This window comes from Microbacterium sp. sgz311019 (assembly GCF_056135325.1).
This window is the reverse complement of the sequence record NZ_JBWAXO010000010.1, coordinates 1-115,343: the sequence shown is the minus strand read 5'-3', so window position 1 is coordinate 115,343 and position 115,343 is coordinate 1. Positions and strand designations below refer to the sequence as shown.

Annotated in this window: 99 protein-coding genes (1 of these 99 running past the window's edge); 28 read left to right on the top strand and 71 right to left on the bottom strand. The window is 70.3% G+C overall.

Features of this window, described 5'->3' with window-relative positions; translation table 11 throughout:
• On the bottom strand, positions 1–1,097 hold the 5' end (the start) of the coding sequence (metE, locus tag AC0NZN_RS15840) for a 5-methyltetrahydropteroyltriglutamate--homocysteine S-methyltransferase (RefSeq protein WP_474593283.1). 1,225 nt of this gene lie to the left of the window's left edge; 1,097 of the gene's 2,322 nt are visible here — the first part of the coding sequence; it begins with the start codon at positions 1,095–1,097; its stop codon lies off the left edge, out of view.
• A 106-nt stretch (positions 1,098–1,203) separates the two neighbouring features.
• On the bottom strand, positions 1,204–2,166 hold the full coding sequence (locus AC0NZN_RS15835) for a methylenetetrahydrofolate reductase (RefSeq protein WP_474593282.1): 963 nt from the start codon (positions 2,164–2,166) through the stop codon (positions 1,204–1,206).
• A gap of 203 nt (positions 2,167–2,369) precedes the next feature.
• Here AC0NZN_RS15835 and AC0NZN_RS15830 point away from each other — a divergent pair, with 203 nt between their 5' ends.
• Positions 2,370–4,256 carry a S9 family peptidase gene (locus AC0NZN_RS15830; protein ID WP_474593281.1) on the top strand — a complete coding sequence of 629 codons (1,887 nt, stop codon included), beginning with the start codon at positions 2,370–2,372 and terminating at the stop codon, positions 4,254–4,256.
• Positions 4,257–4,275: 19 nt separating this feature from the next.
• Here the strand turns inward: AC0NZN_RS15830 and hflX are convergent, their stop codons facing one another.
• Positions 4,276–5,826, bottom strand: coding sequence for a GTPase HflX (gene hflX, locus AC0NZN_RS15825; protein WP_474593280.1), 1,551 nt, complete (start codon positions 5,824–5,826; stop codon positions 4,276–4,278).
• An 85-nt stretch (positions 5,827–5,911) separates the two neighbouring features.
• Here hflX and AC0NZN_RS15820 point away from each other — a divergent pair, with 85 nt between their 5' ends.
• Entirely contained in the window at positions 5,912–6,553 is a 642-nt protein-coding gene (locus AC0NZN_RS15820; protein ID WP_474593279.1) for a class I SAM-dependent methyltransferase, read from the top strand.
• Positions 6,554–6,570: 17 nt separating this feature from the next.
• Here AC0NZN_RS15820 and dapF read toward each other — a convergent pair whose 3' ends face one another.
• The 14 genes from dapF to AC0NZN_RS15750 all read right to left on the bottom strand — a co-directional run bounded on the left by dapF (position 6,571) and on the right by AC0NZN_RS15750 (position 21,690).
• Positions 6,571–7,422: a diaminopimelate epimerase gene (gene dapF / locus AC0NZN_RS15815; protein WP_474593278.1), complete on the bottom strand. Its 852-nt coding sequence runs from the start codon at positions 7,420–7,422 to the stop codon at positions 6,571–6,573.
• Positions 7,423–7,426: 4 nt separating this feature from the next.
• Positions 7,427–8,389, bottom strand: coding sequence for a tRNA (adenosine(37)-N6)-dimethylallyltransferase MiaA (miaA, locus tag AC0NZN_RS15810; protein WP_474593277.1), 963 nt, complete (start codon positions 8,387–8,389; stop codon positions 7,427–7,429).
• Positions 8,386–9,930 carry a tRNA (N6-isopentenyl adenosine(37)-C2)-methylthiotransferase MiaB gene (miaB, locus tag AC0NZN_RS15805; protein ID WP_474593276.1) on the bottom strand — a complete coding sequence of 515 codons (1,545 nt, stop codon included), beginning with the start codon at positions 9,928–9,930 and terminating at the stop codon, positions 8,386–8,388. Before miaB ends, miaA begins: the two co-directional genes overlap by 4 nt.
• 46 nt (positions 9,931–9,976) lie before the next feature.
• Entirely contained in the window at positions 9,977–10,855 is an 879-nt protein-coding gene (locus AC0NZN_RS15800) for an ABC transporter permease (RefSeq protein ID WP_474593275.1), read from the bottom strand.
• Positions 10,852–11,772, bottom strand: a complete 921-nt coding sequence (locus AC0NZN_RS15795; RefSeq protein ID WP_474593274.1) for an ABC transporter ATP-binding protein — start codon at positions 11,770–11,772, stop codon at positions 10,852–10,854. The genes AC0NZN_RS15800 and AC0NZN_RS15795 overlap by 4 nt, the downstream gene beginning before the upstream one ends.
• Before the next feature lie 75 nt (positions 11,773–11,847).
• On the bottom strand, positions 11,848–12,516 hold the full coding sequence (locus AC0NZN_RS15790) for a regulatory protein RecX (protein WP_474593273.1): 669 nt from the start codon (positions 12,514–12,516) through the stop codon (positions 11,848–11,850).
• Entirely contained in the window at positions 12,516–13,568 is a 1,053-nt protein-coding gene (recA, locus tag AC0NZN_RS15785) for a recombinase RecA (RefSeq protein ID WP_474593272.1), read from the bottom strand. The genes AC0NZN_RS15790 and recA overlap by 1 nt, the downstream gene beginning before the upstream one ends.
• Positions 13,569–13,807: 239 nt before the next feature.
• Positions 13,808–14,029 (bottom strand): DUF3046 domain-containing protein, encoded by a 222-nt coding sequence (locus AC0NZN_RS15780; protein WP_474593271.1) that lies wholly within the window; start codon positions 14,027–14,029, stop codon positions 13,808–13,810.
• Between the two features lie 43 nt (positions 14,030–14,072).
• Positions 14,073–14,381 (bottom strand): helix-turn-helix domain-containing protein, encoded by a 309-nt coding sequence (locus AC0NZN_RS15775; protein WP_320943736.1) that lies wholly within the window; start codon positions 14,379–14,381, stop codon positions 14,073–14,075.
• Positions 14,382–14,540: 159 nt separating this feature from the next.
• Complete coding sequence (locus AC0NZN_RS15770) at positions 14,541–15,029, bottom strand: CinA family protein (RefSeq protein ID WP_474593270.1); 489 nt, start codon at positions 15,027–15,029, stop codon at positions 14,541–14,543.
• Positions 15,026–15,592, bottom strand: a complete 567-nt coding sequence (gene pgsA / locus AC0NZN_RS15765) for a CDP-diacylglycerol--glycerol-3-phosphate 3-phosphatidyltransferase (RefSeq protein WP_474593269.1) — start codon at positions 15,590–15,592, stop codon at positions 15,026–15,028. The genes AC0NZN_RS15770 and pgsA overlap by 4 nt, the downstream gene beginning before the upstream one ends.
• 59 nt (positions 15,593–15,651) lie before the next feature.
• Complete coding sequence (locus AC0NZN_RS15760) at positions 15,652–18,420, bottom strand: FtsK/SpoIIIE family DNA translocase (protein WP_474593268.1); 2,769 nt, start codon at positions 18,418–18,420, stop codon at positions 15,652–15,654.
• Positions 18,421–18,514: 94 nt separating this feature from the next.
• The gene (locus AC0NZN_RS15755; RefSeq protein WP_474593267.1) at positions 18,515–19,003 is read right to left on the bottom strand and encodes an N-acetyltransferase family protein; all 489 of its coding nucleotides are present in this window, start codon (positions 19,001–19,003) and stop codon (positions 18,515–18,517) included.
• A gap of 62 nt (positions 19,004–19,065) precedes the next feature.
• Entirely contained in the window at positions 19,066–21,690 is a 2,625-nt protein-coding gene (locus tag AC0NZN_RS15750) for a helix-turn-helix transcriptional regulator (protein ID WP_474593266.1), read from the bottom strand.
• 202 nt (positions 21,691–21,892) lie between these two features.
• On the opposite strand from AC0NZN_RS15750, the gene AC0NZN_RS15745 reads away from it, so the two are divergent.
• Positions 21,893–22,639, top strand: a complete 747-nt coding sequence (locus tag AC0NZN_RS15745; RefSeq protein ID WP_474593265.1) for a Pr6Pr family membrane protein — start codon at positions 21,893–21,895, stop codon at positions 22,637–22,639.
• Positions 22,640–22,813: 174 nt separating this feature from the next.
• The gene (locus AC0NZN_RS15740) at positions 22,814–27,337 is read left to right on the top strand and encodes an SCO7613 C-terminal domain-containing membrane protein (RefSeq protein ID WP_474593264.1); all 4,524 of its coding nucleotides are present in this window, start codon (positions 22,814–22,816) and stop codon (positions 27,335–27,337) included.
• Between the two features lie 67 nt (positions 27,338–27,404).
• On the opposite strand, the gene AC0NZN_RS15735 is transcribed toward AC0NZN_RS15740, so the two are convergent.
• From AC0NZN_RS15735 to AC0NZN_RS15725, 3 genes are read right to left on the bottom strand one after another with little or no spacing between them, the layout of a single operon-like run.
• Positions 27,405–29,081 carry a ribonuclease J gene (locus AC0NZN_RS15735; protein ID WP_474593263.1) on the bottom strand — a complete coding sequence of 559 codons (1,677 nt, stop codon included), beginning with the start codon at positions 29,079–29,081 and terminating at the stop codon, positions 27,405–27,407.
• A 55-nt stretch (positions 29,082–29,136) separates the two neighbouring features.
• Positions 29,137–30,114 carry a 4-hydroxy-tetrahydrodipicolinate synthase gene (gene dapA / locus AC0NZN_RS15730; RefSeq protein WP_474593262.1) on the bottom strand — a complete coding sequence of 326 codons (978 nt, stop codon included), beginning with the start codon at positions 30,112–30,114 and terminating at the stop codon, positions 29,137–29,139.
• Positions 30,115–30,155: 41 nt separating this feature from the next.
• A complete protein-coding gene (locus AC0NZN_RS15725; RefSeq protein ID WP_474593261.1) occupies positions 30,156–31,550 on the bottom strand; it encodes a M50 family metallopeptidase in 1,395 nt (464 codons plus the stop codon).
• A gap of 63 nt (positions 31,551–31,613) precedes the next feature.
• On the opposite strand from AC0NZN_RS15725, the gene AC0NZN_RS15720 reads away from it, so the two are divergent.
• Positions 31,614–33,305, top strand: a complete 1,692-nt coding sequence (locus AC0NZN_RS15720) for a Mur ligase family protein (protein ID WP_474593260.1) — start codon at positions 31,614–31,616, stop codon at positions 33,303–33,305.
• Positions 33,306–33,308: 3 nt separating this feature from the next.
• Here the strand turns inward: AC0NZN_RS15720 and dxr are convergent, their stop codons facing one another.
• Both dxr and AC0NZN_RS15710 read right to left on the bottom strand, forming a co-directional pair.
• Positions 33,309–34,391, bottom strand: a complete 1,083-nt coding sequence (gene dxr, locus AC0NZN_RS15715) for a 1-deoxy-D-xylulose-5-phosphate reductoisomerase (protein ID WP_474593259.1) — start codon at positions 34,389–34,391, stop codon at positions 33,309–33,311.
• A gap of 88 nt (positions 34,392–34,479) precedes the next feature.
• On the bottom strand, positions 34,480–35,436 hold the full coding sequence (locus tag AC0NZN_RS15710) for an FKBP-type peptidyl-prolyl cis-trans isomerase (protein ID WP_474593258.1): 957 nt from the start codon (positions 35,434–35,436) through the stop codon (positions 34,480–34,482).
• 219 nt (positions 35,437–35,655) lie between these two features.
• Between AC0NZN_RS15710 and AC0NZN_RS15705 the strand changes: the two genes are divergently transcribed.
• A complete protein-coding gene (locus tag AC0NZN_RS15705; protein ID WP_474593318.1) occupies positions 35,656–36,342 on the top strand; it encodes a lysophospholipid acyltransferase family protein in 687 nt (228 codons plus the stop codon).
• A 28-nt stretch (positions 36,343–36,370) separates the two neighbouring features.
• Here the strand turns inward: AC0NZN_RS15705 and AC0NZN_RS15700 are convergent, their stop codons facing one another.
• The gene (locus tag AC0NZN_RS15700) at positions 36,371–36,841 is read right to left on the bottom strand and encodes an OsmC family protein (RefSeq protein ID WP_474593257.1); all 471 of its coding nucleotides are present in this window, start codon (positions 36,839–36,841) and stop codon (positions 36,371–36,373) included.
• Positions 36,842–36,913: 72 nt separating this feature from the next.
• Between AC0NZN_RS15700 and AC0NZN_RS15695 the strand changes: the two genes are divergently transcribed.
• Both AC0NZN_RS15695 and ald read left to right on the top strand, forming a co-directional pair.
• The gene (locus tag AC0NZN_RS15695) at positions 36,914–37,903 is read left to right on the top strand and encodes an asparaginase (RefSeq protein WP_474593256.1); all 990 of its coding nucleotides are present in this window, start codon (positions 36,914–36,916) and stop codon (positions 37,901–37,903) included.
• Between the two features lie 37 nt (positions 37,904–37,940).
• Positions 37,941–39,056, top strand: a complete 1,116-nt coding sequence (gene ald / locus AC0NZN_RS15690; protein ID WP_474593255.1) for an alanine dehydrogenase — start codon at positions 37,941–37,943, stop codon at positions 39,054–39,056.
• A 44-nt stretch (positions 39,057–39,100) separates the two neighbouring features.
• Here ald and AC0NZN_RS15685 read toward each other — a convergent pair whose 3' ends face one another.
• The 6 genes from AC0NZN_RS15685 to AC0NZN_RS15660 form a co-directional block, all read right to left on the bottom strand.
• A complete protein-coding gene (locus AC0NZN_RS15685) occupies positions 39,101–41,884 on the bottom strand; it encodes an FtsK/SpoIIIE domain-containing protein (RefSeq protein ID WP_474593254.1) in 2,784 nt (927 codons plus the stop codon).
• 60 nt (positions 41,885–41,944) lie between these two features.
• The gene (locus AC0NZN_RS15680) at positions 41,945–42,733 is read right to left on the bottom strand and encodes a PP2C family protein-serine/threonine phosphatase (protein WP_474593253.1); all 789 of its coding nucleotides are present in this window, start codon (positions 42,731–42,733) and stop codon (positions 41,945–41,947) included.
• A 70-nt stretch (positions 42,734–42,803) separates the two neighbouring features.
• Positions 42,804–44,840, bottom strand: coding sequence for an ABC transporter ATP-binding protein (locus AC0NZN_RS15675; RefSeq protein WP_474593252.1), 2,037 nt, complete (start codon positions 44,838–44,840; stop codon positions 42,804–42,806).
• On the bottom strand, positions 44,837–46,570 hold the full coding sequence (locus AC0NZN_RS15670; RefSeq protein ID WP_474593251.1) for an ABC transporter ATP-binding protein: 1,734 nt from the start codon (positions 46,568–46,570) through the stop codon (positions 44,837–44,839). Before AC0NZN_RS15670 ends, AC0NZN_RS15675 begins: the two co-directional genes overlap by 4 nt.
• Position 46,571: 1 nt before the next feature.
• Positions 46,572–47,210: a TetR/AcrR family transcriptional regulator gene (locus AC0NZN_RS15665; RefSeq protein WP_474593250.1), complete on the bottom strand. Its 639-nt coding sequence runs from the start codon at positions 47,208–47,210 to the stop codon at positions 46,572–46,574.
• A gap of 94 nt (positions 47,211–47,304) precedes the next feature.
• Complete coding sequence (locus tag AC0NZN_RS15660; RefSeq protein WP_474593249.1) at positions 47,305–48,276, bottom strand: aldo/keto reductase; 972 nt, start codon at positions 48,274–48,276, stop codon at positions 47,305–47,307.
• A 152-nt stretch (positions 48,277–48,428) separates the two neighbouring features.
• Here AC0NZN_RS15660 and AC0NZN_RS15655 point away from each other — a divergent pair, with 152 nt between their 5' ends.
• Positions 48,429–49,013, top strand: coding sequence for a DUF4870 domain-containing protein (locus AC0NZN_RS15655; RefSeq protein ID WP_474593248.1), 585 nt, complete (start codon positions 48,429–48,431; stop codon positions 49,011–49,013).
• 104 nt (positions 49,014–49,117) lie between these two features.
• Here the strand turns inward: AC0NZN_RS15655 and AC0NZN_RS15650 are convergent, their stop codons facing one another.
• Genes AC0NZN_RS15650 through AC0NZN_RS15640 form a run of 3 tightly spaced genes read right to left on the bottom strand, consistent with a single transcriptional unit; the run spans position 49,118 to position 52,910 of the window.
• Entirely contained in the window at positions 49,118–50,560 is a 1,443-nt protein-coding gene (locus AC0NZN_RS15650; protein WP_474593247.1) for an aldehyde dehydrogenase (NADP(+)), read from the bottom strand.
• Positions 50,560–51,762, bottom strand: coding sequence for an acyl-CoA dehydrogenase family protein (locus AC0NZN_RS15645; RefSeq protein ID WP_474593246.1), 1,203 nt, complete (start codon positions 51,760–51,762; stop codon positions 50,560–50,562). The genes AC0NZN_RS15650 and AC0NZN_RS15645 overlap by 1 nt, the downstream gene beginning before the upstream one ends.
• On the bottom strand, positions 51,759–52,910 hold the full coding sequence (locus tag AC0NZN_RS15640; protein WP_474593245.1) for a CaiB/BaiF CoA transferase family protein: 1,152 nt from the start codon (positions 52,908–52,910) through the stop codon (positions 51,759–51,761). Before AC0NZN_RS15640 ends, AC0NZN_RS15645 begins: the two co-directional genes overlap by 4 nt.
• A 287-nt stretch (positions 52,911–53,197) precedes the next feature.
• Between AC0NZN_RS15640 and AC0NZN_RS15635 the strand changes: the two genes are divergently transcribed.
• The 5 genes from AC0NZN_RS15635 to AC0NZN_RS15615 all read left to right on the top strand — a co-directional run bounded on the left by AC0NZN_RS15635 (position 53,198) and on the right by AC0NZN_RS15615 (position 61,667).
• Positions 53,198–57,070, top strand: a complete 3,873-nt coding sequence (locus AC0NZN_RS15635; protein ID WP_474593244.1) for a S8 family serine peptidase — start codon at positions 53,198–53,200, stop codon at positions 57,068–57,070.
• A gap of 71 nt (positions 57,071–57,141) precedes the next feature.
• Positions 57,142–57,912 carry a FadR/GntR family transcriptional regulator gene (locus AC0NZN_RS15630; RefSeq protein ID WP_474593243.1) on the top strand — a complete coding sequence of 257 codons (771 nt, stop codon included), beginning with the start codon at positions 57,142–57,144 and terminating at the stop codon, positions 57,910–57,912.
• Complete coding sequence (locus AC0NZN_RS15625) at positions 57,893–58,609, top strand: PDC sensor domain-containing protein (RefSeq protein ID WP_474593242.1); 717 nt, start codon at positions 57,893–57,895, stop codon at positions 58,607–58,609. Before AC0NZN_RS15630 ends, AC0NZN_RS15625 begins: the two co-directional genes overlap by 20 nt.
• A gap of 127 nt (positions 58,610–58,736) precedes the next feature.
• Positions 58,737–60,101, top strand: a complete 1,365-nt coding sequence (locus AC0NZN_RS15620; protein WP_474593241.1) for an NAD-dependent succinate-semialdehyde dehydrogenase — start codon at positions 58,737–58,739, stop codon at positions 60,099–60,101.
• 51 nt (positions 60,102–60,152) lie between these two features.
• The gene (locus tag AC0NZN_RS15615; RefSeq protein ID WP_474593240.1) at positions 60,153–61,667 is read left to right on the top strand and encodes an APC family permease; all 1,515 of its coding nucleotides are present in this window, start codon (positions 60,153–60,155) and stop codon (positions 61,665–61,667) included.
• Positions 61,668–61,721: 54 nt separating this feature from the next.
• Here AC0NZN_RS15615 and AC0NZN_RS15610 read toward each other — a convergent pair whose 3' ends face one another.
• From AC0NZN_RS15610 to prmC, 13 genes are all read right to left on the bottom strand, one after another.
• Positions 61,722–62,474 carry a YaaA family protein gene (locus tag AC0NZN_RS15610; RefSeq protein WP_474593239.1) on the bottom strand — a complete coding sequence of 251 codons (753 nt, stop codon included), beginning with the start codon at positions 62,472–62,474 and terminating at the stop codon, positions 61,722–61,724.
• Between the two features lie 70 nt (positions 62,475–62,544).
• Positions 62,545–62,805, bottom strand: coding sequence for a F0F1 ATP synthase subunit epsilon (locus tag AC0NZN_RS15605; RefSeq protein WP_474593238.1), 261 nt, complete (start codon positions 62,803–62,805; stop codon positions 62,545–62,547).
• A 1-nt stretch (position 62,806) separates the two neighbouring features.
• Positions 62,807–64,258, bottom strand: coding sequence for a F0F1 ATP synthase subunit beta (gene atpD / locus AC0NZN_RS15600; protein WP_474593237.1), 1,452 nt, complete (start codon positions 64,256–64,258; stop codon positions 62,807–62,809).
• Between the two features lie 24 nt (positions 64,259–64,282).
• Positions 64,283–65,176, bottom strand: a complete 894-nt coding sequence (locus AC0NZN_RS15595; RefSeq protein ID WP_474593236.1) for a F0F1 ATP synthase subunit gamma — start codon at positions 65,174–65,176, stop codon at positions 64,283–64,285.
• Between the two features lie 18 nt (positions 65,177–65,194).
• Positions 65,195–66,832 (bottom strand): F0F1 ATP synthase subunit alpha, encoded by a 1,638-nt coding sequence (gene atpA, locus AC0NZN_RS15590; RefSeq protein WP_474593235.1) that lies wholly within the window; start codon positions 66,830–66,832, stop codon positions 65,195–65,197.
• A gap of 61 nt (positions 66,833–66,893) precedes the next feature.
• Positions 66,894–67,685: a F0F1 ATP synthase subunit delta gene (locus tag AC0NZN_RS15585; protein WP_474593234.1), complete on the bottom strand. Its 792-nt coding sequence runs from the start codon at positions 67,683–67,685 to the stop codon at positions 66,894–66,896.
• Positions 67,685–68,236 (bottom strand): F0F1 ATP synthase subunit B, encoded by a 552-nt coding sequence (locus AC0NZN_RS15580; protein ID WP_474593233.1) that lies wholly within the window; start codon positions 68,234–68,236, stop codon positions 67,685–67,687. Before AC0NZN_RS15580 ends, AC0NZN_RS15585 begins: the two co-directional genes overlap by 1 nt.
• Before the next feature lie 26 nt (positions 68,237–68,262).
• Positions 68,263–68,484, bottom strand: a complete 222-nt coding sequence (gene atpE, locus AC0NZN_RS15575) for a F0F1 ATP synthase subunit C (RefSeq protein WP_320943695.1) — start codon at positions 68,482–68,484, stop codon at positions 68,263–68,265.
• A 46-nt stretch (positions 68,485–68,530) separates the two neighbouring features.
• Positions 68,531–69,346 (bottom strand): F0F1 ATP synthase subunit A, encoded by an 816-nt coding sequence (gene atpB, locus AC0NZN_RS15570; protein WP_474593232.1) that lies wholly within the window; start codon positions 69,344–69,346, stop codon positions 68,531–68,533.
• Between the two features lie 146 nt (positions 69,347–69,492).
• Positions 69,493–69,972 (bottom strand): hypothetical protein, encoded by a 480-nt coding sequence (locus AC0NZN_RS15565; RefSeq protein ID WP_474593231.1) that lies wholly within the window; start codon positions 69,970–69,972, stop codon positions 69,493–69,495.
• Positions 69,969–71,144, bottom strand: a complete 1,176-nt coding sequence (locus AC0NZN_RS15560) for an MraY family glycosyltransferase (protein WP_474593230.1) — start codon at positions 71,142–71,144, stop codon at positions 69,969–69,971. Before AC0NZN_RS15560 ends, AC0NZN_RS15565 begins: the two co-directional genes overlap by 4 nt.
• Complete coding sequence (locus AC0NZN_RS15555; protein ID WP_474593229.1) at positions 71,141–71,959, bottom strand: L-threonylcarbamoyladenylate synthase; 819 nt, start codon at positions 71,957–71,959, stop codon at positions 71,141–71,143. Before AC0NZN_RS15555 ends, AC0NZN_RS15560 begins: the two co-directional genes overlap by 4 nt.
• Before the next feature lie 56 nt (positions 71,960–72,015).
• On the bottom strand, positions 72,016–72,888 hold the full coding sequence (gene prmC / locus AC0NZN_RS15550; RefSeq protein WP_474593228.1) for a peptide chain release factor N(5)-glutamine methyltransferase: 873 nt from the start codon (positions 72,886–72,888) through the stop codon (positions 72,016–72,018).
• 105 nt (positions 72,889–72,993) lie between these two features.
• Here prmC and cysK (AC0NZN_RS15545) point away from each other — a divergent pair, with 105 nt between their 5' ends.
• The 4 genes from cysK (AC0NZN_RS15545) to AC0NZN_RS15530 all read left to right on the top strand — a co-directional run bounded on the left by cysK (AC0NZN_RS15545) (position 72,994) and on the right by AC0NZN_RS15530 (position 76,673).
• A complete protein-coding gene (gene cysK / locus AC0NZN_RS15545; protein ID WP_474593227.1) occupies positions 72,994–73,932 on the top strand; it encodes a cysteine synthase A in 939 nt (312 codons plus the stop codon).
• Between the two features lie 89 nt (positions 73,933–74,021).
• The gene (gene cysK / locus AC0NZN_RS15540) at positions 74,022–74,975 is read left to right on the top strand and encodes a cysteine synthase A (protein ID WP_474593226.1); all 954 of its coding nucleotides are present in this window, start codon (positions 74,022–74,024) and stop codon (positions 74,973–74,975) included.
• Positions 74,972–75,556 carry a serine O-acetyltransferase EpsC gene (epsC, locus tag AC0NZN_RS15535; protein WP_474593225.1) on the top strand — a complete coding sequence of 195 codons (585 nt, stop codon included), beginning with the start codon at positions 74,972–74,974 and terminating at the stop codon, positions 75,554–75,556. The genes cysK (AC0NZN_RS15540) and epsC overlap by 4 nt, the downstream gene beginning before the upstream one ends.
• A 43-nt stretch (positions 75,557–75,599) precedes the next feature.
• Positions 75,600–76,673, top strand: coding sequence for a DNA polymerase IV (locus tag AC0NZN_RS15530; RefSeq protein WP_474593224.1), 1,074 nt, complete (start codon positions 75,600–75,602; stop codon positions 76,671–76,673).
• A gap of 4 nt (positions 76,674–76,677) precedes the next feature.
• Here AC0NZN_RS15530 and AC0NZN_RS15525 read toward each other — a convergent pair whose 3' ends face one another.
• From AC0NZN_RS15525 to AC0NZN_RS15455, 15 genes are all read right to left on the bottom strand, one after another.
• Positions 76,678–77,076, bottom strand: a complete 399-nt coding sequence (locus tag AC0NZN_RS15525; RefSeq protein WP_474593223.1) for a hypothetical protein — start codon at positions 77,074–77,076, stop codon at positions 76,678–76,680.
• A 19-nt stretch (positions 77,077–77,095) separates the two neighbouring features.
• Complete coding sequence (gene prfA, locus AC0NZN_RS15520) at positions 77,096–78,169, bottom strand: peptide chain release factor 1 (RefSeq protein ID WP_474593222.1); 1,074 nt, start codon at positions 78,167–78,169, stop codon at positions 77,096–77,098.
• Between the two features lie 6 nt (positions 78,170–78,175).
• Positions 78,176–80,305, bottom strand: coding sequence for a transcription termination factor Rho (gene rho, locus AC0NZN_RS15515; protein ID WP_474593221.1), 2,130 nt, complete (start codon positions 80,303–80,305; stop codon positions 78,176–78,178).
• Positions 80,306–80,444: 139 nt separating this feature from the next.
• Complete coding sequence (gene thrB / locus AC0NZN_RS15510) at positions 80,445–81,398, bottom strand: homoserine kinase (protein WP_474593220.1); 954 nt, start codon at positions 81,396–81,398, stop codon at positions 80,445–80,447.
• Positions 81,395–82,483 (bottom strand): threonine synthase, encoded by a 1,089-nt coding sequence (gene thrC / locus AC0NZN_RS15505; protein ID WP_474593219.1) that lies wholly within the window; start codon positions 82,481–82,483, stop codon positions 81,395–81,397. Before thrC ends, thrB begins: the two co-directional genes overlap by 4 nt.
• A gap of 1 nt (position 82,484) precedes the next feature.
• On the bottom strand, positions 82,485–83,801 hold the full coding sequence (locus AC0NZN_RS15500; RefSeq protein WP_474593218.1) for a homoserine dehydrogenase: 1,317 nt from the start codon (positions 83,799–83,801) through the stop codon (positions 82,485–82,487).
• Entirely contained in the window at positions 83,798–85,219 is a 1,422-nt protein-coding gene (gene lysA, locus AC0NZN_RS15495) for a diaminopimelate decarboxylase (protein WP_474593217.1), read from the bottom strand. The genes AC0NZN_RS15500 and lysA overlap by 4 nt, the downstream gene beginning before the upstream one ends.
• Positions 85,220–85,336: 117 nt before the next feature.
• Positions 85,337–86,086: an LmeA family phospholipid-binding protein gene (locus AC0NZN_RS15490; protein ID WP_474593216.1), complete on the bottom strand. Its 750-nt coding sequence runs from the start codon at positions 86,084–86,086 to the stop codon at positions 85,337–85,339.
• A complete protein-coding gene (locus AC0NZN_RS15485) occupies positions 86,083–87,084 on the bottom strand; it encodes an LmeA family phospholipid-binding protein (RefSeq protein WP_474593215.1) in 1,002 nt (333 codons plus the stop codon). The genes AC0NZN_RS15490 and AC0NZN_RS15485 overlap by 4 nt, the downstream gene beginning before the upstream one ends.
• A gap of 44 nt (positions 87,085–87,128) precedes the next feature.
• A complete protein-coding gene (argS, locus tag AC0NZN_RS15480; protein ID WP_474593214.1) occupies positions 87,129–88,793 on the bottom strand; it encodes an arginine--tRNA ligase in 1,665 nt (554 codons plus the stop codon).
• Between the two features lie 27 nt (positions 88,794–88,820).
• Positions 88,821–89,609, bottom strand: coding sequence for a transglutaminase-like domain-containing protein (locus AC0NZN_RS15475; RefSeq protein ID WP_474593213.1), 789 nt, complete (start codon positions 89,607–89,609; stop codon positions 88,821–88,823).
• A gap of 135 nt (positions 89,610–89,744) precedes the next feature.
• Positions 89,745–91,409: an ABC1 kinase family protein gene (locus AC0NZN_RS15470; RefSeq protein WP_474593212.1), complete on the bottom strand. Its 1,665-nt coding sequence runs from the start codon at positions 91,407–91,409 to the stop codon at positions 89,745–89,747.
• 47 nt (positions 91,410–91,456) lie between these two features.
• A complete protein-coding gene (locus AC0NZN_RS15465; RefSeq protein WP_474593211.1) occupies positions 91,457–92,044 on the bottom strand; it encodes a PadR family transcriptional regulator in 588 nt (195 codons plus the stop codon).
• Positions 92,045–92,123: 79 nt separating this feature from the next.
• On the bottom strand, positions 92,124–92,498 hold the full coding sequence (locus tag AC0NZN_RS15460; protein ID WP_474593210.1) for a DUF2200 domain-containing protein: 375 nt from the start codon (positions 92,496–92,498) through the stop codon (positions 92,124–92,126).
• 9 nt (positions 92,499–92,507) lie between these two features.
• Positions 92,508–93,188, bottom strand: coding sequence for a DUF899 family protein (locus tag AC0NZN_RS15455; protein WP_474593209.1), 681 nt, complete (start codon positions 93,186–93,188; stop codon positions 92,508–92,510).
• 85 nt (positions 93,189–93,273) lie between these two features.
• On the opposite strand from AC0NZN_RS15455, the gene AC0NZN_RS15450 reads away from it, so the two are divergent.
• On the top strand, positions 93,274–93,876 hold the full coding sequence (locus AC0NZN_RS15450; RefSeq protein ID WP_474593208.1) for a TetR/AcrR family transcriptional regulator: 603 nt from the start codon (positions 93,274–93,276) through the stop codon (positions 93,874–93,876).
• 173 nt (positions 93,877–94,049) lie between these two features.
• Complete coding sequence (locus tag AC0NZN_RS15445; RefSeq protein ID WP_474593207.1) at positions 94,050–94,301, top strand: hypothetical protein; 252 nt, start codon at positions 94,050–94,052, stop codon at positions 94,299–94,301.
• A 4-nt stretch (positions 94,302–94,305) separates the two neighbouring features.
• On the opposite strand, the gene AC0NZN_RS15440 is transcribed toward AC0NZN_RS15445, so the two are convergent.
• The gene (locus tag AC0NZN_RS15440; RefSeq protein ID WP_474593206.1) at positions 94,306–95,136 is read right to left on the bottom strand and encodes a zinc-ribbon domain-containing protein; all 831 of its coding nucleotides are present in this window, start codon (positions 95,134–95,136) and stop codon (positions 94,306–94,308) included.
• Positions 95,137–95,177: 41 nt separating this feature from the next.
• Here AC0NZN_RS15440 and AC0NZN_RS15435 point away from each other — a divergent pair, with 41 nt between their 5' ends.
• Positions 95,178–95,597: a GIY-YIG nuclease family protein gene (locus AC0NZN_RS15435; RefSeq protein ID WP_474593205.1), complete on the top strand. Its 420-nt coding sequence runs from the start codon at positions 95,178–95,180 to the stop codon at positions 95,595–95,597.
• 80 nt (positions 95,598–95,677) lie between these two features.
• Here AC0NZN_RS15435 and AC0NZN_RS15430 read toward each other — a convergent pair whose 3' ends face one another.
• The 4 genes from AC0NZN_RS15430 to AC0NZN_RS15415 all read right to left on the bottom strand — a co-directional run bounded on the left by AC0NZN_RS15430 (position 95,678) and on the right by AC0NZN_RS15415 (position 99,996).
• Complete coding sequence (locus tag AC0NZN_RS15430; RefSeq protein ID WP_474593204.1) at positions 95,678–96,727, bottom strand: LacI family DNA-binding transcriptional regulator; 1,050 nt, start codon at positions 96,725–96,727, stop codon at positions 95,678–95,680.
• Positions 96,728–96,806: 79 nt separating this feature from the next.
• Positions 96,807–97,496 (bottom strand): phosphatase PAP2 family protein, encoded by a 690-nt coding sequence (locus AC0NZN_RS15425; protein WP_474593203.1) that lies wholly within the window; start codon positions 97,494–97,496, stop codon positions 96,807–96,809.
• A gap of 71 nt (positions 97,497–97,567) precedes the next feature.
• A complete protein-coding gene (locus AC0NZN_RS15420) occupies positions 97,568–98,347 on the bottom strand; it encodes a COG4705 family protein (protein ID WP_474593202.1) in 780 nt (259 codons plus the stop codon).
• A gap of 62 nt (positions 98,348–98,409) precedes the next feature.
• Positions 98,410–99,996, bottom strand: coding sequence for a glycosyltransferase family 39 protein (locus tag AC0NZN_RS15415; protein WP_474593201.1), 1,587 nt, complete (start codon positions 99,994–99,996; stop codon positions 98,410–98,412).
• A 402-nt stretch (positions 99,997–100,398) separates the two neighbouring features.
• Here AC0NZN_RS15415 and AC0NZN_RS15410 point away from each other — a divergent pair, with 402 nt between their 5' ends.
• Positions 100,399–100,980 carry a hypothetical protein gene (locus AC0NZN_RS15410; RefSeq protein WP_474593200.1) on the top strand — a complete coding sequence of 194 codons (582 nt, stop codon included), beginning with the start codon at positions 100,399–100,401 and terminating at the stop codon, positions 100,978–100,980.
• A gap of 121 nt (positions 100,981–101,101) precedes the next feature.
• Here AC0NZN_RS15410 and AC0NZN_RS15405 read toward each other — a convergent pair whose 3' ends face one another.
• Both AC0NZN_RS15405 and AC0NZN_RS15400 read right to left on the bottom strand, forming a co-directional pair.
• The gene (locus tag AC0NZN_RS15405) at positions 101,102–102,127 is read right to left on the bottom strand and encodes a LacI family DNA-binding transcriptional regulator (RefSeq protein ID WP_474593199.1); all 1,026 of its coding nucleotides are present in this window, start codon (positions 102,125–102,127) and stop codon (positions 101,102–101,104) included.
• Positions 102,128–102,136: 9 nt separating this feature from the next.
• Positions 102,137–103,336 (bottom strand): Gfo/Idh/MocA family protein, encoded by a 1,200-nt coding sequence (locus AC0NZN_RS15400; RefSeq protein WP_474593198.1) that lies wholly within the window; start codon positions 103,334–103,336, stop codon positions 102,137–102,139.
• A 204-nt stretch (positions 103,337–103,540) separates the two neighbouring features.
• Here AC0NZN_RS15400 and AC0NZN_RS15395 point away from each other — a divergent pair, with 204 nt between their 5' ends.
• The 5 genes from AC0NZN_RS15395 (at position 103,541) to AC0NZN_RS15375 (ending at position 111,169) form a co-directional block, all read left to right on the top strand.
• A complete protein-coding gene (locus AC0NZN_RS15395) occupies positions 103,541–104,509 on the top strand; it encodes a carbohydrate ABC transporter permease (protein WP_474593197.1) in 969 nt (322 codons plus the stop codon).
• Positions 104,510–104,519: 10 nt separating this feature from the next.
• Entirely contained in the window at positions 104,520–105,467 is a 948-nt protein-coding gene (locus tag AC0NZN_RS15390; RefSeq protein ID WP_474593196.1) for a carbohydrate ABC transporter permease, read from the top strand.
• Positions 105,468–105,513: 46 nt separating this feature from the next.
• Positions 105,514–106,893, top strand: coding sequence for an ABC transporter substrate-binding protein (locus tag AC0NZN_RS15385; protein WP_474593195.1), 1,380 nt, complete (start codon positions 105,514–105,516; stop codon positions 106,891–106,893).
• 99 nt (positions 106,894–106,992) lie between these two features.
• A complete protein-coding gene (locus AC0NZN_RS15380) occupies positions 106,993–109,170 on the top strand; it encodes an alpha-galactosidase (protein WP_474593194.1) in 2,178 nt (725 codons plus the stop codon).
• Between the two features lie 103 nt (positions 109,171–109,273).
• Positions 109,274–111,169 (top strand): amylosucrase, encoded by a 1,896-nt coding sequence (locus AC0NZN_RS15375; protein WP_474593193.1) that lies wholly within the window; start codon positions 109,274–109,276, stop codon positions 111,167–111,169.
• Between the two features lie 42 nt (positions 111,170–111,211).
• Here the strand turns inward: AC0NZN_RS15375 and AC0NZN_RS15370 are convergent, their stop codons facing one another.
• The 4 genes from AC0NZN_RS15370 to AC0NZN_RS15355 form a co-directional block, all read right to left on the bottom strand.
• Complete coding sequence (locus tag AC0NZN_RS15370; protein ID WP_474593192.1) at positions 111,212–112,453, bottom strand: serine/threonine-protein kinase; 1,242 nt, start codon at positions 112,451–112,453, stop codon at positions 111,212–111,214.
• Between the two features lie 2 nt (positions 112,454–112,455).
• Positions 112,456–112,872 carry a hypothetical protein gene (locus tag AC0NZN_RS15365; protein WP_474593191.1) on the bottom strand — a complete coding sequence of 139 codons (417 nt, stop codon included), beginning with the start codon at positions 112,870–112,872 and terminating at the stop codon, positions 112,456–112,458.
• 198 nt (positions 112,873–113,070) lie between these two features.
• Positions 113,071–113,508 carry an SRPBCC family protein gene (locus AC0NZN_RS15360; RefSeq protein ID WP_474593190.1) on the bottom strand — a complete coding sequence of 146 codons (438 nt, stop codon included), beginning with the start codon at positions 113,506–113,508 and terminating at the stop codon, positions 113,071–113,073.
• Between the two features lie 56 nt (positions 113,509–113,564).
• A complete protein-coding gene (locus AC0NZN_RS15355) occupies positions 113,565–114,386 on the bottom strand; it encodes a DUF3105 domain-containing protein (protein WP_474593189.1) in 822 nt (273 codons plus the stop codon).
• Between the two features lie 250 nt (positions 114,387–114,636).
• Between AC0NZN_RS15355 and AC0NZN_RS15350 the strand changes: the two genes are divergently transcribed.
• Positions 114,637–115,086, top strand: coding sequence for a DUF805 domain-containing protein (locus AC0NZN_RS15350; RefSeq protein WP_474593188.1), 450 nt, complete (start codon positions 114,637–114,639; stop codon positions 115,084–115,086).
• The last annotated feature ends 257 nt before the right edge of the window (positions 115,087–115,343 follow it).

Below are 115,343 nucleotides of genomic sequence, written 5' to 3'. Positions count from 1 at the left end.
ACCTTCTGATCGGCGAAGGCGAGCCACGACGCGAGTCGCTCGTCGAGCTCGGTCTCGTCGACCACATCGTGCGGCACGTGCTGGAGCGAGGTCGACGTCCCCGCCGACACCGCGCCGGCGCCGAGATCGCGCAGCCGCTCGAGAGCGTCGAAGGCCCCGGCGAGGTCGCCGCGCCAGATGTTGCGTCCGTCGACCACTCCCGCGACAAGAGTCTTGCCCGCAAGGCCCGGGTGCGCGGTCGGCACTCCGCCGCGCACGAGATCGACGGCGAGAGCCTCGACCGGCGCGTCCGCGAGCATCCGCCACGCGGCATCCGTCACCTGCGCGTAGGGAGCCGCGACGAGGATGCGGGGGCGGTCCTCGGCCGCGCCGAGCACGTCGTATGCGCGTGCAGCCGCCTCCGCCAAGGCCTCCGGGGCCGCGAGGCTCTCGCTCACGAGCGCCGGCTCATCGAGCTGCACCCACTCGGCACCGGCCGCCCGGAGGTCGGCGAGGAGGCGGCCGTAGACGGGCAGGAGGTCGTCGAGGCGCTCGAGAGGGGTGAAGCCCTCCGGAGCGGCGTCGGACGCCTTCGCCAGCGCGAGGAGGGTCACGGGTCCGACCACGACCGGGCGGGTCGTGTATCCCTCTGCGCGCGCCTGCGCGACCTGGCGCGCGAACCGGTCGCTCGAGAGGGCGAAGACAGTCTCGGGTCCGATCTCGGGAACCAGGTAGTGGTAGTTCGTGTCGAACCACTTGGTCATCTCGAGCGGGGCATGACCGGCATCGCCGCGCGCCGCCGCGAAGTACGCGGCGAGGCCGATCGAGCCGTCGGGTGCGCGCACGTCGTCGAACCGCTCGGGAAGGGCCCCGACCGCAGCCGCGGCATCGAGCACCTGGTCGTAGAAGGAGAACGACTCCGGGATGGCGGAGTCGCCGCGCCCGAGTCCGAGGTCGGCCAACCGGGCGCGGGTCGCCGCGCGCAGGTCGGCCGCGACGGCCTCCAGGGCCGCCTCGTCGATGGCTCCGGCCCAGTGCTGCTCGACGGCGCGCTTGAGCTCGCGGCGGCGGCCGATGCGCGGGTAGCCGAGGATCGTCCCGGCGGGGAAGTCGGTCATTCTCTGTCTCTCTCTCACTGCGATGGATGGGTGCGGCGGATGGGGCGTTTCCGGGGTCGCCGAGCAGACCCGCCGGAGGGCCGACGGATCGTTCGACGGGAAGGCGTCAGGCGGCGGCCAGGATGCCGGCCTCCCCCAGGACGGCCAGGACGGTGTCGTGGTTGTTGAACGCGTACAGGTGGACGCCGGGCGCACCGCCGGCCAGCACCTCGCGGGCGAGCTGGGCGGAGTGGGCGATGCCGATCTCGCGCTGCCCCTCGGCCGTGGGCTCGACGTCGAGCGCGATGGCGAGGTCGCTCGGCAGCGCCTCCTCGGTGAGCTCGAGCACGCGGCGCAGGCGCTGGGGCGAGGTGATCGGCATGAGCCCGGGAAGGATCGGGATCGTCACGCCTGCGGCGCGGCAACGCTCCACGAAGCCGAGGTACTGGTCGGCGTGGAAGAACAGCTGCGTGATGGCGAAGGTCGCGCCGGCGGCCTGCTTCGCCAGGAGCGTGTCGATGTCGTCCTGCGCGTACCGGGAGCGCGGATGCCCGTTGGGGAAGGCCGCGACGGCGATCTGCACGTCATGCCTCCGCGCCACGCGAACGGCGCCCGGGAAGACACCCTGCTCGGCGTAGGGCATGTGCTCGGCCTGCACGCGGTCGATCAGCTGGACGAGCTGCGCCGCGCTCTCGAGGTCACCGCGGGAGAGCTCGTCGAGGACGCCTCCGGCGGGCGGGTCGCCGCGGAGGGCGAGGAAGTTGAGGATGCCGGCATCCAGGAATTCGCGGATGAGGGCGCTCGCGCCGCCGTACGTGTTCCCCACGCACGTGATGTGGGCGAGGGGCTCGACGTCCGTCGACTCGAGGATGTGCCGCAGCACCTCCAGCGAGCGGCCTCCGGTGGAGCCGCCGGCGCCGTACGTCACCGAGATGAACCGAGGACCGACGGCCGCGAGCGCCGCGATCGTCGCGTGGAGCCGGTCGAGCGGCACGCCCGGGCGCGGCGGGTAGATCTCGAAGGAGACGGGCGCGCCGGCGGGGTCAGCGCCGTGGATGGCGTTGTGTGGCGTGGGCGACACGAGGGACATGGATCCTCTTCGGAAGGCGGAGGCCGGACGGCCGCGGACGGCGCGCTCCTGAGCTGGGCACAGGTGCGCGTGTTGTCGCGGGCGGGTGCCGGGCTCGGCTGTCGCTCCCATCCGGCGCAGGTCCGGACGTGTCTCCACGGTAGCGGACGGTGCTCCGCGCTCGATCGGTGTGACGGACTGTTTCACCGCGTAGCGTGGAGCGCATGTCGCTGACGCTCCCCTACGGCTCGTGGCCTTCTCCTGTCTCCGCCGCCGAGGTCGCCGAGTCCTCTCCGCGCATCGACGGCGCCCGCTTGGTCGGCTCCGACATCTGGTGGGGGCAGACGGTTCCCTCGGAGGGCGGGCGGACGACGGTGATGAGCCAGGCGAACGGCTCACTGCTCCCTGCTCCCTGGGACGTGCGCTCCCGCGTGCACGAGTACGGCGGCGGAGCGTGGACGGCCGCAGGCGACGCGCTGGTCTTCGTGCAGAAGACGGATCAACGCGTCTGGATGCTCGCACCCGGAGCCGGGCCGCAACCGCTGACACCGGCGGGCTCGGGCATGCGATTCGGCGGGCTCGTCTTCGCGTCGTCGCGGCTGCTCGCCGTGCGCGAGACGCACCGAAACGGCGAGCGGGTTCCGCGGCGCGACATCGTGGAGATCCCGATCGACGGATCGGCCGCCGCGGACGCGGGTGCCCTCGCATCCCTCGCCTCCGGCAGCGACTTCCTCGCGCAGCCGGCCCTCTCCCCCGACGGCACACGACTGGCGTGGGTCGCGTGGAACCATCCGGACATGCCGTGGGACCGCACCGAGCTGCGGGTCGCGACGCCCGGTGCATCAGAGTGGACGGTCGTCGCATCCGGGTCGAGCCGTGCGCCGCTGCAGCCCGAGTGGGACGGCGAGGATCTGCTGTTCGTCGACGACCCGCAAGGGCGCTGGAACCTGTACCGCCGGCACGACGGCGACATCCAGCCGGTGGCGCCCGCCGATGCGGACACGGGCGGCGCCCTGTGGGTGCTCGGCGAGCGCTGGTTCGCGCCCCTCGCCGACGGGCGGATCATCGCCGTACGCACCGAGGGCTCGGACGAGCTCGTCCTCGTCACGCCCGACGGCGTACGTCCCGTCGCCGTCCCGGCTCGCGCCGAGCTCGTCGTAGAGGACGTGCAGGGGTCGCAGGTCATCGTGTCCGGAGTCGGCCCCGCGGGACCCGGCCTCTGGCTGGTCGACGTCGACCAGGACCGCGTGGAGACCATCGCGGGAGGAGTCTCCCGATGGGGCGACGAGTGGATGCCGCGCTCCCGCGCCGTGACGTTCGACGGCGCCCACGGCGATGTGCACGCGTACGCGTACCCGCCGACGAATCCCGGGGCTGCCGCCCCGGATGACGAGCTCCCGCCCTACGTGGTCTTCGTGCACGGCGGTCCGACGTCGCACGTCGGCGGCGCGGCATCCGCCAAGATCGCCTATCTCACGAGCCGCGGCATCGGCGTCCTCGACGTCAATTACGGCGGGTCGACGGGCTACGGTCGCGAGTACCGCGAGCGCCTGCTCGGACAGTGGGGCATCGTCGACGTGGACGACGTCATCGCCGCCGCCCGCGGGTTGGGGGATGCGGGTATCGCCGACCCGGCGCGCATCGCCATCGCCGGCGGGTCGGCCGGCGGCTGGACGGTGCTCTGCGCCCTCGCGCGCGGCGGGGCCTTCGCCGCAGGCATCAGCCGGTACGGGGTCGGCGACCTCCGCGCGCTCGCTGAGGACACGCATGACTTCGAGTCGCGGTATCTCGACGGGCTGGTGGGACCGCTGCCGGAGGCTGCGGCGCTCTACGCGGAGCGCTCACCCCTCAACCACCTCGACCGCTTCGCGGTGCCGCTGCTCATCGAGCAGGGGCTGGAGGACCCGGTCGTGCCGCCCTCGCAGTCGGAGGCGGTGCGCGACGCGCTCGCCGCCCGCGGCGTGCCGCACGCCTACCTCGCGTTCGAAGGAGAGAGCCACGGCTTCCGCCGCGCGGAGACGATCGTCCGCACGCTGGAGGCCGAGGTCGCCTTCCTCGGCGCCGTCTTCGGGTTCACGCCGGACGGGCTGCCGGCCCTCGAGCTCAGCTGAGGCCGGCGATGGCGAGGCCTCAGTCGATGCGCCGGTTGACGGCGAAGGGAGCGAAGTCGGCGGCCAGACGCTCGGACACGTAGGCGTGCAGCGCGGTGCCGCCCTCCTCGTGCTCCTCCGAGACGATGTGGCCCGACTCGTGGGCGGCCGACACGAGGTCGCCCCGGTCGTATGGCACGAGTGCGCGTATCTCGACCGCCGGCAGGGGCAGCGTAGCCTCGATCGTCGAGCGCAGCTCGTCGATGCCCTCCCCGGTGCGCGACGACACGAAGAGCGCGTTCGGCGCCAGGCCGCGCAGCACGAGCCGCGTGTCCGGGTCCACCAGATCGGCCTTGTTGAAGACCACGATCTCGGGGATGTCGCGGGCGCCGACCTCGCCGATCACGTCGCGGACCGTCGCCAGCTGCGCCGCCGGGTCGGGATGCGACCCGTCGACGACGTGCACCACGATGTCGGCGTCCGCCACCTCTTCGAGCGTCGAGCGGAAGGCCTCCACGAGCTGGTGCGGGAGGTTCCGCACGAAGCCCACGGTGTCGGTCAGGGTGTACACGCGCCCGTCGGCGGCCTCGGCACGACGGACCGTCGCATCCAGCGTCGCGAACAGGGCGTTCTCCACGAGCACGCCCGCGCTCGTCAGACGGTTCAGCAGCGACGACTTCCCGGCGTTCGTGTACCCGGCGATCGCGACGGAGGGGATGGTGTTCCTTCGGCGCTCGGCGCGCTTGGCCTCTCGTGCGGGCGCGAAGTCGCGGATCTGCCTGCGCAGCTGCGCCATGCGCGTGCGGATGCGACGACGGTCGAGCTCGATCTTCGTCTCACCGGGTCCGCGCGAGCCCATGCCCGCACCGCCCGCGCCGACCTGGCCACCGGCCTGGCGGCTCATCGATTCGCCCCAGCCGCGCAGGCGGGGAAGCAGGTATTCGAGCTGCGCGAGCTCGACCTGCGCCTTGCCCTCGCGGCTCTTCGCGTGCTGGCTGAAGATGTCGAGGATGACCGTCGTCCGATCGATCACCTTGACCTTCACGACGTCTTCCAGGGCGCGACGCTGGCTCGGCGCGAGCTCGGTGTCGGCGATCACGGTGTCAGCGCCGACAGCTGCGACGATCCCGCGCAGCTCCTCGGCCTTGCCGCGTCCGACATACGTGGCGGGGTCGGGATGCGGGCGCCGCTGCAGCACGCCGTCCAGCACCACCGCGCCGGCGGTCTCCGCCAGAGCGGCGAGCTCGCGCAGGGAGTTCTCGGCATCCTCCGTCGCCCCCTGCGGGTGGACGCCGACGAGCACGACGTTCTCGAGACGCAACTGCCGGTACTCGACCTCGGTGACGTCCTCGAGCTCGGTCGAGAGGCCGGGGACGCGTCGCAGCGCCGCGCGCTCCTCACGATCCCACTGCTGGCCGTCGCTGTCTGCGGTGCTCACCGTGGCGGCATCCTGCAGCGCCTGCGCGGCACCGAACGTGCGTGCGGTCGCCCGCGGTTCGGCGTGGCCCAGCACGCGCTCGACCACATCCGTCTGAGCGGCATCCGTCTGGGTGCGGCCCTTCTGCACGCCGTCGTTCGAGGTCTCCGTCATGTTCTCCTCTCGAGGTGCCCGGTTCCGGGCATCCGTAAACTCTACGCCTCCCGCGCGAGCCGCCTCCTCCGCTACGCTCGCACCTATGGGTAGCGACCATTACTTCACGTCGTCACCCGCAAGCCCCGAGAATCTCCGCACGCTGCGCGTGACCCTGAGCGGTCGCGCACTCGAGGTGATCACTGCAGGCGGTGTCTTCAGCCCGGATCGGCTCGACACCGGCACCCAGGTGCTCCTCTCCAACACTCCCCCGCCTCCGGCGGGGGGACAGCTGCTGGACCTCGGCTGCGGGTGGGGCCCCGTCGCGCTCTCGCTCGCGCTCGAGGCGCCGCACGCCACCGTGTGGGCCGTCGACGTGAACGAGCGAGCGCTCGATCTCGTGCGGCGGAACGCCGAGGCTCTCGCCCTCCACAACGTCAACGCCGTCGTGCCGGACGATGTTCCCGACGACGTCACGTTCCGCACGATCCGCTCTAACCCGCCGATCCGCGTCGGCAAGAACGAGCTCCACGGCCTGCTCGAGCGGTGGATACCCCGGCTCGACGAGCGCAGCGACGGCTGGTTCGTCGTGCAGCGCAATCTCGGCTCCGACTCGCTGCAGCGCTGGCTCGCGGCGAGCTTCGACCACGGCTACAGCGTGTTCCGCGCGGCGACGGCGAAGGGATACCGCGTCCTCAAGGTCCGCCGTCACGGGACCCCGCCGACCGACGCGATCCCGCTGCCGTAGGGATCGCGCACCGGGCATCAGGCGAGGGCGACCTCGCCGCTGAACACGAGAGCCGCGGGCCCGGAGAGGTGCACGTGGCCGTCGGCGACGCGCACACCGAGCTCGCCCCCGGGCACCTCCACGACCCAGTGGTCGGGTGCGGCGCGTCCCGCCCAGTCACGCACGGCCAGAGCGGATGCGGCGACCCCGGTGCCGCAGCTGAGGGTCTCGCCCACGCCGCGCTCGAACACCCGCATGCGGATACGGCCGACGCCGGCGGTGACGAGCGGGTCCGCCGGCACGACGAACTCGATGTTCGTACCCGCCGGCGGCTCCGGGTGGAGCTGCGGCCGAACGGCGAGGTCCAGGCCGTCGAGCTCTTCGTCGCTCGGCAGTGCCACCACGACGTGGGGGTTGCCGACGTCCACGCCGAGACCGGGCCGCGGGACGTCGAGTCCGCGTGCGCGCACGAGGACGTCGCCCTCCTCGATGCGGAACTCGCCCAGGTCGACCTCGTAGCCGCGGTCGCTGCGACTGACGAGCTTGACGCCGGCACGCGTGCCGATGGGGAGGGGCGCGTCGAAGGAGGCGAGGCCCGTCTCCTCGAGGAACTTGGCGAAGACGCGGATGCCGTTGCCGCACATCTCGGCGATCGAGCCGTCGGCGTTGCGGTAGTCCATGAACCACTCCGCAGCATCCGTCGCCGCGCCGTCCGGGATCGCCCGCGAACGCACGACGCGAAGGATGCCGTCTCCCCCGATGCCGAATCGCCGATCGCACAGGACGGCGACCTGATCGGCGGTGAGTTCGAGGGCACCCTCGGGGTCCGCCACGATCACGAAGTCGTTGCCCGTACCGTGACCTTTCGTGAAGGGGACGGTCGTGGCCATGGCCTCAGTCTAGGGCGCCCGCCCCGTGGATCAGCTCGGCGGCGGAAGCGCCGGAGCCGACCCACTCGATGTCCGGATAGCGTCGGAACCACGAGACCTGGCGCCGCGCGTAGCGACGCGTGAGCGCCTGGGTCTCAGCGATCGCCTCCGCCTCGCTCTTCTCGCCCGTCAGCTGCGCGAGTGCCTGCGCGTACCCGATCGCGCGGCGCGCGGTGAGGCCCTGCTCGAGTCCCTGGGCGCGCAGCCGCGAGACCTCGTCCACCAGACCGTCCGCCCACATCCGCTCGACGCGGGCGTCCAGCCTCGGAACCAGCTGGTCGCGGTCGGTGCGCACCCCGATGATGCGCGTGTCGGGATGCCAGAGCACAGGCTCGTCCGGGAGGGTCGCGCCATGCGTGGCCTCCCCCTGGGCGAGGACCTCCAGCGCGCGCACGATCCGGCGCCCGTTCCGCGGATCCACCCGCTCCGCCGTCGCCGGATCCAGTGCCCGCAGCCGTGCGTACAGCGCACCCGGGCCGTCGCGGTCGAGCTCTGCCTCGAGCTGGGCGCGCAGCTCGTCGTCGTGCGGGGGGAAGCGGAAGTCGAACACCACGCTCGACACGTAGAGCCCTGATCCGCCGACGAGGACCGCATCCTTCCCGCGCTCATGGATGCCGCGGATCCCGGCACGCGCCGCCTCCTGGTACCAGGCGACGGCGGCCTCCTCGGTGACCTCGAGCACGTCGATGAGGTGATGAGGGATGCCGCGGCGTTCACCGACGGGCAGCTTGGCGGTGCCGATGTCCATGCCGCGATACAGCTGCATGGCGTCGGCGTTCACGATCTCCGCCGATCGCCCGCTCACGGCCAAGGCCTCGGCGAGATCGAGCGACAGCGCGGACTTGCCCGTGCCGGTCGCCCCGACGACCGCCCACACGCGTGGCCCGTGGTCGCTCTGTGCCCCTCCGAGGGTCGGGTGGCGGCTCACACGCCGACGCGGAGCGTCGGGAGCCCGAGAGAGACCGCGCCGCCCGGCGTCGAGCCGTGCGCGGGGACCGCGCAGGACTCGGCCTGAGCGCGATCCCAGGCGTCGCCTGCGCGCGTGCGGCGGATGCGCAGCGGTGCGCCGTCAGGAGCATCGGCGAGGAGGTGGAACGGCGCGGCGTGGGTGATCACGACCGAGACGACATCGCCCGGGCGCGGAACGTCTGATCCCTCCGGCACTTCGAAGTGCACGAGCCGGTTGTCTTCGGCGCGCCCGGTGAGTCGATGGGTCGCCGCATCCTTCTTGCCCTCGCCCGTCGAGACGAGCACCTCGACCTCGCGGCCCACCTGCTTCTGGTTCTCCTCGAGCGAGATCCGCTCCTGCAGGGCGATGAGACGGTCGTAGCGCTCCTGCACGATGTGCTTCGGGACCTGGTCATCCATCGTCGCGGCGGGGGTGCCCTCACGGATGGAGTACTGGAACGTGAAGGCCGCCGTGAACCGTGCCGCCTCGACGACGCGCATCGTCTCTTCGAAGTCCTCGTCGGTCTCGCCCGGGAATCCCACGATGATGTCCGTCGTGATCGCCGCGTTCGGGATCTTCGCGCGAACGCGGTCGAGGATGCCGAGGAACTTCTCGCTGCGGTACGAACGACGCATGGCACGCAGGATGCGGTCGCTCCCTGACTGCAGCGGCATGTGCAGCTGCGGCATGACGGCGGGCGTCTCGGCCATCGCGTCGATCACGTCATCGGTGAACGCAGCGGGATGCGGGCTGGTGAAGCGGATGCGCTCGAGTCCCGCGATCTGGCCCGCCGCACGCAGGAGCTTGCCGAAGGCCTGCCGGTCGCCGAACTCGACGCCGTACGAGTTGACGTTCTGTCCGAGCAGTGTGACCTCGATCGCGCCGTCCTCGACAAGGAGGCCGATCTCGCTCAGGATGTCGCCGGGACGGCGGTCCTTCTCCTTGCCGCGCAGGCTCGGAACGATGCAGAACGTGCAGGTGTTGTTGCAGCCGACCGAGATCGACACCCAGCCGGAGTGCACGCTGTCGCGCTTGGTGGGCAGTGTCGAGGGGAACACCTCGAGCGACTCGAGGATCTCGAGCTCCGCTTCCTCGTTGTGGCGTGCGCGCTCGAGGAGGCGCGGGAGCGAGCCCATGTTGTGCGTGCCGAACACGACGTCGACCCACGGCGCCCTGTCGAGGACCGTCTGCTTGTCCATCTGCGCGAGGCAGCCGCCGACGGCGATCTGCATGCCCTCATGGTGGTCCTTGCGGGACTTCAGGTGTCCCAGCGTGCCGTACAGCTTGCCGGCAGCGTTGTCGCGCACCGCGCACGTGTTGATCACGATGATGTCGGCTTCGCCCCCCGCCTCGACGGGGACGTAGCCGGCACTCTCGAGAGAGCCCGAGAGTCGCTCCGAGTCGTGCACGTTCATCTGGCAGCCGAAGGTGCGCACCTCGTACGTGCGGGCACTGCCGTTCGGAGCGAGCGCGGCGGGAGAGGGCGCGATGATCGCGGGCACCGAAGACGGAATGGTCATGATGACAGCCATTCTACGAGCCGGTCCCGACGAGGCGGACGACTCGTCAACTGATTCTGCGCCGTATCCGCATGGCGGACAGGCCCGTGCAGATCACGGTGATGCCCGCCAGCACGAGCACGATGAACCACGTGGGCACGCTCCAGTCGCCGACGCTGAGGTCCACTCCGTACAGTGCGCGCAAGGTGCCCTCCGCGCCGGGCGCGGAGGCGGTCACCGTGGCGAGCGCTCCATCGGTGAACTCGCGCCGCAGGAGCATGCCCGCTTGAGCGAAAGGCAGAGCCGCGAGCACGGAGCCCACCGTGTCCGGAAACGCCCCGAGCGGGATGTAGGCGGCCGCGATGAATCCCAGGACGGTACCGACGATCGTCGCCAGGCCGGAGAAGGCGCCGCTCGTGCGGACGAAGGAGACGATGAGCGCGGAGAGCGATGTGAAGGCCATGCACGCGAGCAGGACGATGGCGACGATCCGCAGAAGTGACGGGACCGTCAGCCACATGCCTCGCACGAGTCCCAGGTAGATGACGCTGATCCCGAGGACGAGAAGGGAGAGGATCGCGGCCACCACGACGGCGGCGAGCAGGTAGCCGAGGACGAGCTGCCCCCTCCGCACCGGTGCGACGAGGAAGTCTCGGAAGCGTCCGGACTGATCGTCGTCCACGAGCACCGCCAGCCCGCCGAGTCCGGTGGTGACCGTTGTGATGAGGACGATTCCCGCGAACATCCAGCTGTCCACGAATGTCTGCACCGCGCCGGTGTCCGCCCCGGGCAGCGAGCCGGCGAGGCTCGAGGTCTGGAGGTTGCCGAGGAACAGCGTGTACAGACCGAAGAGGATGATGGCGCCCAGGAGCGAGAAGAAGACGTTGAGCCGATCGCGGAAGAAGATCCGCAGGTTGCGTCCGACGATGGCGAGCACGACGCTCATGCGGCATCCATCCCCTCGACGGAGCGTCCGGTCAACGTGAGGAACACGTCATCCATCCGCCCGTGACGGAACTCGAAGTCCCGCACGCTGTCCCCGTGAGCCGACAGCAGCGTGCGCGCCTGCTCGGCTCCCGCGACACGGATGCTCACGACGTCGTCCGTCCGCGCCGGCGCGGCGCCTGCAGCCCGCGCGAGCGCGATGAGGGCGTCGGCATCGTCGCTGGTCACCGTGAGGACGCTCTGACTGTATGCCGCCCGCAATCGGGCGGGCGTGTCATCGGCGATGATCCGTCCGTCATCGATCACGCAGACCCGCACGGCCTCCTCCGTCTCTTCGAGGTAGTGCGTCGTGAGGAAGACGGTGAGGTCGCCGCCCGAGCTCAGTTCATGAAGCGTCCGCCACACGAGCGCTCGACTGGCGGGATCGAGTCCCGCCGTGGGCTCGTCGAGGAACAGCACGGCGGGTCGATGGAGGAGCGCCCGCGCGATGTCGACACGCCGACGCTGCCCGCCCGACAATCCCCCGTACCGGCGGTCCAGGAGCTCTTCGATGCCGATCAACCGCGACACCTGGGCGATCCTGCCGGCAAGGGAGGTGCGATCGACGTGGTGTAGACGCCCCCGCAGGCGCAGGTTCTCGCGCACCGTCAAGATCGGATCGAGCAGAGATTCCTGGAAGACGACGCCGATCGACCTGCGAACGTGTTCGCCCTCGCTGCGCACGTCGAACCCCTCAACGCGCACCTCGCCCGAATCGAACGGCAGGACCGTCGTGAGGCAGCCGATCGTCGTGGACTTGCCCGCTCCATTGGTGCCCACGAAGGCGAAGACGCCCCCATCATCGACCGAGAACGAGATGTCGTCCACGGCGAGTGTCTCGCGGTACCGCTTCGTCAGTCCTCTGACCTGGATCGCCATGACACCCCGGTCTCATGTCTCGATCGGCGCGCCCTCCCGTCTCGCCAAGGTCCACCGCGGCGAAGCGGGATCACGTCATCGGAAAACCACCCCACCACTGCCGCGCTGCTCCGTCAAGGCCGTTCGGGCCGCGGTCGATGCGATCGAACCCGAGTATCCCCGGCGGGCGATCTGACCCATCAGCCGGCGCAACGCCGTGTCGAAGTCGTAGTCGCGCAATCGGTGCGCCCTGCTGCGAGCGTATTCCAGGGCCCGCTCGGCGTCGTCGTCGGGAAGGGACGCCAGCGCAGCATCCGCGATCTCCTGCGGGATGCCGCGTTGGCTCAGCGTCATCGCGATCGCGCGCCGGCCCTGGCTCTTGCGATCGGTGCCGACATAGACGAGCTGATCCGCGAGCGCAGCGTCGTCGATCCATCCTCGGCTCGTGTAGAGGTCGATCAGGGCATCGATGATCGACCCGTCGCTCTCGCGCTGGGCGAGGAAAGCACGCGCTTCGCGCTCGGAGAGCCCACTGCGCCGGAGCCGTCGAGCGAGCGCATCCTCGACATCCTTCCGCTGCTCTGGCGCCTCCGACGCGTGATCATCGAGCTCAGGAAGCGGGGCTGAAGGGCGGCGACCGTCCTCCACCGTCTGCTCGGCCGTCGACTGTTCGAAAGGGACCGTCCAGGGAGGGGAAGGCTCGACACCGGGGAGATAGGTGACGGGCGCCAGTCGCTCGCGCCCGTCACCTTCGTGTGCGGACATCAGGCAGGCCGGCGTTTGGCCAGCTCGTCCGTCGTCTCCTCGACAGCCGCGCGCGGCACGCCGATCCCGAGCTTCTGCTTGATCTTGGTCTCGATGTCGTTCGCGACGTCCTCGTTCTTCAGCAGGAAGTTGCGCGCGTTCTCCTTGCCCTGGCCGAGCTGCTCGCCATCGTAGGTGTACCAGGCGCCGGACTTCTTGACGATGCCCTGATCCACGCCGTAATCGATGAGGCTGCCCTCGCGCGAGATGCCTGTGCCGTACAGGATGTCGAACTCCGCCTGCTTGAACGGCGGCGCCATCTTGTTCTTGACGACCTTCACCCGCGTGCGGTTGCCGACCGCGTCAGCGCCGTCCTTCAGCGTCTCGATGCGGCGGATGTCCAGGCGCACCGAGGCATAGAACTTGAGCGCCTTGCCGCCCGCGGTGGTCTCAGGCGAGCCGAAGAACACGCCGATCTTCTCGCGCAGCTGGTTGATGAAGATCGCGGTGGTCTTGGTCTGGTTCAGTCCACCGGTCAGCTTGCGCAGCGCCTGCGACATGAGACGCGCCTGCAGGCCGACGTGGGAGTCACCCATCTCGCCCTCGATCTCGGCCTTGGGAACCAGGGCCGCGACGGAGTCGATCACGACGAGGTCGATGGCCCCGGAGCGGATGAGCATGTCGGCGATCTCGAGCGCCTGCTCGCCCGTGTCCGGCTGGGACACGAGCAGCTGGTCGATGTCGACGCCGAGCTTCTTCGCGTACTCGGGGTCGAGGGCGTGCTCCGCGTCGATGAATGCGGCGATGCCCCCGGCGTTCTGCACGTTCGCGATCGCGTGCAGCGTGAGCGTCGTCTTACCCGACGACTCCGGCCCGTAGATCTCGATGATGCGGCCGCGAGGGAGTCCGCCGATGCCGAGGGCGACGTCGAGCGCGATCGAACCGGTCGGGATCACCTCGACAGGAGCGCGCTCGTCGCTGCCCAGTCGCATGACCGAGCCCTTTCCGAACTGGCGGTCGATCTGGGCGAGGGCCGACTCGAGGGCCTTCTCGCGGTCAGCGGGTGAGGGCATGACGTGCTCCTTCAGCTCGTGTTCCGTCGCCTGTAGGCTGTCGCGCTCCGCCCCTGGTGGGACGGATGCTGCGACAAGGCGTAGGTGTCATCCGACGCGCTTCACGCTACGAGGAGGCTCCGACATCCTGCCGCCGCTTCCCCGGTCACGTGGAAAACGCGTGCTCGACAACACCTGGGGATGACACTACGCCCACATCGAACACAGCTTCGACGACACGCCGGTCGAGGAGGGTGAAGTCAGAGCCGTGGATCGCGCGTGCCGACGCCATGGCGACGCGAGTCCGGCACGTCCGCTTCGATGCACAGCGCAAGCCACACGTCGCGGGGTGGCACACCGGCTGCCAGCGCATCCATCGCCGTCCGATAGCCCACGGAGGGCAGGACGAGGTCGCGCAGCAGAGGCCCTCCCCGCGCACCGAACTCATCCTCGACGGCGCGATCGAACTCGCTCTTGCGCATGCCTAGAGACGCCGCTCTCCGGTGGCCGTGACGTGCAGGACGATCAGCGCAGCGACAGCTCGGGCTCGACCGACGCGAGCAGCTCGTCGGGAACGGTATCGGGAAGCGTCTGGACGCCCTCGAGGACGGAGATGCGGTCGCCGACCTCGCGCATGATCGTCGAGATCGGGACGTCAAGGGCCTCTGCGACGGACGCGAGGATCTCGCTCGACGCCTCCTTCTGACCGCGCTCGACCTCGCTGAGGTAGCCGAGCGCCACGCTGGCACGACCCGCGACCTGGCGGAGAGTGCGCCCCTTCTGCTGACGGAGATCACGAAGGACTTCGCCGATCTCTTGTCGAACCAGGATCATCGCGGGCCCCCTTCTCCGTGAATTCTCCGCTGTCTGGGTGGATAACAGTACAACACCCGTCTCTGTCAATCTAATCCTCTGCGGCTGGGAATGTGCGGGAATCACCGCGATGTAACGGAGTGGGTCGGCGTCCGATTCCGCGCGGCCACCGTCGTTCGCTCACAGCGAAGCCGATGCCGCCTCCAGGGCCGCCCGGGCGGCGCCGCGGCGCACCGCATCCCGATCCCCCTCCAAGACGAACGAGCGCACCTCCGAGCGATCCGGCGTCACGATGCCGATGTGCACCGTCCCGACGGGCTGGCCGTCCGGCGACAGCGGGCCGGCGATGCCCGTCGTCGAGACGCCGACGTCGCTCGCCGTCTGCCGGCGCACACCCTCGGCCATCTGACGAGCGACCTCGGGGTGCACCGCGCCGTGCGCGGCGAGCAGCTCGGCATCCACGCCGAGCAGCGAGTGCTTGAGGTCCGTCGCGTACGAGACCACTCCGCCGCGGACATGCATGGACGCTCCCGGAACGGAGACGAGGGATGCGATGACCAAGCCGCCCGTCAGGGACTCCGCGACCCCGATCGACCAGCCGTGCCGTGCGAGCCGGGCGAGAACATCCTCCGCCAGCGCGGTGAGTGCACCGTCGCCGAGGTCGCTCACGACGCCTTCGCCCGTCGCCCCCGCACCTCGCTGACGATGTAGTCGATGCCGCTGGCGATCGTGAGGATCACGGCGATCCACATCGTGACGATGTTCACCCAGATGATCCAGTCCCCCACGATGCCCGCCAGCGGCAGCAGTGCCAACGACAGGGCGACGGCCTGCGCGAGCGTCTTCAGCTTGCCCATCCACGCCGCGGCCAGGACGTGGTCGCTGACCACCATGAAGCGGTAGATCGTGATGCCGATCTCGCGGATGAGCACGACGATCGTGACCCACCACGGCAGCTCTCCGAGGATCGACAGCCCGACGAACGCGCAGCCGGTGAGCGCCTTGTCGGCGATCGGGTCGAGGATCTTGCCGAGGTCCGTGACGATCTCGTACCGGCGCGCGATGTAGCCGTCGACGCCGTCGGTCGCGATCGCCACCATGAAGAGCACCGCGGCCCACCAGCGCAGCGGCCCGTCCGCGCCGCCGTCCGCAAGCAGCATCCAGAGGAACACCGGTGCGCACACGATGCGCACGATCGTGATCGCGTTGGGGAGCTGACGGGGAACGGCCACGCCTCAGTATCGCAGGACGCCCTCGGAGGCCGCCGCAGGACAGGCCCCGCCGGACGATGTCATTCGCGGCCGGTGAGACCCCAGGCATCCTCGTCGCCCTGGTCGTCGACGACCGGATACCCCTCGAACTGCTTCTCGACCGGATCCTCCGCGTACCGGTCGTCGGCGACAGGGGCCGTATCGGCCGGGGCCGGCGCATCGTCCCCGCGCAGCCTCGCGAGGACGCCTGGCAGCTGGTCGGGCGTGACGAGGACGTCGCGCGCCTTCGAGCCCTCCGACGGCCCCACGATCTCGCGCGACTCGAGCAGGTCCATGAGTCGTCCGGCCTTGGCGAAGCCGACCCGCAGCTTGCGCTGGAGCATCGAGGTGGACCCGAACTGGCTCGAGACGACGAGCTCGGCGGCGGCCAGCAGGAGGTCGAGGTCGTCCCCGATGTCGGCGTCGACCTCCTTCTTCTCCGCGGCCGCCTGGACATCCGACCGGTACTCCGGGCGCGCCTGGCCGGTGACGTGCGCGACGACCTTCTCGATCTCCTGCTCGCTCACCCACGCGCCCTGCACGCGGATCGCCTTCGAGGCGCCCATGGGGAGGAACAGGCCGTCGCCCTGGCCGATCAGCCGGTCGGCGCCCGGCTGATCGAGGATGACGCGCGAGTCCGTGACGCTCGTCACGGCGAAGGCGAGCCGCGACGGCACATTCGCCTTGATGAGGCCGGTCACGACGTCGACGGACGGTCGCTGCGTGGCGAGGACGAGATGGATGCCGCTGGCTCGCGCCAACTGAGTGATGCGGACGATCGAGTCCTCGACGTCGCGCGGCGCGACCATCATGAGGTCGGCCAGCTCGTCGACGACGACGAGGAGGTACGGATACGGCTTGAGGACGCGCTCGCTGCCCGCCGGCAGCTGGATCTCGTCGTTGACCACGGCCCGGTTGAAGTCGTCGATGTGCCGGAAGCCGAACGACGCCAGGTCGTCGTAGCGCATGTCCATCTCCTTCACGACCCACTGAAGCGCCTCCGCGGCCTTCTTCGGGTTCGTGATGATGGGCGTGATGAGGTGCGGCACGCCCATGTAGGACGTGAGCTCGACGCGCTTCGGGTCGATGAGGACCATCCGCACCTCGGTCGGCTTCGCCCGCATCAGGAGGCTCGTGATCATCGAGTTCACGAAGCTCGACTTGCCCGAGCCCGTCGAGCCCGCGACCAGAAGGTGGGGCATCTTCGCGAGGTTCGCGACGACGTAGCCGCCGCCGACGTCCTTGCCGACGCCGATCGTCATGGGGTGCGTCGAGGAGGTCGCCGTCTGCGAGCGCAGGACATCGCCGAGCGTGACGATCTCGCGATCGGCGTTCGGGATCTCGACGCCGATCGCGCTCTTGCCCGGAATGGGGGCGAGGATGCGCACCTCGTTGGATGCGACGGCGTATGCGATGTTGTTGGTCAGCGCGGTGATGCGCTCGACCTTGACGCCGTGGCCGAGCTCGATCTCGTACTGGGTGACGGTCGGGCCGCGCGAGAAGCCCGTGACGCGGGCGTCGACGCTGAACTGGTCGAAGACGCTCGTGAGCGCCCGCACGACGGCATCGTTGGCCTCCGAGCGCGCCTTGTGCGGCGTCCCCTCGGAGAGCGCGGCGACGGACGGCAGCCGGTAGGGCGCCGCGGGCGGCATCCGGGCGCCCGTCCCCCCGATGCCGCTGAGACCGGGGAGCTCGTCGTCGCCGGCACCCAGGGCGTCGTCGTGGATCGAGGTGTCGGCCTTGCCGCCCTTGGCGGCCTGGCGGACGCCGGCGAGGCCGGCGGCGTCGAGCACCTGCGTGAGGGCGTCGGCGGGCATCGGCGGAACCGGAGGCACCGCGGGGGCGAGAGGAGCGATCGCCTGCTCGAACCCTCCGTGATGCGCGTCCGCGCTCGGCGGGAGGAGCTCGGTGAGATCCTGCGAGCCGATGCCCCCGGCATCCGGATCCTTCTCCCGGCCGGTCTTGTTGCGCCGCCACCAGGGCATCGAGGGGTCGGCATCCTCGTCGTCCGAATCGGCCTCCGTGTTCTTCTCCGCATCCGCGGGCGCCTTTTCGACACGCTCGGCGTCGAACATCCAGGTGTAGAGGTCGCCGAGGCGCGCGCCGATGCGGTTCGGCGGCGTCTTCGTCAGGATCAGGACCGACAGGGCGCACAACAGCCCCAGCACGACCCCCGCGCCGATCTGGGTGAGGAACAGAGCGAGCGGCTCGCCGATCATCCACCCGAACAGACCGCCCGCCTTGCTGAGCGACGGCAGGCCCTCCTTGGGCGAGGGACGGCCGCCGTAGACGTGGCAGAACCCGGCGACGGTGAGCACGAACAGGACGAAGCCGATGCCGATGCGCCCGTTGTCGTGGACGGATGCAGGATGCCGGAACAGCCAGCCCGCGAGCAGGATCAGCAGCACCGGGAGGACGAAGGCGACGCGGCCCACGAGGCCGCCCGCGGTGTAGGCGCTGATCAGCTGCGCGGTCGGATTGCCGATGAAGAACCACTCGACGACGGCGCCGGCGATCGCCAGCAGCACGATGAGGAAGGGCAGGCCGTCGCGGCGCTGCTCCTTCTCGAGTGTCTCCGGCCCGAAGGCGCGGAAGAGCCCGCCGGTGGCGTGCGCGAGGCCCATCCACATGCGGGCGATGGCGGGCGGCTTCGCCGGCTCGCCGACATATCCCTTCGGGGCGGGAGCGGGCCTCTGCGCCGGACTCTTCGGCTTGGCGGCGCGCGACGACGTCGCAGCGGGCGTCGCCTTCGCGGAGGCGCGACCGCTCGCGGCGGAGCTGCGCCCACCCGTGCTGCTGCGGCTTGGCATTCCCCCACCGTACGGCGGCGGACGGACATTTCCCCGGAACCACGCGGACGGCGACGGATGCTCGGCCCGCCTGCCCGGACCCTCCGCGGGATGCTCAGCGCAGCCGGCGGACCATCGTCACGCGCTCCGGAGAGGAGTCGACTTCGCGGAAGCCGAGATCGCGATACAGCGTCGCCGCGTGATTGCCGCGCTCCACGCTGAGCGCGAGCCTGGCGTGACCGGCGCGCCCCGCATCCGCGATCAGTGCCGTCAGCAGCGCCCGCCCGACGCCGCGCGATCGCCACGGCGCACGGACGCCGATGACGAGCTCGGGGACCCCGGTCGCAACGAACCCGAAACCCGGCTCGCTGCGCGGCAGCACGCGATACCAGGCCGCACCGATTGCCGATCCCATGTCATCGGTCGCGATGACGCCGGCGTCGCTCGGGCGCGGCCAGCCCGCGATGTAGCGCCGCTGCATCCCGGCGAGCACCTGCGCCCGGGTGACCGAGGGCAGACCTCTCCAGTTCGCGGCCTCCACGAGCATGTCGGCGATGAATGCGCCGTCCCGGGGAGTCGCCTCCCGCACCGCGAAGCCCGACATGGCCCGAGCGTAGCGGGCGCAGGTTTCGCCGTCATTTCGGCTTCATCCGAGACGACGATCCCTCACGTGCGCGCCTCGGTGGTGGCATCCGAGATCCCCTCGTGCGCGCGCACCAGAACAGCGAGCTCCGACCTGGTGCTGATCTCGAGCTTCGCGAAGATGTGCCCGAGATGCGTCTTCACCGTGGCGAGCGACACGTACAGACGCTCCGCGATCTGCGGGTTCGTGAGGTGGGCGCCGATCAGCCGCGCGACCTGCAGCTCCGCCGGCGTCAGGCTCTCCCAGCCGTGCACGGCGGCCACGTGCGGAGCGCGGGTGCGAAGTGCGGAGCGGACGACGTCGTCGAACGCGGTCTCCTGTCCGTCTGCGCCCGGGTCGCGCGCCACCGGCTGCGCCGACGCCACCCCGAGGCGTGCGCGCTCGGCCGCCGCCGCGCTCCGGAGCCGCTGCGCGACGTCGGCCGCACCGCGCCGGCCACGATGGAACGCGACCTCGTCGAGCGCGTCGCACACGCCGATCGCGTTGCCCGCTTCGACGTGCCGGCCCAGGGCGTCCTGGGCGAAGCCCTCGGCCGCCGCGTCGTCGATGCCGCGAAGCCGCCGCGCCCGCGCGAGGAGGGCGTGCGCGTGGATCCAGGTGAGGTCGTGCTCCTTCGCGATGCCGGTGGCCTCCGCCAGAGCGGCTTCGTCGTCGAACAGGACGCCACGGAACACGAGGGGAACCGCCACCCACCGCCGCATGCGGCTGACGCGCGCGGCGGCCACCGCCCGCGTCAGCGCGTCCTCGGCTTCGTCGATCTCGAGCAGGGCGTCGTGCGCCAGGCCGAGCACGGTGAGACCCAGCATGCGGAAGAGCGGATCCTCATTGGATGCATCGGCGAGTTCGATCGCCTCGACCGCGAGCGCGGCCGCAACATCCGGCGCTCCGCGCAGCACGAGCTGCCAGGCATCCGCACTGGCCGCGAAGAGGGCCGCGGACCAGTGGCCGGCCTGTCGCGCATCGGCGTAGGTCTGGGAGCCGAGCCGGTGCGCGTCGTCGAGCCGGCCGGTCGCCACCGCGAGCAGCGCGGCAAGCGCCGACGTCAGCCGCGCCGTCCGCCCGTCCTCCCCCTCGCCGGCGAGCGTCATGGCCTCGTCGAGCAGGTGACGTGGCTCGTCGGGGTCGCTCTGGAACATGCGGGCGAGGCAGAACGCCCACGCGAGGTTCGTGTAGCCCCACGCGTCGGCGCCCTCGACGCTCAGCCGGCGCACGCGCGTGAAGTCGCCGCGGGCGGCCTCCGCACCGACCGCGAGCGCGGTGCCGGCGGCACGATAGCCGAGAGCACGACCGATGTACCACTTGTCGCCGGCGGCGACCGCCGTCTCCAGCAGCTCTTCCGCCCGCACCATGACCGAGTCGAAGTTCCCCGTCCACGTGTCGAGATGGCACAGGCCCTCGAGGAGCCGCGCTCGCACGAGCGGCTCGAGCGTGGGCGTATCCAGAGCCGTCTCCAGCCATACGCGGCACTCAGACCACTGACTCGATTCGAGCCAGAAGGTTCCCATCGCGCCCGCGATGCGCGCGAGGGAGTCGTCATCCCCCGATGCCTTGCTCCATGCCAGCGCGGCGGTGATGTTGTCCTGGTCGGCGAGCAGGCGCGTCATCCACGTCGCCTGTTCCGGGCCGTCCAAGAGGGGGGCGGCGTGTTCGACGAGGTCGCGGAAGTACCTCACGAATCCGGCACGCGCCTGGACGGCATCCCCGGACTCCTCGAGCCTGTCGAGCGCGTACGCCCGCGCCGTGTCGGAGAGCCGGTACCACCCGGAGGGCGCGTGCGGGTCGAAGGAGACCAGGGACCGCTCCACGAGCGCCGCGAGGTCCTCGCGCGTCGATTCCGTGGCAACCGCGGCCGCCGACGCGGCGTCGAAGCCAGAGACGAAGAGACTCAGCCGCTGCAGGATCTCCCGCTGCCGGTCCGAGAGGAGTTCGTAGCTCCAATCCAGGGATGCGCGCAGCGTGGCGTGGCGACTGTCACCGGTGCGCACCCCGTTTCCCAGCAGCTCGAACCGTCGCACGAGCCCGGCGGCGATCTCTCCCACGGTCATCGAGCGCGTGCGCGCGGCGGCGAGCTCGATCGCGAGCGGAAGTCCATCGAGACCGCGGCACAGATCGGCGACGGCCATCGCTTCGGTGTCGGCGAACGAACGCTCGGGGTCGGCCGCGGCCGCGCGCGCGGCGAACAGAGCCGTCGCATCCGCCTCGGTCATCGGCGGCACAGCCCACGTCACCTCCCCGGCGAGGCCGAGCGGCCGCTGGCTGGTGGCGAGGATGCGCAGGCCCGGCGCGCGATCGAGCAGGGCATCGGCGAAGGATGCGACGTCCTCGACGACGTGCTCGCAGCCGTCGAGGACGAGCAGCGTCTCTCCGCGCGGTAGCGCGCCGGCGACGGCATACGCGATGGGCGACCCGTCCTCGGGCTCGCCCACGCCGTAGAGCTCCGCCACGCGCACGCCGACGCGGGCGCCGCGATCGAGCGACCCGATGTCGGCGACGGCGCACTCCGCCGACACGATCCCGGAGGCTTCGAGGGCGAGCCTCGACTTGCCGATGCCGCCCGGCCCGATGAGCGTCAGGATCCGCGTCACGCCGAGCAGCTCCACGACGCGGCGCACCTCGGAGGCGCGGCCCACGAAAGAGGTTCGCGGCATCCGCATCGTCGAGTCGGCGCCGCTCCCCAGCGGGCGCCTTCGGGTCCCCACGAAGGGAATGATCCTCGCATACGCCGCCGGATATCAACCGCTGCGTATCAACCGGTCGGCTGACGTGCTCCCGGTGTCGAATCCGGACGATGAGATGACCAGAGGCCATCCGGCCCCGCGGATCGGGTGCACGACAGCAAAGGAGCAGGACATGAACTGGTCATCATGGAGGATCATGGCCGCGAGCGTCGCGGTCACCGGCGTCGCCGCAGGCCTCGTCGTCGACATCGCACGAGCGATTCGGCTCGGGCAGGATGCGGGCCTCGTCATCGCGAACTACTTCAGCTACTTCACGATCGTGAGCGCGATCTCGACGATCATCGTCCTCTTCGTCGCCGCTCGGCGGAACGGCCCGCTCGCGACGAAGGACGGCGTGGAATCGCGCAGCCTGGCAGTGGCTATGGCCACGACGAGCACGGCGATGATCATCCTCTCGATCGTCTACAACGCCCTGCTGCGGGGGCTGCCCACGCACTTCGCGACACCGGACCCGGAATGGGTCGCCTTCCTCGATCGGTGGGCGACCGAGACTCTCCACGTGGTGGTGGCGATCTACATCGTGGTGGACGTGCTGTTCGCGCCGCGGCGCCGCGTGCTGACCTGGCGCGCGCTCGTCGGGATCGTCGGCATCCCGCTGCTGTGGGCGGTCTACACGATGATGCGCGGCCCGGTGACGCCGGACCCGGACGGATCGGCGCCGTACTGGTACCCCTATCCCTTCCTGAACCCGAATGGGCCCACGGGATACCAGACGCCGATGCTGTACATCGGCGTGATCGCGGCAGCGTTCCTGGTGGTGGGAGGCGTGCTCGTCCTCCTGACGCACCGGCGGCGCGGCGCGGCGCGTCCGTCCCAGGCCGCGCGCGCACCGCAGTTGCGGCCCCGCCTGGGCGCGTGACACGTGACGGGGTGCCGGCGGCCTTCGGGCGGACCGGCACCTCGCCGCCTTCCGATCCGGCGGGAAGACCTGCGCGGCGCGTCGTCTTCCCCGATCATCCACAGATGCCGATCCAGCCCCCGTGGACCGGCCACCCCCCATTACTCTCTCGCATGGAGAAACGAGGTCCCTCTGATGTCCCCATCGAACGCCCACCGAGGCGGAACCGCGCAGTCGGTCGCCGGCCAATGGCCCCCCAGCGCGGCTGCGCTCGTCGATCGCCAGCGCTGCCCCTCCTGCTTCACGGGCATCATCGCCGCGGTGTGCCCGACCTGCGGGCTCGACCTTCGCATGCCGGAGCTCACCGAGGTGCTGAACTCAAGCCTCCGGATCGTCCGGCTCGTCGATGAGCGCACGGCTCTGATCGCCGAGGTCAGGGCGGAGCAGGCCCAGCGCGATGCGCACGCCCGCACCGCTGCGGTGCCGTCACGGCCCGCCCCTGCCGCGATGCAGACGACGGCGGAGCATGCCGACGCGGCCACCCGTGCACGACTCGAGGAGGCGCGTGCTCGCAGCGCCGCAGCGCTCGCGGCGACCGCCGCACCGCTCACACGCACGCCAGCGGGGGCGGCCGCTCCGGCCGCCCAGGCCACCCCCGCGGCCGCCGACGCCGCACCGCGCCCCACGCTCGCGCATCGCTTCAGCATGCAGTTCACGATCCTGGGTGCGGGCGTGCTCCTGACGTCCGTCGGCGCGATCGTGTTCCTCTTCTGGGCATACCTCGTCGTCGGGCTCGAGGTGCGCTCGCTCATCATCGCCGGGGCGAGCGTCGGCGTGCTCGCCCTGGCCTGGTTCTTGCGTCGGACGGGCCTCGTGCTCACGGCGGAGGGCGTGGGCGTCGTGGCCGTGGTCCTCTTGATGCTCGACGCCTGGATCATCCGGGCCAACGACGCCTTCGGCAGCGGAGCCGTCGATCCACTCGCCTACTACGGCAGCGCCGCACTCGTGCTCTGCGGACTCCTCGCCACTGCGCGGGCGCTCACCGGGCTCCGGGTCGCGGCGTATGCGGCCGCTGCACTCGCCCCGACGGGGATCGCCCTGTTCAGCGCCTCCCTCGTTCCCGACGAGGGGTCGACCCGGTGGTGGGTCGCGGGCACCTGCGCGCTGATTCTCGCGATCGTGGCCGCACGGCTGCTGCCCGCCTCCCACCCGCAGGCCGTGGTGGTCGGCCTCGGCGGGCTGATCGGATCGTCGGCGGTCATCTCTGCCCCCGATGCCCTGCCCGGCGTGCCCTGGCATTCGCTCATCACCCTCGGTGCCGCGTCGCTCCTCTGGGGGGCCCTCGCCTTCTCGCTGCGCAACGACCGGATCGAATCGCGGATGCGGGCCGCGGCCGCAGCCATCGCGAGTGTCGCGGCCTCGGCTGCGCCGATGGTCGCGGCCGGTCAGGAACTGTCCGCCTCCGAAGCCTGGTGGATCGGACCGGCCGGAGCGGCCGTCGTCACGTGCCTCGTCGCGGCCGTCTCGACTCGTGCGCTGTGGACCGCCCGGCTCACAAGCCCCGGCGACCTCGCCGGCGACGACGGGCAGGCCGGGTCGCCGGGTGGCAGATGTCTGGCGGCGCAGGCAGGCACCCTTGCCGCGGCGATCGTCACCGCGATCACGAGCGCGCCCGGTGTCGTGGCCGGATTCCTGCGCGTATCGAGCATCGCCGCCGGGCCGCAGTCGGGGTGGCACGGGTCCGCCGAGCCCCTCGATGTCGCGGCCCTCGGCGACGTCATCGGCGGTCCGTCGGCTGTCGTGGCGCCTCTGGCCGCTGCCGTCGCCCTCGCAGCGATCCTCGCCGGTTCCGGACGGCTGCGCACGGCATCGGCGGCGCCGATCGCCGCCGCGGGGTGGGCTGCGGTCGCCGCGGCGACCTATCCCGCTGCCGGCTTCGCCGCAGCGTCGTACGCCGCGATCGCGGGGGCGGCCATCGCCGTCGGCGCGTTCGCCGCGCGCCGGTCGCTCACGATCGTCCTCACGGTGATCGAGTCCGTGGCCGCCGCTCTCCTGCTCTGCCTCGCCTATACGCGCACGGAACTGTGGATGCCGTCGACCGTCGCCTTCCTCGGCCTCGCCATCGCTGGAGCCGCCGTCGCGCGGCGCGCATGGGGTGACGGTGCCGCGATGGTCCGAGCGCGCGCGTTCCACCTCGCCATCGCCGCGACCGTCTTCTGCGCCACCGCGGCCGCGGTGCCGGCGTGGGCGGCCGTCGCAGGAGTGCCTCTCGAGGCGCCGTGGACAGGCCTTTGGGCGTGGACGGCCGTCGGCTCCGCCGCGGTGCTGGCGGTCGTGATCGCCGTTCGCTCCCTGTCGGTCCCGGACACCTGGTCCGCGTCCGTCCCCGCCCTCGTGGCCGGCTTCGCCGCCCTGGCCGCAATCGTGGGCGCGCCCGCATCCCCCGTCTGGATCGCCACGCTCCCGCTCGCCGTCGTCGGCGGGATCGGCGTCATCCTCGACCGGCGCACAGCATTCCGCGCGTGCCTCGCGGCGATGACTCCGCCCGCAGCCGCCGTCACGGTGTGGAACGTCCTTCCGCTGCTCGCCATCGATCATGGCTACCGCTGGGTCGGTGTCGCCGCGGTCGCGCTCGTCTTCACCGGTGCGGGTCTGCTCATCCGGTTGCCGAAGGGCGGGCCCGCCGCGGCCGCATGGTTCGCATCGAACGCGGTCGTCGCGGCGGCAGCGGCCGCCGGCGCCCGGGGATCCGATCAGCTCTGGCTCGTCCTGCTCCTGGTGGCCCCGATCCCGTACCTGATGGCGACGGCAACCGGCGAGCCGACTGCGAGCCGATCGCGCTGGCGCCATCTCGCCTGGCTCACTCCCCCGCTCGTGCTCGCGGCCCTGTGGACCGCGCTCGCCCAGGCGGGCTACCAGGTCGTCGAGGTCTACACCCTTCCGGCTGCGGCGATGCTCCTCGGTATCGCGATGCTCCTCGCGTTGCGCCGTCCGTCCGTTTCGACGACGGGCGAGCGCGATTCACGCCCGGCAGCCGGCCGCATCGCCCTGGTCTGGGCGGGAGCGGCCACCGCCGTGCTGCCCACCGCGGCGGCGAGCAGCGAGCCCGCAGTACGCGGTGTCATCGCCGTGTGCGCGGGCGCGGCGCTGCTCGCAGTGTCGCCCTGGTGCGTTGCCCGGTGGCGCGAGATCCCTGTCCGCACCGTCGTGGTCGCCTCCGGGGGCGCAGTCGCGGCAGGAGCCGCCGTCGTGCGGGGGACGGCTCTCGCCTTGCGGGGGGACTGGTCGGCGGATGTGTGGGCCGCTGTCTCGCTCGCCGCGGGACTTGCCGCCGCCGTGCTCCTCGACCGGACGACCCGGACAGCACGGCCCGTCGTCGGCACCGTCGCGGCCGCCGCGCTGGTCCTCGGGGCCGCACCGTGCATGGCCCTCGCGCTCATCCAGCCTTCCCTGCCGCTGTGGCTGCTACTCGCACCTGTCTTCGCGTACGGACTGCTGCAGGTCGCTACGGCACCCCCCCGGGTGCGACCGCTTTCAGATACGGTCCCCCGCTGGACCTCGGTCGCCGTACTCGCGCTGCTCGGTGTCGCGACCATCGCCCGTGGGGATGTCGACCCGTTCGACGTCGTGACCGTCCTGGTGGGCGCATCCCTCCTCGCGTCGGGGATCGTCCGCGGCAGCCGTGGGCTCTCCTGGGCAGGCGCCGCCACCGCGATCGTGCCGTCGATCGCCGCGTCCGGTGACCCGGCTGCGCGACCGCTGGTCGTCATCGCGGTGTCAGCCACGCTGCTCGCGGCATCCCGCTGGATCCCCCGCGCGCTGAACGAGGTGCCGGTCCGCGCGGTCGCGATCGGGACTGCCGCGGCCGGCGCGATCGGGGCCGCGGGTGTGCGCGGCGTCGCCCTCGCCCTGGATCCGGAACGGACGCAGCCCGAACCGTGGGCAGGGACGCCCTGGGCGCCGGAGCTGTGGGGCCTCGTCGCACTCGCCGGCGGACTGGTGGCAGCCCTGCTCATGCAGCGGCTGACGTCGGCGCGCGGCATCCTCTCGGCGACGATCGCGGCAGCGGGCATCGCGACGGCCGCCGTGCCCGTGATCCTGATCGAGTTCCGTCCCGACCAGCCGGCGCTGTCGTATTACATCCCGCTGCTCGCCTTCGCGCTTCTGCAGACCGCCGTCGCCGTCCCGCGGAGCCGGCCGTGGTCGCATCCCGTCGTCACCGCAGCGTCGATCACCGCCATGGTCGCCGTGGGCGCCGTCTCGCTGCTGTTCGGCCGCGTGGATCCGTTCGATCTCGTCACCGCGACCGTCGGGATCGCGCTCATCCTGCGTGGAGCGGTGTGGATGCTGCGCACCCCGACCCTCGCCAGCTGGCCCGCACTGGGTCCCGGGCTTGCCGTGCTGCTCGTCCCGTCCCTGCTCGCCGACTACGCGGACCCCGTGCAATGGCGGCTCGGGGCGCTCGGGATCGCGGCGCTGGCGGTCATGCTCGTCGGCATCTTCCTGCGACTGCAGGCGCCGTTCGTGATGGGCGTCGCCGTGCTCGTCGTGCACGGATTGACGCAGCTGTGGCCGGTGATCGCCGCCAACTACGGCAGGGTGTGGTGGTGGCTGTGGATCGCGATCGCGGGCATCATCCTCATCGCGATCGCCGCCACATACGAACGGCAGCTGCGCTTCGCCAAGTCCATGATCCGCACGGTCGCCTCACTCCGGTGAGGCGGCCGAGCGGTCCGCCCGGCGCGCGGCGCTCGGCGCTCGGAGACGCGGGGTCCGCCGGCCCCGATCAGGCCTCGATGACGAGCGGCACGATCATGGGGCGGCGGCGCAGCCGCTGGTTCACCCAGCGCCCGATGGTGCGTCGCACGACCTGCGAGAGGGCGTGGCTGTCGCGCACGCCGTTGCCGGCCGCCTCGGCGAGGGCGAACGTGATCTTCGGGATGACGTCGTCGAAGACCGAGTCGTCCTCCGCGACGCCGCGGGCGTGCACCTCGGGCCCGGTGATGACGCGACCGGTGGCGGCATCCACCACCACGATCACCGAGATGAAGCCCTCCTCGCCGAGGATGCGACGGTCCTTCAGGTCCGCGTCCGTGATCTCCCCGACCGTCGACCCGTCGACGTACACGAAGCCGAGGTCGAGCTGGCCGACGACCTCTGCGACGCCGTCGCGGAGGTCGACCACCGTCCCGTTCGAGCCGACGATCGTGCGCTCCTGGGGGATGCCCGTGTCCTGTGCGAGCCGCGCGTTGGCGATGAGGTGCCGGTACTCGCCGTGGACGGGGAGCACGTTCTTCGGCTTCAGGATGTTGTAGCAGTACAGGAGCTCGCCCGCCGCGGCATGACCCGAGACGTGCACCTTGGCGTTGCCCTTGTGCACGACGGTCGCCCCGAGCTTCGTCAGGCCGTCGATGACGCGGTAGACCGCGTTCTCATTGCCGGGGATGAGACTCGAGGCCAGGATGACGGTGTCGCCGTGGCCGGGCTCGATCGCGTGGTCGAGGTTCGCCATCCGCGAGAGCACCGCCATCGGCTCGCCCTGGGAGCCGGTCGACATGTAGACGATCTGGTCGTCGGGCAGGTCCTTGGCCTTCTTGTAGTCGATCAGGAGACCCTCGGGCACCGTGAGGTAGCCGAGATCCTCGGCGATCGTCATGTTGCGCACCATGCTCCGGCCGAGGAACGCGAGGCGACGCCCATGGGCGGCCGCGGCATCCACCACCTGCTGCACGCGGTGCACGTGACTCGAGAAGCTCGCCACGATCACCCGCCGCGGAGCCCGGCCGATCACCTGGTCGAGCACCGGCCCGATGCTGCGCTCGAGGGGCGTGAAGCCCGGCACGTCGGCGTTCGTCGAGTCGGGCAGGAACAGGTCGACACCCGCCTCGCCCAGGCGCGCGAACGCGCGGAGGTCGGTCAAGCGGCCGTCGAGGGGCAGCTGGTCCATCTTGAAGTCGCCGGTGGCGAGCACGGTGCCGGCGGGCGTCGTGATCGCCACGGCGAGCGCGTCGGGGATCGAGTGGTTGACCGCGATGAACTCGAGGTCGAACGGGCCCACCGTCTCGCGGTCGCCCTCGCTCACTGTCAGCGAGAAGGGCCGGATGCGGTGCTCCTTGAGCTTCGCCTCGGTGAGCGCGAGGGTCAGTCCCGAGCCGATGATCGGGATGTCGCCCTTCAGGCGCAGCAGGTACGGCACGGCACCGATGTGGTCCTCGTGACCGTGCGTGAGCACGACGGCGAGGATGTCGTCCAGGCGCTCCTTGAGGGGCTCGAAGTCCGGGAGGATCAGGTCGACCCCCGGCTGGTGCTCCTCGGGGAACAGCACGCCGCAGTCGACGACGAGGAGCTTGCCCTCGTACTCGAAGACGGTCATGTTCCGGCCGACCTCGCCGAGCCCCCCGAGCGGCGTCACACGCAGCGTTCCGGGCATGAGGGCGGGCGGGTCGTACACGTTGTCGGGCATTCATGCCTCCTCGGGATGCCGCAGCATCCCCTTTAGCTGGTTTGCGCGAGCGCGATTACCGAGTGGTGCCGTGCACCTTCGGCAGGGCGCCACCGGCGGCCGCGTTGCGGTCGGGGCGGAAGTTGGAGAAGTCGGCGCCGGGCACGTCCGTGACGAGCGCGAGCTCGTCCTCGATCATCGCGGCCTCCCACTCCTCGGGACCGACGAGCGGCAGGCGCACGCGCGGGCTCGAGATGCGGCCGAGGCCGTGCAGGACGTACTTGGTCGAGACCGTGCCGGGCACGTGTGTCATGAGCGCGCGCACGAGGGGCTCGAGGCGCCGGTGCTCGGCTGTGGCGGCGGCGAGGTCGCCGCGGTTCACCGCATCCACGATCGTCCGATAGGGACGGGCGGCGACGTTCGCCGTCACGCCGATGAGGCCGGTCGCCCCGATCGCCAGGTGCGGGAGGACGTTGGCGTCGTCGCCCGAGAAGTACATGAGGTCGGTCTGGTTCAGTACGCGGCTGACCTCGCTGAAGTCGCCCTTGGCATCCTTGATGGCGAGGATGTTGGGGTGCTTGGCGAGACGGAGGATCGTCTCGTACTTGATCGGAACGCCCGTGCGACCCGGGATGTCGTACAGGATGACGGGCAGGTCGGTGGCGTCGGCGACCAGGCGGAAGTGCGTCAGGATGCCCGCCTGCGTCGGCTTGTTGTAGTAGGGCGTGACGATCATGATGCCGTCGGCGCCGAGCTTCTCGCTGGCCTTGTAGAGTTCGATGGCGTGCGCGGTCTCGTTGGATCCGCCGCCCGTGATGATCGTGGCGCGGCCGGCCGCGACATCCTTGCCCACCTCGACCAGGCGCAGCTTCTCGGGGTCGGTCAGCGTGCTCGTCTCACCGGTGGTGCCCGTGACGACGATGCCGTCGGCTCCCGCCGTGATGACGTCGTCGATGTGCTTCTCGACGGCGGGCCAGTCGACCTCGCCGTCGGCCGCCATCGGAGTGACGAGCGCGACGAGCACCTGTCCGAAAGGATTGCCCGTGTGCGTCATGCACTCAGGCTATCGGACCCGGCGGGAGCCTCTCAGCCTCGTCAGCCGAACAGCGAGACCGGATTGACGAGGTCCGCGATGATCAGAACGGCGCCCATCACGACGAGCGCGATGACGACGACGTACGTCACCGGCACGAGCTTCGCGGCATCCACCTGCGCGGGCGGCGGCCGGTGGAAGAGCTTCGCCCACGAGCGGCGCGCGCCGTCCCACAGCGCGATGGCGACGTGGCCGCCGTCCAGCGGCAGCAGCGGGATGAGGTTGAAGACGAACAGGGCGATGTTCAGGGATGCGAGGAGCCCCAGCATCCCGGCCGCCCGGTCGAGCACCGGCGCGTCGGAGGACGCGACTTCGCCGGCGAGGACGCCCGCGCCGACGATGCTCAGTGGTCCGTTCGGGTCGCGCTGGCCGCCGGTGACGAGCGTCTCGGCCGTCTGGTAGACCTTGACCGGCATCTGCCACACGATCCCCGCGACGGCGCCGACGTTCTGTGCGGCGGCGGCGGGGCCGTCCCAGATGGGCTGTCGCACGTACTGGAGCTGCGGGCTCACGCCGACGAAGCCGACCTGGGTCGTCTGGGTCGTGCCGTCGGCGTTCTTGATCGGGACGCCGGAGGCGTCGGTCTTGTCGCGCGTCGCCAGCATCGGCGTCACGGTGAGCGTCTGCGTCCGCCCGTCGCGGCGGATGACGAACGCGAGGTCCTGGTTCGGCGCATCCCGGACGATCGCCGACACCTCGGCGAAGGTCGAGACCGCCGTGCCGCCCACCGAGACGATCTCGTCGCCTGCGCGCAGGCCTGCCTGAGCCGCGGGCGACGCGGGGTCGGATGCCTCGCATGTCGTCCGCTGGGCGCCGGCGGGGATGACGCACTCGGACACCGAGCCGACGGTCGTCGTGGCGGTCTTCACCCCGATGCCGCTGAACAGGATCGCGAACAGCACGACCGCCAGCAGCAGGTTCATGGTCGGGCCGCCGAGCATGATGACGATGCGCTTCCACACCGGGAGCTTGTAGAACACGCGGTCGTCGTCGGCGCCGTGGAGGGTCTGGTCGTTGGCAGTCTGCGCATCCTGGACCATCGTTGCGAAGAACCCGCCGCCGGCGCGGCCGTCCCGGGGTCGCCCATCGCTCGGCCCGGCGCTCCCGGTGACGTGGCCGGCTGCCGATCCGGCGGCCGATGCCTCGGAGAGCTCGGCGGAGGGCGGGTACATGCCGGCCATCGAGATGTAGCCGCCGAGCGGGAGTGCCTTGACGCCGTACTCGGTCTCGCCGGAGGTGCGCGACCACAGCGTCGGGCCGAACCCGATCATGTACTGACCGACCCGCACCCCGAACTTCTTGGCGGGGTACAGGTGACCGAGCTCGTGCAGCGCGATGGACACCGCGAGTCCCACCACCATGATGAGGATGCCGATCACGAACGCCACGACTGTCACCTCCCCAACGGTACTCGTGCGCGCTTTGAGTTAGCCCAACAGCCGGGAGAAGATGGATGCGCCATGCCGACATCCCCTGACTCACCGGTGAACCCCGCCGCGCCTGCCAACCTGCCCCCCGTCCTCCGGCCGGAGCACCCTCCGGTCCGCTCGCTCGACGACCTCGCCCGGCGCTTCGGCGGGAAGCTCCGCGGCGAGCCCGGGGTCACTCTGACGGGCATCACCCTCGCCACCGCCGACCTGCGCCCCGGGGAGGCGTTCGTCGCGATCCGCGGCGTCAATCGCCACGGCGCCGAGTTCGCGCGGACAGCGGCCGAGAAGGGCGCCGTCGCGGTCATCACCGACGCGGACGGTGCCGCGATCGCCGCACCCTCCGGCCTGCCGATCGTGGTCGTGGACGACCCGCGCGCTCTCCTCGGCGACCTGTCGGCGTGGGTCTACGGCACGGGTCCGGATGACGACATCCCCACGCTCTTCGCGACGACCGGCACGAACGGCAAGACGAGCGTCTCGCACCTGCTGGAGGGCATCCTCGGCCAGCTCGGCGTGACCACCGGACTCTCGTCGACCGCCGAGCGGCACATCGCCGGCCAGGTCATCGTGTCACGGCTCACGACCCCGGAGGCCTCGGAGTTCCACGCGCTCCTCGCGCTCATGCGCGAGCGCGGCGTCGAGGCCGTCGCCGTCGAGGTGTCCGCCCAGGCGCTCAGCCGGCACCGCGTCGACGGGCTCGTGTTCGACGTCGCCGGGTTCACGAACCTCAGTCACGACCACCTCGACGACTACGCCGACATGCGCGAGTACTTCGAGGCGAAGATGGCGCTGTTCCGCCCCGACCGCTCCCGGCGCGCGGTCATCTCGCTCGACTCGGAGCCCGGCGCCGAGGTCGCCGAGCGTTCGGAGGTGCCGTCCGTCACGATCGCGACACCGGCGATCGCCGCCGATCCGGACGCGGCGGCGAGCGCCGACTGGATCGTCGAGATCCTCGAGGAGCGTCCGACCGGCACCGAGTTCCGGCTGTCATCCCGTGACGGACGCAGCCTCACCACTGTCGTGCCGGTCATCGGCCGCCACATGGCGGCGAACGCGGGCCTCGCGATCGTCATGATCCTCGAGGGCGGCTACGCGTGGGAGGCCCTGGTCGACGCGCTGGATGCCTCGGCCGGCGGCTCGGGCCGCATCGAGGCGTATCTGCCCGGACGCACGCAGCTCGTCTCGGGCGAGAGCGGACCCGCGGTCTACGTCGACTTCGGACACTCCCCCGACGCGTTCGAGAAGACGCTCGCCGCGGTGCGCCGCGTCACGCCCGGCACCGTGCTGTTCCTCTTCGGCGCCGACGGCGATCGCGACGCGACCAAGCGCCTCGACATGGGGCGCACCGGCGTCGAGGGCAGCGACATTCTGGTCATCACCGACCACCACCCCCGCTTCGAGGACCCGGACTCGATCCGCGCGACCCTGATCGAGGGCGCGCGCCGCGCGCAGCCGGATGCCGTGATCCTCGAGTACACGCCGCCGGAGCGCGCCATCATCGAGGCGGTCGCGCTGGTCGGCGACGGCGACGCGATCCTGTGGTGCGGGCCCGGGCACCAGGACTACCGCGACATCCGCGGCGCCCGCACCCCGTACTCGGCCCGTGAGCTCGCCCGGCGCGCACTGCGCGATGCCGGCTGGCCCGTGCCCGAGCCGCACTGGCCCGTGCCGTACCCGGACGACGAGACGCCGCTGTCGGATCCCGAGAGGGAGTGGCGCTAGGCCTCAGGCCCGCGCGATCGCGCGGTCCGCAGCATCCCTCGCCCAGCGCTCCGCCTCGGCGAGCGTCTCGCGCGTGAGCGCGTCGGGAGCGTCGTGCGCATCCACGACGCGCTGGATGGTGTCGACGATGCCGAGGAACGACAGCCGCCCCGCGTGGAAGGCATCGACGGCCTGCTCGTTCGCGGCGTTGAACACCGCGGGATAGGTTCCTCCCGCGCGCCCGACCCCCTTCGCGAGCGCGACGGCGGGGAAGGCCTCGTCGTCGAGGGGTTCGAAGGTCCAGGATGCCGCCGCCGTCCAGTCCAGGGGACGGCCCGCGCCGCTGACCCGGTTCGGCCAGTCGAGGCCCAACGAGATGGGCAGCCGCATGTCCGGGGGTGAGGCCTGCGCGATCGTCGAGCCGTCGCAGAACTCGACCATCGAGTGCACGATCGACTGGGGGTGGACGACCACCTCGATGTCTCCGAACGCGATGTCGAACAGCAGGTGGGCCTCGATCACCTCGAGGCCCTTGTTGACCAGTGTCGCGGAGTTGGTCGTGACGACCCGACCCATGTTCCAGGTGGGATGCGCGAGCGCCTCGGCAGGCGTCACATCCCGCAGCGAGTCCCGCGAGCGTCCGCGGAACGGTCCGCCGGAGGCGGTGACGACGAGCCGTCGGACCTCGGAGTGCGCACCCGCGCGGAGGGCCTGAGCGATCGCGGAGTGCTCCGAGTCGACGGGCACGATCTGGCCGGGGGCGGCGAGCGCCGTGACGAGGTCACCTCCGACGATCAGCGATTCCTTGTTGGCGAGCGCGAGCGTGCGTCCCGCCTCGAGCGCGGCGAGCGTCGAGCCGAGGCCCACCGACCCGGTGATGCCGTTGAGCACCACGTCCGCCTCGACATCGCGCACGAGCTGCTCTGCCTCGCCGGCGCCGAACGCGGTGTGCTCGACACCGAACTCCTCGGCCTGGGCGGCCACGGCATCCCGATTCGAGCCGGCGGCGAGACCCACGACCTCGAAGCGGGTGGGGTTCGCCCGGATGACGTCGAGCGCCTGCGTCCCGATCGAACCGGTGGAGCCGAGGATCAGGATGCGCCGCACGAACGTCAGCCTAGCGAGGTGCGCGCAGACGAATGCGCCCCCGGAGTCATCACCGGGGGCGCATTCGCAGCTGTGGCGGACCCGCCGCCTACTGCGTGGTCGTGTGCTGCGTGCCCAGGATGTCGACGACGAAGATGAGCGTCGAGTTCGCCGGGATCGAGCCCTGCGCCGTGGTGCCGTAGCCGTCGGCCGGCGGGATCACGACGAGCACCTGCGAGCCGACCGTCTGGCCCTCGAGTGCCTTCTGGAAGCCCTTGACGACACCGGTGGTCTGGAAGCTCGCGGGCGTGCCGCGCTTCCAGCTGGAGTCGAACTCCTTGCCGTCGCTCCACAGGACGCCCTTGTACTGCACGAGCACCTGGTCGCCGGAGGCCACGGTCTCGCCGTCGCCCTTCTTCAGCGTGACGATCTTGGTCTCGGTCGGGGCGGTCGCGCCCTTGGGGATCGCGATCGAGGGCTCGCCGTCCTTGGCGAGCTTCACCGTCGGCATGCCGTCCGTCGAGGCGGACTGGGCGGCGCCCCACGCCTTGGCGGGAACGACGCTCAGCAGGTCGAGGACGTAGACCTCGCCGGGCGCGGTCTCGGTGCTCGGGAACGCGGCGACCACGCGGGTGCCCACGGGCGCGCAGCCGAAGACCTGGCCGAGCGGGCTGTCGGCCGAGATCTGCGACGGCAGCACCTCGCCCTTCTTGTACCCGACGGAGCCGAGCTTGGCGCCGGTCTCGGTGTTGTAGGCGGTGAGCGCGTACCGCACGAGGTCTCCGGCCTTGACCTTCTGGCCGGTGCCCTGGGTGACGACCGTGCGCTGGATCTTGGAGACGGACAGCGGCTTGTCGAAGGTGGCGTTCGCCTCGCTGCCGATGGTGCCGGTCACCTTGACGGACTTGACCGCGTCGCCTCCCGACGCGGCGGCCGAGCAGAGGTCGGCCGCGGCCGACGCCGATGCCGACGGCGACGTCTTGGGCGTCGAGGACGCCGTACAGCCGGCGAGCAGGAAGGCCGCCACAGCGACGGCGGAAATTGCGGCGATCGGACGAATGCGCACGGAAACCTCACGGAAGGAAGAACAAGGGATGCCAGTCATCCTCTCGCATATTCGTGTGTCCGCGCTGAGAGGGGGGCCAGCGCACGCCCCATAACGGTGGGGGAATGCATCCGGGAGTACCCTCTACGAGTGACTGAAGCGGAGACCTACGCGTCGGACGATGCCGGGCAGCCCGAAGAAGAGCCGCGCACCGCCGGCTTCCTCTACGGACTCATCCGCATGATCCTGGTGCCGCTCGTGCGCATCATCTACCGGCCGCACATCGAGGGCAGGCAGAACGTGCCCCGCGAGGGCGCGATCATCTTCGCGAGCAATCACCTGTCGTTCATCGACTCCATCGCCATCCCCGTCGTCGCCCCGCGCACCGTCCACTTCCTCGCCAAGTCGACCTACTTCGAGGGCAAGGGCTTCTCCGGATGGCTCGTACGCGAGTTCTTCGGCGCGATCGGCGCGAGCCCCGTGCGACGCGGCGCGGGCCAGGCCGCGCTGGACGCGCTCGACCAGCAGCGCCGCATGCTCGAGGCCGGCCAGGCGACGGCGATGTATCCGGAGGGCACCCGCTCCCTCGACGGCCGCCTGTACAAGGGCCGCACCGGTGTCGCATACCTGGCCCTGCAGACCGGCGCGCTCGTCGTCCCGGTGGGACTGGTCAACACCGACAAGGTGATGCCCGTCGGCGCGAAGTTCCCGCGTACCCGTCCGCGCGTCTCGATCACGTTCGGCGAGCCGCTCGACCTGTCCAAGCACGGCACCGCCGAGTCGGGCAAGGCCCGCCGCCTCGCCACGGACGAGATCATGGCGTCGATCCATGCCCTCTCGGGGCAGGAGCTCGCGAATGCCTACAACGAGGCGCCCGCGCACGGCATCGAGCGGATCAAGCAGGTCCTGCCCCACGAGCGGCTCTGATCCTGTCGGCGCGACCGGGCTCCGCGGCTCAGGCGACGCGCACCGTCGGCTCGACACGCACCGGGAAGTTCACCGAGTTCGCGATGAAGCACCACTCGTGAGCCTGGCGGTGCGCATGCATCGCCGCATCCTTCATCGACTCCTCGGCGATGACCACGTGCGGCCGCAGGATCACCTCGGTGAACCTTCCCCCGCCCTGGCCGTCCTCGAACATGATGCCGATCGCCTTGTCGGTGTAGTCGCGGACGATCACCCCGGCCCGGACGCACGCGTGCAGATACGAGAGCAGATGGCACTCGGACAGTGAGGCGAGGAGCATGTCCTCGGGGTTCCAGCGGGCCGGGTCGCCCCGGAACGGCTTGTCCGACGACGCCAGCAGATCGGGCTTCCCGTGGATCGACAGGGTGACCGACCGGTCGTAGTCGCGGTATCCGCTGGTGCCGCTTCCGCGGTCGCCGGTCCAGACGGATGTGACGGTATAGCGGTGCTCGCCGAACATCCCGTCAGTATTCCACCCCGGACGCGCTCTGCGCCCTGGGTGATGCGTGGCGCCCCCAGTAGGCTGGGTTCCGTGCCGGAGACCTTCACAGCCGATGCCGCCATCGAGCTCGCCGTCGTCGAACGCAGCGGATTCATCGAGTCGCGGCACATCGGAGCAGCGATCGTGCTCGCACCAGACGGAACGGTCTCGGGCACGTGGGGCGACGCCTCCGCGCTGATCCTCCCCCGCTCGAGCATGAAGCCGCTGCAGGCGCTCGGCTCGATCACGGCCGGTGCGCAGGTGGAAGGCCCCCAGCTCGCGCTCTCGACCGCCAGCCACTCCGGCACGGACAGCCACGCCGCGGTCGTGCGCGGCATCCTGGAGACCGCCGGGCTCGGCGAGGAGGACCTCGGCTGCCCGCCCGCCTGGCCGAGCGACCAGGCGACACGCGACGACATGGTGCGCGAGCGCGACCAGCCCGCGCGCGTGCGCATGAACTGCTCCGGCAAGCACGCGACGATGCTGCTCGCCTGCACGGTCAACGGCTGGGACACCGCGACCTACCTCGAGCCGAACCACCCGCTGCAGATCCACATCCGCGAGCTCATCGAGCGGATGACCGGCGAGCGCATGGCGGCGATGGCGATCGATGGATGCGGCGCCCCGGTGTACGCCATGACGCTCGCGGGGCTGGCGCGCGCCATCCATCGCATCGGCGGATCGTCGGAGTCGTCGCCGTTCGCCCTGCACCGCGCGGCGGGTGCGCTCGTGCGCGCCGTGCGCGAGAACCCGTGGGGAATCGCCGGGCCGGGGCAGCCGGACACAGTGCTCATCGAGCGGCTCGGCGTGTTCGCGAAGGGCGGCGCCGAGGGCGTCCATGTCATCGTCGCGCCCGACGGCACGACGGTCGCCCTGAAGATGCTCGACGGCAGCGGCCGCGCCACGGCCGCCGTCGCCCTGCGCCTTCTCGAGAAGGCCGGAGCGCTTCGTTCGTCCGACGTCGCCGACGCGATGTCGCTGCTTCCGCTGTCGGTGCTCGGCGGCGGTCGTGATGTCGGGATCATTCGCCCGACCGTGTGAGGCTGCGCCGTTCCGGCGCACAGAAAGAGCGATATCAATGAGGATCAGCGTCCCCACCGAGGTCAAGAACAACGAGTACCGTGTCGCGCTGACACCCGCGGGAGTCCACGACCTGGTGTCGGCAGGCCACGAGGTCATCGTGCAGTCGGGTGCCGGGATCGGATCATCCATGCCGGATGACGAATACCTGGCGGCGGGCGCGACGCTCGTCGACGACCCGGCAGAGGTCTGGGCCCGCGCCGAGCTGCTGCTGAAGGTCAAGGAGCCGATCGCGTCGGAGTACGGGTACTTCCGCGACGACCTGGTGATCTTCACCTACCTGCACCTGGCCGCCGACCGGCCGCTCACCGATCGGCTGCTCGAGGACGGCGTCACCGCGATCGCATACGAGACCGTTCAGCTCGCGGGCGGCGGTCTGCCGCTGCTCGCCCCGATGAGCGAGGTCGCGGGGCGCCTCGCGCCCATGGTGGGCGCGTCGACCCTGATGCGCTCCGCCGGCGGCCTCGGCCTGCTCATGTCGGGCGTCCCCGGAACCCGCCCGGCTCGGGTCACGGTCATCGGCGGCGGCGTCGCCGGCGCGAACTCCGCCGTGATCGCCGCCGGCATGGGCGCCGACGTCACGATCTTCGACACGAACATCCAGCGCCTGCGGTTCCTCGACGACCACTTCCAGGGCCGTATCAAGACCGCCGCATCCAACCCCCTCGACCTTGACCGGGCGGTCGTGGATGCGGACCTCGTCATCGGCTCGGTGCTCATCCCGGGAGCGAAGGCGCCGAAGCTCGTCACCAACGACATGGTGGCGCGGATGCGTCCCGGCTCGGTGCTCGTCGACATCGCCGTCGACCAGGGCGGCTGCTTCGCGGACACGCACCCGACGACGCACGACGACCCGACCTTCATCGTGCACGGGTCGGTGTTCTACTGCGTCGCGAACATGCCGGGCGCCGTTCCCAACACGTCGACCTCGGCGCTGACCAACGCGACGCTGCCGTACATCCGGCAGATCGCGCGCCGCGGATGGAAGGACGCGCTGCGGGCGGACGCGGCGCTGGCCGGAGGCCTCAACGTCGTCGGAGGCTCCGTCGTCAACGCGGGTGTGGCCACGGCGCACGGACTCGAGCTCGGCTCGCTGGAAGACGCGATCGCCTGATCGACACAAGAGTGCGAGGGCCTCGGGGCTCCCGGGGCCCTCGCTCATCGCCCGGCGGGCATCCACTGCACGCGGACCGACCGCGTCCCGGGCCGGATCAGCCACCCCCGGCCTGCTCCCGGCGTGCAGTACGGCGGCAGCTCGCGGTCGCCCGTGAGGGCGCGGTAGTCGGGCCCGCACGCCGCGTCGATCAGCAGCTCGCCGCCCTCGCGCACCGTGTCCAGCACCCGCCATCCGCGCTGCCACGCCTCGGGATCGCCGACGACGACCGTGCGCAGAGCCTCACGGAGCTCGGTCGGCTCGGCCACCGATCGCACATCGACGACCCGATGATCGTCGAGGGCTGACGGCAGCGTCGTGCCGGCCCGGACGACCAGCCCGGTGACACCGTCCGAGGGCAGCCACCGGGGGACGGCCGCGGGTGCCGGAACCGGGGCCCCGTCCACCAGCGCGACCTGCACCGCTCGGCCGTCGAGCTCGCCCCGGCCGGGCGGGAGGTCTCGTCGCCACAGCTCCGGGCTGCCTCCTGCGGCCAGGTGATCCGAGCGGGTCGCGGATGCGAGGAGCAGCCGCCGCGGGATCAGCTCGGCGATGCGCGCGCTCGCCCCGGTCGTCCGCTGAAGGCCGACCACGAGCCGCACGCCCGCGTCGCCCGCTCCGCGGGCGACGCGCTCCAGCCGCTCGGCGATCACCTGCGCGTGCTCGAGAGGGTAGCGCCCGATGAGCGCATCGAGGTCGTCCACGGCGACCACCGTGCTCGCCGGAGCGTGTTCTGCCCGCTCGACGGTGTCCCATGCGCCTTCGGGGTCGCTCGGCACGATGAGAAGGCGGTCGGCGGCGACCTGCGCCGCGAGGGTCCGCAGGGCCGTGGAGCGCCCGGTGCCCGCGGCACCGGTGACGACGAGCCCTCGCTCGCGTGCACCGAGGACGACGCGCGGCTGGCGCTGGCGGTCGGGCTCGTCGGCGAGCCCGATGACGAGCTCGCCCTCCTCGACGGGGTCACCGGAGCCGAGGAGATCGACGAGTTCGATGCGCGTGCTGAGCTCGGGCAGCCACGGACGGCGCACGGCGGGCACAGGTGCGCAGCGCTCGCCCACCTCGGCGATCAGCTCGGTGCCGGTGAGCGCGACACGCAGGAGGTGCGGCTCGTGGTCGCCGGCGCGGCGGACGAGGGCGAGGCCGCGCGCCTCCGGCCCGCCCGGAAGGCCCGCCGCGGCGTCGGTGCCGACGACCGCACGGCTGTCCCCGGCATCCGTCACCCGCAGACTGATCCGCAACGGGCAGTTCGCGAGCAGCGCATCGCGTACCACGCCCGAGGCGCGCTGCGTTCCGAGGATCAGGTGCATCCCGAGCGCTCGTCCGCGGGCTGCGACATCCGTGAACACGGCGTGCAGATCCGGATGCATGCCGAGCAGGGCTGCGAACTCGTCCACCACGATGACGAGGCGGGCGAGGTCGCCGCGCTCGTCGCGGATGTCGCGCACGCCGGCCGCCGCGAGGGCGGCCTCCCGGCGACGGAGCTCCGCGCGCAGGCTCTCGACCGCCCGCCGGGCACCGGCCTCGTCGAGGTCCGTGATGATGCCGGCGACGTGCGGGAGCACGCGCAGAGGGTCGAACGCGGTGCCGCCCTTGAAGTCGACGAGCAGGAACGTGAGCTCGCCCGGCGGATGGGCCGCCGCCAGGGACGTGACCCAGGTGACGAGGAGCTCGCTCTTGCCCGACCCCGTCATTCCGGCGACGACGGCATGCGGGCCGTCGCCGACGAGGTCGACCGTGAGAGGAGACCGATCGCTGCGGCCGATGACCGCGGTGAGCGATCCGCGCGCAGCGGCAGGTCGCGCTCCGGCGGGAAGCAGATCCGCCAGCATCACAAGTCCGTCGCCGCCCCCAACCGTGCCCGCGCGGGCGGCGAGCGCTCGCGCGACAGCCTGCGCCTGGGCGAGGGCCACCGCCTCCACCTCGACGGTCTGCGACTCCCCCGCGTGCTGCAGAGTCGCCTTCGTCGGGCCCGTCAGGGTGAGCACGGCCCCGCATCGCGGGGGAACGTGCTCGCCGGGGATCACGCGGGCCAGGATGACGTCCGCCGACCCGGGCGACGATGCGCCCGGGCCGCACATGGCGACGCTCGGGGTGTCCGTCGAGCGCGAGGCCGCATGCGGCAGGTCGCGAACCCACGGTCGGTCGTCGTAGGCGCCGGGAAGGATGCGCAGCTCATCGGGCGACCGGTTGAGGCAGAGCTGCAGCAGCAGGGCCCGCAGGACGGCCTCGGCGAGCGGCTCGGGCCCGACCACCGCGACCCCGTCGGTCAGCGGCACGGTGACCGGAGCCCCGTCCAGCCGCATCGCTCGGGAGCGCAGCTCCGCGTCCGCGGCCCCGTCGCCGCCACCCGTCACACGGAGCGCGCTCGTCTGCACTCCCCTGCCGACGACGATCGCGTCGCGCCTGCCCGGGACGGGTCGCCACACACCGGCGTCGGTGAAGCACAGGGCCCCGGCATCCGGATGCCTGCTCTGAAGCGCCGCGCGCTCGGCGTCGTGACGATGCGCGATCTCATCCCCGACGCGCTCACGCGCAGCCGCCGCCTGACGCTCTGCGCGCCGGCGATCGCGCCGCGCGGCCCGCGCACCGTCCGCCAGTGTGGCGACGGCGATGAGCGGGCCGAGAGCGGCGAACCAGAGCATCGCGTACGACCCGGTGACGAGCGCGAGCGCCGCCGCACCGACGACCGGGACGACTGAGGCGAGAAGCGGCACGGGCGCTCGGCGTGCCGGCTCAGCGGGGGCGGGCAGGGTCAGCGGCGAGGAGGGGTCGACGGCGATCGGGCGCATCGCCCCAGTCCAGCGCGGCGTTCGCCGCGATCGGCCGCGCCACGTCCGGCCCGGGGAGGACTACTCGGCGGAGTCCTCTGTGGAGGAGACCTGGACGTTCAGGACGATGATCGTGATGTTGTCGCGGCCGCCGTTCTCGAGCGCGGCGGCGAGCATCGCGTCGACGGCCTTGGCGGGGTCGGCGTTCTCGGAGAGGAAGTGCTGGATGCCGTAGTCCGTGAGCTCCTTGGTGAGCCCGTCCGAGCACACGACGAAGCGGTCGCCGTCGACGAGGTCGAGGCGCACGTAGTCCGGGATGACGCCATCGCTCGGCCCGACGGCACGCGTGATGACGTTGCCGTAGGGGTGGTGCTCGGCCTCCTCGGGACTGAGCCGGCCGGCGGCGACGAGCTCCTGCACGACGGAGTGGTCCGTCGTGATCTGGATGAGGTCGTCGTCGCGAACGAGGTAGACGCGGGAGTCGCCGATGTTCAGCGTGACCCAATGGGGGTCGCCGGCGGCGGTGTCGAGGAAGACGCCGGTGACGGTCGTGCCGGTGCCGTCATCGGTCGCGCCGGGGTGGGCGGCGATGTCTTCGACGGCCTTCTCGAGCGCGGCCTCGATCGTCTGAGCCGTGACGTCGCCGGTCTCGGCGACGGCGCGCAGACGCTCGACGGTGCGGGAGCTCGCGATCTCGCCGCCGATGTGCCCGCCCATGCCGTCGGCCACGACGAACAGCGGAAACACCGTCATCACCGCATCCTGGTTGATCTCGCGCCGCAGACCCGTATCGGTGGCCGCGGCCCACGACAGGTGCAGCTCTCCATCTGCCAGCGGGACGGTCCGGACCTCCGTCGTCACGTCGGGCACACGACCTCCCCTCGACCGATCACACGCGCGGTACCGCGCGCGGACGGTGCCTCACATCCTAGTAGAACGCCTATGCACCGCCCACAGCGGGCGCGCCAGCGGGACGTGCAGCGGACACGCCGGCGGGGACGGTGTCGTCCTCCTCCTCGGCGGCACCCTCGAACTGCGCGTTGTACAGGCGCCAGTAGGCGCCCTTCGCCGCCAGCAGCTGTTCGTGATCGCCCTGCTCGACGATGCCGCCGTCCTCCATGACGAGGATGAGATGCGCATCGCGAATCGTCGACAGCCGGTGTGCGATGACGAACGAGGTGCGGTCCGCACGCAGTCGCGACATCGCCCGCTGGATGAGCAGCTCGGTGCGCGTGTCGACCGACGACGTCGCCTCGTCGAGGATCAGGATGCGGGGATCGGCGAGGAACGCGCGCGCGATCGTGATGAGCTGACGCTCCCCCATCGACAGGTTCGAGGCCTCGTCATCCAGCAGGGTGTCGTAGCCGTCGGGCAGGGCATGGACGAACCGGTCGACGTATGCGGCGGTCGCCGCCTGCACGATCTCCTCCTCGGTGGCGTCGGGCCGGCCGTACGCGATGTTCTCGCGGATCGTGCCGGAGAAGAGCCACGTGTCCTGCAGCACCATGCCGGTGCGCGCCCGCAGATCGGCCCGCGTCATCCGTCGCGTGTCGACGCCGTCCAGCGCGATCGTGCCGGTGTCGACGTCGTAGAAGCGCATGATGAGGTTCACGAGCGTCGTCTTGCCGGCGCCGGTGGGACCGACGATCGCGACCGTGCTGCCCGGCTCGGCCCTGAGGTTGAGGTCGTGGATCAGCGGCTTGTCCGCGACGTATCGGAAGTCGACGGCGTCGAATTCGAGGGTGGATGCGTCGTCCCCCGCTGTCTCGGCCGACTCCGGCTCGGGCGTCTCGTCCTTCTCGTCGAGCAGCTCGAACACGCGCTCGGCACTCGCGACACCGGACTGCAGAAGGTTCATCATCGAGCCGAGCTGGGCGAGCGGCTGGGTGAACTGGCGCGAGTACTGGATGAAGGCCTGCACGTCGCCGATCGAGATCACGCCGTTCGCGACCTGGATGCCGCCGACCACGGCGATGGCGACGTACACGAGGTTCCCGATGAACTGCATGGCGGGCATGATGATGCCCGACACGAACTGCGCTCCGAAGCTGGCCGTGTAGACCGCCTCGTTCTCGCCGCGGAAGTCCTCCTCGACCTCCTTCTGATGGCCGAAGACCTTGACGATGGAGTGGCCGGAGTAGGTCTCCTCGACGCGGGCGTTGAGCGTGCCTGTGGCCTTCCACTGCGCGATGAACAGCTTCTGGGAGCGGCGCGCGACCAGCACGGTCACGAGGAGCGTGAGCGGGATGGTAACGAGCGCGATGACGGCGAGCAGCGGCGAGATGGTGAACATCATGATCATGACGCCGACGACCGTGAGCAGGGAGATGACCACCTGCGAGATCGTCTGCTGCAGCGACTGGCCGATGTTGTCGACGTCGTTGGTGACGCGGCTCAGGAGCTCGCCGCGCTGAACGCTGTCGTAGTACGAGAGAGGCAGACGGTGGACCTTGTCCTCGACCTGTGTGCGCAGGCGGTGCATTCCGCGCTGGACGATTCCGTTGAGCAGGCGCGCCTGGAGGTATGCGAACAGGCTCGCGAAGACGTATAGCGCGAGCACGCCGGTCAGGATCATCGCGAGCTGCTGGAAGTCGATGCCGGCGCCCGGCGTGAAGGTCATGCCGGACAGCAGGTCCGCCTGCTGCGCGTGGCCCGTCGCGCGAAGACCGTCGATGATCTGCTGCTGCGTCGTGCCCGGGGGCACGTTCGCGAACTGCATCGATGCGAATCCGGCGACGACGACGTTGGTCGCCGCACCCAGGAGCTTCGGCCCCATGACGTTCAAGGCGACGCTGACCACGCCGAGCAGCACCACCACCACAAGGAGCGCCGCGTCGGGCTTGAGCGTGCCGAGGAGCCGCCTGGCGCTGGGCCCGAAGTTCTGCGCCTTCTGGACCGGCTGGCCCATCCCGCCGAAGGGTCCGCGTCCACCGCCCATCGGTCCGCGGCGCTGCTCCGCCTGCTGTGTGCTGCTCATGCTGCCGCCTCCACCGAGAGCTGCGATTCGACGATCTCGCGATAGGTGACATTCGTCTCGACCAGTTCGTCGTGCGTGCCGAGGCCAACGATGCGGCCGTGGTCGAGCACGATGATCTGATCGGCGTGCTGGATGGTGGACACCCTCTGCGCCACCACGATCTGCGTCGCATCGGGGAGATGCGTGTCGAGGGCGCGGCGCAGAGCCGCATCCGTCGCCAGATCGAGGGCGGAGAACGAGTCGTCGAAGATGTAGATCTCCGGACGTTTGACGAGCGCCCGCGCGATCGCGAGCCGCTGCCGCTGCCCGCCGGAGACGTTCGTGCCGCCCTGGGCGATCGAGCCTCCGAGCCCGTCGGGCATCGCACTGACGAAGTCGTCGGCCTGAGCGAGCTGGAGCGCGCGCCACAGGTCGTCGTCCGTGGCCCCGCTGTCGCCGTAGCGAAGGTTGGATGCCACCGAACCGGAGAAGAGGAATGCCCGCTGCGGGACGAGCCCGATGCGCTCCCACAGCTCGTCGGGGTCGTACTCGCGCACATCCACCCCGTCGATCGTGACGCTGCCCGACGTGACGTCGAACAGACGCGGGATCAGCCCGACGAGGGTGCTCTTGCCCGCTCCCGTCGACCCGATGATCGCCGTCGTCGTTCCCGGCTCGACCGCGAACGTGATGTCGTGCAGCACGGCCTCGTCGGCACCCGGGTACGCGAAGTCGACGTGGTCGAAGACGACGCGGCCCGCAGGAACCGGCGCGTCCGAGGGCTCGGCGGGCGCTGCGACCGACGCATCCGTCTCGAGGACCTCGCCGATGCGGTTCGCGCAGACCGCGGCGCGCGGGATCATGACGAACATGAAGGTCGCCATCATCACGCCCATGAGGATCTGCATCATGTAGCTCAGGAACGCGATGATCGTGCCGATCTGCGTCGTGCCGTCCTGCACCTGGAACGCCCCGAACCAGATCACCGCAACGCTCGAGACGTTCAGGACGAGCATGACCGAGGGGAACATCAGCGCCATGTAGTTGCCTGCGCGCCACCCGGTGTCGCGCACCTCGCCGCTCGCAGTCTCGAAGCGATCGCGCTCGTGGTCTTCGCGGACGAAGGCGCGGACGACGCGGATGCCGGTCAGCTGCTCGCGCATGACCTGGTTGACGCGGTCGATCTTGACCTGCATCGACCGGAACGCGGGGACCATGCGCGTCACGATGAGCGACACGATGATCAGGAGCACCGGGACGGCCACGAGCATCAGCCAGGACAGCCCCGGATCCTCCCTGATCGCGAAGATCATGCCGCCGATCGCCAGCATGGGAGCCGCCACCATGACCGTCGCCGACATCTGCACGAGCATCTGCACCTGCTGGACGTCGTTCGTGTTGCGGGTGATGAGCGACGGCGCACCGAACTGGCCGACCTCCCGCTGTGAGAACCCGACCACGCGGTGGAACAGGTCGCCGCGGAGGTCGCGGCCCATCCCCATCGCGAGGCGCGAGCCGAAGTAGACGGCGATGATCGCGCAGATGATCTGCCCGACCGAGACCATGAGCATCACGCCGCCGGTGCGCCAGATGTACGGGATGTCGCCCTTCAGCACGCCGGTGTTGATGATGTCCGCCTGCAGCGTGGGGAGCCACAGCGAGGCGATCGACTGGGCGAGCTGGAACACCACCACGCCGATGATGAGCGCCCACGCGGGCTTCAGATAACGAACGAGCAGCTTGCCCAGCATGTCAGTCCCTTCCGCTGTCAGCGTCGTCGCGGGGCTCGCCCGCGATGCCGTAGAGGATGAAGTGGACGAGCTCCTCGTCCGTGAGGCCCTGCGCATCGCCGAATCGGCGTGCGTTCGCCGCGACGCCGGCGATGCTCATGACGGCGGCGAGTCGGTCGACCGGGATCGTCAGGCGATCGGCGTCGCGCTCGAAGGCCGCAGCGATGGCCGTCCGGTATTCGTTGTCGTGCGGTCGATGCATGATCTGCGGGATGTCCTCGCGCGGCACGAGGGCCACCATCCGGAACATGCTCTGCATCCATACCCGCGTGCCGTGCACGAGGAGCGCCACCTTCTCCTCGAGCGGCAGATTCGGATCCACCAGCCCGTCCGCCATGCGCGCCTGCGACTGCTCCATGAAGGTCTGCACGGCCGCCCGTACGAGCGAGTCCTTGTCGCCGAAGGCGCGGAAGATCGTCCCCTCGGCGATCCCGAGCTCATCGGCGAGCTGCCGGGTCGTCAGCGCGGCGCCGTGCTCGAGGAAGAGCGGCACCGCTCGCTCGGCGATCATCCGTCTGCGGTCGTCGGGCGCCATCGGCTGCGCGCGCGTGCGCGCAGCGGCCTCCGCCCCCGACTCGTTCTCGGTGGATACGTCGATCACGGGTCGACTTTAGATGAGTGAGCACTCACTCCGCAATCAGATCATGTTCGCCTGCGGCGGACGACGCCTCCGCCGCCTCGGGAGGGCGACGGGATCACGCCGTCGCGGGCGCCGGGAAGAACCCGTCGATCGCGGCGAGGTCGTCCGCGCTCGGCGTCCAGGCGGAGGATGCCGCGGCATTCGCCCGCACCTGCTCGGCGCTCGTGGCCCCGGCGATGACGCTCGCGACCGCGGGGCGCGTCAGCATCCATCCGTACGTGGCCTCGAGCATCGTGATGCCGCGTTCGTCGCAGAACGCCTGATACGCCTCGAGCGCATCCCAGGGCGCGTCGCGCCACAGGTGCGGGCGCTGGCGCATGATGCGGCTCGAGTCGGGGCCGCCCGCGCGGCTGAACTTGCCCGTGAGCAGGCCGTTGAAGAGCGGGAAGAACGGGAAGAAGCCGAGCCTGAAGCGCTCGACCGCGGGCAGGACCTCGTTCTCCGCCGACCGTCGAAGCAGGCTGTACTCGTTCTGGGCCGAGACGAACGGCACGTCGTTGCGCAGCCGAGCGGTGAAGTGAGCCTCGGCGATCTGCCAACCGGCGAAGTTCGAGTGCCCGATGTATCGCACCTTGCCCTCGCGGACGAGATCGGTCAGCGCATCCAGCGTCTCGTCGATCGGGGTGGCCGGATCCGGCGTGTGCAGCTGGTACAGGTCGATCCAGTCCGTCTGCAGGCGCCGCAGCGATGCTTCCACCGCGCGACGGATGTAGGTGCGCGACGCCTTGCCGCCGCCGAGCGTCGCCGGACCCACCGCGGAGTGGCCGAACTTCGTGGCGATGACGACCTCGTCGCGACGACCGCGCAGGGCCTCGCCCATGAGCGTCTCGGAGAGCCCGAACTCCTTGCCGTACATGTCCGCCGTGTCGAGGAACGTGACCCCAGCGTCGATGGCGGCCTCGAGCACCTCGCGCGTGCCCTCCAGCGTCTCGGTGCGCGTGCCCGCACGGCCGAAGTTGTTGCAGCCGAGTCCGGCGGCCGAGACGAGGAGGCCGGATGCGCCGACCCTGCGCTGCTGTGTATCCATGAGCGACTCCCACCCTCTTAACCGATGTACGGCGCACGCCGGCGATCGTTGCGGCCGCCGGAGGCGCACGACTACCGTATCGATCAGCCTCGGCCATCGGCTGTGCGCGAGCAGTCTCCCCGAGTCACATCCAGATCAGAAAGGCACCTCTCATGAGCGACCCGAATGCGGCCGTGCCCGGAGACCCGAACACCCCGCCCCCCGCCCAGCCTCAGCCTCAGCCTGCCCAGCAGGCGCCGTACACACCGCCGCCCGCCGGAGCCCAGCAGCCTCCCCAGTACCAGCAGCCGCCCCGGTACCAGCAGCCGCCGCAGTACCAGCAACCGCCGCAGTACCAGCAGCCGCCCCAGTACGCGCCGGGTGCCGCCGCCCCGCTCTCCCCCGAGGCCGACCGTCAAGCGGCCATGTGGGCCAACATCGGCGGAATCGTCGGCTTCCTGCCGTCCCTGCTGATCTGGCTCATCCTGAAGGATCGCGGTCCTCGCACCAACGTCGAGGCGAAGGAGGCGCTGAACTGGCAGATCACCTTCACCATCATCTACGTCGCGCTCATCATCGTCGTCAACATCATCAATAGCGTCCTCTGGGCATCCGGCCTGGGCGCACTGACGTTCCTCGTCGGCCTACTGCCGTTCGCCCTCTGGGTGCTGAACATCGTCTGGTCGATCATGGGCGGCGTCCGTGTGAATGCCGGCGGCTCGTACCGCTACCCGATCAACTTCCGCTTCATCAAGTAGCAGCTCGGACGAAGGCCTGGATGCCGTCGCATCCGGGCCTTCGCCGTTTCCTGCGGAGGGAGAACACCGAACACGCGGCGCACAGCACCCGGCGCCGGGGGACGTCAGACGATCAGCGCGCCGTCCTCGCGGCGCGGGATGCCGAGCGGATTGCCGTCGCGCAGCTCCGCCGGCAGCACGGCCTGCGGTGCATCCTGATACGCGACGGGAGTGAGGAAGCGTCGGATCGCGGTCGCACCCACCGACGTGTGCACCGACGCCGTCGAGGCCGGCCACGGACCCCCGTGATGCTGGCCCCACGCGATCGCCACACCCGTCGGCCAGCCGTCGTAGAGCACACGCCCGGCCACCCGCGACAGCGCGCGCGTCAGTCGGTCGAGCAGCCCGGGATCATCGGATGCGGCGTGCCGCACCGTGCCGGTGAGGCTGCCTTCGAGCAGCCCCAGGGCGCGGTCGAGGTCGCCGCCGGGTGCCGGGTCGTCGTACCGGACGAGGAGGGTCAGCGGCCCGAAGTGCTCGTTCTGGAACGTCTCCGGGTCCGCGGCGAACGCTGCCGCAGTCACGCCGAGGACGATGGGCGCGGATTCCGGCGCCGCGACGCGCGGAGCGACGATCGCCTCGACGTCGCCTCGACCCGCGAGGGCGGATGTGCCGTCGGCGAAGGCGGTGGTCATCCCGTCGGTGAGCAGCCGCTGCGACTGAGCCTCCGCCACGGCGGAGGCTAGAGCGTCTTCGAACCCCGTGCCGCCCGGGACGAACACGATGCCGGGCTTGGTGCAGTACTGGCCGCCGTCTCGCGTGAACGAGCCGGCGAGGCCGGCAGCCAGCCCGACGGCGTCCGCTTTCGCGGCCAGCGGCGTGATGACGACCGGATTCACCGACCCGAGCTCGCCGTAGAACGGGATCGGATCGGGCCGCGAGACCGCGATGTCGAACAGCGCCCGGCCGCCGCGCGTCGATCCGGTGAAGCCCACCGCGCGCACGAGCGGATGACGGATGAGCTCGACGCCCGCCTCGACCCCCTCGACGAGCACGAGGGCGTCCGCGGGGGCGCCCGCATCCGTCAGCGCCGTCCGTGCCAGAGCGGCGACGCGGCGCGACAGTTCAGGGTGGCCCGGATGCGCCTTGACCACGACGGGACATCCGGCGGCCAGTGCCGACGCGGTGTCGTTGCCCAGCACCGAGAAGGCGAAGGGGAAGTTCGACGCGGTGAAGACCGCGACCACGCCGATCGGGCGCAGCATGCGGCGCAGGTCGGGGCGCGGCGGGATCGTCGAGGGGTCGGACGCGTCGATCGTGGCCTCCAGGTAGGAGCCCTCGGCGCAGACGTCGGCGAAGAACCGGAGCTGCGTCGCCGTGCGCACGACCTCTCCCGACAGGCGCGCCTCGGACAGATGCGTCTCGCGGTGGGCGAGCGCCACCAGCTCGGCTGCGTCCGCCGCGAGGGCGGCCGCGAGCGCGCGCAGCCACGACGCGCGGTCGGCCCGCGAGGAGTCGGAGAATCCGGATGCCGCGGCCGCGCGCACGGCCTCGTCGACGCCCGCCATCAGAACGCGCTCAGTCCGGTCATCGCCCGGCCGAGGACGAGCTGGTGGATCTCGTCGGTGCCTTCGTACGTGCGCACCGACTCGAGATTCGCGGCATGGCGCATGACCGGGAAGTCGCCGGTGATGCCGTCGCCGCCGAGGATCGTCCGCGCCTCGTGCGCGATCTTCAGGGCCTCGCGCACGCTGTTGAGCTTGCCCACCGAGATCTGGGCCGGCGTGAGGGCGCCGCGCTCCTTGAGTCGGCCGAGGTGGAGGGCCAGCAGCATCCCCTTCTCCACCTCGAGCAGCATGTCGGCGAGTTTGGCCTGCGTGAGCTGGTTGGCCCCGATCGGCTTGCCGAAGACCTCACGCGTGATCGAGCGCTCGAGGGCGACCTCGAGGCACGAGCGCGCAGCGCCCATGGCTCCCCAGACGATGCCGTAGCGCGCCTCGTTGAGGCAGCCGAACGGACCGGACAGCCCCTCGGCGCCGGGCAGAATGTCATCCGCCCCCACCCGCACGCCGTCGAGCGCGATGTCGCACTGCACCGACGCCCGCATCGACAGCTTGCCCGAGATCGGGGTGGCCGTGAAGCCGGGCGTCCGGGTCGGGACGAGGAAGCCCCGCACCGCCCTGCCGCCCTCCCCGAACTGCGGGTCGTCGACGCGCGCCCAGACCACGGCGACGTCGGCGAGCGAGGCGAGGCCGATCCAGCGCTTCGCGCCGTCGATCACCCACCCGTCGCCGTCGCGGCGGGCCGTCGTCGTCATCGCGGCCGGGTCGCTTCCGCCCTGCGGCTCGGTCAGGGCGAAGCATCCCACCAGCTCCCCCGCGGCCATCCCGGGCAGCCAGGCCTCCTTCTGCTCCTCGGACCCGTACTTCGCGATGGCGCTCATCGCCAGCGAGCCCTGGACCGACACGAACGTGCGCCAGCCACTGTCGGCGGCCTCTAGCTCGAGGCACACCAGGCCGTACGAGACGGCGCCGGCACCGGCGCATCCGTAGCCCGTGATGTGCATGCCGAGGAAACCCGCCTCGCCGAGCTGCGGGATCAGCTCGCGGCGGAAGTGGCGGTTCTCGAAGTCCTCCTCGATGACCGGCAGGATGCGGTTCTGCGCGAAGGCCCGCGCCTTCTGCTGCCAGGCCCGCTCCTCATCTGTGAGCAGCGCGTCGAAGTCGAACACCTGGTCGATGCGGGGGTTCGCGACCTGTGCGATCGTCATGTCGGGTCCTCTCTCGGGAGCCAATCGGCGCCGGCGTCGCGGTCGAGCGACGGCGGCGGGGTCAGGTAGGCGGCGGGGGTGCCGGCGAGCCCGATCGGGCTCGAGATCGTGCGGCTCGCGCCGAGCGCGACGACCGGGTCGAGGCCGAGACGGTCGGCGAGGGCGATGGCTTCGCCGATGTCGTTGACGAGACCCGACGGCACGCCGGCGGCGGTGAGCCGGCCGACCCAGTCGGCGGCGGATGCCCCCGCGAGCGCCCGCTCGAGCTCCGCCGTCAGCTCCGCGCGGTGAGCGACGCGGTCGGCATTCGCGGCGAAACGCGCGTCGACGGCGAGCGACGGGATGCCGAGCACCCCGGCGAGAGCGGCGAACTGCTTGTCGTTGCCGACCGCGATGACGAGGTCGCGATCGGCCGCACGGTACACCGCGTACGGCGAGATCGAGGGATGCGCGTTGCCCAGGCGTCGGGGGGCGGCACCCGTGGCGAGCGTCGAGGCGGCCTGGTTCGTCAGGGCCGAGAGGAGGCTGTGCAGCAGGTTCACCTCGACGTGCTGGCCGCGCCCCGTGCGGTCGCGCTCGCGCAGGGCGAGCAGGATGCCGGACACGGCGTTGAGGCCGCACAGGACGTCGACCAGTGCGACGCCCGCCTTGGCCGGTGCGCCCTCGGGGTCTCCGGTGATCGACATCAGCCCGCCGACCGCCTGCACGAGCAGGTCGTAGCCCGCGAGCGCGGCGCCGGGGCCGGCCCCGAAGCCCGTGATGGATGCGTACACCACACCCGCGTTCGAGGCGGCCACGGTCTCGTAGCCCAGGCCGAAGCGATCCATGACGCCGGGGCGGAAGTTCTCGACGACGACATCGGCGGTGCTCGCGAGGCGCCACGCCTCGGCGCGGCCCGCATCCGTCGCCAGATCGAGGCGCACAGACCGCTTGTTGCGGTTGACGCTCGCGAAGTAGGTCGCCATGCCGTCCGCGTCGACGGGCGGATGCCAGTGCCGCGTGTCGTCGCCGGCCGGCGGTTCGATCTTCACGACGTCGGCACCGAAGTCGGCGAGGGTCATGGTGGCGTACGGGCCGGCGAGGACCCGTGAGAAGTCGGCGACGCGCACGCCGGCCAGCACTCCCCGTTCCCGGTTCACGTCATCCATCGTCGGCCTTCCGCGTCGTCACGCGCCGCCCTCGATTCGCGGTGGCGAGCACCACGGGCTGGGGAGGCTAATACATCCTATACTGAATCTTTAAATCGGCGGAACCGTGACGTGGCGTCGCCGGGTCCGATCACCTCGAGCATCCAGGCCTCCGTTCGGGCTCGCCTCCCCGACCGCATCGCGCCTCGGCGGTCTCCTGGCGGATGCCGGTCATGGCGGATCTTCGCCACAGACGATAGTCCGACCCCATGAGACCGTGGGCCCACATCCCAACCGGAAGGGCTTCCATGGATCCTCGAGAAGGACGACCCGCGCGACGGCGTGTCATCTCGTTCACCGCCGCTGTCGGCAGCATCGCGATCGGCGTGACCGGCTTCGGCGCAACGGCACTCCCCGCTGCGGCCGCCACTTCGCCATCCGCCTCGTCGTCCACGCCCGCACCCGCCGGCGACGAGCACACCGTCACACTGGTGACCGGCGATCGCGTGCACGTGACGGATCTCGCCGACGGCAAGCACACGGTCCAGATCGACACTGCTGAGCCGGGCGCCGGAGTCAAGACGCTGCAGATCGGCACGGAGCTGCACGTGATTCCGGATGCGGCGCAGCCCTATATCGCATCGGGCGCCCTGGACCCCGACCTGTTCAACGTCACCAAGCTGATCCAGTACGGCTACGACGACGCACACGTGACGTCCACCCCGGTCATCCTCGAGCTGTCCGGCCGCACCGCGCCCTCGACACCGGTCCCCGGACTCGCCGTGGGCCGGAGCCTGCCGAGCGTCGACGGTGCGGTGGCCACCGCGTCCCACAAGGATGCCAAGCAGACCTGGAAGTCGTTGACCGGCAAGGGCAAGCGCGCATCCGCCAAGGGCGCGACCGCGCTGTCCGCGACCAGCACCCCGTCGCTCGACAGCGGCATCGCGTCGATCCAGCTCGACGGCAAGGTCAAGGCGTCCCTCGACTCCTCCGTGCCGTGGATCGGCGCGCCGGCGGCATGGGCCGCAGGCCTCACCGGCACCGGCGTGACCGTCGCTGTGCTGGACACCGGGTACGACGGGACCCACCCGGACCTCGCCGGCCAGATGGCTCCCGGCTCGACGAGCTTCGTGCCCGGTCAGGCGGTCGACGTCGACCCGGTCGGACACGGCACGCACGTCACCTCGACCATCGTGGGCACGGGCGCCGCGAGCGAGGGCAAGTACCGCGGTGTCGCCACCGGCGCGAAGGTCGTCATGGGCAAGGTCCTCGGCGACGGCGGCTTCGGCCAGGACTCGTGGATCATCGCCGGAATGGAGTGGGCCGCGCAGCACGCCAAGATCGTCTCGATGAGCCTCGGCTCGCAGCAGCCCTCGGGCGGCGACGACCTGATGTCGCGGGCGCTGGACGACCTGTCGGCGAAGACCGGCGCACTGTTCATCGTCGCGGCGGGCAACGCCGCGAACCCCGAGACCATCGGCACCCCTGGCTCCGCGGCGAGCGCGCTGACCGTCGGCTCGGTCGATCATCCGTCCGGCGCACTGTCCTGGTTCTCCAGCCAGGGCCCGCTGGCCTTCTCCGGCGCCATGAAGCCGGACATCGCAGGTCCGGGGAACAACATCACCGCTGCACGATCGGCGCAGAGTCCCGGCAGTGGCTCGTATGTGACGATGAGCGGCACCTCGATGGCGACCCCGCACGTCGCCGGCGCAGCCGCGATCATCCTGCAGCAGCACCCCGATTACACCGCCGCACAGCTGCGGGCCGCTCTGACCAGCACGGCGCGGGACGTCGGGCTGACGCCCTACCAGGTCGGCGCCGGCGCCGTGAACGTGGCGGCCGCCACGACCGCGCAGGTGATCGCCTCCGGGTCGGGCGACTTCGGGATGCTGAGATGGGGCGACGCCGCCCGGACGCTCACCCGCACGATCGCGTACACCAACCGCGGTGACACGGCCGTGACGCTGTCGCTGGACGCGTCGCTCGCCGACACCACGCCGGTGACCGACGAGGGGCCGGGACCGCTGTCGGTCTCCGGCATCCAGGGTGTCATCTCGCTCTCCGCGGACTCGCTGACGATCCCCGCCGGCGAGACCCGGTCCGTGACCGTCAGCGGAGACCAGACCGCCGTGCCGAAGGGACACCAGTACTCCGGTGCCCTCATCGCGACCGTCGACGGCGCCCCGGTGACCCGCACAGCGCTCGGCATCATCGCCGAAGCCGAGCGGTACGACCTGAAGATCACCGCGACCGGCTTCGACGGAGAGCCGATCGAGGCCTTCACGTACATCTGGGATCAGAAGAATCAAGCCATCATGACGGTGGCCGTCGAGGGCGACACCACGCTGCGCCTGCCGGCGGGCCGGTACGCAGTGCTCTCGTACATCGACCTGAATCGCACGCTCGACAGCCAGGTGACCGTGCTCGTCGGCGACCCGAGCGTCAAGCTCGAGGGGAAGGACGCCACCGTGGCGCTCGACGCACGCGCCGCCAAGCCGGTGAGCGTCGACGTCGGCACCAAAGGCCTCGATGCCGTCGTTCAGCGCATGGATCTCACGGTGGACGACTTCACCACGGGTACGATGCTGCCCACCGTCGAGGACGGCTTCTACGCGCAGCCGATGAAGGTCGATGCGGACCAGAAGCTCGACTTCACCACGCGGTGGCGTCTGCAGAAGCCGGCGCTGTCTCTCAGCGCGGGCAAGCTCGCGCTCGATGTCATCCCCCAGTTCGGATCGACCCTGCAGGACGGAGACATCCGCCTGACGGCCGTGGATGCGGGCACAGGCTCGGCCGCGGACCTCGCGGCGGTCGACGTCCGCGGCAAGGCGGCAGTGATCACGCGCTCGGATGCCGTGTCCTCGCACGACCGGGCGGCGAACGCCTTCGCGGCCGGAGCGAAGCTCGTCGTGGTCGTGAACGATGCCGACGGCGAGCTCAGCGAGTGGGCCGCCGCGGACGACGGAACACCCGTCGCCGGCTGGGTCGCCGGCATCAGCGGCGTCCAGGGCAGGCAGCTGCTCGCGCAGATCCACGCCGGCGCCACCACCATCACCGGCACAGGAATCGTGGACGTCGACGAGATCTGGGACATCGCGCGCTACAGCGCGGGAAGCATCCCCTCCGATCTCGCCTACGCCCCGAAGAAGCTTGCGCGCATCGACACGACGTATGCGGGCCAGAAGGGCAGAGTCGTCGGCGAGTTCCGGTCGGACTTCTCCCCGAACGCGATCTACGGCGCCGGGTTCCCGATGCGCACGACACGGGGCATCACTCGAACGGAATGGGTCAGCACCGAGAACATGCGCTGGTCTCAGACCGTCCAGGACATGGATGCCACCTGGCAGATCCGGGATGTGATCCGCAGCTACGACGCGGGGTCGCGCACGCGAGACTCGTACTTCGAGGCGATCGTGCGACCTTACGTCGGACCCGGCTATTGGGCGCCGTTGAAGGACGGCCTGGGGTTGCAGTTCAACCTGCCGAACTGGGCGGACGGCGCGAACCCGGAGCGCACAGGATCCGTCGACACGTATGCCGGCAATCCGCACTTCACGCAGTCGGCGACGCTGTACATGGACGGAGTCCAGACAGCACAGTCCGAACACGGCGGGTTCGCCGTGTGGGACATGCCCGCGGGGAAGCACGACTTCCGCCTCGTCGACGTCGCCACCCAGGACGGGTTCCTCTCGCCCGGTTCGACCGCGACCCGCACCGAGTGGACGTTCTCGACGACCGTCCCCACGACGGACTACGCCCGCATCATGCTGCCGATGCTGCAGGCGTACTACGACGTGGCCCGCGACTCACAGGGCGTGATCGGCGCTGACCGCAGGAAGGGCGCTCCGGTCCCACTCGACCTGCAGCTCTCGCATGTCCAGGGCGCGGAGGGCACGGCGGCGATCACAGACGCCACGATGGAGGCCCGCGTGTCGGGCGGCGAATGGAAGACCGTGCCCTTGACGCTGCGCTCGCGCGACACGTCCGGCCCGGGTGAGCCGTCGCCGAACTCGTTCTCCCGGGGACGTGCGTTCGTCGCGATCTACGGCGCCTCGGTACCGGTGCCGGACGCGGGCGGCTGGATCGACCTGCGTGTGACCGGAAAGGATGCCGCGGGCAACAGCATCTCGCAGGAGATCACCAAGGCCTTCCAGGTCGTGGCGGCGAAGGGCGCCAAGTAGTTCTAACCGGACGGGGCTCGGTCCGCCACGGCGGCCGGGCCCCTTCCCGTTCGCTCGGCTATGGTGGGCACGTGTCGTCGAGGGTCGGACCCGGTGCGCGCGAGGCCGTGTTCGCGCAGCTGTCGGATACCGGGCGCGCGGAGCAGGTCGCGCGCCGCATCACGGACGGCATCGTCCTGGGCGTGCTGGCGCCCGGCGAGCGGCTGCCGAGCGAGCCCGAGCTGGCGCGGCGCTTCGGCGTCGCCCTCATCACGGTGCGCGAGGGTCTCGGCGTCCTCCGCGACAGCGGACTCGTCGAGACGCGGCGCGGCCGCGAGGGCGGCAGCTTCGTCGTCCACGACGACGCGGAGCACCGCGGCATCCTGACCGCCCGGCTGCGCAACCTCAGCCAGGTCGAGATCGGCGACATCGCCGTCTACTTCTGCGCGATCGTGGCCGCGGCCACCGAGCGCGCGGCGGAACGCGCGGCGCCCGGCGACGCCGAGCGCCTGGACGCGTGGCTCGGCGAGGCGGATTTCTCCGGCCCGGCCGCCGCACGCACGAACCAGGGCGGGTTCTTCCTCGAGCTCGCAGTGCTGAGCCAGTCGCCGCGACTCGTGCGCGAGCAGATCAGGCTGCAGGCCGATGCGGCCCCCGTGCTGCTGATCGGGCTCGACGATGCGGCGGTGCGCGCCGAGACTCTTGCGCATGACCGGGGGATCGTGCGCGCCGTGGCCGCCTGCCGCCCGGCTCCCGCGCGCGAGGCGGCCTGTGCGCTGATCGCCCTCCTGACCGAACGCGTGCTCGCGGCGAAGGCCCGCGTCGAGAGAGGAGGGACCCTGGATGAGCCGCTCAGCGCCTGAGCTCGCCGCCCTCGTCGACGACCGCACGCGCGAGGTCTTCACACTTCTGGATGCGTGGCGGGGCGAGGTGGAGGACGCCTTGCGCTCCGACCCCACACGCGCGGAGATCGACGGAGCGGTCGCCGACCTCGTCCTCCCCGTGCTCGACACCGCCGACCCCCGATTCGTCGGCGCGGGCTTCATCGCCGACAGCGACGTCGTCTCCGCGCGCGGCGTCCATTTCGCCTGGTGGCTGGGGCCGCTGGACGACAACCCCGTCCTCGGCGCCACGACGGTGCCGACACGGCTCGACCTCTCGACACGTGGCTACGCCGAGTACCTGCGCGACTTCCGGTCGCTCGAGTGGTTCCGCGTGCCCGCGACGACTTTCCAGGCACACGTGACCGGCCCGTACGTCGACCACCTGTGCACGTGCGACTACATCCTCACGTTCACGTCTCCCGTGCGCTCGCCCGCCACCGGCGCCGTCGCGGGGGTCGTGGGAGCCGATGTCGCCGTGCGCCGACTCGAGCGCGACCTGCTTCCCGCCTTCCTCGACGCCGACGAGCCGATGGCCCTCGTGAACGCGGACGGCCGGGTCATCGTGTCGACCGAGCCCGCCTTGCAGGTCGGCACGATCGCGGAGTCGAAGACGCGCGCGGAATGCGCGGGAGCGCCGTTCACGGTGCTCCCGCGTCCCGCGGTCCACCGTCCCTGATCCGCACGGCAGTCCCTGCTCGTGCACCGAACCCCTCGCCAAATGAATCATTCGCTGGTATATCTTTTACCTGAGTTCGCAGCGCGGCGGACGGAGATCCGGCGCGTGCATCCCGAAGGAGTACCGCATGCCCTACGCCGTGACCGATCCGCTCACCGGTCAGATCGTCAAGACCTACGCGACCATCTCGGACGCCGACCTGCAGTCGGCGATCGCCTCCGCACACGACGCGTACCGCACCTGGTCGAAGAGCTCGACCGTCGCGGAGCGAGCCGCGCTCATCCGGCGCGTGGGCGAGCTGCACAACGAGCGGGCGCAGGAGCTCGGCGAGATCATCGTGCGCGAGATGGGCAAGCCGATCGAGCAGGCGGTCGGCGAGGTCGAGTTCGCCGCGGCGATCTACGAGTACTACGCCGACAACGCCGAGACGCTGATGGCGGACGAGCAGATCGATCTGCTCGCCGGCGAAGGGTCGGCGTTCATCCGCCGATCGGCGCTGGGCGTGCTGCTGGGAATCATGCCCTGGAACTTCCCGTACTACCAGGTGGCCCGCTTCGCCGGCCCGAACCTCGTCATCGGCAACACGATCCTCCTCAAGCACGCGGAGCAGTGCCCGGAGTCGGCTGCCGCGATGGAGCAGATCTTCCGGGATGCCGGCTTCCCCGAGGGCGCGTACGTCAACCTCTACGCCTCGCACGCGCAGATCGAGACGGTGATCGCCGACCCGCGGGTCCAGGGCGTCTCTCTCACGGGCTCCGAGCGGGCGGGTGCCGCGGTCGCAGAGGTCGCCGGCCGGCACCTCAAGAAGGTCGTGCTCGAGCTCGGCGGGTCGGATCCCTTCATCCTGCTGTCGACGGATGACCTGGATGCGACGGTGGATGCGGCGGTCCTCGCCCGCGTCGACAACAACGGCCAGGCCTGCAACGCCGCCAAGCGCTTCATCGTTGCGGACGAGCTCTACGACGCCTTCCTCGAGAAGTTCACCGCCGCCATGAACGCCGTCGCCGAAGGCGACCCGAAGCAGGAGGGCACGGCCCTCGGACCGCTCTCGAGCGAGCGCGCGGCCGAGATCCTCTCCGAGCAGGTGTCGCGTGCCGTGTCACAGGGCGCCACCCTCCACTCGGGCGGTGTTCGCCGCGGCAACTACTACTCGGCGACGATCCTCACGGATGTGAAGCCCGGCAGCGACGCCTTCCACGAGGAGTTCTTCGGCCCGGTCGCCCAGGTGTTCCGGGTCGCCGACGAGGGCGAGGCGGTCGCGCTCGCCAACGACACCCCGTTCGGTCTCGGCTCCTACGTGTTCACGACGGATGCCGAACAGGCCCTCCGCGTCGCGGACGGCATCGAAGCGGGCATGGTCTTCGTCAACGTCGTCGCCGCCGACGGAGCAGAGCTCCCCTTCGGCGGCGTGAAGCGCAGCGGATCGGGCCGTGAGCTCGGCCGCTTCGGTGCCGATGAATTCGTCAACAAGAAGATGATCCGCATCGGCTGACGGCCACCCGACCGTCTGCATCCCCTCGAAACGCTCACCCGAAAGGAAGCGATGTCCAGCCTGCCCGAAAAGCCGGCGATCCTCGATGACGAGGCTCACCTCAATGTCCTGGGATACCAGGATCACTTCAACCGCTCGATGAGCTTCTGGGCGAACTTCGCCCTCGGCTTCACCTACCTCTCGCCTCTGGTCGGCGTGTACTCGCTGTTCGCGCTGGCCATGTCGGTGGGCGGCCCGCCCTCGATCTTCTGGATCTTCATCGTCGGCGCCGGTCAGCTGCTCGTGTCGCTCGTGTTCGGCGAGGTCGTGTCGCAGTACCCCATCCATGGCGGCATCTACCCCTGGGCGCGGCGCCTCTGGGGCCGCCGCTACGCGTGGATGGCGGCGTGGGTCTACATCTGGGCCATGATCGTCACGATCACCGCCGTCGCGGAGTACGGCTCGGGCTTCATGGCGAGCCTGTTCGGCCTTCCCAACACTCCCCTGTGGACCCTCATCCTCACCGTCGTGCTGCTGCTGGTCGCGCTGGGCCTGAACTTCTCGGGCACGAAGACGATGGCCCGCGTCGCGCAGATCGGACTCGCGGCGGAGCTCGTCGGCGTCATCGGCGTGGGGCTCTACCTCATCATCTTCCAGCGCAAGCAGCCCTTCAGCGTGTTCTTCGACACGATGGGCGTCCAGGGCAACGGGAGCTACCTGACGGCGTTCCTGGGAGCCGCCCTCGCCGGCCTGTTCCTGTTCTACGGGTTCGAGGCGTGCGGCGACGTCGCCGAGGAGGTCGCACGCCCTGCGATCCGCATCCCGCGCGCCATGGCGCTGACCATCCTGGTAGGGGGCGTCTCCGCGCTCTTCTCGTTCGGCGGCTACGTGCTGGCCGCGCCCGACCTCCCGGCCATCGTCTCCGGCAAAGAGGGCGACCCGATCCCGGCGATCCTCGATTCGGCTCTCGGCCCGATCGGCGCGAAGATCTTCCTCGTCGTCGCGGTGACCGCGTTCCTCTCATGCGTCTTGAGCCTGCAGGCCGCCGCCAGCCGTCTGCTGTACTCCTTCGCCCGCGACGGGATGCTGCCTGGTCACAAGTGGCTCTCGAAGGTGACCCCGCGCACGAAGGTGCCGGCTAACGCGCTTCTCGTCGCGTGCACGGTTCCCGTGATCATCGCCGTGCTGATCTTCATCAACGCCGACCTGCTGGTCGCGGTGACGTCGTTCGCGGTGCTGGGCATCTACGTCGCGTTCCAGATGGTCGTGCTCGCGGCATTGCGTCAGCGCGTCAAGGGGTGGCGCCCGGCCGGCCCGTTCTCGCTCGGACGCGCGGGCATCGTGGTCAACGTCGCGGCGCTCGCCTACGGCATCTTCGCCATGTTCCTGCTCGCCCAGCCTGGTGCGTCGGGCAACTTCGTGACCGACTGGATCGTCCTGATCGGCCTCGGCGTCGTCCTGGTGGTCGGCGGGCTCTACCTGTTCATCGCGCGTCCGGACCGCCAGTCCGACGCGCCCGCAGGCGACGCCATCGCGGTCGCGGAGCAGATCCGCGCCCGCACGGGAGCCGTGCAGACCACGCGCTGAATCGGACGGCCGACGCCGGTGGGACGGATGCTCGTCCCACCGGCGTCGCTGGTTTCAGACGACGAGGTCGAGCTCGCCGGGGGCGGAGCCCTCGCGAAGGGTGAAGCCCGCGGCATCGGCCCAGCGCAGCAGCCCGGCTGGCGTCGCCGCACGCGGGCGGGTCTCGGCGAGCGCGCGGACGAACGCGCCCTTGGCGTGCTTGTTGAAGTGGTTGAGCGCCCGTGCGGAGCCGTCCGGGCCCTCGGTGACCACACGTACGTAGCGCGTCGCCACACCGGCGGGCACGGGCCCCAGCGCCGCGTACGCCTCGGAGCGCAGATCGAGCACGAACGACGGGGATGCTGCGGCCAGAGCCGCCGTGACCGCGCCGCCCCAATGCCGGGTCAGCGGCGGTACGCCAGGAAGCGAGGTGTTCGCCGCGAGCCGGTACGCCGGGATGCGGTCGAGCGCTCCGACGGGCCCGAAGGGCGCGGAGTGGATGAGCACATGCGCGCCGAGCCAGCGGCGAGCCGCGGCATCCAGCGACGACGCATCGAGCGCATCGAACAGCACCCCGGTGTAGCGGTCGACGGCGGGCATCGTCGGTGCCTCGCGCAGTCGCGCGTTGGCTGCGATCTCCGGGCGCTGCCGTTCGCTGAGCTTGAGCACCCGTGCCGCCTCATCCTCATGTGAGGAAAGCGCGACGAGCGCGTCGACGACGGCCTCGCGCTCGCGCCGCAGCTCGGGGAAGGCCAACGTGTCGAGATCGAGCGGGCGGCGGACGCCCCCGGGATGCTTCGTCTCGGAGGGTGGCAGCAGGATCAGCACCGTGGCGTCCTTTCGGTGGATGCGGAACCGCCCCCTGCCCGGAGGCAGAGGGCGGTTCCGGTGTCCTGTGTCAGGAGGCGAGGGCGGCGGTGCTCGCCACGATCGTCACGACGTCGTTCTCGACGGAGAGGAAGCCATCCTTCGCGTCGGCCACCACGCGGGTGTCGTCCGGACGCGTGATGCGCACCTGACCCTCGGCGAGCAGCGCGAGCACGGGCGAGTGTCCGGCCATGAAGCCGATCTCGCCGATGACGGTCTTGGCGACGACCAGCGACGCCTCACCCGACCAGATCTCCTCCTCGGCCGAGACCAGACTCACCTGCAGCGGCATGTCAGCCGTTCTCCTTCTGGATCTGCGCCCACTTCTCCTCGACATCGGAGATGCCACCGACGTTGAAGAAGGCCTGCTCGGCGACGTGGTCGAAGTCACCGCGCACGATGGCGTCGAACGACTCGATCGTCTGCTTGATCGGAACCGTCGAACCCTCGACACCGGTGAACTTCTTCGCCATGTAGGTGTTCTGGGAGAGGAACTGCTGGATGCGGCGTGCGCGCGACACGACGACCTTGTCCTCTTCGGAGAGCTCGTCGACACCGAGGATCGCGATGATCTCCTGGAGCTCCTTGTTCTTCTGGAGGATCTGCTTCACGGCGGTCGCCACGCGGTAGTGGTCGGCGCCGATGTAGCGGGGGTCCAGGATGCGGCTCGTCGACGTCAGCGGGTCGACGGCGGGGTACAGACCCTTCGACGCGATCTCACGCGACAGCTCGGTCGTGGCGTCCAGGTGCGCGAACGTCGTGGCGGGAGCCGGGTCGGTGTAGTCGTCCGCGGGCACGTAGATGGCCTGCAGCGACGTGATGGAGTGTCCGCGCGTCGACGTGATGCGCTCCTGGAGCACACCCATCTCGTCGGCGAGGTTCGGCTGGTAGCCCACCGCGGAGGGCATGCGGCCGAGCAGCGTCGACACCTCGGAGCCCGCCTGCGTGAAGCGGAAGATGTTGTCGATGAACAGCAGCACGTCTTGGCCCTGCACATCGCGGAAGTACTCCGCCATGGTGAGGGCGGACAGCGCCACGCGCAGACGCGTCCCCGGCGGCTCATCCATCTGGCCGAAGACGAGGGCGGTCTTGTCGAAGACGCCCGCCTCCTCCATCTCGTGGATCAGGTCGTTGCCCTCACGGGTGCGCTCGCCGACACCGGCGAACACCGACACACCACCGTGGTCCTGCGCGACGCGCTGGATCATCTCCTGGATGAGGACGGTCTTGCCGACGCCGGCGCCGCCGAACAGGCCGATCTTTCCGCCGAGCACGTAGGGCGTCAGGAGGTCGATGACCTTGATGCCGGTCTCGAACATCTGCGTCTTGGACTCGAGCTGGTCGAAGTTCGGCGCCTTGCGGTGGATCGGCCAGCGCTCGGTGATCTCGATCTTCTCGCCCGGCTCGGCATTGAGCACCTCGCCGATGACGTTGAAGACCTTGCCCTTTGTGACGTCGCCGACCGGGACCGTGATCTGCTCGCCGGTGTTGCGCACCTCCTGGCCGCGGACGATGCCGTCCGTGGGCTTGAGCGCGATCGCGCGCACCAGGTCGTCCCCGAGGTGCTGGGCGACCTCGAGCGTGATCTCGGTCGACTCGTCGCCGATCGTGATCGTCGTCTTGAGCGCGTTGTAGATGTCCGGGATGCCGTCGTGCGGGAACTCGATGTCGACGACGGGTCCGGTCACGCGCGCGACGCGACCGACGACCGCGGTGGCCGGCTCGGCAGTAGCGGTGGTGCTCATGTGTGGTGTCTTCCTCGTGTGGTCTCAGTTGCCAGACGCCAGTGCGTCGGCGCCGCCGACGATCTCGGCGATCTGCTGCGTGATCTCCGCCTGACGCGCATTGTTGCGCAGGCGGGTGTAGTCGGTGATGAGCTTGTCGGCGTTGTCGCTGGCGGACTTCATCGCCTTCTGCGTCGCGGCGTGCTTCGCCGCCGACGACTGCAGGAGCGCGTTGAAGATACGGCTCTGGATGTAGACCGGCAGCAGCGCGTCGAGCACGAGGCTCGCCTCGGGCTCGAAGTCGTACTCCGGGAACACCGTGGTGCTGTCCTCCGGAGCGTCGACGACCTCGAGCGGCAGGAGCCGCACGTTCTCGGGCGTCTGCGTCATCATGCTGACGAAGCGGTTGTAGACGAGGTGGATCTCATCCACTCCCCCGCTGTCGCCGCCCCGATTGAACGCGTCGACGAGCGTCTGCGCGATCTCGACCGCGGTCTCGAAGTGCGGTGTGTCGGTGTCGCCGACCCACTCAGCCTCGCTCGACAGACGGCGGAACTGGAAGTATCCGACCGACTTGCGTCCGATGAGGTAGTAGACCGGCTCCTTGCCTTCCGAGCGCAGCAGCTCGGCGAGCTCCAGGCCGGCGCGGATGATCTGCGAGTTGAAGGCGCCCGCCAGACCGCGGTCGGAGGAGAAGATGACGACGGCGGACCGCGTCACCTTCTCACGCGCGGTGGTCAGCGGGTGCGTCGCGTTCGAGCGCGTCGCGACCGCCGAGACCGCACGAGTCACCGCGCGCGCATACGGCGAGGACGCGCGCACGCGGGCCTGCGCCTTCTGGATGCGCGAAGCCGCGATGAGCTCCATCGCCTTCGTGATCTTCTTGGTCGTCTGGGCAGAAGCGATCTTCTGCTTGTAGACCCGGAGTTGTGCGCCCATGGTTCTTGTTCCGCGGGCTCAGCCCCGGCGGCCCTTGACGACCCGCTCCTGCACGACGTCGCCGGCACCGGTCGGCTGGAACTCCTCGTGACCCGGCTGGTCGATCGCACGACCCTTGCCGAGGAACTCCTCGAGGAACACGTCCGTCTGCTTGTTCAGCTCCGCCTTGGTCGCGTCGTCGAGAACATTCGTCTGGCGGAGCGTGTCGAGCACGTTGGTGTTCAGTCGGAGGTGCTCGAGCAGCTCGCTCTCGAACTGCAGAACGTCCTCCACCGGGACCGAGTCCAGCTTGCCGTTGGTGCCGGCCCAGATCGAGACGACCTGCTCCTCCACCGGGTACGGCGAGTACTGCGGCTGCTTGAGCAGCTCGGTCAGACGAGCGCCGCGCGCCAGCTGGCGACGGGACGCCGCATCCAGGTCGCTCGCGAACATCGCGAACGCCTCGAGCGAGCGGTACTGTGCGAGCTCGAGCTTGAGCGTTCCGGAGACCGACTTGATCGACTTGACCTGGGCGTCACCGCCGACGCGGGACACCGAGATGCCGACATCCACGGCGGGGCGCTGGTTCGCGTTGAACAGGTCGGACTGCAGGAAGATCTGGCCGTCCGTGATCGAGATGACGTTCGTCGGGATGTAGGCCGACACGTCGTTGGCCTTCGTCTCGATGATCGGAAGACCCGTCATCGATCCGGCACCGAGCTCGTCGGACAGCTTCGCGCAACGCTCGAGCAGACGCGAGTGCAGGTAGAAGACGTCACCCGGGTAGGCCTCGCGCCCCGGCGGGCGGCGCAGGAGCAGCGACACGGCGCGGTAGGCCTCGGCCTGCTTCGACAGGTCGTCGAAGATGATCAGGACGTGCTTGCCGCCGTACATCCAGTGCTGACCGATGGCCGAGCCGGTGTAGGGGGCCAGGTACTTGAAGCCGGCCGGGTCGGATGCGGGGGCGGCAACGATGGTGGTGTAGGCCATCGCACCGGCGTCCTCGAGGGCGCCCTTGACGGAGGCGATCGTCGAGCCCTTCTGGCCGATCGCGACATAGATGCAGCGGACCTGCTTGTTCTCGTCGCCGGACTCCCAGTTGGCCTTCTGGTTGATGATCGTGTCGATCGCGATCGCGGTCTTGCCGGTCTGGCGGTCGCCGATGATGAGCTGACGCTGGCCGCGACCGACCGGGATCATGGCGTCGATCGCCTTGATGCCCGTCTGGAGCGGTTCGTGCACGCTCTTGCGCTGCATGACGCCGGGCGCCTGGAGCTCGAGGGCGCGCGCGCCCTCCGATGCCACGGGGCCGAGGCCGTCGATCGGGTTGCCCAGCGGGTCGACCACGCGACCGAGGTAGCCGTCGCCGACCGGGACCGAGAGCACCTCGCCGGTGCGGGTGACCTGCTGGCCAGCCTCGATGCCGGCGAATTCGCCGAGGACGACGACACCGATCTCGTGCTCGTCGAGGTTCAGGGCCAGGCCCTTCGTGCCGTCCGCGAACGTCACGAGCTCGTTCGCCATGGCGCCGGGGAGTCCCTCGACGTGGGCGATGCCGTCGGCCGCGTCGACGACCGTGCCGACCTCGGTCGCAACGGCCCCGGTGGGCTCGTATGCGGCGACGAAGTCCTTCAGCGCGTCACGGATGACGTCGGGGCTGATGGAGAGTTCTGCCATTGTCTTCCTTCGTTCATGGGGCCTCGGCCCCGAAGTCTCCGCCGTGGGCGGGAAGTCTGGATCAGCCGGCGAGGCGCCGACGGAGGTCGGCGAGTCGCGCCGACACGGTCGCGTCGATGACGTCGTCGGCGACCTGCACGCGCAGTCCGCCGACCACGGTCGGGTCGATCACGGAGTTGAGCGACACCTGGGTGTCGTACTTCGCGGCCAGTGCGTTCGACAGCCGCTCGGACTGCGCCGCGCTCAGCGGCGCGGCGGAGTAGACCGTCGCGACCGTCCGGCCGTGCTGGGCGGCCGCGAGACGCATCGCCCAGGCGAGCAGCTCGCGCACGCGACGCTCGCGGGGCTCGCGGATCAGGGAGGCTGCGATGAGCAGGGTCGCCTCGCTCGCGCGTCCCCGCAGGAGCGACTCGACGAGCTCGCCCTTCTTCTCCGAGGCGCCCACGCGGCTGCCGAGCCCGAGCTCCAGCTCCGGGTTCGCCGCGACGATGCGCGAGAACTCGAACAGCTCGCCCTCGACATCCGCCGCCGGGTCCGCCTTGGTCGCCGCGCGAACGGCCATCTCCTCGAGTCCGCCGACGAGGTCGTCCTCAGACGACCATGCCTGGGAGACGGCGGTGTGCAGGAGGGCGACCGCCGGTGCCGACAGAGCCTTGCCGAACACGTCGCGAACGACAGCAGTGCGCGCCTGCGCGGGCGCAGCCGAGTCGGCGAGCGCCCCGCGCAGCTGCGGCGACGCGCTCAGGATCCGGGCCGCGGCGAAGAGCTCGCCGGCGACACTGAGGTCGACGGACGAAGCGGCGTTCAGTGCCGCGGTCGTCGCCGCCACGGCCTGAGTGGTCGCGCTGCCCATCAGGCCTTGCCAGCCGTTTCGGACGCCTCGAGCTCCGCGAGGAAGCGGTCGACGACGGACTGCGCACGCGTGTCGTCGGCGAGGGTCTCGCCGATCACACCGCCGGCCAGGTCGAGAGCCAGCGTCCCGACCTCGCCGCGCAGCTGGACGAACGCCGTCTGACGCTCGGCGGCGAGCTGGGCCTGCGCGTTGGCCGTGACGCGAGCGGCCTCGGCCTGAGCCTGCTCCTTGGCGTCGGCGATGATCTTCGCGCCGTCGGCACGGGCCTGGTCGCGGATCGCCGCGGCCTCGCCGCGGGCGTCGGCGAGCTTCGCCGTGTACTCCTCGAGCGCGGCGGTGGCCTGGGCCTGCGCCTCATCCGCGCGCTCGATGCCACCTTGGATGGCGTCGGCGCGCTCGTCGAGCAGCTTGTTCATGGTGGGCAGGATCTTCCAGATGAAGAACACGAGCACGATGACGAACGCGAGCGTGCCCCAGACCAGGTCGGGGAGCGCGGGGAGGACGGGGCTGACCTGCTCGTCCGCCGCAGCGGTGACGAATGCCTCGAGCATTCAGACTCCTTGGCTGTGCGGGCCGATTACGGCTTGGGGAACGGGATGAATGCGACGGCGATGGCGATGAAGCAGAGGGCCTCAGTCAGAGCGATACCGATGAACATGAGGCTCTGGAGACGGCCCTGCAGCTCGGGCTGACGTGCGACCGACTCGATCGTCTTGCCGATGACGTAGCCGACGCCGATACCGGAGCCGATGACGGCGAGACCGAAGGCGAGCGGAGCGAGTTGTCCGACGATGTTCACTGGGTGGTTCCTTTCGAAGGGGTTTGGGTGGAGCGGCCGGAGCGGATCAGTGCTCTTCGGCGACCGCGAGTTGGATGTAGATGGCAGTGAGGACTGCGAAGACGTAGGCCTGCAGCGCCGCGATGAACAGCTCGAGGACCGTGAACGCGATCCCGAACGCGAACGATCCGAATCCGAGGAGGCCGAGCAGGTTGCCGTTCGCGAGAACCGTGAAGAAGAAGAACTGCGTGGCCGTGAAGCACAGCACGAGGAGCATGTGGCCCGCGATCATGTTCATCGTGAGTCGCAGCGTCAGGGTGACGGGCCGCACGATGAAGGTCGAGAGGAACTCGAGCGGGACGATGAAGACGAGCAGCCAGCCGGGCACACCCGTCGGCATGACGGAGTCCTTCCAGAACCGGAAGCCCTTCTCACGCATGCCGGCGTATATGAAGGTGACCCACGAGATGAGGGCCAGCACGATCGGAAGGCCGATCAGCGCGGTCGTCGCGACCTGGAGACCGGGGATGGTGCCCGTCAGGTTCATCGAGAGGATGAGGAAGAACATCGTGATGATGATCGGCTCGTACTTGCGGCCGCGCTCTTCACCGAGGGTGTCGTAGATGATGTTCTTCCGCGCGAACATGAAGACGGCTTCGAACGCGGCCTGACCACGACCCGGGACGATCTTCATGCGACGCGTGGCGAGCCAGCAGATGAGGATCAGAAGCACGACCACGAGGAGGCGGATGAGCATCACGCGGTTCAACTCGAACGGCGTGCCCGGGAAGAGCAGAGCCGGCGGGAAGAAGTCGTCGATGGACGGGCCGTGGAACCCGCCGTCATCGCTCGACGCGGCGGCGATCATTGAGGCGACGTGCATTGACAGCTTAGGCTCCAGCTTCGGGGCACCGGGGAACGGCGCGACGGGGGGTCAGGAGAGTCGTGGACCACTGGCACGCCACAAGGCAAATGTGGCTCGGGCCGCGCAAGCGACGACTCCCCAACCATATCAGGAAACCTTCAGGCTCACGAATTCGTCGGCGGCTTCGAGGGATCGTCTGAAGAGCCCGGGAGAGGCACTTCCCCGACGTACGGAACGCGCACTCGCGCGAACACGACGATGTCGACGACGAGGGATGCGAGCGCGCCCGCGATGGCCGAGAAGAAGAAGACCCACGGCACGATCCAGGGCTGTGCGCGGAGCACCAGCATGCCGATGAGGAAGACGACGACCTTCACGAACCAGCCGCCCATGACGACGACGAAATAGCCGGTCGACATCAGCTGATCGCCGGGCAGCCGGGCGCCGATGAGCATCATGAGGGCCGTCAGGCCGAAGAACAGGCCGGCGAGCAGCACGCCGGCGAGGCCGCTCCAGAGGCCGTTCCAGCCGGCGACGAGGTAGCCGACTCCCGCCGCCACGACGGCGAGGATGCCGATGATGATTCCGGCCCAGCGCAGCGTCGCGTTGAGGATGATCGTCGCGGTGCGTCTCTGATAGTTCATGCGGGGGTCTCCTCTGGTCGGCGGGGCTCGGCTTCGGGCTGGCCGGCCTGCCGTCGGGCGGGGGTGAAGGTGACGACGAGGCACGCCGCGATGCCGACGACGCCGTAGGCGACGCCGATCCAGTACTGGCCCCACCAGTCTTGACGCGTGGCGATGTACATAAGCAGGAGCGAGAGGCCGGCGATCGCGGTCCACGCGTAGAAGATGAGGACCGCGTCGCGGTCTGAGTGGCCCATGTCGAGCATGCGGTGGTGGAGGTGCTTGCGATCGGGCGAGAAGGGCGACTTGCCCGCGCGCAGGCGGCGGATGAGGGCGGAGCCGAAGTCGATGAGCGGCAGGATCGCGACGGCGATGGGCAACAGGATCGGCATGAAGGCGCCGAGCAGCTGCGAGCGGCCGAAGACGTTGGGATCGAGCATCGACGGGTCCCACGTGCCGGTGATCGCGATGGCGGAGGTCGCCATCAGCAGGCCCAGCATGAGGGCGCCGGCATCCCCCATGAACAGCTTGGCCGGACTCCAGTTCAGCGGCAGGAAGCCGGCGCAGGCCCCGACGAGCACGGCCGCGATGAAGGATGCGAGGTTGAAGTAGCTGCTGGCGCCGGCATCCCGCACGAACAGATAGGAGTAGGCGAAGAAGATCGCGTTCGCGATGAGACAGACGCCCGCGACGAGGCCGTCGAGCCCGTCGATGAAGTTCACGGCGTTCATGACGACGACGATCGCGAACACGGTCAGCAGCACGCTGAGGCCGCTCGGCAGGTACGTGATGCCGCCGGACATCGGGATCGTGTAGATCTGCAGCTGGCCGAACCAGGCGATGATGCCCGCGGCGAGGAACTGCGCGCCGAGCTTGATGAACCAGTCGAGGTCCCAGATGTCGTCGGCGACGCCGACGACGACGATGATGCCGGTGGCGGCGAGGATCGCGTAGATCTGGTTCGGATCGGTCCAGATGATCGAGAAGAACGGATTGTGCGCCGAGACCACGAACGCCGCGACCACGCCGAGGAACATCGCGATGCCCCCGAGCCGCGGGGTCGGGGTCTTGTGGACATCCCGTTCGCGGATGCCGGGGTACAGCTTGTACCTCAAGCTCAGCCGCCACACCGCCCAGGCCAGGCAGAGCGTGAGCGCCGCGGTGAGGAGGACCGCGAACAGGTACTGCTTCACGCGGAGCCGTCCGCCGGCGGCGTGTCCGGCGGGACGGCGACGGCCGGCTCGGACATCTCGACCGCCTCGGCGTCGGACTCGGCGCCGGTTCCCGCGGTGGACCCGGTGCCGGTTCCGCTGTCGGAACCCGTGCCGGGGTCATCGGCGGGGTCGGGCTCGAGCAGGTCGCCGAGCACCTCGCGGAGGCGGGCGCGGTCGATCGCGCCCTCGCGCAGGACGCGCACGACAGGCGTCTCGCCGCCGACGAGGGTCGTGGCATCCACGATCGTCGAGGCGATGCCGGTCTCGACCATGCCGTCCTCGAGGTACACGTCGACGAGGTCGCCGAGCATGGTGCGCGCGCCGGCGGCGGTGAGGGCCGCGGCGATGCCCGTCTTGTTGGCGCTCGAGACCGCCAGAGGTCCGGTCTCCTCGAGCAGCTCGAGGGCGAGACGATGGGCGGGCATGCGGACGGCGACAGTGCCGTGCGTGTCGCCCAGATCCCACGCGAGCGAGGGCTGGGCCGGAAGCACGATCGTCAGGCCGCCGGGCCAGAAGGCCTCGACGAGACGCTCCACGGGCTCGGGGATCTCGGCGACGAGGGCGGCCAGGGTCGCACGGCCGGCCACCAGCACGGGCGGCGGCGACTGGCGGCCGCGGCCCTTCGCATCGAGCAGTCGCGCGACGGCGGCCGGGGAGAACGCGTCGGCCGCGATGCCGTACACGGTGTCGGTCGGGAGGACGATGAGGTCGCCGCGGCCGATGGCGTGACGGGCCTGGCGCATGCCGCCGAGCAGCTGCGCCTCGTCGCGGCAATCGAAGAGGAGGGAGGTCATGGCCTCCCAGTCTATTTCAGATGTCCGGGCGGTCCTGGCCCGGCGTGCGGCCTCCGTCAGGGATGCACGGCGGTCGTCACGCGGTCCCGCACCGTCAGATCGGGATGCGTCGCGGCGGCCCGCCACCCGTCTCCCGTGAGCACGGCGCGCACATCCTCTCCCTGCCACTCGCCGTGCTCGATGGCGATGAGCCCTCCCGGTCGTGCGAGCGCCAGGCCCACGCCGCTGAGGACGCGCACGACGTCGAGACCGTCCGGTCCCCCGTACAGCGCCTGCGGCGGGTCGAAGAGCCGGACCTCCGGATCGCGCGGGATCGCGTTGTCGGGAACATAGGGCGGGTTGGATGCGACGACGGCGACGCTCCCTGCGAGCTCGCGGAGCATCACGGCGGCCTGGGCGAGATCGCCCAGGGCGACCTCGAGGTTGTCGGGTGCGAGGCGCGCGGCATTGCGCGCCGCCCAGGCGAAGGCCTCCGGCGATCGCTCGATCGCGTAGACGCGGGCATGCGGGACCTCGGAGGCCATCGCGATGGCGATGGCGCCGCTGCCGGTTCCCAGATCGACCGCGATGGGAGCAGGGGATGCGTCGGCCCGCAGAGCATCGATCGCGAGCTGCGCCAGGAGCTCGGTCTCGGGACGCGGCACGAAGACTCCGGGGCCGACCTCGAGTTCGAGGTGGCGGAAGGGCGCCAGGCCGGTCAGGTGCTGCAGCGGCTCGCGCGCAGCGCGGCGCGCGACGAGTGCGGCGAGGGTCGCCGCATCCTCCGCCGACAGGGCATCGCCCCGGATGGCGGCGGCCTGCACTCCCCCGCGGCTGAGCGACATCACGTGCGCCGCCAGCAGCTCGGCGTCCACCCGAGGATCGGGGACGCCCGCGGCAGCCAGCGACGCGACCGCGTCGCGCAGGAGAAGATCGAGCGTGTCGGTCATGGCCCGTCCACCATACGCTGTGATGCAACGTCACATTCAGACTCCTCAGGACATGCGAGTCCTAGGCTTTCGAGACGTCACCGACCGACCCGAAAGGCAGCCGCCATGCCCGGCATCCACAACGACATCACGTCCGCATTCGGCAACACGCCCCTGGTCCGCCTGAACCGCGTCGCGGAGGGCGTCGGCGGCAACATCCTGGCGAAGCTCGAGTTCTACAACCCCGCCTCCAGCGTCAAGGACCGCCTCGGCATCGCGATCGTCGACGCCGCCGAGGCCTCGGGCGAGCTGCAGCCGGGCGGCACGATCGTCGAGGCGACGAGCGGCAACACCGGCATCGCGCTGGCGATGGTCGGCGCCGCGCGCGGTTACCGCGTCATCCTCGCCATGCCGTCGTCGATGTCGGTCGAGCGCCGCCTGCTGCTGAAGGCGTACGGGGCGGAGCTCGTGCTCACCGATCCGGCCGGTGGCATGAAGGGCGCCATCGCCACCGCGCGGGAGCTCGTCGCGGACATCCCCGGCGCCATCCTCGCGCGTCAGTTCGAGAACGAGGCGAACCCGGCGATCCACCGCAAGACGACCGCGGAGGAGATCATCCGCGACACCGACGGCCAGATCGACTACTTCGTCGCCGGCATCGGCACGGGCGGCACCATCACGGGTGTCGGCCAGGTGCTCAAGGAGCGCGTGCCGGACGCCAAGATCGTGGCGGTCGAGCCGTCCGACTCTCCCCTGCTGACCAAGGGCACGGTCGGACCCCACAAGATCCAGGGCATCGGACCGAACTTCTTGCCGGAGATCCTCGACCAGAGCGTCATCGACGAGGTCATCGACGTGGAGTTCGCGGACGCGATCTCGACCGCGCGCGCGGTCGGCACGCAGGACGGCATCCTCGTCGGCATCTCCTCCGGCGCAGCGATCTGGGCGGCCCTGCAGGTCGCCGCTCGCCCCGAGGCGGCGGGCAAGAACATCGTGGTCATCGTGCCCTCGTTCGGCGAGCGCTACCTGTCGACGGCGCTCTACGAGGATCTGCGCGAAGATTGACTCCTCACGACGGCGCGCCGCTCAGCCCGACCCGCTCGGGCGCCGACGCGCCGTCGTCTGCGGCAGCGCCTGAATCGAGGAGGCACAACGTGCCCGGCATCCATCCCGACATCACCACCGCCTTCGGCGAGACGCCGCTCGTGCGCCTCAACGCGCTCACCGAGGGGCTCGGTGCGGAGGTGCTCGCGAAGCTCGAGTTCTACAACCCGGGCTCCTCGGTGAAGGATCGCCTCGGCTATGCGCTCGTCGAGGCCGCCGAGGCAGCCGGCGAGCTGCCTCCGGGCGGCACGATCGTCGAGTCCACGAGCGGCAACACGGGCATCTCACTCGCTCTGATCGGCGCGGCGCGGGGATACCGGGTCATCCTGACGATGCCCGCCTCCATGTCCAAGGAGCGGCGCACCCTGCTGAAGGCCTACGGCGCGGAGCTCGTGCTGACCGATCCGTACAAGGGCATGACCGAGGCGGTCGACACCGCCAGGCGCATCGTCGCCGAGACCCCCGGCGCCATCCTCGCCCGGCAGTTCGAGCACGAGGCGAACGCGGCGATCCACCGCGCGACGACCGCGGAGGAGATCTGGCGCGACACCGACGGCCGCGTCGACTGGTTCGTCGCGGGTTCGGGCACCGGCGGCACCATCACGGGTGTCGGCCAGGTGCTCAAGGAGCGCAACCCGGACGTGAAGATCGTGCTCGTCGAGCCGAAGGACTCCCCCGTGCTCACCGAAGGTCGCGCCGGTGGCCACCGCATCCAGGGGATCGGACCGAACTTCGTCCCCGATGTGCTCGACCGCTCGGTCGTCGATGAGATCGTCGACGTCGAGTTCGACGACGCGATCGAGATCGCGCGCGCTCTCGCCACCCGCGAGGGGATCCTCGCCGGGATGTCCGCGGGCGCCGCCGTGTGGACCGCACTGCAGATCGCCGCCCGACCCGAGGCCGCGGGCGCGCGCATCGTCGTCGTCGTGCCCGACTCGGGCGAACGTTACCTGTCGACCGCACTCTATGCGCACCTGCGCGAGCCGGAGGAAGAGACCACATGACCGAGGAACGAATCGGATTCTTCGCACGGCTGCGCGAGGACGTGGTCGCGGCGAAGCTGCGGGACCCGGCGGCCCGCGGCGGCCTCGAGATCGTCGTGCTCTACCCCGGGCTGCACGCGATCTGGGCGCACCGCGTGTGGCACGCCCTGTGGGTTCGGAACTTCCGCTTCATCGCGCGCGCAGGGTCCCAGATCACGCGCTGGCTGACCGGCATCGAGATCCACCCCGGCGCCGTCATCGGCCGGCGGTTCTTCATCGATCACGGCATGGGCGTCGTCATCGGCGAGACCGCCGAGCTCGGCGACGACGTCATGCTCTACCACGGGGTGACCCTCGGCGGCCGTACGCGCGACCACGGCAAGCGGCATCCCACCCTCGAGGACGGCGTCGCGGTCGGCGCCGGTGCCAAGGTGCTCGGGCCCATCACGATCGGCGCAGGCAGCGTGATCGGCGCGAACGCCGTCGTCACCCGGGATGCCGGCCCCGACTCGGTGCTCGTCGGCATCCCGGCCAAGGCGCGGAGTCGCCGCTCCGGGGAGGACACCCGGGCCATCCTGACGGCGCCCGAGTACCTCATCTGACCGCGCTCCCCTTCGCGTCGCACCCGGAGCGTAGCCTCGCCGTATGCCGGTGCGTCCCTGGGTACTCCACGTCGACCTCGACCAGTTCATCGCCGCGGTCGAGGTCCTGCGGCGCCCTGAGCTGGCCGGCCTGCCGGTGATCGTCGGCGGTCGCGGCGATCCGAGCGAGCGGGCCGTCGTCTCGACGGCCTCCTACGAGGCGCGGGAATTCGGGGTCGGCTCGGGGATGCCGCTGCGCCTGGCCGCGCGCAAGGTGCCGGATGCCGTGATCCTCCCCGTCGACGCCCCCGCGTACAACGCGGCCTCCGCGGAGGTGATGGACACTCTGCGCGCCCAGCCGGAGGCGACCGTGCAGGTGCTCGGCTGGGATGAGGCCTTCGTGGGGGTCGACACCGACGATCCCGAGGCATACGCGCGGGAGCTGCAGCGACGCGTGCTGGAGCGCACCCGGCTCCACTGCAGCGTCGGGATCGGCGACACCCTCGTGCGCGCCAAGATCGCCACCGGATTCGGCAAGCCGCGGGGCGTCTTCCGCCTGACGGCGGAGAACTGGTTCGAGGTCATGGGCGACCGCCCGACCGTCGAGCTGTGGGGCGTCGGGGCGAAGGTGTCGAAGCGGCTGGCGGGGCTCGGCATCCAAACCGTCTCCGAACTCGCCGCGGCGCCGGATGCACCCCTGCAGGCCGAATTCGGGCCGCGCATGGGCCTCTGGTATCGCGAGCTCGCGCGCGGCGGCTCCTCGACGGTCGTCGACGACACGCCGTGGGTGGCACGAGGCCACAGCCGCGAGACGACGTACCAGGTCGACCTCGCCTCGCGGGCGGAGATCGAGGATGCCGCGCTCGCGCTGCTCGATCAGGTGCTCGACGACGTGGCCGCCGACGGCCGACCCGTCGTCGGACTCGGGCTCAAGGTGCGCTACGCGCCGTTCACGACGAAGACGTTCACGAAGCGCGTCGCGCAGACGCGCGATCGTGAGACCGTCGTCGCGAAGGCGATGGAGCTGGTCGGGAAGATCGACCCAGACAGGCGGGTGCGCCTGCTCGGCATGCGCGCGGAGATGGCGATGCCGGATGACGCCCGCGAGGGGCACACGCCCACTCGCGGCGGCTGGTGAGCCGTCAGGCCTTCCCGCCCTGCACGCGGTTCTTGAGGAACACGCCCGGCAGCAGCCATGTCGCAAGGGCCGTGATGAGCCACACGATGAGAGTGCCGACGATCCACGCGACCGGTCCGTCGATGCCGATGCCGGCGGCCGGGATCAGCACCGCGATCAGCAGCGCCAGGAACGTGGAGAGCAGGCTGATGCCGCCGAGGAAGGCCGGCGCGAAGCGGTGCGCCATCTTCAGGATCCACGGCGCGAGGACGCTCTGCAGGATGGCGAAGATCACGACGGCGAGAATGACGCCCCACCAGTTGTCCCAGTGCAGGGAGAAGCCCGGCAGGAGCAGATCGGCGACGACCAGACCGAGGAACGCCGATACGAGCCAGATGGCCGCCCGGATGAGGAATCGGATCACACGCGAAGCCTAGCGGCGCTCACGTGCCCAATGCGGCGAGGCGCTCCTCCTCGTCGGCGCGGATCGCCGACTCGATGACGGGATCGAGGGCGCCGTCCATGACCTGGTCGAGGTTGTACGCCTTGTAGCCGGTGCGGTGGTCGGCGATGCGGTTCTCCGGGAAGTTGTACGTGCGGATGCGCTCGGAGCGGTCCATGCCCCGGATCTGCGACTTGCGCGCGTCGGAGGCCGCGGCATCCAACTCCTCCTGCTGACGCGCGAGGAGGCGCGCACGGAGCACGCGCATGCCCGCCTCGCGGTTCTGCAGCTGCGACTTCTCGTTCTGCATCGACACGACGATGCCCGTCGGCAGGTGCGTGATGCGCACGGCCGAGTCGGTCGTGTTGACCGACTGACCGCCGGGACCCGACGAACGGAACACATCGATCTTGAGGTCGTTCGGATTGATCTCGATCTCGTCGGGCTCGTCGACCTCCGGGAAGACGAGCACACCCGTCGTCGACGTGTGGATGCGCCCCTGCGACTCGGTCGCCGGCACGCGCTGCACCCGGTGCACACCGCCCTCGTACTTGAGGTGCGCCCACACGCCCTGAGCCGGATCGGAGCTGGACCCCTTGATCGCGACCTGGACGTCCTTGTAGCCGCCGAGGTCGGACTCGTTGCGCTCGAGGATCTCGGTCTTCCACCCCTGCGACGCGGCGTACTGGACGTACATGCGCAGGAGGTCGGCCGCGAACAGCGCGCTCTCCGCTCCGCCTTCGCCCTGCTTGATCTCCATGATCACATCGCGGGCGTCATCGGGGTCGCGCGGGATGAGCAGCCGCCGCAGGCGCTCCTGCGCGTGGGCGAGCTGCTCCTCCAGCACGGGGATCTCAGCCGCGAACGCCTCGTCCTCGCGAGCCAGTTCGCGCGCCGCGTCGAGGTCGTCGGATGCAGCCACCCACGCCTCGTGGGCGTGCACGATCTTCGACAGCTCGGCGTAGCGCCGGTTGACGCGCTTCGCCCGCGCCGCGTCGGCGTGCACCGCAGGATCGGAGAGCTCCTCCTGCACCGCGCGGTGCTCGTCGATCAGGCCCTGTACGGACTCGAACACGGTGGCTCAGCGGATGCTGTTGTCGTGCGCGTGGCTGTGGCCGCCGCCGTGGCTCTCGCGGGAGGATGCCGTCGTCTTCAGCTGGGCCGACTGCATCTGCACGAGGAACTCGACGTTGGACTGCGTCTCCTTGAGCTTGCCGAGCACGACCTCCAGCGCCTGCTGCGGGTCGAGGCCCGCGAGGGCGCGACGGAGCTTCCAGGTGATCTTGACCTCGTCGGCGCTGAGGAGCATCTCCTCACGGCGCGTGCTCGACGCGTTCACGTCGACAGCAGGGAAGATGCGCTTGTCGGCCAGCTGGCGCGACAGGCGCAACTCGCTGTTGCCCGTGCCCTTGAACTCCTCGAAGATGACGTCGTCCATCTTGGAGCCGGTCTCGACCAGCGCGGTCGCGAGGATCGTGAGCGACCCGCCGTTCTCGATGTTGCGCGCGGCACCGAAGAAGCGCTTGGGCGGGTACAGGGCGGATGCGTCGACACCGCCGGTCAGCACACGGCCCGAGGTCGGGGCCGAGATGTTGTAGGCGCGACCGAGGCGCGTGATCGAGTCGAGCAGCACGACGACGTCGCGGCCCAGCTCGACGAGGCGCTTCGCGCGCTCGATGGCGAGCTCGGCGACCGTCGTGTGGTCCTCGGCGGGGCGGTCGAACGTCGAGGCGATGACCTCGCCGCGGACGCTGCGCTGCATGTCGGTCACCTCTTCGGGACGCTCGTCGACGAGAACGACCATGAGGTGGACCTCGGGGTTGTTCTTGGCGATGGCGTCGGCGATCTGCTGCAGCACGATGGTCTTGCCGGCCTTGGGCGGCGCGACGATCAGGCCGCGCTGGCCCTTGCCGATCGGGGCGACCAGGTCGATGATGCGCTGGGTCAGCTTCTCGGGCGCGGTCTCGAGGCGCAGGCGCTCCTGCGGGTAGAGCGGCGTCAGCTTGCCGAATTCGACGCGCGTGGCGGCGTCGTCGACGGAAAGGCCGTTGACCGCGTCGACCTTGATCAGCGCGTTGTACTTCTGGCGGCCGGACTGCTCGCCCTCGTGCGGCTGCTTGATCGCGCCGACGACGGCGTCGCCCTTGCGCAGGTTGTACTTCTTGACCTGGCCGAGGCTGACGTAGACATCGCTCGGGCCGGGCAGGTAGCCCGAGGTGCGGACGAACGCGTAGTTGTCGAGCACGTCGAGGATGCCGGCGATCGGGATCAGGACGTCGTCCTCGCCGATCTCGGTCTCGAACTCGTCGGCCGGAGCACCCGGGGCGCGGCGCTTGTTGCGCTGGCGGTTGCGGCTGTTCTGACCCTGCTGGTTCTGACCCTGCTGGTTCTGCCCCTGCTGGTTCTGCCCCTGCTGGTTCTGCCCCTGCTGGTTCTGCTGGGGCGCGGCCTCGGCGTCGCCCTTGTCGGCGCCCTCTGCGGCGTCGGCCTGCGAGCCCTGACCGCGGCCGCGGGAGCGGCTGCGGCTGCGCGAGCGGCGGGGAGTCTCGGCGGTCTCCTCCGACTCGACAGCCTCGGCGGACACGGCCGTCTCGGCGGTGGACTCCTCAGCGTTCGCGCCCTCGGCGACGGGCGTCTCGACGGGCTCTGCGGCCTCGGTCGGAGCCTCTACGGCCTCGGCAGGAGCCTCCGCGGCCTCGGCAGGAGCCTCGGCCGGTGCGACGTCGGTGCTCTTCGCCCGACGCGGTGCGCGCTTGCGCGGTGCCTTGACCGGCTTCTCCGCCTCGGCGGGCGCCTCTTCAGCGGCGGCCTCCCCGACAGCCTCGGCGACGACCTCGGCCTCGACGGCCTCGGCCTCGACGGCCTCGATGACGGCCTCCTCGGCGGCGGCCGCGGCGATCTCCTCGGCGACGACCGCCTCGACGGCCACCTCCTCGGCGAACACCTCGCCGACGGCCGCGGCCTCGGTCTCACCCTCCGCCTCGAGCTCCTCGACGACGGCCTCGATCTCGACGGCCTCCTCGGCAAGCTCCTCCGCGACCTCCTCGGCAGCGGCGGCCTCCTCGGCCAGCTCTGCGGCATCCGCCGTGATGTCTTCTGCGACGGCCTCTGCGGCCGCCTGGTCCTCAGCCACGGTCTCCTCGGCGACGTCCGCGTCGGTGCGGACGTCGACGGGCGCGCCGTCGTTGTGGATCTCGGAGATGGACTCCACGAGTTCTCCCTATGTCAAACGAATGGAAACTGCACGATCGTGCGGAACGCCGTGAGAACGGCAGCGCAGACAGGCTCCTCGGGGCCAGGCGCGGGGCTTTTGCAACGACTCGCAGAACTGCGTCGGAGGTCAGATTCACCTATGAGGTGGCATCCTCCGCGTGCACCCTCACTGTACCACCCTTGAAGTCGACGGCCAGCATCAGCGGGGTCCACGGGGTGTCGGTGACGGATGCGGCGACCTCGACCGCAGCCAGGCGCGCGCCGGGTCCGTCCGCGAGGACGAGCACGCTCGGGCCGGCGCCCGAGACGACGGCGGCGTAGCCCGCAGCCCGCAGAGCCTGCACGAGACGATCGGTCCCGGGCATGGCCGCTGCGCGGTAGCTCTGGTGGAGCTTGTCCTCGGTGGCAGCGAGCAGCAGTTCGGGGCTCTGGGTGAGAGCCGCGATGAGCAGTGCGGAGCGCGAGACGTTGAAGACGGCGTCCTCGCGCGTGACGTGGTCGGGCTGCAGGCTGCGCGCGACCGTCGTCGACATCGTGAAATCCGGCACGAAGACGAGCGGGGAGACGCCGCGGTGCACGAGCAGCTTCTTGTGCTGCGGGCCGAACTGGTCGACCCAGGCGATCGTCAGTCCACCGAACAAGGCGGGCGCGACGTTGTCGGGGTGGCCCTCGATCTCGGTCGCGAGGCGCAACAGCGTATCGGGTCCGAGCTCGACGTCGCCCTCGAGCAGGCCCTTCGCCGCCAACAGCCCCGAGACGACGGCGGCGCCCGACGAGCCGAGGCCCCGACCGTGCGGGATGACGTTGAGTGCACGCAGATGCAGACCCGGCATCCGTCGCCCGACAGCCTCGAACGCGTACGCGATCGACCGCACGACGAGGTGGGATGCATCGCGAGGGACGTCGTCGGCGCCTTCGCCCTCGGCCTCGATGACGAGCTCGCCCTCGGGCAGAGCGGTCACGCTGAGTTCGTCGTACACGCTCAGCGCGAGGCCGAGTGTGTCGAATCCGGGCCCGAGGTTCGCGCTCGTCGCGGGCACCCGCACGGTCACGCGGCGCCCGAGGACGGGGCTCCCGGGGACTGCTGTCACGCGGTGGCTCCGGAGGGGACGAGATCGAGCACCGCGGCGACCTCGCTGGTCGAGGCATCCACGACCGTCGGCTGCGCCTGCGTGCCGTCGGCCAGACGGAGTCCCCACTGCGGGTCCTTCAGACCATGCCCGGTGACCGTGAGGACGATGCGCGCACCCGCGGGGATGACGCCCGCCTCGGCGCGGTCCAGCAGACCGGCGACGCTCGCCGCCGACCCCGGCTCGACGAAGATGCCCACCTCGGCGGCGAGGATCTTCTGCGCGGCGAGGATCTTGTCGTCCTCGACGGCGCCGAAGTAGCCGTCCGTCGCCTCCCGCGCCTCGAGCGCCAGATGCCACGATGCCGGGTTGCCGATGCGGATGGCGGTCGCGATGGTCTCAGGATGCTTCACGACCTCGCCGCGCACCAGAGGCGCGGAGCCGGCGGCCTGGAAGCCGAACATGCGCGGCACGCGGGTGGAGATGCCGCGCTCGGCCTCCTCGGTATAGCCGCGCGTGTAGGCGGTGTAGTTGCCCGCGTTGCCCACCGGGATGAAGTGGAAGTCCGGTGCGTCGCCGAACTGCTCGACGATCTCGTAGGCGGCCGTCTTCTGACCCTCGATGCGGTCGGGGTTGACGGAGTTCACGAGGTGCACGGGATAGTTGTCGGCGAGCTCGCGGGCGATCTCGAGGCAGTCGTCGAAGTTGCCGCGGATCTGGATGAGGCGGCCGTCGTGCGCGACGGCCTGGCTGAGCTTGCCCATGGCGATCTTCCCCTCGGGCACGAGCACCGCCGCGGTGATGCCCGCGTGCGCCGCGTACGCGGCTGCGGAGGCGGAGGTGTTGCCCGTCGATGCGCAGATCACGGCCTTCGCGCCGTGGTCGATCGCACGCGACAGGGCGACCGTCATCCCGCGGTCCTTGAACGAGCCGGTGGGGTTCATGCCCTCGAACTTCACCCACACGTCCGCGCCGGTGCGGCGCGAGAGGGCGGGGGCGGGCAGGAGCGGCGTGCCGCCCTCGCCGAGGGTGACCACCGTCGAGGAGTCGGTCACCCCGAGTCGGTCGGCGTACTCGCGGAGCACTCCGCGCCAGACGTGTGCCATGTCAATCTCCTTCCACGCGCATGACCGAGACCACGCGCTCGACGACGTCGCTCGAGGCGAGACGCTCGACGGTCTCGCTGAGGTCCTGCTCGAGGGCCTTGTGTGTGCCGATGACGAGGCGCGCCCACGCCTGGTCGTCGACGAGGGTCTGTTCGACGGTCGCGATCGAGACGCGTCCCTCCGAGAGGATGCCGGCCACCTCCGCCAGCACGCCCGGACGGTCATCGACCTCGAGCGTGATCTGGTAGCTCGTCACGACGTGCCCGATCGGCAGGATGGGCAGGTTCGCACGGGTGGACTCCCCCACCCCGACGCCGCCGGCGATGTGGCGGCGGGCGGCCGAGACGACGTCGCCGAGCACGGCCGAGGCCGTCTGCACGCCACCGGCGCCCGCGCCGTAGAACATGAGGTCGCCGGCCGCCTCGGCCTGCACGAACACGGCGTTGTTGACGCCCCGCACGTTGGCCATCGGATGGCTGCGGTCGATCAGCGCCGGATACACGCGGACGGAGATCGCCTCGCCCGTCGCACTGCCGCTCGTCGGGTCGGACAGGCGCTCGCAGACAGCGAGCAGCTTGACGACGTAGCCCGCGTGACGGGCCGCATCCATCATCGCCCGGTCGATCCCCAGGATGCCCTCGCGGTGCACCGCTTCGAGCGGGACCGACGTGTGGAACGCGAGGCTCGCGAGCAGGGCCGCCTTCTGCGCGGCGTCGTAGCCCTCGACATCGGCGGTCGGATCGGCCTCGGCGTAGCCCAGGCGCTGCGCGTCGGCCAGCACATCGGCGAGCTCGGCGCCCTCGTGGTCCATGCGGTCGAGGATGTAGTTCGTCGTCCCATTGACGATGCCGATGATGCGGCGCACGCGGTCGCCCGCGAGCGAGTCGCGCAGGGGTCGGATGATCGGGATGGCGGCGGCCGCGGCGGCCTCGTAATAGACCTGAGCGCCGACCTGGTCGGCGGCCTCGAAGATCTCGGTGCCGTGCGTGGCCAGCAGCGCCTTGTTCGCCGTGACGACGTCGGCGCCCGAGTTGATCGCCTGGAGGATGCGCGTGCGGGCCGGCTCGATGCCGCCCTGCAGCTCGATCACGATGTCGGAGCCCACGATGAGGGACTCGGCATCCGTCGTGAAGAGATGCCGGGGCAGCTCGACGTCGCGCGGCGCATCGACGTCTCGCACGGCGATGCCGGCGAGCTCGAGACGAGCCCCGGCACGGTCGGCGAGCTCGTCCTCATGGCGAAGCAGGAGCGCTGCCACCTGGGATCCGACGGAGCCGGCTCCGAGGAGCGCGACGCGCAGGCGACGGTAGTCGGTCATGCATTCCCTTCCATTGCGGCCGTGAGGCCGGCGTCGCGCGCGAGCAGGTCGGAGACCGTCTCGCCGCGGACGATGACGCGCGCCTGGCCGTCGCGCACGGCGACGACGGGCGGGCGGGGCGTGTAGTTGTAGTTGCTCGCGAGCGAGAAGCAGTAGGCGCCGGTGGCGGGCACGGCGAGGAGGTCGCCGGGGGCGACGTCGCCGGGGAGATACTCGGCATCCACCACGATGTCGCCGGACTCGCAGTGCCTGCCGACGACGCGCGCGAGGGCCGGAGCCGCCTCACTGACGCGCGATGCGAGCCGCGCGGAGTAGTTCGCGCCGTACAGCGCCGGGCGCGCGTTGTCGCTCATGCCGCCGTCGACGCTCACGTACAGGCGCGTGAGGTCGTTCGAGACGACGACGGGCTTGACCGTGCCGACCTCGTACAGAGTGACGCCGGCCTGTCCGACGATGGCGCGGCCGGGCTCGAACGCGAGGTTCGGCATCGGGATGCCGCGCACCGCGCACTCCTGGGCGACCGCCGCGACGATGCTGTCGGCGAGCTGCTCGATCGGCTGCGGGTCGTCGACGGAGGTGTAGGCGATGCCGAAGCCGCCGCCGAGGTTCATGACCGGGACGTCCCCGTCCTCGAGGAGCGCTGCGTGCAGCTCGACGAGGCGTGAGGCCGACTCGGTGAAGCCGGAGGAGCCGAAGATCTGGGAGCCGATGTGGCAGTGCAGACCGATGAAGACGAGTCCCGGGATCTCGCGGATGCGGGCGACCGCGGCGGGCGCGTCATCGAGCGCGAAGCCGAACTTCTGGTCCTCGTGGGCCGTGGCGAGGAAATCGTGCGTCTCGGCGTGCACGCCGCTGCGCACCCGCAGCAGCACAGGCTGCGTCGCGTCGAGCCGCTCGACGATGGCAGCGAGCCGCTCGATCTCGATGGGGCTGTCGAGGACGATCGAGCCGACGCCCGCCTCGACGGCGCGCTCGAGCTCGGCCATCGACTTGTTGTTGCCGTGGAAGCCGATGTGCGCGGGGGCGGCACCGGCCGCGAGGGCGACCGCGAGCTCTCCCCCGCTGCAGACGTCGACCGCGAGGCCCTCCTCCGCGACCCAGCGGACGACCTCGGTGGACAGGAACGCCTTGCCGGCGTAGTAGACGCGGGTCATGACGCCGTGCCGGCCGGTCGCGGCGCGGAAGGCGTCGAGCGTGCGCCGCGCATGCGCGCGGACCTCGGACTCGTCCAGGACGTACAGCGGCGTGCCGAAGCGCTCCCGGAGCTCCGATACCGGAACACCGCCGATCTGCAGCTCGCCGTGGACGCGCTCGGCGGAGGCCGGCCAGACCGCCGGAGCCAGGCCGTTGGCGTCGGGCTGACCGTCCGGACCCTGGGGCACGGCGAGCCACGACGGCGTGAGAGGAGACGCGGTCACGGGGTGCAGGCCAATCGGTCGTCGTTCAGAGCGGCCCTGCGGCGCGAGTGTGAGCGCCGGGCAAGGCCGCTCGGGCTCCGGGGGTTCCTGAAAGTCTAGGGCAACCCGGAGCGGGCCTCAGGCGCAGGTCCCCTTCTGCTGAAGCGCTGCGTCATGGACGATGGCGCCGTCGATGTCGAAGTGCGCGACCAGCTGGTCGCCCGTCACCGCGACCTGGGAGAGCTTCATCCCCACCGGGAGATACGCGGCGATGCAGACGGGGTAGTCGTGGACGACGGCACCCGCCGCCGCGCCGAAGCGGCTCTCGACGTCGGCCGCGCTCAGCCGGGCACCGGCCACCGTGACGTAATCGGGCGAGAGGACGAGCTCTCCGTTCCGGGCGCTCGGCGTGAGGCCGATCCCCAGCGGGATCGTCGCGCCGAGGAAGCTGACATCCTTCGACATCGTGACGTTCGGGTCGGCGAGCCCGACCGTGTCGGCGGGAAAGCCGTCGACCGTCGAGAGGAGTCCCTGCAGCTGCTTCTGGTCCATCGTGACCGTGGCCGTCGCCGACTGGATGTCGCCGCCGCCGCGGATGGGCACCCCCGTGGCATGCACCGACACGTCGCCGGTGAACGAGTCGACGGGGACGTCAGCAGAGGACACCGTGATCTCGTCGATCGATCCTTTGATGAGCTGCGGGATCACCGGCTCCGCGACGGTGACGTCGACCTGCTGGTCAGCCGGCAGCGCCAGCTGCTCGATCACCTGCTGCCGGACCGTGGAGGTCACGATCTGCGTCGCGATCCACTCCCCCGCGAACCACGCGACGACGGCGATGACCGCCACACCGGCGAGGCCGACGATCCAGGGCCATGGCTTTCTCATGGGCACGTGCCTTTCGCCTGCAGGGTCGGGTCGGTCGCGATGCGGGGATCGACCGCGAAGTCTGTCACGACGGCGGTCTCGGAGACCTGGATGCCGGTCAGCGTCAGGCCCTTCGGGAAGGACGAGGCGACGCACACGGTTCGCGGTGCGACGATGCCGGCCGCGAGGGAGCCGAACCGCCTCTTGATCGTGTCGGCCGACACGGTGAAGCCGGCGACCTCGAAGCTGCTCGGCGTCAGGACGAGCTGTCCCTGCGCGACCGACGGCGCGAAGGTCAGTGTGAACGCGACGTGGCTGAGGAACTGCGCCGGATCGAGCGTCACGGCGATGTTCGAGCCCACGACCTTGACCGATCCGGGCACGATGTCCTTCTGCGCGCCGGCCAGCGACTGGAGTGCCTCCGGCGAGAGGGTGATGGATGCGTCTGCGCTCGTCGGGGTGCCGGATCCGCGCGTCGGCACGCCCGTGGCGTGGAGTCTGACCGTGCCGGTCGATCCGCCGACCGGGACGTTCGGTGCTGTGACGTCGAGGGTCTTCAGCGACCCGGCGAGCACCTGCGGCAGGACGGGATCGGTGAGTCCGACCTGGACGTTCGCGCCGCTGGACAGGCCGAGCGCCTTGGCGGTCTGCTGCTGGACGGTCGCCGTGACGGTCTTCTCGGCCCAGGCCTCACCGGCGAACCAGCCGACGACACCGACGATTGCGAGCACCAGGACGACCGACAGGAGGGTCCACGCGACGGCGCGGCCGCGGTGGCGCTTCGTCTTCGGCCGGTCGGCGGCCTGCGGGCGAGGAGTAGCCGCCGGAGCCTCGGCGGGTGTGCCGACGATCGGGAGCGGAAGGGTCGTCGCCTCCGGCTCGGGCGCCGGCACGGGCGCGGGTGCTGGCGCCGGTTCGGGCGCGGCGTCCTGAGTCGGCCGCTCGATCGGCACGGTCTCGTCCGCCGATGCCGGCGCCGTCTCGGGCGCGGGTGGCAGGGGCGGCCGCGGAGGGATCACGATCCCCTCCGATTCCGGGCGACGCTCGCGCTCGTCCATGGCCGTCACATGCGCTCGGGAGCGCTCACTCCGAGAAGGGTCAGGCCGTTGCGCAGCACCTGTCCGGTGGCGTCGTTGAGCCAGAGCCGCGTGCGGTGCACGGGCTCGACGGGCGCATCGCCGAGCGGGATGACGCGGCAGTTGTCGTACCAGCGGTGGTAGAGGCCGGCGAGCTCCTCCAGGTACCGCGCGATGCGGTGCGGCTCGCGCACCTCCGCCGCATAGGCGACGATGCGCGGGAACTCGTTGAGCGCGCCGAGCAGCGCCGACTCGGTCTCGTGGTCGAGGAGCTCGGGCGCGAACTCGGAGCGGTCGACGCCGGATGACGCGGCGTTGCGCCCCACGTTGTGGGTGCGCGCATGCGCGTACTGGACGTAGAAGACCGGGTTGTCGTTCGTGCGGCGCTGCAGCACATCGAGGTCGACGTCGAGGTTCGAGTCCGTCGAGCTGCGCGTGAGAGCGTAGCGGGCGGCATCCACCCCCACGATCTCGACGAGGTCCTCGAGCGTGACGACGGTGCCGGCGCGCTTGGACATGCGCATCGGCTGGCCGTCCTTGACGAGGTTCACGAGCTGGCCGATGAGGATCTGGAGGTTGACCGTCGGCTCGTCGCCGAAGGCGGCGCACATCGCCATCATGCGGCGGACGTAGCCGTGGTGGTCGGCGCCGAGCATGATGATGCAGCGGTTGAAGCCGCGCTCGCGCTTGTCGAGGTAGTAGGCGAGGTCGCCCGAGAAGTAGGCCGCCTGCCCGTCGGACTTGATGATGACGCGGTCCTTGTCATCGCCGAAGTCGGTCGAGCGCAGCCAGGTGGCGCCGTCCTGCTCGAAGATGTGGCCGAGCTCGCGCAGGCGCGCGACCGCGCGATCGACGGCACCCGAGTCGTGCAGCTCGTTCTCGTGGAAGTACACGTCGAAGTCGACGCCGAACTCGTGCAGGCTGTGCTTGATCTCGCTGAACATGAAGCCGACGCCGAGTTCGCGGAAGACCTCCTGCTGCTCTGCGGCGTCCAGCGCGTCGAGGTCACCGGTGTAGGCCAGCTCGACGCGGCGCGCGATGTCTCCGATGTATGCACCGCCGTAGCCGTCCTCCGGGGTCGGCTCCCCGCGGTGCGCGGCGACCAGGCTGCGCGCGAAGCGGTCGATCTGCACGCCGTGGTCGTTGAAGTAGTACTCCTTGGTCACGTGCGCGCCCTGCGAGCCGAGGATGCGGGCGAGCGCGTCGCCGACCGCCGCCCACCGCGTGCCGCCGAGGTGGATGGGGCCGGTGGGGTTGGCGCTGACGAACTCGAGGTTGATGACCTCGTCGGCACGGCTGTCGTTCGTGCCGAAGGCGGTCCCCGCATCCACGATCTGCTTCGCGAGCGCCCCCGCGGCGGCGGCGTCGAGGCGGATGTTGATGAAGCCGGGGCCGGCGACGTCGACGTCCGCGATGCCGTCGGTCTTGGCCAGCTCGGCGGCGATCTCAGCGGCGAACTCGCGCGGGTTGGCGCCGACCGGCTTCGCGAGCTTGAGGGCGGCGCTGGAGGCCCAGTCGCCGTGGTCGCGGTTCTTGGGCCGGTCGAGGGGCAGATCCTCGACGGTCAGCGTGCTCGCCGAACCCGGGCGTCGCGCCTCGGCGAGCGGGGCGATGACGGCAAGGAGGGCGGCGGAGAGCTGTTCGGGTCCCATAGGCGGTCCAGTCTACGGGCGAGGGTCTCACGCGATCTGGATGAGCGCCGTGTGGTCGTCCTCCGCGAGCGGTGCATCCGTCTCCGCGTCGACGCGCAGTCGCTTCAGCGAGACGCTGCCGCCGTGGTAGCTGAGCCAGGCGCAGGCCGCCGCGTCCACTCCCGTCGCGATCCGCACGAGTCCGCGGCGGTTCGCGAGCCGCGTCGCGTCGATGACGTGCCATGCGCCGTCGAGGTAGGCCTCGGCGACGGCGTGGAAGTCCATCGGGACGAGCCCGGGCGCGTAGCACGCGGTGTAGCGGGCGGGGACGTCCATGGCGCGAAGGAGCGCGACGACGGAGTGCGTGTAGTCGCGGCAGACGCCCTGGCCCTTGGGGAGGATCGTGGCGGCGCTGTCGGTGCCGTTGGAGGCGCCGCTCGTGTAGGCGAGGCTCTCCGAGACGTAGTCGGCGACGGCCTGCACGAGCTCGGGCCCGGCGAGGCCGCGGAACTGGCGGCGCGCCTGCCCGAAGAGGATGTCCGACTCGCTGTAGCGGCTCGGGCGCATGTAGGTGATGAGCTCGACGTCGGAGGTCGGCGACGGCGCATCCTGCGTCTCGACGACGGCGTGGTAGCGAACCTCGAGACGCCCCTCGAGGCTGCGGATGCGGTGATACCGGGTGCCGTCGGCGGCGATCAGCTCGGTCGGCTCGACCTCCTGGCTGAAGGTCAGCGTCTCGCTGGCGAGCGGGACGTCTGCGCGTGTCGCGATCTGGAAGATCAGGTCGACGGATGCGGCGGTCTCGAGGTCGATTTCTGCGGAGACGACGCGGTGCACCGAAGCATCCTACGTGTCTGTGCGGCATGCCGCGTGCAGGGGATTCCTCACGGACGCGGACTTCCGCGCAACTGCGGACGGACCGCCGTGAAGGGATCCGCAGAACCGCAGGACTCGATCCAGCGCGATACGGACCTAGCCGCGCCGTCCGCCGACCCCGCCGAAGAGGGCGGGCAGCAGCGGAAGCACCGACACGCTCATCAGGACGACGCCGAACACCGACGGCAGGAGCACCGCGCCGGCGACGAGCAGTCCGGCGAACAGGACGGCCCACAGGATGCGGCGCTCCATCCGCTCGAGCCGTGCGATGCGCCGCTCGAGCGACGGCGACGTCACCGACAGGCGCCCCTCCTCCACGCGCGAGACGAGGCCGTCGAGGCGCTTGGGCAGGGCCACCAGCATCCCCGCGTCCTTCGCGAGATCGCGCAGCGCCTTGCCGCTCTCGGCGGACAGGAGCCGGGAGGCGAAGGGCTCCACCGCATCCCAGATGTTGAACTCCGGATCCAGGGTGCTGCACACGCCCGACGTCAGCGACATGGCGCGGATCACCAGCAGGAAGTTCTCCGGCAGCTGGAACGGCAGCGAGCGGACGACGTCGCCGAACTCCTTGCCGAAGTCGCGGAACTCGCGTTCGTCGACCTCGCGCAGCTGCGCGAACCCCATCCCGCCGAAGCGCGAGAACAGCCCCGTGACGGCGCGCTCGAGCTCTGCGGTGTCGGCGGACGGCAGAAGGACTCCGACCTCGCGGATGCTCTCGACGAGGCCGCGGCCGTCGCGCGAGGCGACGGCGATGAGCAGGCGCCGCAGGCCGTTGCGCAGCTGATCGGGGACGGACCCCATCATCCCGAAGTCGATGAAGTCGAGCCGGAAGTCGCCGTGCGGAAGCGGCAGCACGAAGATGTTGCCCGGGTGCGGATCGGCGTGGAAGAACCCGTTGTCGAAGAGCTGCTCGAACATCACCTCGGCGAACAGCCGCGCGACCGCGGACGGATCGATGCCCGCGGCGCGCAGGGCGTCGACGTCGCTGATCTTGATCGCGGTCACGTCCGAGAGGGTGAGGACGCGACGGGTCGTCCGCTCCCACGCGATCTGCGGGACGCCCACGCGCGGGTCGCCGGCGAAATCCTCGCCGAAGCGCTCGGCGTTGGCGGCCTCATGGAGGTAGTCGATCTCCTCGAGGCTCGTCGAGGCGAACTCCTCCACGAGCGAGGGGAGGTCGACGTGGTCCGACACGACCCGGACGCGGCTGAGCCAGCCCGCCACGCGCCGCAGCGCGGCGAGGTCGATGTCGACGATCTGCTGGATGCCGGGCCTCTGGACCTTGACGATGACCTCGTCGAAGCCCGCATCCATCGTGGCGAGACGGGCACGATGCGCCTGGCCGAGGGATGCCGCGGCCACCGCCTGCTCGCTGAAGAACGTGTACGCCTGCTCGAGCGGCACGCCCAGCTCCGCCTCGGCGAGGGCGCGGATCTGGAAGTACGGCACGCCCGGGACTTCGTCCTGGAGCCCCGCCAGCTCGTTCGTGATCTCCGGCGGCAGCACGTCCAGCCGCGAGGACAGGAATTGGCCGACCTTGATCATCAGGCCGCCGAGCTCCATCGCGAGCGCGCGGAATCGTCGGGCGATGTGGGTCAGGCGGGCGGTGCGCGTGCTCCTCGCGACGTTCGCGAAGCCGATCCGCGGGAGGACGAGCTCGTACCACCACATCTGGACGATGTACCAGGAGGCGAATCGCAGGATGCGCCGATAGCGGGCGCGCGTCGGCGCAGGCGTGCCTGGCGAGGCGTCGTCAGGCATCGGACCTCCTGGATCCGTCGTCGGGCGAGCGGGGGCCGTCGAGTCGGTCAGTTCTCCGCGAGGATGCTGTAGAGCCTACGCCGCGCCTCTTCCAGAACCTTGACGGCCTCCGCCACCTGCTCCGGAGTGCCGGTGCGTCCGATCTGCGCCGCGGCCTGCGCGAGCTCGATGCCCGCCTTCGGCAGGCTGCCGTGACCCGACCAACGCTGCTGACCCTCCCAGGGCGCGCCCTTGCCCGAGGCGTCTGCCGCGGCGGCCTGCCCCGCATCCGTCAGCGAGTACGTCTTGCGGCCGTTCGACTCGGACGCGGTGATCAGGCCTTCGTCCGCGAGCAGCTGGAGCGTCGGGTAGACCGAGCCCGCGCTCGGCTTCCACGACCCGCCGCTGCGCTGCTCGATCTCGGAGATGATCTGGTAGCCGTGCATGGGCTGCTCGGCCAGGAGCGTCAGCACCGCCGTGCGCACGTCGCCCTTCGCCATGCGCGGGGTGGTGCGCGGCTCGAACGCCGAACGCAGCTGGTCGAGGAAGTCCCAGGGATTCATGTTCGGGCCACCCGAACCTCCCATTCCACCGGGACCGGAGCCGAAGCCCGAACCGAAGCCGCGGCCGAAGCCGGAGTCGAAGGAACCGTTCATGTCGACCTCCTCAGGCGAGCCCTCCTGGCCGCGCGGCTGCGGGCGGGTCGAGGCTCAGCGATACATAACGATATATCGCTCAGGCGGTCTTGGGAAGAGTCTCCTGACGGGGCGAGCGGAGCACCTTCTGCATCGGCTTGCCCTGGGCGAGCTCGTCGACGAGCTTGTCGAGATAGCGGATCCTCTGCATGAGCGGATCCTCGATCTCCTGCACCTTCACACCGCACACGACGCCCGTGATCAGGGATGCGGCGGGGTTGAGGTCGGCATCTGCGAAGAACTCCTCGAAGGTGGCGCCCTCGTCGAGCTCGCGCTGCAGCGTCTTCTCGTCGAAGCCCGTCAGCCAGCGGATGACCTCGTCCAGCTCAGCCTGCGTGCGGCCCTTGCGCTCGAGCTTGGCGACATAGAGCGGGTAGACCGAGGCGACAGCCGTCGAGAAGATGCGGTGCTCCATGCCTCCAGGCTAACGAGGGCCGTAGGCCGCCGCGACGGCCTGCGGGCTCGGCCACCGACTGTAGGCGTCGTCCTGCGGCCACCCGTCGGGGACGTCCTGCCACTCCTCCTGGCGCCCCCACGGGAGGATGTCCATCAGCCCGAACGAGAACTGGAGCTGCTCGGCCCCACGGCCGGTCGTGTGCCACGTGCGGTAGACGTCATCGCCGTCGCGCAGGAAGACGTTGTAGGCGAACCCGCCGCCCTTCGGTGCGTCGACGTCGGCACCGAAGTCGCTGTCGGCCGTCGAGTACCACTCCATCCGGTTGCCGACCTTCTCGCGGTAGGCGAGAGCATCGCGGATCCCGCCCTGCGTCACGATCACGAACCGCGCGTCGTATCCGTCCAGAAACGCCAGTCGCGTGTACAGCGCCGTCGCGCCGGTGCACCCGGGGCACTGCCACTCGGCACCGTCGTGCCACATGTGGTGGTAGGTGATCAGCTGCGACTTGCCGTCGAAGACGTCGGCCAGCCGCACGGGCCCGTCCGCGCTCATGAGGGTGTACTCCGGCATCCTCACCATCGGCAGGCGCCGCCGCTGCGCCGCGATCGCGTCGAGTTCGCGGGTCGCGGCCTTCTCCCGGACGCGGAGCTCGTCGAGCTGCTGCTTCCAGGTGTCGTGGTCGACGACGGGCGGCAGTGCGGTGGTCATGGCTTCCTCCGATGTGTGCGGCGTTCACATGATATGTTCACAGCGTACACATCAGGCGCCGAGCGTCAACCCCCGAGGAGGACCCATGCCGCAGCCCTCCCCCGTGCGCGACACCTACCATCACGGCAACCTGCGCGAGGCGCTCATCGACGCGGCGCTCGACCTCACGCGCAGCGGCGGATCGTCGGCGCTCGTGCTGCGGGACGTCGCCCGGAGTGCCGGCGTCTCGCCGAGCGCGACCTACCGCCACTTCGCCGACCGCGATTCGCTGCTCTCGGCGGTCGCGACCCGCATCCAGGACGAGATGGCCGAGAGGATGACGGCGGGTGCGTCGCCGGTGAGCGCGCGGGATCGACTGCGCGCCGTGGGACTCGGCTACATCGGGTTCGCCCTGCGGGAGCCCGGATGGTTCGACGTCGCGTTCTCCGACCTCACTGTCGTGCCCGGCGGAGACTGGATGCCGGCTCCGCTCAGCGCGCTGGTCGACGCACTCGACGAACTCGTGGCGGACGGGTCGCTCTCGCCGACCGCGCGGGCGGGTGCCGAGTGGCCGTGCTGGTCGGCCGTGCACGGGTTCGCCCTGCTCGCGCTGCGCGGGCCCCTGCGTACGCAGCCACCCGGGGACGTGCACGCGTCCGCGGAGCGCACCGTGGATGCGATCATCACGGGGCTGCTCGCGAGCCGGTGACGGGTCGACCTCGCCGGTGCCGCGCTTCTGCAGATGCGGTCGCGGCTCTCGATCCTCCAGGGCGGCGTTCGGGCAGACTCATGCCCGGCACTCGGTGCCGCCCGCGATACCGGGGGCGAACCGACACTGGCTGGAATCGAATCTCTCTTCTACAATAGACTCCCATGAACGGGATGACAGTCGAACACACTCTTACCCTGTGGATGGTCGACGACGTCCCCGCCCGCATGATCTACGCGGGCCGGCGGTGGCGTGTGACCGACACTCCGACTCGCTTGCGCGAGAGCGTCTGGGCGGTCCCGCTGGAGGAGCCGCACAGCCTGTACGGCTGGCGGTTCCAGGCGACCGACACCGACGGCGAGTCGTTCGTGTTCGACGTCTACCGCACCGAGGACGACTGGCATGTCCATCGCACGTACGTGTGACCCCTCACGCATCGCGGCCGTACGCGTCCACCATCAGCGGCCCGCGGATCTCGCGCAGCCGCTCGACGATCCGGTCCATCCCGCGCCGGCCGAGGCTGGTCAGCTGCAGGTCGTGCGGGCCGAGCGGCTCGAGCCTGCCGGTGCGGATGCGCAGCACCTCCCACCCCGCCGCGCGCAGCAGCCTGTCCTTCTTGCGGTCGCTGTCTTCGCGCGGGCCCACGTGCTCGAGCCCGAACCGGCCCGGCGTGTCGTACTCGATCGCGACGCGCAGCTCGGGAAGCAGGAAGTCGGGCCAGACCTCGAGGTGCCCGTAGAACGGCCGCGAGACCCTGACGGCGGTGAACCCGGGTGTCACGTCGAGCCGAGCGAACAGCTGCTGCCGCAGGCGCGCCTCGACGGCCGAGGCCGGCTTCGGCGCGCATGCGCTCACGAAGGGCTCGCCGACGGCCAGGTCCGGCGTCTTCGCGCAGACCGCTCTCGCCGGCTTGGCCGTCTTGGTCCGCGGCGTTCCGGCGGGACGGATGCGCGGCGGCACGGCGAGTGCAGCGCACTCGGGACACCAGGCCGACCGGCGCCGGGTCTGTCCGGGACGGTTGCGCTGCTCGTCCGGAGTAGCGGCGAACAGGTGCCCGGCCTCGCACTGCCACAGCAGCAGCACGTCGGCCGCGGGCGGGATCTGCGTCAGGGTCAGTCCACGGTTGAGGTCGGGGTGGTATTGCCGGATGAGGGCGGGGAAGGCGGCCCACGCATCCCGATACGTGCCCACCGGATACGGCACTTCGACACCGCGCGAGAACTGGCGGCGTGCCCACCAGTTGGCGACGTTCTCCGGCATGGAGCGACCATACGACCGACCTCCCCCATTGGCGGTGGGGGGTGATCGGGCCAGGCGCCCTGCCCGGGCCGTGCTCGTTGTGCGGGGGGACCGATGGGGTTCGGGAGCCCGGTGGCTGGGAGTGCGCGATCTGCGGCTGGCGCTTCGGCGATGCCCCGGATGCCGACCTCCCGCGCCCCGTCGTCGAGGTCGTCTACTACCTGCGGTACCGGGAGCGGATCAAGATCGGCACGTCCCGCAACCCGAAGCAGCGGCTCGCGGCGATCTGGCACGAGGAGCTGCTCGCCTTCGAGCGGGGCGGCCGACCGCTGGAGCAGGCGAGGCATCGGCAGTTCGCGCATCTGCGCGAGGGCGGCGAGTGGTTCACCGCAGCGCCCGAGCTGCTCGCGCACGCCGCCGCCCTGCGGGACCGCGACCCGTGGCACGCGTACGCGCGCTGGATCGCGGACGCCCTCCGGTGACGCTCAGCGGTGCCGCTGATCCGGGCGAGGCGGGTGACGGACTCGGGTCGCTGGATGCGCGGACGCCGGCTCGTCGTCGGTCACGCGGTTCGGCCCGGTGTGCTGTCGCGCAGGACGACCTCGACCGGGATGGGCGTGGACGCCGACGGCCACTCCTCGTCGAGCGCCGCGTGCATCGTCCGGTAGCCGACGGTCTCGAGCGGTACGCGCACGGTCGTGAGTCCGGGGGTCACGTCTTCGGCGACGGGGATGTCGTCGAACCCGGCGAGCGCGATGTCGCCGCCGACATCGCGCCCGTGTGCCCGCAGCACCGACAGCGTCCCGAGGGCGACGACGTCGCTGATCCCGAAGACGAGCGTGCCCGGCTCGATGCCGTCGCGCAGGGCCTCCTCGATGAGCCGAGCGCCGGACTCCCTCGTGAAGGCACCGCGGTAGATGCGGTCGATGCGCCCCCCGCCGGCGGTGAAGCCCTCCGTGAACCCGGCGATGCGGTCATCGGAAGTGCGCACGCCCTCCGCCGCGCCGAGAATCACGGCCGTGCGGTACCCGCGCTGGGCGAGGGCAGCGCCGAGTTCGCGCGCTCCCCCGAGGTTGTCGATGACGACCGAGCGCACCGCGCCGCCGCCGGGACCGATCGCGACGACCCGGCTGCCGACGTGCGCGAGCGCATCGATCTCCGCGTGCAGCCCGGGGTCGCTCGACGCCGTGGTCCGCGATGCCGCGAGGATCACGGCACGCGGCCGCTGGCCACGGAGCGCCCGGATGACGGCGACTTCGCGCTCGGGATCGCGCTCTGTGGTGGCGATCGTCACGACGAGTCCGTTCTCGTCGGCGCCACGGGCGACCCCGGCGGCGATCTTGCCGAAGTAGGGGTCGGCGATGTCGGCGACCAGCAGGGCGATGATGGCGCTCGTCCCCCGGGCCGTCGCCTGCGCGGACAGATTCGGGGTGTAGCCCATGCGGCGCGCCGCATCCTCCACGCGCTCGCGGTACGAGTCGGCGACCTTTCGGGTCGAGCCGTTGAGCACGCGCGACGCGGTCGCGAGCGAGACACCCGCCTCGCGCGCGACGTCGTCGAGCGTCGGCGCAACCCCGCCGACGCTCGCGTGGTTCGTTCCCGGTTCCGACATCACCGCGAGTCTACGGGCGCCCGTGGTACGGCATGGGACCGGTGGACCGAGCGAAGGAAACCGCTATCCCTGGCGCGGCTCAGCGCCCGCCGTGGTCTTGCACGCGCTCCCCGTCGGCGAGCCGGCTCGGGAACACCCGCGCGGCCACCAGGTTCCACAGTCCCGCGAACAGGATGACGCCGGCGACGCCGTTCAGCACGGCGCCGACCACGTCCGACGCGAAATGCACGCCCAGGTACAGGCGTGACCAGCACACCAGCAGGACGAAGATCGCGCCGACGACGATGACGATCGATCGGGATGCCGCACCGCGGCACACCATGACGAGAGCCGTGACGAGGGCTGCCGCGAACACCACGTGCCCACTCGGGTAGCTGAACGTGGCCGGGCTCACGTTCAGCACGTGCGCGAGCGAGGAGGTCGAGGGTCGCGGCTGGGACACGACGGCCTTCACCACGATGGTCGTCAACCAGCCGAGGCCCGTCACGACGCACACGGCGAGCGCGAGCCGCCACCCCTCGATGAACAGCAGCACGAGGAACGTGACGGCGAGGATGACGGCGACGACCAGTGGCTTGTCCAGGACGTCGAGCGCCAGCGCGACCTGGTCGAGGAGCGGCGAGTGGACGTTGTTGATCGCACCATCGAGCGCAGCGAACCGGAGAGCCGGAATCGCCTTGGCCGCGAACCCGAGTGCGAATGTCAGAACGAACAGGACGACGGTCCACACGATCCAGTGGCGCGGGATGCGCAGCAGGGCGGATTTCACAGTGGGCGCCTTTCGTCGGGCGGCCGGATCGTCGACCGCGCTCGGTAGGAATCTATAAGCAGGACTGCGGATCAGGCGTCCGGCGCGGCGACGCTGACCGGACCCGCCCCGGCGCGCGTCGCGAGCGGCGCCGCACGGAGCACCGACTGCGCCACGACGCAGACCACGATCGCGACCAACAGCACGAGGCTCACCGGACCGGTGCCGAATCCCAGGCCGCCGAGGGCCTCGGGCCGCGCGAACCAGTCCGCGAAAGACGCGCCGAAGGGTCGGGTCAGCACGTAGGAGGTCCAGAACGCCGCCACGGCGCCCATCCCCCACCAGCGATAGCCGGCGCCGGGCAGCAGGAACAGCACGCCGAAGACGAATCCGGATGCGAGGAACCCGAGCCCGAACGTGACCGCGGTGAGATCGCCCACCGCGGTCCCGAGCGCGAAGGTCGCGAGCACGGCGCACCAGTAGAAGAACTCGCGCGCCCCGGTGGTGATCGAGTGGACCGAGAGCGTCCGCTGGCTCCGGTACCAGAGCGCGAACACGGCGGCCAGGATGACGGCGAAGCCCGTCGCCGACATCAGATACGGGATGCCGAACTGCACGTGCATCACATCCGCGACCATCGTGCCGAAGATCGCGACCATGAGCACGGCGAGCCAGTAGACCCACACGATGTACCTGCGCACCGCGAACTGGAGCACGAGCGCCGCAGCGAAGACCACGAACGTGATGCCCACCACCACGTACGGATCGAACGTCTTCACGAGGTAGTCGGACGTCGTCTCACCCATCGCCGTGGTCAGCAGCTTCGTCACCCAGAAGAGCGCGGTGACCTCGGGGACCTTGTTGCGACGCATGGGTGCCAGCCTCTGCGACACGTTCTCAGAATGTTCTGAGAAACGGGCCGGCGCCGGCCGGTTCAGCCCGTGGGGCCCGACCTCGTGAACAGCATCAGGAGACCCCGGTGGGTCGGGATGCGGACGCCCGCCGGTCGATACCCGATCGCCTCCAGGTCCCGGACGCCGTAGCTGTCGGCCTTGCCCGGCGCCGCGGCGTATTCGATCAGCCAGACCCGGTCGATGCCCGTGAAGCGGCCGAGGATCGCCGCATCCTGCACCGTGTAAGCGTCGTCGTGCCACAGGAGGTTGTCCCGGTACGGGACCTGCAGGGTCACGTCGCGCACGCCGTCGAAAGCGGCCGGATAGCCGTGCAGCGCGAGCCGCGGACGACGGGACAACCGGGTGCCCTCATCGAAGACCACGGCGTCGCCGGGTTGCGCTTCGGCGGCGACGACCGCCGAGATCTCGGCCAGGTCCGCCCCGTTCTTCGCGTAGGGCGTGCGCTGCGAGAGATAGACGGGCAGGGCCAGCAGGATGACGAGCGCCCCGGCGACGAGGCCCACGGCCCGGCGGACGCCGAGCAGGTCGTCCACGCCGCAGGCGATGAGGAGCGCGGCCGCGGGCGCGCAGAACGTGAGGTATCGCGGGGCGAAGTCCGGCACGACCGGATGCATTGCGAGGAGGATCAGCGTCGGCATGAGCAACCACAGCAGGGCGACGGCGACGAGTCCGGGCGCGGCGCGCTGCGGCGACGCGGCGAGGACCGCCCGCATCCACACCCGTCTCGCTGCGAATCCGACGGCCACGAGGATCATCGCCCATGCGAGCACGTCGAAGACCGGGCCGCCGAACCACAGATCGCCGAACAGCACCTGCGGAGAGACCTGGTCGGTGCCGGCCAGATAGGCGATCTGTCCGTGCTCGACGAATCCGTAGACGAGCACGGGCGCGGCGGCGGCGACGCCGATCGCGGATGCGACGCCCCAGGCCCACAGCGTGCGCCGAGACGACCGGGAGGCGAGAAGCACGACGGCGTGGACCGCCAGGAAGAGGATGACGTACGCGAACACGTAGATCCCGGCCGTGAGCAGGAGCCCGTACGCGACCCAGATGCCCGGGCGGGGTGCCGGGCGGGCGAGCGCGACCACGAGGACCAGTGTCAGCCACGCCACGATCGCCGCCGAGAGCGCGAACGACCGCGCTTCCTCGCCCATGGATGTCAGCCGCGGCACGATCGCGCAGACGAGACCGGTGATGACCGCGACCCGGCGCGAGCGGAGGCGGTCGGCGAGCAGGACGACCGCCGCAGTGGTGAGCCCGACCGCGATGGCGCTCGGAAAGCGGCTGGCGAACGGCGACAGTCCGAACATCCGGCCCCACACGTGCAGGCCGGCGTAGTACGTCCCGTGGACGGCATCCAAATTCCCCAGCATCGTGAGCAGCGACGGCAGCGACCGTCGGGCGGACATGATGCTCGTGACCTCGTCCGCCCACAGCGACGGGACCCAGGAGCCTGCGGCCGAGACGGCGCAGGCGAGGACGCCGAGGAGCGTCCCGATGAAGACCGGCGGCCGGCGGGACGTGCCGACCCGTGTGACGGCGGGCTCGAGCGCGGTGGCGGACAACGGGGAACCGTCCTTCCGTGGCCGGCGACCGGATGCCGTCACGCCTCATCCTTCACGGAATCCGCTGCGGGAAGCCGACCCCGACGGAGGGTGGGCCGCGGATGCATGGCGCCTCCGCGACCGGATCCGACGCACGTCGTCCAGGATCACCGCCCGGGACGGACCGCGGTGAGGCCTTTGGTCCCGCTCGGCAGAGGGACATGGGAGCCGCGGGACCATGGTCCCCTCCCGGGCCCGTTGCAGGAGGGAGCCTTGAGGTGCGCACACTCCGCGCGACCGCTCCCCCACGGAAGGGCCGGATCATGAAGCGACTTCCCGTCCAGATCGCCCTCGGCGTGCTCGTCCTGCTCGCCGGCGTCCTGATGCTGCTCGAGGCACTGCACGTGCCGATCAGTCCCGTGCTCTGGGGCGGCGTGGCGGCGTGCGCGGGCATCACCTTCGGCTATGTCTTCTTCGCAGATCGGCGATCGGGCCGCGATCCCCAGCGCCGCCCTGTTGGGACTGGCGATCGCGACCCTCATGGATCTCGATCCGAACGGCCTCGGGCAATGGACGGAGGTGCCCCTGCTCGCCGGCATCAGCGTGGGCTTCTGGGCGGTCTACCTCCGCGACCATGCGCGCTGGTGGGCGCTCATCCCGGCGGGCATCCTGCTGACGCTCTCGATCGTCATCGCTGTGGCGGCGGCGGTCGGAGCCGCTGAAACGGGCGCGATCTTCCTGATCGGGGCGGCGTTGACCTTCGTCCTCGTCGCAGTGCTGCCAGGTGGCGTCGGCCCGCGGTGGTGGGCGTGGTTCCCCGCGGGCGCCATGGCCCTGGGGGCCATCGCCGTTCTGGCGAGTGCGGCCCAGTGGGTCACTGTGGTGAACGTGCTGTGGCCGCTGGCGATCATCGCCGCCGGCGCCTTCCTCGTCTGGCGGGCGATCCGAGGCCGCCAGCAGCCGCCGGAGCAGGGAGACTCCGCAGCATCCGTCGAAAGCCCCGCCCAGGGGGTGGACGAACGCGCCCCCGATGTGAGGTCCGGCTGAGCATCGGTCCGCATCGGTCCGCGTCCCCCAACCCGCGGAGCGGAACTGCCGGGATTGCTCCACCGGATGTCGACGCCGCGTCCTCTGCGCGCGAGTGTCGTCGCCGCGACCGCCGCGAGCGCTACGCCTCGCGTGCCGCGACGGGGCAGCCGCACGATACGCGGCGCACGAGGGTGGGCGCGAAGAGCTGCGCGCGCGCCTGTGCACCGTCGTCGACGAGAGCGGCGACCGCCGCCTGGGCCATGGCGCGAACCGGCTGCGCCACGGAGGTCAGCGGCGGCCAGCTGTACTCGCCGTCCTTGGTCCCGTCGAAGGACACGATGGCCACGTCCTCGGGCACCCGGATCTGCGCCTCATGCACGGCCAGCAGCAGGCCGATGGCCATCTGGTCGGAGCTGACGAACAGCGCTGACGGCATCGTGCCGGTCTCGATCATCCAGCGGCCGGCGGCGTAGCCGCCCTTCATCGTGAAGGTGTCGCGGACGATCGGCCCCGGAGTGAGCCGGTGCTCCTCGATCGCGGAGCGCCAGCCTGCTTCGCGGGCATCGAGGTTGCCGCCCGACGTCGTGCCGGCGACGAGCCCGATGGTGCGGTGACCGTGACCGGCGAGGTGTGCGACGCCGAGGCGGGCACCCTCATAGAGGTCGACTCCCACCGACTTCACACCGGCGATGTCGTCGTACTGGTTGAGCATCACGAACGGCACATCGCCGGGCAGGAGGGCCTGGACGTCCGGCACGGCGAGGGTGCTGCTGAGGAGGATGCCGTCCACCCGCCGCGTCGTGAACTTCTCCACCAGGCGGCGCTCCCGCGCGGGCGAGCCGTCGGCGTTCGCGGCGAGGAGCGCGAGGCCGCGCTCCTCGGCCGCGAGCTCGACCTCGTGGGTGAGGTCGGCGAAGAACGGATTCGTGGCATCCGGAATGACGATGCCGACCATCTCCGGCGAGCCGAGGCGCAGCGCCCGGGCCGCCTGATTCGGACGGTAGCCGAGCATCGCCACCGCCTCACGGACCTTCGCCGCCGTCTCGGGCGACACGCGCTTGGACTCGTTCAGCACGTAGCTGACGACGGCGGTGCTGACACCCGCCAGCCGCGCCACGTCGTTTCGGGTAGCGGCGGGCTTGCTCGATGTCGGAATGCGAGGCACGACACCATCCTAGGAACGGGGTGCGTCGCCCAGATCCGGGATCGTCAGGCGCTCGCCACCGAGGAGCGCCGAACGGTGGGCGACGATGCCGGGGAGCGTGTAGCGTGCGGCCTCCCAGGCGTTGACCGGCGGCAACGTCCCGTTCGTCACCGCCACGACGAAGTCGTCGACGAGGAACTGGTGGCTGCCCTCGTGTCCGCTGGGCATCGCCCGCAGGGCGGCCGGAAGCCGCGACGGATCGTGCACCGGCGCCAGCCCGGAGACGAACGCATCGCGCAGTGCGGGGTCGACGTCGGCGAGCGACGGGTCGTCCGCATCCAGGGTCGGACGCGTCTCGATGAGCTCTGAGACATCGGTGAAGCCCTGCTTGTCCTGCCATACCGCACAGGCGACGAGCTGCTCGAAGCTTCCCTCCGTGCCGAAGTAGCGGAACCGGCTCTCGCGAAGATGCGAGGGGTACCCGACCCGGCGGAACTCGTTGATGCGCATCGCGCCGCCCCCGTCCAGCTCGAACAGCGCGCTCGCATTGGAGAAGTCGTTGTCGAACGCGCTCACCTCGCGGTCGAAGACCCCGTCGCCCCTGTCGTCGCGCACGCCGATGCAGCTGACGCTGACCGCGTGGCCGCCGATCGCGCCCAGCACACCGCCCACGGAGTGGGTCGGGTACAGCATGGGCGGGTAGCTCGCGGTGCTCTTCCAGGAGGCGCCTCCGGAGTACTGGTAGGCCGCATAGAAGCCCAGATCCATGTCGTGGACGTAGTCGCCCTCGGCGTAGAAGATGCGGCCGAACGAGCCGTCCTCGCGGCGCTTGCGGGCGTAGATCGTCGCGGGGTTGTAGTAACTCGTCTCGCCCATCATGTACGTCAGGCCGGTGTCGGCCACCGCCTCGATGATGGCGGCGATCTCGTCCTCGGTGACGGCCATCGGGACGGCGGAGTACACGTGCTTGCCCGCGCGCAGCGCCTGGACGACGAGCGGCCCGTGCGTCCAGCGCTGCGTGAAGATGGCGATCGCATCCAGATCGCTCGCCAACATGGCCTCGAAGCTCGGGTACGTTCCGGCCAGCCCCTGGCGCTCGACCAGCACGCTCGCCCGTTCGGGAACCACATCCGTGACGTAGACATCGCCCACCAGCGGGTGCGCGTCGAAGAGTTTGGCGAACTGGCCGGAGAACTGTCCGGCCCCGACGATGCCGAGCGTGAAGGTCATGAGGCGAGTGTTCCATTCGTTGGCTACACGAGTCAACCTACTTCTCACAAGATGAAAGCATTCACCCGTATTTCCGCAAATATTCCTCTTGCAGGGTATTGGTTACTCGTGTAGCTTGCTCGCCAAGGAGTCCGATTCCCCGGACGACCCAGCAGGCGAAAGGGAAGAGACGATGACGTCCCATCTGGACCGGCGGGCGAGCTCATGACCACGGAGAGCTACCTCACCACCGCCGAGGCGCTCGGCGAGTACGAGACGCAGAAGAAGCGCGCCGGCCGCCGACGCAGGCCGAAGCCCGAGGGCTACAGCCGCGGCGAGACCCTGACCGCACTCGCGTTCATCGCGCCGGCGCTGCTCGGCTTCCTGGTCTTCTACCTGTACCCGACCATCCGCGGTGTCTACCTGAGCCTCACGTCCTACGACCTGCTGTCAGACCCCCAGTTCATCGGCCTGAAGAACTACATCAAGATGGCGAGCGACCCGCTGTTCTGGAACGCGCTCGCGGTCACCATCGAGTACGTGCTGATCAACATCGTGGTGCAGACGATCGTCGCCGTCCTCCTCGCGGTGCTGATGCAGCGGCTGACGAAGTCGCTGACGATCCGCGGGTCGCTGCTCATCCCGTTCCTCATCTCGAACGTGATCGCTGCGATGGTGTGGTTCTGGCTGCTGGACTACCAGATCGGCCTGGTCAACGAGATCTTCTCCTTCTTCCACCTCGACAAGATCGCGTTCTTCAACGACCCGACCTGGGCCATCCCGACGATCGCGCTCGTGAACGTCTGGAAGTACATGGGGTACACCGCCCTGCTGGTATTCGCGGGCCTGCAGACGATCCCGACCTACCTGTACGAGGCCGCCTCGATCGACGGCGCCACGGAGTGGAAGTCGTTCTGGCGGATCACCCTGCCGCTGCTGCGTCCGGTCCTCGCGCTGGTCCTTGTGACCTCCGTGACCGGTTCGTTCCAGATCTTCGACACCGTCGCGGTGACCACCCGCGGCGGCCCGATCAACGCCACCCGGGTCATGCAGTACTACATCTACCAGCAGGGGTTCGGGAACTACGAGTTCGGCTACGCCAGCGCCCTGTCGGTCGTGCTCATGGTCATCCTCGCGCTCATCGCGTTCGCCCAGCTGCGCCTGCTCCGCGCGGACCAGTCCGACCTCGCCTAAGGAATCCGTCATGACTGTCACTGCCACCGAGACCATGGTCACCGCGGGAGCCTCGTCGAAGAAGCGGGTCGCCCGGCCGCGGCGCCGTCTGTCACCGGGCCGGTTCCTGGCCTGGGCGCTGCTGATCGCCGTCCTCGTGCTGACCTTGTTCCCGTTCTACTGGATGCTGCGCACGTCGTTCTCCAGCGACAAGGCGCTGTTCACCAATCCCACCAGCCTGCTCCCCGTCGACTTCACGATCGGCCCGTACCTGCGGGTACTGGGCCTGGCCAGCCCGGCCCAGGCGATCGCGGAGGGCGGATCCGGGGCGAACGTGAACTTCCTGCTGTACCTGCGCAACTCCGTCATCTATGCGACCGCGGTCACGCTCGGACAGCTGCTGTTCTGCTCGTTCGCCGCCTACGCGTTCGCGCGCCTGCGCTGGCCGGGACGCAACGCCGTGTTCTTCGTGTTCCTCACCGCGCTGATGATCCCCGGGATCTTCACGATCCTGCCGAACTTCCTCCTCATCCGGGACATGGGACTGCTGAACACCATCGTCGGCATGATCCTGCCCACCCTGCTGATGGCCCCGTTCTCGATCTTCTTCCTGCGCCAGTTCTTCCTCGGCATCAACAAGGAGATCGAGGAGGCGGCCAAGATCGACGGCGCCGGGCATCTGCGGATCTTCTTCCGGATCATCGTGCCGATGTCCACCGCGCCGATCGTGACGCTCGGCATCCTCACGTACATCAGCACCTGGAACGACTACTTCTGGCCGTTGCTGGTCGGCGGTACGGAGGACACCCGGGTCCTGACCGTCGCGCTCGGCGTCTTCAAGTCCCAGACGCCGGGTGGCGCGCCCGACTGGGCGGGACTCATGGCCGCGACCGTGATCGCCGCACTCCCCGTCCTCGTCCTCTTCTTCATCTTCGGACGTCGAGTCGTCGACTCGATCGGATTCTCCGGGCTCAAGTAGCGCAGAGCCTCTCCCGCAAAAACCCACCCCCAAGAAAGGCACCGCAATGTCTCGCACCACCAAGATCACGGCAGCCATCGCCGGCATCGCCGCCGTGGGCATCGCCCTGGCCGGATGCTCCGGCGGCAGCAGCTCCGGCAACAACGCCGCCCTCACGACCAAGAACGCCTCCGGCGACGTCTCGTACTGGCTCTGGGACAACAACCAGCAGCCCGCCTACCAGGCGTGCGCGGACGCGTTCCACCAGGCCAACCCCAAGATCAACGTGAAGATCTCGCAGTACTCCTGGGGCGATTACTGGACCAAGCTGACCACCGGGTTCGCCTCGGGGACCGCTCCGGACGTGTTCACCGACCACATCTCCCAGTACCCCCAGTTCGTCAAGGACAAGCAGCTCGTCCCGCTGAACTCGATCGTCAAGGACGACAAGATCGACCTCACCCAGTACCAGCCGGGACTGGCCGACCTCTGGGTGGCCAAAGACGGCAACCGCTACGGCCTGCCGAAGGACTTCGACACCACGGCCTACTTCTACAACAAGAACATGACCGACGCCGCCGGTGTCACCCCCGGCCAGCTCAGCTCGCTGACCTGGAACCCGAACGACGGCGGCACCTTCGAGAAAGTCATCGCGCACCTCAGCATCGACCAGAACGGCAAGCGCGGCGACGAGGCGGGCTTCGACCCGGCCCACGTCAAGGTCTACGGCCTCGGCCTGGACGGCGGCTCGGGCGGCTACGTCGGCCAGACGCAGTGGGCGCCGTACGCGCTCAGCCTCGGCGCCTGGAAGTACATGAACAAGGACACCTGGGGCACCGGGTTCAACTTCAACAACGCCGACTTCCAGAAGATGATCACCTGGTACTCCGGGCTCATCAAGAAGGGCTACATGCCCTCCATCGCCGCCGTCACCAACCAGGACTCGGTCAGCCTGCTCGCCGCGGGCAAGTACGGTCTGCTGCTACAGGGCGACTGGGTCACCAGCGGCGCGAGTGGACAGATGGGCGCCAAGCTCGGCCTCGCACCGACTCCGGTCGGCCCGTCCGGCAAGCGCGCCAGCATGTTCAACGGTCTCGGCGACTCGATCTGGGTCGGATCCAAGAACAAGCCTGCCGCCGCGAAGTGGGTCGAATACCTCGCCTCGCCCGCCTGCCAGGACATCATCGGGTCCAAGGCGGTCGTCTTCCCCGCCATCAAGGAAGCCACCGACAAGGCGCAGGCCGCGTTCGCGGCGAAGGGGCTCGACATGTCCGCGTTCCTCGTGCACGTCAAGGACGGCACCACCGCCCTCTACCCGCTGTCCGAGAACTCGTCCAAGATCACCACGATCATGCAGCCCGCGATGGACTCGGTGTTCTCCTTCAAGTCCCCCGCGTCCTCGCTGACGGATGCCAATACCCAGGTCAACGCCCTCTTCCAGCAGTAAGGCCCTCACCGCTTCGGGGGTCCGGCACCGCGCCGGGCCCCCGAAGCACGTCTTGGCCGCCCCGGAGCCCCCTGTCCGCATCCCTCCCCAGAAAGACCCATGAGCACTCTCCACCTGCGCTCCCACTCCGTGAGCCTTCTCCTCAGCACCGGCCCGGACCACGCCCCTCAGGCCGAGATCCTCCACTGGGGCCCGCCCATCGACCACAACGGCGCCGACGCCGATCCGATGCTGCTCGCCCCGCCGATCTCGCACTCGTCCTTCGACGTTCCGGTCGTGGCAGGGCTCCTGCCCCAGGCCTCCTCGGGCTGGCTCGGCCGGCCGGGACTGCGCGGAAGCAGGGACGGAAAGGACTTCTCCCCCGCGCTGCGCTTGACGGAGATGGATCCGACGCCCGACGGTCGGGGGGTCCGCATCGTGCATGCCGACGCGGTCGCCGGCCTCGAGGTCACCCACCACCTCCGCCTTCACGGGAACGGGATGCTCGAGCTCTCGGCGCAGCTCCAGAACTCCGGGCCGACGCCGTACCGCCTCGACGAGCTGGGACTCGCGCTGCCGATTCCCGCCGCTGCCACCGAGCTTCTGGACCTTTCCGGCCGGTGGTGCCGCGAGCAGCATCCACGGCGCCACCGTGTCGAGGACGGCACGTGGGTCCGCACCGGCCGCCACGCCCGCACGGGTCACGACGCGTCGCTGCTCATCGCGGTCGGCACGTCCGGATTCGCCAACCGCCGCGGCCGGGTGTGGGCGACGCATTTCGCCTGGTCGGGCGATCGTGAGCAGTACCTCGACGCGCTGACCGACGGGCGGCGGATGCTCGGTGCGACCGAGCTGCTCGGCTCCGGCGAGATCGTGCTCGAACCGGGCGAGACGTACTCCACCCCCGTCCTGTACGCCGCATACTCCGATGCCGGCGTCGACGGGATCACCGCCGTCTTCCACGAGTGGTTCCGGGCACGCGAGACGCACCCCCGCCCCGCGCGTCCGGTCGTGCTCAACACGTGGGAGGCCGTCTACTTCGACCACGACCTCCAGCCGCTCGTCGCGCTCGCCGACCGCGCCGCCGCGGTGGGCGTCGAGCGGTTCGTGCTCGATGACGGCTGGTTCCACGGTCGCCGGGACGATCGGCGGGCGCTCGGCGACTGGCACGTGGACGCGGCCCGCTGGCCCGACGGCCTCGGTCCGCTCATCGATGCGGTGCAGGCCCGCGGGATGGACTTCGGGCTCTGGGTCGAGCCGGAGATGGTGAGCGCCGATTCCGACCTCGCGCGGGCGCATCCGGACTGGATCAGCGGACCGTTCGACACGTCGCGACCCGCCCGCCGGCCGCTGGAGTTCCGTCACCAGCAGGTGCTCGACCTGGTGAACCCCGACGCATGGCAGTACGTCTACGAGCGCATGCACGCCCTGCTCGCGCAGTACGACATCGCCTATCTGAAGTGGGATCAGAACCGCGATCTCACCGAGGCCGGCCACGACGGCCGACCCTCCGTGCACGCGCAGACCCGGGCGCTCTACCGACTCATCGACGCCCTGAAGGCGGCGCACCCGACCGTCGAGATCGAGTCCTGCTCCTCGGGCGGCGGTCGCGTCGACCTCGGCATCCTCGCCCGCACCGATCGGGTGTGGCCGTCGGACTGCAACGACGCACTGGAACGGCAGACGATCCAGCGGTGGACGCAGGCCGTGCTGCCGCCGGAACTCGTCGGAACCCACATCGGCCCGCCGCGAGCGCACACGACCGGGCGCGAGCTCGACCTCTCGTTCCGCGCGATCACCGCTCTGTTCGGGCACCTGGGCATCGAGTGGGACCTCCGTGAGGCACGTCCGGACGAGCTCGAGACCCTCGCCCGCACCGTGGCTCTCTTCAAGCAGCACCGCCACCTGCTCCACACCGGCCGCCGGGTGAACGCGGACCTCCCCGACCCGAACGCGGTGCTGCACGGCGTCGTCGCCGGCGACGGATCCGAGGGCCTGTTCGCCGCGGTCGCGCTCGGCACGTCGGTCGCGACGACGCCGGGATGCGCCGGACTCCCCGGCCTCGACCCGCAGCGTCGCTATCGCGTGGAGGCGATCGATCTCGAGCCTCCGGTCGCGTCGGCCGATGCCGGCCCCCGCAGGGGCTTCATGCAGATCGCCGCGCCGGCGTGGATGGCGCAGGGGGCCGAGGCATCCGGATCCTTCCTCGCCGAGGTCGGGATCGCCCTGCCGATCCTGCAACCTGCCCACGCGCTGCTGCTGCACGTCACGGCCGTCGACCGGCCGGAGGGCGCGTGAGCCGGATGCGCATGCCGGGGGTGCCCTCCGGCGCTCCGGGTGAGAGCATGGCGCTCGAAGCCCGGGCCGCCCCGCCGGTCACGATCCCGATGGAGGGAGCAGCATGGCACGACTGAATCTGGAGACCGCCGACGACCGCGAGGCCGCACTTGCCGCCGTGCGGGAGGCGCTGGGCGGGGGCGACGAGGCGTTCCTGCACCGCTTCGGGGAGTCGTTCCCGACCCTGCACGAACTCTTCGCGCAGCTCTACGGCGGCCGGGACGACGGCCGCGAGGCGCTGGCATCCGTCATCGCGGCCGCCGCGGCATCGTGGCGTGCGCGACCCGTCGCGCTGAAGGCGCACGATGCGCGGCGCGAGGCCGACCCGGACTGGTTCCAGTCCGAGGGCATGCTGGGCGGGGTCTGCTACGTCGACCGGTACGGCGGCACGCTCGCCGGCATCCGCGCGCAGATCCCGTACTTCCAGGAGCTCGGCCTCACATACCTGCACCTGATGCCGCTGTTCGCATCTCCCGAGGGCAACAACGACGGCGGGTACGCGGTGTCGAGCTACCGGCAGGTGGATCCGCGCCTCGGGACGATGGACGAGCTCGCACAGCTCGCATCCGACCTGCACGCGGCCGGGATCTCGCTCGTCGTGGACTTCATCTTCAATCACACGAGCAACGAGCACGAGTGGGCGCGCAAGGCTGTCGCCGGCGAGCCGGGGTTCGAGGACTTCTACCTGATCTTCCCCGACCGCACGATGCCGGACCGGTACGAGGAGACGGTCCGCGAGATCTTCCCCGACGACCATCCCGGCGCGTTCGTCCAGCTGCCCGACGGACGGTGGATCTGGGCGACGTTCTACCACTTCCAATGGGACCTCAACTATGCGAACCCCGCGGTCTTCCAGGCCATGGCGGGCGAGATGCTGTTCCTCGCGAATCAGGGCGTCGAGATCCTCCGCATGGACGCGGTCGCATTCATCTGGAAGCGCCTCGGCACGGCGTGCGAGTCGCTTCCCGAGGCGCACCTCCTCCTTCGTGCGTTCAACGCGGTGCTGCACATGGGGGCACCGTCGGTGCTGTTCAAGTCAGAGGCGATCGTGCATCCCGACGAGGTCATCACGTACATCTCGCCCGAGGAGTGCCGCCTCTCGTACAACCCGCTGCAGATGGCCCTCACGTGGGAGGCTCTGGCCACCCGCGACGGCCGCATGCTCCAGCAGGCGCTCGAGCGCCGCCACGCGCTGCCTGCCGGCACGGCGTGGGTGAACTACGTGCGCAGCCACGACGACATCGGTTGGACGTTCGCCGATGAGGATGCCGCGGAGCTCGGCATCGAGGGCTACCCGCACCGCCGCTTCCTGAACGACTTCTACGTCGGCCGCATCGAGGGGACGTTCTCTCGCGGGGTGCCCTTCCAGGAGAACCCGAAGACCGGGGATGCGCGCATCGCGGGGACCACCGCATCCCTCGCCGGCATCGAAGCGGGCGACGACGGCGGCGAGGACCGGGTCATCCTCGCCCATGCGATCGCCCTCTCCACCGGCGGCATCCCCCTGATCTACCTCGGCGACGAGGTCGCGCAGCTGAACGACTACTCCTATCGGGACGATCCGGCGCACGCCGGCGACAGCCGGTGGGTGCATCGCCCGGAACGACCGGATGCGGCGTACGCCAGCCGCCACGACCTGTCGACCGCCGCGGGACGCGTGCACGAGCGGCTCACCGCACTCATCGCGGCCCGACGGCGCACCCCGGAGCTGGCCGGCAACACCCTCATCCCGTTCGACGCGCACGAGCGCACGGTGGTCGGCTATCAGCGTCCGGGAGACGAAGACACGGTGCTCGTGCTCGCCAACGTCGGCGACGACGCGGTCCGGATCGATCCGGTCACGCTGTCCGGATTCGCTGCGGCTGCGGTCGACGTCGTGGGCGGCGGCCCGATCCGGCTCGACGACGGTCTCGAGCTGCCGGCGCATGGCTTCGTCTGGCTGCGGGTGACGCCTGCCTGATCGTGCACCCGCGTGGCTCGGCGTGGACGTCGTGCGCGTCGATCAGGGTCTGGTGGTCGTCGAGACGTGTTGCTCGAGCTGCTTCAGGTGCTCGCCCAGCGTGCCGCCCACCGCGGGGTAGCTGCGGACGGGGTCGGGCGTCGTCGAGGGGGTCAGCGTGGGAATGGCGGTGAACGCGATGATGACCGCCGCGAGGACTGCGACGACAGCGGCGACCAGGATCATCGCTCGGGGGCGGGCGCGCGTGCGCGCCAGTGCTGCCGCCCGGTCGCTCATTCCCCGGGCAGGGCCCGGGGAGGACGCGGGGGCGGGCATGACCAGTGTCGCGCGCGTGGATGGCGGGGCGTCCAGGTCCGCGGGCGGCATCGCGACCGTGGCCTCCTGCGTGCGGGCGAGAGTGGCGGTGGCCTCCCCCGGTATGGCGGCGGCATCCCCCGGTGGGTCCTCCGGCATCGTGCCAAAGCGGGCCGCGACCTCATCTGCGCTGGGGCGTCGCGCGGGGTCGCGCGCGGTCATCTCGCGGAGGAGGTCGCCCCATGCCGGGCCGAGCTCCGCCGGAATCCGCGGGTCGCGCGCCAGTCGCGCGGCGGCCGCCTCGACAGCTTTGCCCTGGTATTCGCGATGCCCGGTGAGTCCCTCCAGGAGCACCAGTCCGAGCGAGTAGACGTCGGTGGCGGCGGTGAGGTGCTGCCCGGTGACCTGCTCCGGGCTCATGTAGCTCGCCGTTCCCGTCACGAGACCGGTCGCGGTCAGCTTCGCCTCGTCCACCAGGCGGGCGATGCCGAGGTCGGTGAGTTTGGCGTCCACCGCGTGAGGCGAATCCGGCAGCAGGATGTTGCCCGGCGACACGTCCCGGTGGATCACGCCCTGGCTGTGGATGTAGGCCAGCGCGCGCGCGATGTCCGCTCCGATCGCCCCGAGGGCAGCCCGGTCGATCACGCCGGCGCGCAGCCGGTGTCCGGCGTCGGTGCCCGGGACGAATTCCAGCACCAGGACGACCCGGCCGTCTGCGTCTGCGACCGCGTCGAACAAGGTGACGAGGCACGGATGCGACAGCTTCGCCAGAAGGCGCACTTCCGCTTGCTGGCGAACGAGATCCTCGGACGACGCGTACTCGGGGCGGAAGACCTTCAGCGCGACCTCGCGGCCCAGCGCTTCATCCGTCGCCCGGTAGACCTCGGCCATTCCGCCCTGGCCGATCCGCTCGATGACGCGGTATCGGTCGGCCAGTCGCCTGCCCACGAGGGGCGAGTCGGCCTGCGGCATTCTCCTGGTGTCGGTCACGCTCAGCCACCGCCCCCATGGTCGCCCTTGCCGTCTTTCCCTTTTCCGTTGCCGCTCGGCTTCGGCTGGTTCTGCTGTTGCTGTTGCAGCTGCTCGAGCTGCTGCTGGAGGCGGGCCTTGTCGGCCTGATCCTGCAGCTGCGACAGATCCGCCCGGATGGTGGCGATGGATGCGGCGACCGCGTCGTGGCGGCTGCGACTGATCTCGCCCTTGCGGGCGGCCGCGTCGTTCATGCGCTCGAGGTCGGTGAGCTTCTGCTGGGCACCGGCAAGGTCATTCGCGCTCGCCGCCTGCGCCACCGCCAGCACTCCGTGCTGCAGCGTCGTGGCCGTCGTGCTGGAGTAGGACTCCCCGCCGGCGCAGCCCGACAGCGTGAGCCCCAGCGCCAGCACGCCCGCGGCAGCCCAAAGGGATCTCATCTCGCCCACTCGCCCATCACCCACTTTCCGACATCCACCACCCACGCTAACCCCTCTCCGCCCATCGCCCCGCGTCTCGCCCAGGGGTTGATCCTGCGGCGGATCACGGCTAGATGATGTGTGACCTGGGATTTCCGGGGCCGCGACTGCGATGGCGGTGTTCGCCTGGCTCACGAGCATCCGCACCCGGGCGGACACCTACCCGGCGAGGACGCGGTCCAGCTTCGCGAAGGTGCGCCGCCAGCCTTGCGCGTAATCGTGATCCGTCACGCCCTGGAGTTCGCCGTGCACGAAGCGCATGTCTGTTCCCGTGTCATCCGCCGCCAGGAGCACGGTCACTCGGGATGGGGCGTTGGTCTCGCTGAGCCACGACCAGGTGAAATCCAGCTCGGTCTGCTCCTCGACGCGCAGGTACTCCCCCGCGCAGGTGTGCACGTCACCGCTGGAATCTCGGAAGGAGATGACGAAACGCCCGCCCGGTCGCACGTCCAATTCTGCCGATGTCACCACGCCCTCGGGGTCCGAACCCCACCAGAGAGACACGACCGTCGGGTCCGTCCATGCGCTCCACACCAGCTCCGGTGCAGCGTCGAAGTGGTGGTCGACGGTGACGGATGTCGCCGGCTCCTCGGACATACCGCGAATGCTATCGCCGGAGTTCCCCATCCGGCTTGCCGAACGCGACGCCGGCCTCAGTTCCCTGAGCCTTCGTCGGTGGCGCCGCTCGGATTGGGCACGGTGCCCCCGTACTGCGCCGCGACGCCGCCCGTCTGCACGGGAACCCCGTCAACCGGAGCACCGTACTCGGGCGAGTAGGTGCGGCTGAATCGGAAGACGTCGACGAATCGCTGCAGGCGCGCGTCCGAGGCATCCGCGAGCTGTAACTGGTGGCCCCACGCGGAGATCACGATGGGGCTCGGCAGGCTGTCATCGGCCCACGGGGCCATGGTGATGTATCGGTTGGACTGGCCGGGCAGCCCGGAGATCTGCTCCGGGATCAGCGACTGCTTGCCGACGAAGTCGACGAGCTGCTGCACCTGGGCGTCCGTGAGCGACGCGCGGTAGGAGATCCAGACGCCGCCGTGCTCGAGCGTGTGCACCGCGCGCTCGCTCGGCACCGGCTTGTCGTAGACGCCGGCGTTCATCCAGACCGGGTCGTGTGGGCCTCCGGCGGGCGGTGTGCTCGCGTACGTCACCTTCCCGGTGACGTGGGTGTGCTCCTCGGCACCGCTCACCGCGTTGCCGCTCCCGTCGACCGCCGTCGACCAGGCGATGACGCCAGGGATGCCCGAGTCGTCGGCGACCTGGGTCACCGGCCGCTGGGTGGTGGCAGGTGCGCCCGCCACCGGCCCCGCAGGGATGACCTCGGTGCCCGAGGATCCGCCGGCTGCAGGTGACGAGCTCGAACGGCTGCCCGATGTTCCCGCTCCCGTCGAGCCGCCGGACGCGCACCCGAAGAGAAGGACGCTCGACACGACGAGAAGCACAGCCAGACCATGGACACGAAGGCGCATGAGAACATCTCAGCACGCCAATCTATGGCCGGGCGCCGCAACTTGTGTTCCGGACAGGAATCGAACCTGCGGCGGCGGAGTCCGAGGATCCCGTTGAAAGGCTTCTTCGCCGCGCATTGTCCGGCGCCCAGTGTGAAGTATGCGAGGAATGCTGAAGCCGTAACTCAGCGTGACTTGGGGGCACTGTTTGAACCGTGGCTAAACTGCGGGCGGCTGCTTAATCGGGAGCCCGTTCAAGTGAAGGAGAATTATGAGTGATGTGTCGGTCGCGACTGCGCCGTTGAACAAGCCGCTGTATGGGGCCACTTTCGGGCAGGCGGTGTCCCGGTTCTGGCGCAACTACGTGAATTTCAGCGGGCGTGCAAGTCGCAGCGAGTACTGGTGGGCAGTGCTGTTCACGACGATCGTCGCCCTTCCGCTTTCGGTGCTCGCCCTCGTGTTCGGCGGCGGCCACATCGACGCGACCACCGGCCAGTTCGTGTGGGGTGCCGGCTATTTCCTGTTCATGGGGCTCTCGTGGTTGTGGGGGCTGGCCATCCTCCTGCCCTCCCTTGCCATCGTCTGGCGGCGGCTTCATGACACGAACCGGTCCGGTGCGTTCTACTTCCTCGTGCTCATCCCTTTGGTGGGGCCGCTCATCGTGCTCATATTCCTGATCATGGACAGCAACCCCGAGGGGGAGCGCTTCGACCGCTCGTAGACGCGGAGACAGCGAATGGTCACCGGCCGTCGGGACTCGTGCCAACGGCCGGTGACCCAAATATCCCGACTACGCGCAGCCAGGGCCACGGTTCATGGCGGATACCGCCGCAACTCAACCTCCGCGTGCCGACGTGACGTCCCCTGGGGTGGTGTAGATCTCGGGCTCGAGTGTCACGTCGAGGACGTGGTGAGCCATCGTGCGATGGTCAGTGAGACAACGACCAAGTCACTCACAGAAAGACACAACGCACGATG

What these genes read in the sequence shown, in the direction of transcription:
- AC0NZN_RS15720 (WP_474593260.1), top strand. Translation starts at nt 31,614, where the DNA reads ATGCCGACATCCCCTGACTCACCGGTGAACCCCGCCGCGCCTGCCAAC.
- AC0NZN_RS15555 (WP_474593229.1), bottom strand. Translation starts at nt 71,959, where the DNA reads ATGACCTCCCTCCTCTTCGATTGCCGCGACGAGGCGCAGCTGCTCGGC.
- AC0NZN_RS15390 (WP_474593196.1), top strand. Translation starts at nt 104,520, where the DNA reads ATGACTGTCACTGCCACCGAGACCATGGTCACCGCGGGAGCCTCGTCG.
- AC0NZN_RS15650 (WP_474593247.1), bottom strand. Translation starts at nt 50,560, where the DNA reads ATGGCGGGCGTCGACGAGGCCGTGCGCGCGGCCGCGGCATCCGGATTC.
- AC0NZN_RS15830 (WP_474593281.1), top strand. Translation starts at nt 2,370, where the DNA reads ATGTCGCTGACGCTCCCCTACGGCTCGTGGCCTTCTCCTGTCTCCGCC.
- AC0NZN_RS15775 (WP_320943736.1), bottom strand. Translation starts at nt 14,381, where the DNA reads ATGATCCTGGTTCGACAAGAGATCGGCGAAGTCCTTCGTGATCTCCGT.
- recA (WP_474593272.1), bottom strand. Translation starts at nt 13,568, where the DNA reads ATGCCCTCACCCGCTGACCGCGAGAAGGCCCTCGAGTCGGCCCTCGCC.
- AC0NZN_RS15455 (WP_474593209.1), bottom strand. Translation starts at nt 93,188, where the DNA reads ATGACCACCGCACTGCCGCCCGTCGTCGACCACGACACCTGGAAGCAG.
- AC0NZN_RS15595 (WP_474593236.1), bottom strand. Translation starts at nt 65,176, where the DNA reads ATGGGCGCACAACTCCGGGTCTACAAGCAGAAGATCGCTTCTGCCCAG.
- AC0NZN_RS15645 (WP_474593246.1), bottom strand. Translation starts at nt 51,762, where the DNA reads ATGACGATCGCACAGGTCGCGAACCCCCGCATCGACCAGGTGTTCGAC.
- AC0NZN_RS15790 (WP_474593273.1), bottom strand. Translation starts at nt 12,516, where the DNA reads ATGTCCGCACACGAAGGTGACGGGCGCGAGCGACTGGCGCCCGTCACC.
- AC0NZN_RS15750 (WP_474593266.1), bottom strand. Translation starts at nt 21,690, where the DNA reads ATGCCGCGAACCTCTTTCGTGGGCCGCGCCTCCGAGGTGCGCCGCGTC.
- AC0NZN_RS15465 (WP_474593211.1), bottom strand. Translation starts at nt 92,044, where the DNA reads ATGAACGGTTCCTTCGACTCCGGCTTCGGCCGCGGCTTCGGTTCGGGC.
- AC0NZN_RS15445 (WP_474593207.1), top strand. Translation starts at nt 94,050, where the DNA reads ATGACAGTCGAACACACTCTTACCCTGTGGATGGTCGACGACGTCCCC.
- AC0NZN_RS15605 (WP_474593238.1), bottom strand. Translation starts at nt 62,805, where the DNA reads ATGCCGCTGCAGGTGAGTCTGGTCTCGGCCGAGGAGGAGATCTGGTCG.
- AC0NZN_RS15585 (WP_474593234.1), bottom strand. Translation starts at nt 67,685, where the DNA reads ATGGGCAGCGCGACCACTCAGGCCGTGGCGGCGACGACCGCGGCACTG.
- AC0NZN_RS15625 (WP_474593242.1), top strand. Translation starts at nt 57,893, where the DNA reads ATGAGCCGCTCAGCGCCTGAGCTCGCCGCCCTCGTCGACGACCGCACG.
- atpA (WP_474593235.1), bottom strand. Translation starts at nt 66,832, where the DNA reads ATGGCAGAACTCTCCATCAGCCCCGACGTCATCCGTGACGCGCTGAAG.
- argS (WP_474593214.1), bottom strand. Translation starts at nt 88,793, where the DNA reads ATGGGACCCGAACAGCTCTCCGCCGCCCTCCTTGCCGTCATCGCCCCG.
- AC0NZN_RS15615 (WP_474593240.1), top strand. Translation starts at nt 60,153, where the DNA reads ATGTCCAGCCTGCCCGAAAAGCCGGCGATCCTCGATGACGAGGCTCAC.
- AC0NZN_RS15795 (WP_474593274.1), bottom strand. Translation starts at nt 11,772, where the DNA reads ATGGCGATCCAGGTCAGAGGACTGACGAAGCGGTACCGCGAGACACTC.
- AC0NZN_RS15835 (WP_474593282.1), bottom strand. Translation starts at nt 2,166, where the DNA reads ATGTCCCTCGTGTCGCCCACGCCACACAACGCCATCCACGGCGCTGAC.
- AC0NZN_RS15755 (WP_474593267.1), bottom strand. Translation starts at nt 19,003, where the DNA reads ATGTCGGGCTTCGCGGTGCGGGAGGCGACTCCCCGGGACGGCGCATTC.
- AC0NZN_RS15365 (WP_474593191.1), bottom strand. Translation starts at nt 112,872, where the DNA reads ATGAGATCCCTTTGGGCTGCCGCGGGCGTGCTGGCGCTGGGGCTCACG.
- AC0NZN_RS15670 (WP_474593251.1), bottom strand. Translation starts at nt 46,570, where the DNA reads ATGCTGGGCAAGCTGCTCGTTCGTTATCTGAAGCCCGCGTGGGCGCTC.
- AC0NZN_RS15635 (WP_474593244.1), top strand. Translation starts at nt 53,198, where the DNA reads ATGGATCCTCGAGAAGGACGACCCGCGCGACGGCGTGTCATCTCGTTC.
- AC0NZN_RS15745 (WP_474593265.1), top strand. Translation starts at nt 21,893, where the DNA reads ATGAACTGGTCATCATGGAGGATCATGGCCGCGAGCGTCGCGGTCACC.
- epsC (WP_474593225.1), top strand. Translation starts at nt 74,972, where the DNA reads ATGACCGAGGAACGAATCGGATTCTTCGCACGGCTGCGCGAGGACGTG.
- AC0NZN_RS15820 (WP_474593279.1), top strand. Translation starts at nt 5,912, where the DNA reads ATGGGTAGCGACCATTACTTCACGTCGTCACCCGCAAGCCCCGAGAAT.
- AC0NZN_RS15655 (WP_474593248.1), top strand. Translation starts at nt 48,429, where the DNA reads ATGAGCGACCCGAATGCGGCCGTGCCCGGAGACCCGAACACCCCGCCC.
- AC0NZN_RS15430 (WP_474593204.1), bottom strand. Translation starts at nt 96,727, where the DNA reads ATGTCGGAACCGGGAACGAACCACGCGAGCGTCGGCGGGGTTGCGCCG.
- thrC (WP_474593219.1), bottom strand. Translation starts at nt 82,483, where the DNA reads ATGGCACACGTCTGGCGCGGAGTGCTCCGCGAGTACGCCGACCGACTC.
- AC0NZN_RS15410 (WP_474593200.1), top strand. Translation starts at nt 100,399, where the DNA reads ATGTCTTCTTCGCAGATCGGCGATCGGGCCGCGATCCCCAGCGCCGCC.
- dapA (WP_474593262.1), bottom strand. Translation starts at nt 30,114, where the DNA reads ATGACGCACACGGGCAATCCTTTCGGACAGGTGCTCGTCGCGCTCGTC.
- AC0NZN_RS15685 (WP_474593254.1), bottom strand. Translation starts at nt 41,884, where the DNA reads ATGCGCCCGATCGCCGTCGACCCCTCCTCGCCGCTGACCCTGCCCGCC.
- atpD (WP_474593237.1), bottom strand. Translation starts at nt 64,258, where the DNA reads ATGAGCACCACCGCTACTGCCGAGCCGGCCACCGCGGTCGTCGGTCGC.
- AC0NZN_RS15780 (WP_474593271.1), bottom strand. Translation starts at nt 14,029, where the DNA reads ATGCGCAAGAGCGAGTTCGATCGCGCCGTCGAGGATGAGTTCGGTGCG.
- AC0NZN_RS15350 (WP_474593188.1), top strand. Translation starts at nt 114,637, where the DNA reads ATGAGTGATGTGTCGGTCGCGACTGCGCCGTTGAACAAGCCGCTGTAT.
- AC0NZN_RS15355 (WP_474593189.1), bottom strand. Translation starts at nt 114,386, where the DNA reads ATGCGCCTTCGTGTCCATGGTCTGGCTGTGCTTCTCGTCGTGTCGAGC.
- AC0NZN_RS15470 (WP_474593212.1), bottom strand. Translation starts at nt 91,409, where the DNA reads ATGCCTGACGACGCCTCGCCAGGCACGCCTGCGCCGACGCGCGCCCGC.
- AC0NZN_RS15740 (WP_474593264.1), top strand. Translation starts at nt 22,814, where the DNA reads ATGTCCCCATCGAACGCCCACCGAGGCGGAACCGCGCAGTCGGTCGCC.
- ald (WP_474593255.1), top strand. Translation starts at nt 37,941, where the DNA reads ATGAGGATCAGCGTCCCCACCGAGGTCAAGAACAACGAGTACCGTGTC.
- AC0NZN_RS15420 (WP_474593202.1), bottom strand. Translation starts at nt 98,347, where the DNA reads ATGCGTCGCAACAAGGTCCCCGAGGTCACCGCGCTCTTCTGGGTGACG.
- AC0NZN_RS15460 (WP_474593210.1), bottom strand. Translation starts at nt 92,498, where the DNA reads ATGGAGCACCGCATCTTCTCGACGGCTGTCGCCTCGGTCTACCCGCTC.
- AC0NZN_RS15705 (WP_474593318.1), top strand. Translation starts at nt 35,656, where the DNA reads ATGATCCTGGTGCCGCTCGTGCGCATCATCTACCGGCCGCACATCGAG.
- AC0NZN_RS15490 (WP_474593216.1), bottom strand. Translation starts at nt 86,086, where the DNA reads ATGAGAAAGCCATGGCCCTGGATCGTCGGCCTCGCCGGTGTGGCGGTC.
- AC0NZN_RS15760 (WP_474593268.1), bottom strand. Translation starts at nt 18,420, where the DNA reads ATGCCAAGCCGCAGCAGCACGGGTGGGCGCAGCTCCGCCGCGAGCGGT.
- AC0NZN_RS15500 (WP_474593218.1), bottom strand. Translation starts at nt 83,801, where the DNA reads ATGACCGACTACCGTCGCCTGCGCGTCGCGCTCCTCGGAGCCGGCTCC.
- prmC (WP_474593228.1), bottom strand. Translation starts at nt 72,888, where the DNA reads ATGACCGACACGCTCGATCTTCTCCTGCGCGACGCGGTCGCGTCGCTG.
- AC0NZN_RS15360 (WP_474593190.1), bottom strand. Translation starts at nt 113,508, where the DNA reads ATGTCCGAGGAGCCGGCGACATCCGTCACCGTCGACCACCACTTCGAC.
- AC0NZN_RS15675 (WP_474593252.1), bottom strand. Translation starts at nt 44,840, where the DNA reads ATGAGCAGCACACAGCAGGCGGAGCAGCGCCGCGGACCGATGGGCGGT.
- AC0NZN_RS15800 (WP_474593275.1), bottom strand. Translation starts at nt 10,855, where the DNA reads ATGAGCGTCGTGCTCGCCATCGTCGGACGCAACCTGCGGATCTTCTTC.
- AC0NZN_RS15700 (WP_474593257.1), bottom strand. Translation starts at nt 36,841, where the DNA reads ATGTTCGGCGAGCACCGCTATACCGTCACATCCGTCTGGACCGGCGAC.
- hflX (WP_474593280.1), bottom strand. Translation starts at nt 5,826, where the DNA reads ATGACGGAGACCTCGAACGACGGCGTGCAGAAGGGCCGCACCCAGACG.
- AC0NZN_RS15375 (WP_474593193.1), top strand. Translation starts at nt 109,274, where the DNA reads ATGGCACGACTGAATCTGGAGACCGCCGACGACCGCGAGGCCGCACTT.
- atpB (WP_474593232.1), bottom strand. Translation starts at nt 69,346, where the DNA reads ATGCACGTCGCCTCAATGATCGCCGCCGCGTCGAGCGATGACGGCGGG.
- AC0NZN_RS15395 (WP_474593197.1), top strand. Translation starts at nt 103,541, where the DNA reads ATGACCACGGAGAGCTACCTCACCACCGCCGAGGCGCTCGGCGAGTAC.
- cysK (WP_474593227.1), top strand. Translation starts at nt 72,994, where the DNA reads ATGCCCGGCATCCACAACGACATCACGTCCGCATTCGGCAACACGCCC.
- miaB (WP_474593276.1), bottom strand. Translation starts at nt 9,930, where the DNA reads ATGACCATTCCGTCTTCGGTGCCCGCGATCATCGCGCCCTCTCCCGCC.
- AC0NZN_RS15450 (WP_474593208.1), top strand. Translation starts at nt 93,274, where the DNA reads ATGCCGCAGCCCTCCCCCGTGCGCGACACCTACCATCACGGCAACCTG.
- AC0NZN_RS15440 (WP_474593206.1), bottom strand. Translation starts at nt 95,136, where the DNA reads ATGCCGGAGAACGTCGCCAACTGGTGGGCACGCCGCCAGTTCTCGCGC.
- AC0NZN_RS15660 (WP_474593249.1), bottom strand. Translation starts at nt 48,276, where the DNA reads ATGGATACACAGCAGCGCAGGGTCGGCGCATCCGGCCTCCTCGTCTCG.
- AC0NZN_RS15640 (WP_474593245.1), bottom strand. Translation starts at nt 52,910, where the DNA reads ATGGATGACGTGAACCGGGAACGGGGAGTGCTGGCCGGCGTGCGCGTC.
- AC0NZN_RS15380 (WP_474593194.1), top strand. Translation starts at nt 106,993, where the DNA reads ATGAGCACTCTCCACCTGCGCTCCCACTCCGTGAGCCTTCTCCTCAGC.
- AC0NZN_RS15565 (WP_474593231.1), bottom strand. Translation starts at nt 69,972, where the DNA reads ATGAACTATCAGAGACGCACCGCGACGATCATCCTCAACGCGACGCTG.
- AC0NZN_RS15530 (WP_474593224.1), top strand. Translation starts at nt 75,600, where the DNA reads ATGCCGGTGCGTCCCTGGGTACTCCACGTCGACCTCGACCAGTTCATC.
- AC0NZN_RS15580 (WP_474593233.1), bottom strand. Translation starts at nt 68,236, where the DNA reads ATGCTCGAGGCATTCGTCACCGCTGCGGCGGACGAGCAGGTCAGCCCC.
- AC0NZN_RS15400 (WP_474593198.1), bottom strand. Translation starts at nt 103,336, where the DNA reads ATGACCTTCACGCTCGGCATCGTCGGGGCCGGACAGTTCTCCGGCCAG.
- AC0NZN_RS15735 (WP_474593263.1), bottom strand. Translation starts at nt 29,081, where the DNA reads ATGCCCGACAACGTGTACGACCCGCCCGCCCTCATGCCCGGAACGCTG.
- AC0NZN_RS15620 (WP_474593241.1), top strand. Translation starts at nt 58,737, where the DNA reads ATGCCCTACGCCGTGACCGATCCGCTCACCGGTCAGATCGTCAAGACC.
- AC0NZN_RS15385 (WP_474593195.1), top strand. Translation starts at nt 105,514, where the DNA reads ATGTCTCGCACCACCAAGATCACGGCAGCCATCGCCGGCATCGCCGCC.
- dapF (WP_474593278.1), bottom strand. Translation starts at nt 7,422, where the DNA reads ATGGCCACGACCGTCCCCTTCACGAAAGGTCACGGTACGGGCAACGAC.